Raw genomic sequence first — 115,343 nt, 5'->3', positions numbered from 1 at the left:
TAAATTGTCAAAAGTTAGTTATTTTAAATTAGATAATTTAGGATTCCGTCTAAATCTTTCAGGAGTTGTAGTTCGAGGTATATTTTCATAAAATTCCCTTGAAACATCTATTATTTCAATAGATATATCCCCAATTCTTTCAAAAGCCTTAACTACCCTTGATAAAGACAAATAATATGTTGAACGTTCAGTATCGTCAAAAGACGCTTCTGCCATTTGAGTTGCAATGCAGTTTAATGCTTTTTTCTGCAAAGCATGTATTTTTTCTTCGTAATCCATTACTTTACTCTTTAATTCAAGTTTTTCATTTAAGAAAATATCCATTGAGTAATTAACCATTTTCTTTGCAGTTTCATACATTTCCCCAAGATATAAAAGCATTTCAGAATCAACTTCATATGATTCCTTCATTGTAAAATTAGCAAATTGGCAGGAATGATCTCCAATACGCTCTAAATCATATGCTACCTCACTGAAAGCCATTGTTTTACTGAATTCTGAAGAAGGGTTCATAGATAAAGCCATGTCTACAGAAGTTCTTACTTTTTCATGCATGTTATTTGTAATATAGTCCATATTCAATGCTTTACTTGCCAGCTCATCATCATAAGTTGAAAGAGCTTCAAAGGACCTGTCAAGCTGTTTACAAACATGATTAGCCATATTCTTAATCATTTCTTTGATATATAATGTTCCAGCATGTTCCCTTGATGTTTTTTCTTCTTCAAAAACTTCTGAAAATTCATCGAACTTTTTTAAATCAAGAGTGTATGCTCTCTTTACAACCCCCTTAGTTATAAGAGGTTGAAGCAGTTTTGTAACGTATCTCCGAGTTATTCCAAGTTTTTCAGCGATTTCATCCTGAGTTGAGGGATGTTCATACAGGATGATATCCAGTATCGCTTTTAAAGTGCTATTTTTTGTTTTCTTAGTCATAATATCATCTAATAAGTATTACTATCTTTTTCATGGCTAATTACTATCGATTCCTGAATTATCGATAAAATCACATAGGATAGCGCTGCAATAACTGCAAGCGAAATTACCAGGCCAAAATCTGCGAAAAGATTCGCATATAATTTTACAAATGGTGAATGTGTATCTACAAACCCATTTAAAAGTTTGATTATACCAACTGATAATATTATGTATCCGTATGATCTTTTTATATTCTCCGATTGTATTATCGGGTAGATCCCCATAATTAGAAGTCCAAGACCAATTGTTCTAAAAAGAGTTCCATCAGTTGCATGTTCCAGATAATTGAAAATTTGCTCTGGTTTCCAGTATACAGAAGAGAACAAATAAATTAACTCAACAGCAACTATAACTATAAGAGGAAACACGTAAACTATCCTAGTTTCAATTTTGTTTGTGTTTACACTCTTTTTTATATTTGCAATATTTTTTGTGTTTACATCCTTTCTGGTATGTACACTCTTTCCCGTATTCACATTTTCAAGCGGTTCTTTTATAAAATGAGACATTACCTGATAGAGCATTGCCCCAATAACTGCACCAATAACAGTTCCACCTATTCCAAGTTTGGTGGTAGTAAGTGCAACTATTCCTGAAATTACACCGGCCATTATGACATCTAACATTTTTGACATTATATCACATTATCAGTTCTATTTTCTCCTTTTTTGCATAAAAAGCATTTAATTAGTTAGTATATATCTTTGAATTTTAAGGGATCTCAAATACTTTTATGTTTAGATTTTTACCTATTAAATATTAAGATCAGTATATTTGTTTTAAAAGCTGTTTTGATTAAAATACTTTTTAGTATTGTTTATTTTATCTTTTATTAAACAGCTCCCAGATCAATTTAATTAAAATAATTTCAGAGCAAAAGTTATTAAATCTCAAATCTTCAAATGTAGTGAAGTTTAAGCTAAGCTATATGGTTACTGCTATGTATCCACAGCCCTTAATAAATAATTATTCCAGAATTATGCCCCACTTGATACCAAATGTTTTAAAATTACTGCTGTTCCTTATTAAAACAGCAAATTACCAGAAAGAAGGAATCAGATTTTATTTCATCATATAACAAGTTAAAAAGATAAAAAAGAAAATTTAAACTAAATTACCGTTTAAATTACAGGTAGTGAATTATGTTTATATGAACATATCACATACTCTTCTTTTTCAACTTTTACAGAGTAATTAGCCAGTTCTCTTTTATATCCTGTTTCAGTATTTATTAAATTGACAAGAATCTGGTCGTCTTTAATGATCAATTGATTGTGTGACGGATAAGTATGGCCCCTCAGTTTTCTGGTTGTTGCAGTTCCTGAATTTAATGTAACCATTTTTTCTATCATCCAAACATTAGGAACATGTTTATGTCCGTTTAAGACAAAATCAACTCCCGAATCTCTGAAAACACTTAATAAGTCTCCAGAATCAAGCAAAATATTTCTTTCTCTTCCAGTTTGAGGTATAGGAAGTAAGTGATGATGGAAAGTTACTATTTTACACATATCACTTGGTATTTTATCGAGTTCACTTTTAAGCCATTCCATCTGATCAGTTCCTATCTGCCCGTCGTTTATATCAGGTTCTGATGAATCCAATCCAAGGATAGCAAATCCACAGCTTTTGTCCATATGTAAAAATTTCCTTTCCCCAATCTGCTTTTCAAAATGGAGCAATCCCACATTTCTTGCGTCATGATTTCCCGGAATTATATGGACTTCAGTTATTGCCCGAAGTTCATCTACAAATGCAGCCGCATCGTTGTATTCATGGACGTAGCCTTCTGTAGTTAAGTCTCCAGCTACAATAATAAGATCCGGATTTTCATCTTCCAGCTGCTTTATTAAATTATTTTTTAAGTCATGGGAGAAGTTCTTCTCACCAAAGTGTACATCTGATAACTGCGCTATTTTCTTTTCCATTACTGTCACCTAAATAAAGATAATTATTGATAAATAAATTTACCACGATATAAACTTTACCAGAATTAGTTTTCCAAATAAAATGTAAAGTTTTTAATTTAATTTCTGCTTTAATTAAAGTCAAAGAGAAAAATAGTATGATTAAAGCCCTAGGGGGGATTCGAACCCCCGGCCTATGCCTTACCAAGGCATCGCTCTACCGGCTAAGCCACTAGGGCAGATTTATAGTTTTTATTGTTATAAATGAGAATAGAGTCCTATTTTTAAAACTTCTTTTTTAAATAATTAGGTTTAAGTGCAGGGGATGGGATTCGAACCCACGAAGGCCTACGCCAGAGGATCTTAAGTCCACCCCCTTTGGCCGCTCGGGCACCCCTGCATAACATAGAAATTATTTGATGTTCTATATAACCTTAACGGTTTTAATAAAAGTGATGTTAAATTCATTAAAATTAAATCCAACATTTCTACTTAAAACCCGTATTACATAGGTACACTATATAATAAACAATCTGGTATTTAAGTTTTTAGTATAAGAGTTCAAAAATTCCGGCACTCTAAATGAATATCATATTTTCACCCAATTTTATTCCCCCTCAATATGGCAAAGAATTTAGGAGCAAATTATTATTTAAAAGCCTCAAAAAAGTATATATACACTAATTATACAATATTAAACATATAGTTATTTTTTCTTAGCTACTGTCTTAAATCGGTGATAAATAATGGAATTCAACACTGAAAAATGCGGATGCTGTGGAGCTTGCATCAGTGTATGCCCCAATAGATCTTTAGAACTTACAGAAAACAGAATAATCATAAATAAAAACAAATGCGACGACTGCGGAAGATGCACATATGTATGTCCTCTTGGAGCATTTTACATAGAGGGGAATGTATGAAATATGACGTAGTTGTGGTAGGGGGACGTATAGGAGGTTCTATTTCATCACTTTTTGCATCTAAAAACGATGTAGACGTTTTAATGATTGAAAAGCGTCAAGAAATAGGAGTTCCAGTTCAATGTGCTGAAGGAACAACCCATTCTACCTTCGAGATCCTGGAAATGAAACCCTCCTCCAGATATGTCTGTGCTGAGGTTGAAACAGGTACGATTCACGCACCTAATGAAACATACATCAATGCAGAAGATTTAGTAGAATTCAACAATTTAGACAAAAACATAGCTAAAGGGTATATCTTAGACAGGAAAGTGTTTGATAAACATCTTGCCATTGAATCAGCAAAAGCTGGGACTGATATAATGGTTAAAACCACAGTGAAAGACCTTATGAAAAAAGACGGCAAGATCTGTGGAGTAGTAGCCAAACATATGGGAAAAACGATGGAAATAAAGGCAGATGTGGTCATAGCTGCAGATGGTGTTGAATCAAACATGGCACAGATGGCAGGGCTCAAGGCACCAGATAACCCTATGGATATTTGTTCATGTGCCCAATATGAATTGGTATGTTCTGATTTTGATCATGATAGAGTACATCTTTATTTCGGAAGAAATATAGCTCCAGGAGGATATGCATGGGTATTTCCAAAAGAAGAGGGAACTGCTAACGTAGGACTTGGGATAAGGGGCCCATCAGAAACTGCTTATCAGTATCTTAAAAAATTCATATCAAAATTCAATGCCACACCAGTAGAATTAAATGTTGGGGGAGTACCGTTATCTGGACCTATCGATAAAACTTATACTGATGGTTTTCTGGTAGTGGGAGATGCAGCCAGACAGATTGATCCTGTAACTGGGGGAGGGACGTTTACAACAGTCCCATGTGCAAGAATAGCAGGTGAAGTTGCAGCAGAAGCTGTAAAAGAAGAAGATACTTCTGCAGCTTTTTTAAAAAGATATGATGACGCATGGCGGGTTAAAATCGAGGATATATTAAAGATGTCCCTGAAATGCAGGAAAGTTGCAGATAAACTCACAGATGACGAAATGAATGCCCTGGTAGAATTTCTAAATAACAGTAAAGGGAAAGAAATATCTAAAATAGCCTTTATTAAATTTTTAGGAAAACATCCGCGCCTTTTAAGGCTTGTAAAAGATCTTTTGTGACGCTAATCAAAAGATAAATTCCAGATAATCAATTCATACCCTATAATTGAAAAATTAGATCCTAATTGAAGATCCATATACTGGAGCTAAAATAATGAAATATGACGTAGTTGTGGTAGGGGGACGTATAGGAGGTTCTATTTCATCACTTTTTGCATCTAAAAACGATTTAGATGTTCTGATGATTGAAAAAAGACAGGAAATTGGAGTTCCTCTCCAGTGTGCTGAAGCTACAAATGAAGTAACCTTCGAAACTGTTGGAATAAAGCCTTCCAAGAGATATGTATGCTCTGAGATTATGGGGGCCGATCTTTATTCTCCCGATGGTACTCATTTTCGGATGACGCCTGATAATGAAAGGGGTTTTATTTTAGACAGGAAAGTGTTTGATAAACATCTTGCCATTGAATCGGCAAAAGCTGGAACAGACATAATGCTAAAAACTACAGTGAAAGACCTGATTATCAAAGATGGAAATATTAAGGGAGTTGTTGCAAAACACCTTGGTAAAACCATGGAAATTGAAGCAGACATTGTTATTGCTGCAGACGGCATAGAATCAAATATATCACGAATGGCCGGTTTAAATTCAACACGCAGAATAAACGATATCTGTTCCTGCATTCAATATAAAATGGTAGGTATTGATGTAGAACCAAATTATATGCAGTTTTATTTCGGAAGTAAAGTCGCTCCTGGAGGATATCTCTGGATTTTTCCAAATGAAAATGGGGTGGCTAACGTCGGAATTGGAATTAGAAATACTAATGAAACTGCATATCATTATCTCCATAAATTCATATCAAATCTTGGTGGAACACCCGTTGAACTTAATATTGGAGGAGTACCAGTTTCAGGCAATATTAAAAAAACATATGCCAACGGACTGATGGTCGTTGGAGACGCTGCAGGACATGTAGATCCGTTAACTGGCGGCGGAATCCATTTAACCGCTGCAAGTGCGAGAATAGCTGGTGAAGTTGCAGCAGAATCCATAAAAAGTGAAAATATGTCTGAAGGATTCTTAAAAATATATGAAAAGCGCTGGAAAGATCAAATTGGAGGCCTTATTAACCAGTCTCTTAAATATAGAAAAGTTCTTGACAAAATAAACGATGATGAATTCAATGCACTTGCAAGATTCTTAGAAGACAAAGATATCTGGTCGATTTCAAAAAGGGAATGGTTTGGGCTTTTAAAAGAATCTCCAAGCCTATTTAAGCTTATAAGGGCACTTATTTAATTTAATAAAAATATAATAGCATCATAATTTAAAATACAAATAAACAGTTTTAAATCAGCACCACTATCTAATACACATGGGATTCAATCATGAAATAATACATATATCTATTTAAATTATTCCAGAAATAAATAGAATCATCTGAAATTTAAAGTTGGAATATTAAATATAATAAATTTATTATTTATCATGGCATAAAGGTTGAAGGAATTCATAGAATTTCGAAACCTTCGGAAATCGCGAATTTCCGATGTTTACGAAACTGAAAGTCTTCAAAATCCACGATTTTGAGACTCCATGAATGAAACTAGCAAATCTTTAGAAAATCATAGATTTCTATGTTTACGAACGAAGTTCGTAACCGTAAAATTCTTTTAGAATTTTACATGTTCACAAAAGTAAACATCGTAGATGTTTACATGCAGCAAAAATCTTCGATTTTTGCTTGCTACGATTTGCTCCAAACACTTCGTGTTTGAGAGTTTCCTAAAGTTTCGTAACAACGAAATTTTTGTTAAAAAATTTTGAGGTTATACATGGCAATTGGTAAAATTAAGCCAAATATAGATCGGTTGGAAAAAACCAGGGACGTTGAAAGCCTAATAAATGCTCTTAAATTTAATGACTGCAATATTCGAAAAGAGGCTGCTGCCGCTCTTAAAAAGATAGGAGATGATAGGGCCTTATTTCCACTTATAGACGTTCTTGAATATAAAGAATGGCATGAATACTACGCAGTTATGGGTTCTGTAAGAGAAACCGCAGCTGAGGCTTTGGGCGTGCTAAGAGATAGGAGAGCTGTAGAACCTCTGATAAAAGCTTTAAATGATAAGGACGAAGAAGTTAGATGGAAAGCCGCGTGGGCCCTTGGAAATATTGGGGACATGCGAGCTGTAGATCCCCTAATCTATTTATTACATGATAAAAGATGGGCAGTTAGAAGATTTGCTGCTTCTGCACTTGGAAAAATAGGAGATGAACGAGCAGTAGATAGTCTAATAGAAGCTTTAAGTGATGATGAATGGCACGTTAGAAAGTATGCTGCAGATGCACTTGGAAAAATAGGAGATGAACGAGCAATTGAAAGTCTAATGGATGCCCTAAACGATGAAGACAATGACGTTAGATGGAAAGCTGTGGTTGCCCTTGGAAAAATGAAAAATGTTGCTGTTGAACCTCTTATAGATCTTTTAAGAAATGAAGACTGGCATATTCGAGGAAGGGCTGCAGAAGCCCTTGGAAGAATAGGAGATAAACGGGCCGTAAAACCCTTAATTAATATACTTGTTGGGTGGACTAAAGACAGGAATAAATATGTTAGGGGAAGAGCCGCAGAAGCCCTTGGAAAAATAGGTGATGAAGAGGCTCTTAAACCATTAACTCATGCTTTAGATGATCCTTATATTTATGTACGTGTTAAAGTGGAAGAAGCATTAAAAGAAATGGAAAATACAACGCAGATTCTAACCTATGATGATGGAGAAATATCATTTGACTATCCAGGATCATGGGAAGTAATTTCCACTGCAAATAAAAAGAAGATAGTTAAAGGAAATTCTGCAAATGGTAATATTACATTTTCCATCAACAAAAACACCAACGTAGGTGATCTTACATCAAAAGAAGTTGCAGATACAATTAGAGATGTTTTTATAATTCAAAACAGCACAATCTTATCTGAAACTGAATTTAGAGCAGAGGGAATAGATGTGTATACTATAATTGGTGAAAATGTAAATGATATTGCACCAACCAAAATTACGGTTATTTCATTTAAAATAGATGATTTACTGTACTATTTATGGTTCTCTGGAGGCCATGAAAGTTTTGAAAGGGCTAAAGAAGACATAGATCTTATAATAGACAATTTTAGAGTGTATATTTAAATTTTGATAAATAGAAAAATTTATTTTTAGTTTACAGATCATTAAATCACTGACTAACCAGGGGGAATTCAAATTTCTAAAGAGGTTATAATTTCAACCTACAGTGATGGAAAGCTGTATTTTGCAGTTGCAGTTGGTGAAGGAAAAATTTTAAAGGTAACCCTTCCAAAGACAGATGAAAAAAGCGTGCTGGACGAAATTTCAAATGAGTATACTTCTTTTAAATTATCAGACGAATATAAACATTATGCAAAAGATGTTTGCATGGCCTATTATGGGAAAAAGACAGAATTTAATGGCATTATCCCTGATAAGCATGATTTTAAAGGCAAAGTGCTTCAAGAAGTTGCAAAAATCCCATACGGAGAAGTTAGAACCTACAAACAGATTTCAGAATCTATTGGAACCAAAGCTTACAGAGCAGTTGGAACTGCAATTGGCAGGAACCCGCTTCCAATAATAATTCCCTGCCATCGAGTTGTAAAATCAGATTTACATGTTGGTGGATTCTTTGGCGGTACTGAAATGAAGAAAGAAATGCTGGAAAATGAGGGAATCTGTATTGTAGACGGTAAAATTAAAAAATAAATCAACTAATTACAAAACTAAAGTAGAATAGATTTAAGCTTAAAACGTAGAATCAAGAATTAAATAAAGGATAAGTTTTATAACTTATCCTGACACATTTTCAAGGTCTCTTCAAGAACCTTTGCAAATGAAACATCTGACTTCAGTTTTTCAAGTTCTTCAACTGAAAATACCTTTAAAACGTTGTCTTTACATGCTTCAACACATGCAGGGAGTATTCTGTCAGATTCCATGCATAAAGTACATTTTTGAACTGCTTTTTTCTCTTCGTCAATTACCGGCATTCCTATAGGGCATGCTATCAAACAGAGCTTGCAGACTATACATGCATCTTCGTTCACTATAAGGGTTCCATCTTCCTCTTTTATGGCCCCAGTTGGGCATATTCTAGCACATGGTGCTTTGTCTGGATGACACTGCAGACAGAAAATTGGAATTGAACTGCTTTTTCTTGCCCTTGCGGTTCCATGTTCTTTTTCACATGCTGTTATGCAATCTTTGCACTCAGAACACATTTTTGGGTCAATTACCATCAATGTTTTCATATTATCTACCTAATTACATTTTTTCTCTAAGGAAATCTGCCAGAGCTGATGAGTCTCTTGGTCCTACCAAAATTTCCCATCCGCTTTCATCTTCGATTTCACCACTTACTGGTGCCCCAAGGCCAGGAATAACCATTTTTCTGGTTTTTACTTTGTCTTCAATACCTGTTTCTTTTATTAGATCTGCCACGGCTTTACCATTGAACTGGCTGCCTGCTACTGACACATCGACAGCTCTACCTTCGGTATCAAGTACCAGTAAATAACCATTGGCTTTCCCAGCCTTCAGGTCACCCTCAACTGTGTAATAGGTGAGAGCAAAGTTTGTAGTTAGTGCGACAGGTGAATCTTCGTTTATTTCACCAAATTCATATAATCCAGGATCCACTGCTTGAGGTTTCCTTGGATCTGTATATACGCTCTGTCTTAATGTTAAAACAGGGATTAACTCCCATATTTCAGTTCCATGGATTATCATCATATCTGCATACTTATCCATAAGCGTGGATGCAATTGTAGCTTCTTTTATTGCAGTACTCACATCATCTTCACCATTTTCCAGCCATGTAATTGCTGGAACTCCTAAAATTGGGAATCTGAAATCTTCATCTCTTTCTTCAACTGCAAGCCTTCTCATCATTACAAAGTTATCCAGGGTGTCACCAATTCCATCATTTACAAATGTTCCAGGGTCAAGGATTATGTCATTAATTCCTTTACTCCTTAAAATCCGGGATAGTTCTTTCATTTTTTCAAGGTCATTTGGAACAAATAGTGCAATCGGACAGTCATATCCAAGTGCAAGTGCTGCCATTTCTTCTATATTGTTTTCTGTTGCACCATATATCAATGGACGTTCATCCCCAACAGCTTCAAGTGCAGCTTTCATAGCTTCTGGATCAAATGAACATAGTACTAACGCCAGTTTAGAACTTTTAAGTTTTTCTGCAGCTTCTTTGAATTTTGAGGCGTCACCTGACTTATTTCTAAGTGCTATAGCGTCAAGTGTGAGCAATTCCCCCGTTCTTTCAAATTCAGTGCCTTCTATCTTTTTGACCCTCTCTTCAAATTCAGCAGGGTCCATATCATCACTTATATCAATTACAAGAGGAGTTGGATTGTAATAAGTTAGTTCATATCTGTAAAGGACTTCATCTCCACCAACCATCATAGCTTTATTGCCTTTACCTACCATTATTTCTCTTACAGCAGGTGCTAATACATCTGCAAGCTTATCCGCCTCATTGGCTGAAAGTTGCGTACATAATTCAATATCTGTTTCTTTTTGTGAGAGTTTTGTGGCAAATGCCATGCATGATGCCTCCCCACATTTTGCACAGTTTGTTTTTGGAAGTAATCTGTAAACATCCATTGCAGTAACGGCCATTTTAAAACCTCCTTTCTACCCCAGTTGAGTAATCCAGTTTGAGATATCTGGAACTTCTGTGGTCATATATTCTTTTGTAAATGTTTCTCCGATTTCTCGCAGCATTTTTACTGATTGTGGGTGGAGCATCATAAATATATCAACACCGCAAAGCATCATGGTAAGTCCTGTTACTATTTCCCAAATTGGTCCCCTGTACTCAGTTGGTCCCCATTCTTCTTTTTTCATCCATGCCTCACGAGAACCCCATGCATTGGTTGTTCCTGAAGACATTGGCATTTGTAAATCAGTATCTCCCTTAAGTGCAGCGAGTCTTGTTCTGGTTATAACATCTATTGAAAATTCAATACCATAACCAAGTGCACATGTTGTAGGGTCCATTACAATGTCATTTTGAGTTAAACCTTCTTTCATAAGGTATTTGTTTAAGGTTTTCTGCATGTTGATATCTGTTATAGCCCATGAGAGAACCGCATGATTGTAATCTACAGCTGCTTTTGCAACTTTTTTGTAGTCCAAATCCATGTTTGCAGATGCAAGAAGGCATCTTTCATCTTCAGCTGCTGCAGCTGCTGCTTCAAGAACAATTGGATCTTTTTGAGGGTCACCTGACGCGCCTATAACTAAAGGCACGTCTACAGCCTGTAAAACTTCCTCAATATCAGCTGCGGCCTGTTGAGGAGTTTTATCCATAACTTTTGGTCCGGTTCCAATCAAGTGTATAGTTACCATATTGGCTCCAAAGTCCTTAACGGCCTTTTTAGCCCATTCACCCGGATGTTCCATAACATCTTCAAAATGTTCCCTTATTGGTTTTGGAAGCCCTGGCATCGGAATATCAAAAACATCGAATGTAACAACAGGAGGATTTGGCTGAGGTTCTTCAAAACGGTACAGTGCGTTTTGTCCCCCTAAAAATACTGGCTTTCTTGAACCCGCACCAAGCTGAACTTCTGCTACCGATCCAGGATATTCATGGATTGGAGGTGAAAACTCTTCAACCTCCGATATTATTCCTTCTTTTATTCCTGCCTGTTCAACCTGTCTTTCGACCCTTTGAACAGCCTGCTGGATAGCCGGCATTATTTGAAGTTCTAACTCTTCAAAGTCCATTCTAAATTCATTTATTTCTATAGAATCTGTTTTCTCAAGTAGTTTAAGAAGTTGTGTCATTTTATCCATAAACCCACATCCTTCAATTTTTTGTTATACGATTAAATTTAAAATCTTCGAAACAATTTCAGAAACTGCAATTACAGGTGCAGAATCATCTGGAAGATCCATGAGTGGTTTTCCTTCAATATCATATTCAGCAACAGTTTCGTCTTCATATACTGTCCCAATAAGATTCAATCCAATTTCATCAATTTTTTTAATTGTTTCTTCTTCTTTTCCAGGGATAGCTCGATTTAATATTAAATACATTTTTTTGAAACTGATATCAAGTTCGCCTGAAAGATCATCAATTCTTTTCGCTGTTAAAATCCCTCTTTTTGATCTATCTGTCACTACAAGCATGATATCAACATTTTGTGTTGTTCTCCTGCTTAAATGCTCAAGTCCTGCCTCTGTATCAATGACAATTATATCATAGTTAGAGGTAAGTGTTTCAATGATCTTTCGGAGCATGTTATTTACAGCGCAGTAACATCCGCTTCCTTCTGGCCTTCCCATTACCAGGAGATCAAAATCAGGAGTTTCCACAATGGATTTCATGATTTTATAATCAAGTATGTCCCATTTATTTGATTCTTTAGGAATATTGCCTGCTGCAGTGTCTTTTTTAAGCTCTTCTCTAACATCACCTACTGTCTTTTCAACATCTATTCCAAGGGCTTCGGGTAAATTGGAATCAGGATCCGCATCAATCGCTAATATATCTTTACCGCATGATTTTAAGGATCTAACAATGAGGGAAGTAATCATGCTTTTACCAGTTCCCCCCTTTCCACTTACTGCTATTATCACTAAGCTACCTCTCATTTAAATTTAAAACTATTTCCTTTTGATTATTACCTTTTCAGCGTAAACTTTCGCATTTTTAAGTATTATTCTAACTCCACCTGCTGCCGGCACTGAAATTTCAGGCGCATATGCAACCTGGGCCATTGGAGCTTCCGATACCTCAACTTCTTCTGTTTCATCTTCAATAATTTCAAGTTCTGCTGCAGCTGCTTTAGAAGCTTTTAATCTTTCAATTACCGGATGTTCTGATTCACGCAGGAATCTTCGGATTTCTTTAATGCTTGATGCATCCTCTTCAGTTGGAATTTTATCAAATAACTCTTCAGGTATGAAATCAGTTAGAGACTCTTTTATCTCTTTTGGGAGCCAAATTATCCTTTCATAACTTCCATCTGCCTGTAAAAACTTAGGTGATCTCATGTATTCCAGACTAAGCCCTGTAAATCCTTCTACCTGTTTTCCACCAGAGCACTGCCCCGCCATTGCTGAAAATGGAATTCCAAGCGGAGTTTCCCCTCTAAAATCACGATCTACTATCCCAATTCCATCAAGTTCAGGAATATAAAATGCGACCGCTTCAAAACAACCGCATGAAGTGTGGGGATATTCAAATACACTGTGTAAATATACTCTTTCAGTCATACCCTGTGATTTTTCAGCCATGACCGCGTTTACGTTGCTGTACTCACCCTTTACATCATCTAAAACTTCACCTTTTTCAACTTCAAATATTGGTCCATCAGGATCCATTTTAGCTGCGGCTCTGCAGTCAAACCAGTTTATAGCTCCGCAAAGCGCAGTCCTATCAGGCGTGACGATACATACATGACTTGGTGCAAATGATTGGCACATTGTACAGCCGTAGAACACGTCAACATCTTCATCGCTTAATTCTCTTGCCCTTGCATCTCTTACTTCATACTGTGCTCGTGCTGTTTCTAAGAATGATTCTACTTCGCTTTCTTCTGTAAGTATGCTGACTGATATTTTTTCTATGATCGGAAACTCTTCCTTAAGGAGAATTGAAAGCGCTTTTCCAAGATCTTCAAGTTTAAATCCGGCATTTACTGATTCTTTACTTACACGGCACCATATCTGGTCTCGCTGGTTCAGGTGCATGAAACCTTTAACATAGTTACACAGTTCATGTATCCTACGTTCTATAACTCCTTCTAACTCTTTTTCGAGTTTTTCTCCTTGAATTTGTGCAAGTATCCCTAAAGGATAGATTTCCCCTTCCTTCATGGCACTGAGTTCAGGACCTACGACTTCTATTTTGCCGTCTTCAACGTCATCTGCAACTTGAATTAGTTCTGCACCGACAGATTTAGGGCCTGCAAGTTCAACAAACATGTTTGCTGATCTTATACGTTCTCCTTCATACATTGGGCTAACATCAACAGGTATATCCTCAAACATTAAATTCCTCCATGATTCTTATTCGCTTTATAAGTTATTCTGCTAATTTTTCAAGATATTTGATCCATTCTTCGTCTTTCATATTAGGGAACGATGCATCTGCATTGGAATGGAAAAATTTACAGAGTGTAAGTGTCTTAAGGTGAGGTGCAAAGTGCTTCAGGGTTGAAAGTCCCTGAGAACCTATATAATAAATTACACCAATAAACAGGACTAAATCATGCTGTCCTTCTCCATTTATCCCTCCCCAATCTGGATCTTTAAGAAGATTCACAATTTCAACTACTCCATAAGGCTTGCTCTTAATATCTGATTCATTCAGTGTTTTAAACATATCTCCTGTACTTACAATGGGAATATTCCGCTTTTCTGCAATTAGTACAGCAAATGGCAGTGCAGAACTCTCTTTTATAAGAGGCCCCATTATCATTAAAGGCCTTTTTGCTTTTTTAAGCATCATTTCTGCCGTTTCTGGAGTTACAAGCAGTGCCTGTTTTGGGCCGGCTATAACTGTTGGCTGCCATGGGATTACTCTTTCATTCATTTAATCACCTTTTATGCAATCATTTACCCTTTGCCTTTTCCCTAAAGGCCATTGTGGATGGTTCCTGCGGAAGTGCGCGTGGTTCCCAGCCCGTCTCTTCCAGCATATTCATAACGTCTTTCTTGTAGGTTATAGGGATGTCTTTCTCATTTCGTATAAATTTAGAGATGTCATCAGGTATAGTACCAAAATACTTCCTGTGAAGGTCTATATATTGATTTAATTTTATTTGTCTTCCTTTTGAGGTATCATTAGGCCTTATACACAATTTTGCAATCATCACCGTCGCTTCCCCGCGGTTTTCAGCAGCGTACAGTAAATGTTCTGGCGCTGGTTCTCCTTCAACTACTTCTCCCGATCTTAAATCATTGAGATTCCATTTTTCTTTCTTATCAGTTCTTCCCAGGTAAAGTCTTCTATATTTTGAGCCGTGTGGCCCTATAACAGCAGGTATTCCCCATCGGTTAACCCCAGTTGCTATTGCAGCAGCCTTCTGGGAATAAGCACCCCATGCAACACCGCATGCACCTACTCTATTTAATATATAATCTGCGATTTCTTCGAAATTTCCTTCAAGGGGTTTCTGAGCAAAAATATTGGCTATCTTTATACATGCACCTGAAACATGGGCATTTGAAACACATGACCCCATGTTTACAAGACCTTTAGCATCAAATTCTCCGCCGTATTTTTCATAGAGTGTTTTTCCTTCCTCGTCTCTGTATTCCCCTATAGACATTGCTCCACAGCCAGTGGTTACAACAATGTAATTTCGTTCAAGGAATTCTTCTGCCATTTTTGCGACTTCTAAGCCGCCTTCAGGATAATTTGAGCACCCTACAAATGCTATAACTCCAGGAATATCTCCAAGAACAATTGGGGCACCAACTTTTCTTATTTCAATATCCTGAACTGGCCCTCTACCTGCCCTCATATTATACTTCTGGTCTTTTATGTAGTGTTCTCCCACCTTGGTAATCATTGACATGAGCGGAAGTTCCCTTTCACATTCCTGTTCACATCTTCCACATGAATAACATGTGTCATATTCGTACAGTTCAACAAATGTAGAAAAATCGCCTTTACCAGCTGCAACAACTGCATCCATCATAGGCTTACCGTTTGGACATACACGTACACACCATCCGCATTCTGTACATTCTTTAGCCATTTCCTGAATTTCATCAAGATCTGGAAGTATTTTGAGGTTTTCACGTTCATCTGCAATTTTCATTGCTACCCTTGTGGCAACTTCACCAACTTTTTCAGGGTCAAGTATCAAAGCACCGTCAATTTCCCTGCAAACAAGTTTGGAAACTATTTCATCTGCATCTTGATCTGTAAGGTCTGGGAGCCCAAGACACATTTTATCTGTGGTGGCTATGACTGCTGCTTTATTTTTTACAGCTTCTTCAAGCACATCAGTCCGTATACATTGTTCATCAACAACTATAACATCTGCAACACCGCTTCTAATGAATTTAAGCTGCTTTGAAAGAGGGCCTACCACTTTAGCTGCTTTATTGTATCTTGAAATATCGATTGCAGCACAGCATATCCCGCACACTTCAACATCTTCTTCAAGACCATGATCTTCCATATAATCCATTATTCCAGCGCCTGGGACTACATTGTGTCCTATACACAGAACTACAGGTTTTTTGCTGTCAATTGTTCCAAGCCCCATTTCTATTAAAGGAGCATTTTCATCACCTTTAGGCATTCCAAGGGCTACAATCTGCGCAAGATCCCCTGCCTCCCGTGCAAGGTCATCCATAAGTCCAGCATGCAGCGCTTTTGATTCAAAATCAAGACTACTGCCTTCCTGTCCAGTGTGACATGCAGATAAAAGGTGAGATAACTGTTCTTCCGTATAACTTAGTACTTCTTCCAAATCGCTTAATGTTTTAGGTTTTTTACCTATAATTGTCCTTGTTAACGGTGCCTCTATATCTATATTCATTCCAAGATCTATAGGAAAATCTGCCCCATATTTTCCTATGAGATGGTCCACCATGTGACGTCCATGTCCAGCATGGGCTGCCGTTCCTATGCAGCATGCCAAAAGTACTATTCTTGCTTGTTGAGCCTGTATATCAATTCCACATGCTCCTTTCTTACCAGTTAAATCACACTTTCCAAATGTACATAAACAGCACATGTCACAAAAAGGCGCGTAAAATGGTTCGTATCTTTCCAGTAATTTCATGTCCCACGATCTTAAATCAGTTATATTAGGTTTAGGGGTCGGCCCCATCGATTCAGGAGCTGTTTCCCCTTCCTTATTTTCAACTATTTCACCAATTGAGACTTTGAAATTTTTTGACTTCCAAAAATCATTTTTGAATTCTTTAGGTTTGTTTTTCGGTGTCACAGTAATCACCAAATTAGTAATGATTTATAATGATAGTTTAAATAGAGTTCCACCATTATATAAAGTTTGCTTTAATTATTAATGATTTATAATGATATTTTAAAGTAGAGCGTCACCTTATATAAATTTTATCCTTATTTTTCAAAAAATGAGTTATTTTGTAATACCAGAATTACACTAATATAACCTAATTTATTGATTTTTAATTTTCATATCCTTATATTGATGATTATTTTAACTTAAAACCAATTCAGTATCCTTTTTCTAAAATCCAATATTTTTTTATTATTTATTATCTTTTATTTATTATCTTATGAACATCTATTAATTTTAAAACACTCCCAAAAAGATTTATATTAAATAATTCTCTATTTTTCTAACTGGATACTACATAAAAGAATAAAAATTAAATTTAAAGTTTTAAAACAATATATTAAAAAATTAAAAGTGAAATAAACAGTATATAACCCGTTTTGATTATCTCTTACATTTTAGTTATTACAATATATAATTATCATTCATATATAGTAGTTAAAAACCGAGTAAAAAGAATTTAAACTAGCTAAACAGCATTAAAAATAGTATTTTAAACTTATAACTATTTTAATACATAATTTTTATAAAACACATGTAATTTAGATTTATTTCTTTTAGAATAACTTACTGCTATTTTACCAAAAGTCAATATTCCAAAAATATTTTCAATATTAATGTAAGGACATCCTTTTTGGAATTTAAGAGAATTTAATTGACATTTCTATCAGACATATAATATCCTAAGAATAAATAAGGAAAAAAACAATCTGACTCATTATAACAAATACTTATGGATGGAATAACATGTCCTAAATTTCATGCAGACTAACTCTTTTAATCTGCACAAAACTGACAGACAGGTTTACCCCCCACAATAATTTCTTTTTTATCCATTACATGTTCGCCGCATACTGAGCATGTCACTATATGCTGAGGAATGCCTGGAATTTCAGTATCATCTATTTGCAATTCCACTAAAGAAAGCAGATCCTCATCTGGCATTTCAGATAGTTTTTTAATTGCAGATTTCTTTTCTTCCATAACCTTAGGCATATTTTTTTCTCTAGCTAGTTCTGCTACATCTTTAAACCATGTCCAAAGACCAGGAGTGGAATCTACCAGATCATCTTTTGCAGATACTCTGACTGCTTCTCCAGTAGTCATATCCACAAATGTAGCCACGAATTTACCATAATCTCTGCATTTTAAAGTCCTGCGGCCAACAGTACATCCGGTTATTGCCTGTACAGCATCAGGCATGCATCTATCTGTTTCTACAGTTACTATAAGGTTCTCATTTGGTTTTAAGGGATCCATATTAAGCTTTTTCATAGCGGCGATGCTCATTCGGGTCCCCATAATTACGCCAGGACACACTTCACCGTGCAAATCTTTTGCCCTATTAAGTAAAACTTCATAATCATTCATATTTTTCACCTTTACTTATTTCAAAGTTGTATTTAGCGTCTTATATATTTAAACGTGACGAAAAAAAGTAATTCAAACTTTTGAGAGGAACTCTAATCAATTAAATAAAAGTTATAATTTTCTCGTGATGTTTTTCAAATGAAACTTGAAAGTGAAGTTCTTTGCAAATATCACCAAATAAAATAGCAAAAAACTGGGTTATCATAGGGTCATTCAAAATTAAAAACATAACCCTATTCAATTAACTTGTTAAGATCAAAAAGAAAATAATTTATATTATGAACTCTATTTACAAAATTAGTTCATAGTTCAAGTTTCTGTTATCTAAAATTGATTATTACTATTTCTACCAAAAATCCCTTTTTAGTAGTACTTTTTTATTACATTTTTTATTAAAATCGGCCAATAAGTAATACTTACGAAAAAGTTTATATTATAAAAAATAGAACCTATTTTGTAAAAATCAAGGAGATTATAATAATATGCATATACCTAACGGTTTTATTCCTTTGTGGCAGTGTGCCATTTATTTTGTTATACTTTTTATTGCATTGTATTTCTCCCAGAGATGGGCTAGAAAGAATCTTGATGAACGGTCAGTTCCTTTAATGGCTGTTTTAGCCGCAGGTATATTTGCTATAATGTCCATGAATATTCCTATAGCCTTTGGAACCAGCGGACATATGGTTGGTGGAGCTTTAATTGCGCTTGTATTCTGTGCTCCAGAGGCAGCAGTTATAGTGTTCACTTTAGTACTACTTGTTCAGGCTTTATTCTTCGGTGATGGGGGAATAACAGTTTTAGGTGCTAACGTGCTTAATATGGGCATTATAGGAGGATTTGTAGGACTTTATGGATTCCGTGCCCTTAGAAAAATAGTAGGAAAAATACCTGCCATAGCCATAGCCTCATGGTTATCAATATTTATAGCAGCTGAAGCAGTTGCAGTTGAAATGTGGCTGGCTGGAACATTCCCACTCATAGCCGGACTTGAAATGATGGGAATATACCACGCACTAATAGGGATTATCGAAGCAATTCTAACAGTTGTTGTAATCATGGCATTAGAAAATGTGCGCCCAGATTTACTGGCATGGAACCAGAAGAAAAAAGATGATACAAAATCTGAAAAACTAGATGTGGCAGCAAAATGAACCCTAAAGATAAGAAATTTGTCATGGCAGGTTTAGCAATCTGTATAATAATTGCTGTTCTATCGCCATTTATAGCTTCAAGCAACCCTGACGGTCTAGAAAAAACCGCAGAAGATATATCTACTACTCAAGAGTCAAACAACTACAACGCACCAATGTCAGACTACATGATACCTCTTTTAGGGGAAGACAATCCTTACGGCGGAGTACTAGCATTAATTATAGGTATTTTGATAACTTTAGCAATCGCATACGTTGCAGCAGTTTTATTGCGAAGAAAAAAACCAGAATCATTGGAATAAATATTTTCAGGAGATAGATCAATGAACACCAATTCAATTCTCAATTTAGAAAATGAAACTATGAAGGAAAGTTTTCTCCATCTGTTAGATGGGCGAATCAAATTAGTGATACTGGTGTTCATTACAATTTATGCGGTTTACACTACAGAACCGATGATTCTCGTTTTACTTGAAGTTTATCTTTTATTATTGATTTACTTGTCTCAAATCTCATTTAAAACCACTTTAAAGAGAGTATTATTACTTTTGCCATTTGGAGGTTTGATTATAGTATTTCAACCATTCATACATCCCGGTAATGTAATGTATGCTTTACCATTTGGCATCAACGTTACTCATGAAGGTTTAACATTTGGAATACTGTTAATGTCACGCCTTATTGTTTCTCTAACTGCAATCGTGCTTTTATCATCCATAAGTCCCATGCAGGAGGTAGTACAATCCTTCAGGAAGTTAGGTATGCCCAAAGAATTTGCAATGATATTCAGCCTCATGATTAGATTTTTGTTCATGTTCTTTGATGAATTAGACGCAATAAGAAACGCACAGGCAACCCGAAACTTTGACATATTTAACAAAAAAACACCATACATGTGGAGAATGAAACAAATTGGTTACACCATAATGATGATGTTTTTAAGGGCTTATGAACGTGGAGAAACTGTTTACCTTAGCATGGTAAGCCGGGGGTATTCAGATAAATCCCAGCTTTATAATGATGGAAACAAGAATATAGGTTCAAAAGAGTATGTTTTCACAGGGATAACTGTAGCACTGGTAATATGCCTTGAAATTGCCCATTATTTTTTAATTGTGTAAAATCCATTTTTACTATTTTTAATGAAATTAAGATATGGTTTAAAAATACATCCTCACTATAGAAATTGTTTAGCAATCTAATCTCCAACCAACAATTACCAAATAATTATCAATTTAAAATAAAAAATAGAAGTTAATTTATACTTGCGGTTCCAGCCTTTTAATCATAAATGCCATAAATCCAACAATCATTGGGAAAAAGAACAGGTATAATATTAAAAGAACCGCTGGAGGGAACATACTCTTACCCATAACAGTTGATGCTGCAATCAGCATGATCATGAGAATTACAGGTCCAAGTATAGCGACAAACATGTATATCATAGTGAATGAATTTAATTTTTGAGCGTAATCCTTCAGTTTCATTCTCATTTCATAGGCTACATCTTCTGCTATAACATTGAGCGTCCTTGAAAGATCCCCACCGCTGGATAATGTCCGAGTTATCTGATGAACTGCTCTTTTCATTCCATCAGAGTTTATCCGTTCGCTCATATCCATTAATGCATTTTCTGTTGTTTCTCCATACTTAATTTCTTCTAATGTTCGTGCAAATTCTTCAGAAAGTGGACCATATCCAGATAATGCCACAGATTTCATACTTTCATGAAGACCGAGCCCTGCACGAAGTTCAGTTGCCATCTGCCTTAAAGCGTATGGCAGTTCTCTTGATGCTTCATTTGATTTTTTCCCTTTCTGCATTTTAGGCAGGAAAATAATCATAACAGACATTAAAAATATTAACATCCCAAATACAAGACCTATCTCGATTCCAAATCCGAGAACAGTCATTATCACCAGGATTAAAACAAAAGATACTGCACCCATTCCCATAATTAATTTAGGGTCTATGCCTTCTTTTTCTTCTTCTTTAAGAAGTTCTTCAAGTGATGCCTTCTGATATGCATCCCGTTGAGCCTTATCTTCTTTAGGTTTATCAGCTCGTTCATATTTCTTATCGATGAGTTCCTTAAACATCTGAATCTCATCTTTATCCATTTTCATCCGTTCTATAACACGGGGAGACTCCTTATTTAAAGATCCCATCCCTCTAGATCCAAGACTTCGAGATCCAAGTCCCGACCTGGACTTTGCTCTCATATCGTTTAGCTTACTTACAGGTACCTGTACGCCCTCTCCTACCTTTTTACTTGAGTCAATCGTAGCTCCGCCGAGCATGTCGAAGATTTTTTTAAGGCCATCAAAAGCCATTCTATCACCACATCACCATTATCTATAATATCTTATCTAAAACTTCATCAGGGTCTCTATAATAGTCACTGATCCATTCTCCAACTTCTGTAATGGATCTAATGTTGTTATCTCCCATGTACTCCAGTACTAACCTTCTCTTTTCAATTTCCTCTTCAATTTCAGTGATGGTTATTCCACGAAGTTCAGCCATTTCCCTTAGTGTCTGGCTTGCAATACCAACATATTCCACTTTATCAACCATGTTGTTCCATTCAAATACTCTGTTCAGCTGCACATTACCTTCTTCCATACCTACAACTTCTGCAACTTCAGTTATTCTCCTTATAGACCCCCCTTCAGGCCGATACATCCTATTCTGCATTATTATAAAGTCTAAAGCAGGTATCATAATATTTGGAACATTCATCGGAGGATTTATAAGCCTCGTTATTGTTTCACGTGCAGTGTTGGCGTGAAGTGTACCAAATCCAGAGTGTCCAGTGTTTAAAGCTGTGAAAAGAGTTATTGCTTCACCACCCCTTACTTCCCCTACAATTACCCTGTCCGGCCTCTGCCTGAGGGAGTTTTTAACCAGGTGATCCATGTTCAGTTCTCCTTTTCCCTCAATGTTAGGTGGACGGGTTTCCATACGTAAAACGTGGGCGTGAGGTAGCTGCAGCTCTAATGTATCTTCTATAGTGATTATTCTCTCACGAGGAGGAGTAAATGAAGTTACTGTGTTCAATGTTGTGGTTTTACCAGAACCAGTACCTCCAGCTATAATTGCGTTACACGGCTTAACTCCAAGCCCATCAACACAAACCCATAAAAATCCTGCTAAATGAGAGGACATGGTTTTAAAGTTAATTAAATCAATAACCGTTAATGGATCTTTACGGAATTTTCGTATAGTTAGGGAGGAGCCATCTGCAGATACAGGAGGGATGGTTGCATTTACCCTTGAACCATCTTCCAACCTCGCATCCAAGATAGGTGTTTGCTGGTCTATTCTACGGTTTACCTGCCTTGCAATAACATCTATAATCGCTTTAATATCAGTATCATCATCAAAAACAACATTTGTCTGCATCATTCCCAGTTTTCGGTGGTAGACAAACACAGGGTTGCCTGTTCCAATTACCATTATTTCTTCCAGATCATCATCTTTAATCATAGGATCCAGTTCACCATACCCCAGCATTTCCTGAGATATTTGTGCTGCAAGTTTATCAGTATCCCTCACTCCCTTCATTTTCAGGAATTCTTTAACTTCACCTGCAAATGACTCTTCATTAACTTTGAAATTGTCACCTTGAGAAACAGCAACTTCAACCAGCTTTTCACGAATTTCATTGAGCAGCTGCCTTTCTCTTTCAGTAAATTTAGGGACAGACACGTTGTAAAGAGGAATTAACCCGTCTTCTATTATTTCAGCTTTTATCCCACTTGAGGTCTTTTTCATCTTTTTAGGGCGTCTTTTTGGCTTTTCAGCGGTCTTTTCTGCAGGCTCTTTAAACATTCTACTTGAATCAGATTTGTTTACGGAGCCTCCCATTATACTGTCCAGTTTGAACCCATCGTCATCATCATCGAAAAAAGATCTTCTTTTATGTTCAGATCTATCTTCTAGATAATCAGATCGTCCGGCCAAATCTTTACTTTCAGATTTGTCCTCTGCATACTCTGATCTTCCCATCAAATTCTGTTTTTCAGATCTATCCTCTGCATATTCTGACTTTTCCAACAAATCGGGGTTTTCTCTTTTGTATTCGGTCTGCATTGGTTCGTATTCTTGCCTTTTAACTGGTTCTTCGGTTACTTCATTTTCCCGCCCATCATCGTCCTTGTTAAAATCATCACTGGAACCAAATTCCCCTAAAAGATCCCTGAGTATTTCTTTCCGCTTATTTTTCATATGCCTCACGATACCCTATAGCTACGTATTTATATAGCCTATCCAATATTTAAGTATATGGAAACACAGTGTAGGTGTGGGGATGCATGCATACAACCCGCTTCAACGGTTTTAAAAGATATTGAATCATTTTACAGGGCATGTGCCCTCTGTAAAACATGGAACTTAAAGAAATTTTCACCATTAGCCAGCCAAATTGATATAGGCAAAATTAATACAACTTTTGGACTTTGTGACTGCGGCAGGAGACACCTTGATATTGTAGTTGCACATGTCCTGAAAATAATGATTGATGAGGGGATAAAAGATGAAAGATCAACACTACGAGATACATGTGTTCCAATTATAACCCCCGCATATCCCCTGAATTCGGCCCCGTATCTACCAAAAAATTCTCTGGTAATATTATCAGACGAAGTAAATGAAAAATGCGCTCAAAGGATAATAAAAGAAGTTCGTGAAGTCAAAGGAGTCCTCAAAGGAAATATAAGAGAAACCGCAGGGATAAAAGACTCTGATCTCAGCCCAAATGTGTATGAACTTTTAGCAGGGTGTGATATGCGGTGTGATATTGTTCAGACGCCCTACGGAACATTATGCATCCACAAAGATCAGGGAAAAATACATATAGAATTTCCGCAGGTCAAATCTCCCAAAATTGAAATCCTGCAGAAAGTTTTAGAAAAATATGATGCCCCTTCTGTTTTGGACTGCACCTGCGGGCCTGGAACACTTGGCATTACCTGTCTTAAAGCAGGGGCGAGAGAAGTTGTCTTCAATGATATCTGGTCCCCTGCAGTGGCAATGACTGCAATTAATCTAGAAACAAATGGGTTTTCAGTGGATACCTGGGATCCGGAAAAAGATGTAATTGCGGAGGGGGGAAAATTTAAGGTCCTTTCTTTAGATATAAGGCAGTTAAAGAACGTTCTGGATGAAAAATTTGATATCTGCATCATTGATGCATTTCCTGGTATCGACACCGAGGAATTTGTGGAAGCTGCAGGTAAATTAGGTAAAGAAGTAGTTGTGATTTAAGTCTTAATTAATGAGGGAATAATATGAGCATAGAAATAGGCAACAGAGTATTTGACGGCCCCCATCTCCTCAAAGATTGGGATCCACTGAACTTTCCCTCAATTTATGCCATCTTAATGAAGCCAGACCCTAAAAATGAACCTGAAAGTTATCAACTTTTGTATATATGTGAGTCAAGTGAGTTTTCTGAACTTGAATCTGGCCTTGATCATCCCCAGTATGAATACTGGTTTAAAGAAGCTGGTTTTAAAAGCAATGTTTATATCGGTGCACATGTGATGCCTAATTCTACTTTTGAAGATAGAAAATTGTTAAAGAACGCGCTTATAAGTATGTATGAGCCTGTTTGTAATTCTCAAAGTAATGCTCCCTGAAATAAATAATTTTGACTTATTTTTAACTTATTCTAATTTCGATATAACGCGCTAAGTACAAAAATGGGAAGATTTAATAAGGGAAGTGGAATATAAACTTTTAATTACAAATATCAAACTACTTTTCCTGATATTATTAAAAGATTTTTAATGGGGGTATTAAGTGGGCTATTTAATCTGCAATAAATGCAAGAGCTATTATAAATTACAATATGGTGAGTCTGCAAAAGATTTTGCCCATAAATGCAATTGTAGTGGTAAATTAAGATATGTTGAAAATTTGGATATCATAGATCCCCAATGGAAACAAGTTTCACTTAGAAAAAAACCTGCAAAAAAAGAAATTCTCAAAAACAAGATATTTTCATTTCCAGCAGATATAAAAAACCGATTACATCAATTTTATTATAAAAACATTGGAAGACATATCTACAATGCCCGAAATCAACACAGAATACATAGAAGTCCTCCGGGCATGCAGGCAGGTTTTATAAATTCCATATTAAATGAGCTTAATTTCCATAATATCGGGTGGATTTTAGTAGTACCATCAACAATAGCAATAACTCTAATATTAACCTTTACAAGCGGTATCTTTACACTCATACCATTTCTAATATTGGTGATTATTGGTTACTTATCTGAAAACATGGTAATTGGAACTAAAAATGCAGTAATCACCGGTGCGGTATCCTTTTTTTTAGGAAGTCTTTTTACAGGCTCTTTCCTTTATATAATGCCATATTTGATATTAGGAATTATTAATGGAGGGGTATGTGGACTTATAGGCGGATACATTAAAACCAGAAGATTGACTTATTAATCAATAATTAAATCTAATCTCTTTTTAACACCAATAATTGGAGCTATTTTATTATTTAATATTCTTTCTTGATATTTCAAAATAGTTAATGCACTTCTAATTTTCTATAATGACTCCGAAAATAACATCTAGAGGAGAGTATACCTACCTAAATCAGAGGAAATCCCATTAAGATGCGTATACTAAAATATATGAACCAGTATACTCTATGTTTGATATTTTAGCCTTATTATTGCAGCAGCAGCAAATGAAGTTGCTGTCTGTCCTGAAAGGAATGTGGAAACGAAAACTAGAAAGGGTACTAATAAATTCCCATTAGAAAATTTTTCTCCAAAATCAGTATCATAATATTCATCCCTTAATTCATCATATTTTTATTTGATATTTTTAATCCCCTTTTTACCATTACAAAATAAAAAAAATAGTACTATTTTAGAGTACATGATATTTATTATATTTTCTAAACTCATTAAAAAGTATATCAATGATTTAAAACCCAATATTAAAATAAACCACAATGGTGGGCACAATTAAAACCCCCATCAAGTTCGACTTATTCACTCCAAGGTAATGGGGAAGCAAACCAAGTGCAACTGCTGTTACATACGCAAGCAGCATGAAAAAGAGATTTGCACGGTACCAAAGAGCAAATCCAACCACCAGCAGGCTCATAAAAGTTATCACAAAGCATGAAAGTTTCCTATAATTTATCTTTTCTATTAACTCGCTTACAATATCTCCTAATTTTAGACATAAAAATACCGAAATTGAAACTGCGGTTAATGCAGTAAATACAAAAAATAGCATGTGGTTAAAATCAAAGTTCTGCAGGATGTTTTTTACATAAACTGCAATTCCACTTCTTGGATTTCCAATTAAAAATATCATCACAAGTGAAAATAACGTATCAGCTGTGTTAACACCGCTTAATGCCGTGATAAAACTTTCATTATTGTTTTCAAAATCCCCTCCTCCAATTAGTTCCTGTGCGATCAGGCTTCCCTGTGCAGGCCCAAATCCCGGTAAAAACCCAAGAATACTCCCTGCAACTCCACCTGCAAAAATTCCCCTGAGTATATCACTGTTAATTTTAAAATGATGGAACCGGTTTTGTGTTGGGACAAATGAACGCTGTTGTAAACTATAAATTAATGTGCTTACACCGAAAAGTCCAGTAAAAATACAAAGCAGTGAAACATTAGACGATACAGGTGAATTCAGCATGATATAACCCATAATTCCAGAAAATAAAAATAAAACAACTGACCACAGGAATGACTTTAAGTTGTTGTTCAATCTTATAAACATGAATATAGTAATTATTACAAGTAAAATCCATATATAAGGCTTAATCTGCCCATAAACTGCAGGTAAAAGCATTATGAAAATTGGTAAAAGGACAACTGTAATTAAAATTGCCCCAAAGCCACCTGCTGCCGCTAACCTCACTGCTTCTTTACCTCTACCTTCAAGCAGAAGCTTATGACCAGGTAAAATTGATAAAACCGTACCTTCCTCTGGAACTCCCAGAAACATAGATGGTATAAACTCGAGAAGGGCATGGGAAATTGCCATGGAAATTAAAAATACACATAAAACTTCAGGAGAGTAAGTAGCTAATAGAAAAGAAGATGACGCAAAAATGAAGGCTCCTACCATGTTAACATGGATTCCAGGAATTAAACCAGTTAAAACACCGCATAATACTCCTATTATACATGCAAGTATCAAATCAAACATTTTAAACCCCTGAATTTCTCAATATGCTTTAAATAGAAATGCACAAATAATGTAGAAATTTAGTAATCTCTGTATTACATTAATAATAATATATATAAAATTATTTGTTTTATTTTCAGCAATTTGAAAATAGAAAAGATAACATGGGAAAATTGCAGCCAGATGAGAGTTGAAGTCCATTTACATCTTAAAAATCAGGAATATCTTCTAAAATATTTTTCACCAGTTATTTTAGTTTAAATACTACGACAAACTTTTTTAAACATTAAAATTCATAATACAAAGCGTTGGATTAATACTACAAAGTCAATTCAATCAGCTGTAGTTAAACGCGACTCACTATTCCCAATTAAGGAAATGCTTAAATACTATTTTATTAACGTTGAATGCTCTAAACCCTCTATAACTTTAACTTAATTGATTTTAATGAATTATACTCCTTAAAGAAGTTCAAGAAGTATAATTTAGATGCTTAATGCAAAAATTGGATAAATTTAGCATGATCAAATTACTGAATGTATTTTTTTATAATAAACGGAGTAGTTTAAATGGTTAAGGAGAAAAATATCCAGTTTGTAATTATAGCTGCAGCAATTACAGCTATTGGAGGAATGTTATTTGGATATGATACCGGAGTAATTTCGGGGGCAATACTATTTATCAGGCAGGCTTTTTCACTTTCAAGTACAGCTCAAGAGATCGTTGTAAGTTCTGTACTTATTGGTGCTGTAATTGGTGCAAGTATAAGTGGATTCTTAGCCGATAAATACGGGCGCCGTATAATGGTCATTGCTGCCGCATTTGTTTTCGGAATAGGTGCCATATTTACTGCATTAACTCCAGATGTATATACTTTAATTGCAGGTAGAATCGTGGTGGGCATAGCTATCGGAATAGCTTCATTTATTGCACCGCTCTATATTGCCGAAGTTGCACCAGTTAGCATAAGAGGTGCACTTGTATCATTAAACCAGCTTGCCATAACAGTGGGTATAGTCATTTCATACCTTGTGGATTTTGCCTTTGCCTCTAGTGGAGGCTGGCGCTGGATGTTAGGGTTAGCTGTAGTCCCAAGTATCATATTAGGAGTTGGAATGTACTTAATGCCACCCAGTCCCCGCTGGCTTTACAGTAAAGGGCGAATTGACAAAGCACGCTCTGTCCTTGAACGTATAAGAATGACCAAAAATGTAAGTGAAGAAATGAAAGAAATTAGAGCGAGTCTAGTCTGTGAACAGGAATGTAAATGGTCGGAAATATTAGATCCAGTAGTCAGACCAGCTTTAATAATAGGCATAGGGCTTGCTGCTTTTCAACAGTTAACCGGTATTAACACAGTTATTTATTATGCACCGACAATCCTCGAATTTGCAGGTTTTCAATCGGCTGCTATTTCAATACTTGCAACTGCAGGGATTGGTATGATAAACGTAATCATGACAGTTGTAGCGATTTCATTAATAGACAGAGTCGGAAGGAGGCCATTACTCTTAATTGGCATTATTGGAATGATAACCAGCCTTGCAACATTAGGGATAGCTTTCGTTTTACCTGGATTATCAACGTCTTTAGGTTTGCTCTCTGTTATAAGTTTAATGGTGTATGTCGGTTCATTTGCCATAGGTTTAGGGCCTGTTTTCTGGTTAATGATTTCAGAAATTTATCCTCTGCGGATAAGGGGCCGTGCCATGAGCACTGCTACAATAGTTAACTGGGGTACTAACTTAGTGGTGGCAATAACATTTTTATCCCTTATTCAACTAATCGGAACCCCCGGCACGTTCTGGCTTTACAGCATAATTGGAATTATTACATGGGTTTTTGTTTATTTCCTTGTACCTGAAACCAAAGGAAAATCTCTTGAAGAAATTGAAATGGAGTTAATGGCAGGAAAACGCCTTCAAGAAATTAAAAACGCAAAATAAACCAAAGATAAAGGTTGAATCATACTATGGAAAATAAATTCAAAGATATTGAAAATTACGGCATTATAGGAAACCTGGAAACATGTGCACTTATTGGTAGTGATGGATCTATAGATTGGATGTGTCTCCCATACCTGGAATCGCCTTCAATCTTTGCAGCAATTTTAGATAACAAGCGAGGAGGACATTTTGCTATTCAGCCGGTCTCAAAATTCAGCTCATTTCAGGCTTATATTAAAGAAACCAATATCCTCCAAACCACATTCAATACCCCCTTTGGAATGGTTACAATAACTGATTTTATGCCCGTCAATCTTTATGACGGGACTAAACACCATAGAACTCTTTATCGGAAAGTTAAGTGCATTGAAGGGCATATTCGACTTGAATTAAGTTTCAAACCACGTTTTAATTATGCCAAGGATGTCCCTGATTTCAAGTTAATAGAAGGAGGAGCAACATGCAGTTTTGAGGATAATGAGTTATTTTTAAATACAGTTGTTCCACTCAAAATCAAAGAGGATGAAATAACAAGCCAGTTTAACATGAGAAAAGACATGGAAATATGGTTTGTTCTTCAATATAACCAGCAGGATCATTATTCTCCAGAGTATCCTCCAGATTATGGTAAGTTTAATGAAAAATTAGATGCCCTGCAGGAATACTGGCAAAACTGGACTTACAAATGCCACAAAATCTGTATCCTTGAAGATATCTGGCATGATATCATTGCTCGCTCTGGTTTAGTACTTAAATTACTGGCAAATCCAGAGAGCGGGGCAATTGCAGCCGCTGCCACAACTTCTCTCCCCGAATGTACAGGAGGAGTAAGAAATTGGGACTACCGCTATGCATGGATTAGGGATTCAGCATATACTATACAGGCGCTTTTCCACCTTGAACATGTACAGGAATCCCAGGATTACATGAGATGGATTAACAGCATTATAAAACAGGGCACTCACCCTTCAGATATCCGCATAATGTATCCACTCCATAAAGACGAGGCCGTTGAAGAACAGATGCTGGAATATCTTTCAGGTTACAAACAATCAAGCCCTGTTAGGATAGGAAATGCAGCCGTTAATCAAAAGCAGCTAGATATTTATGGAGAACTAATAAATGCCATTTATGATACCACCCGTTATGGGAAAGATATTTCAGATAAAACATGGGAATTTATAAAAAATTTTGTTGACTATATCTGCGAAGTCTGGAACACTAAAGACCGAGGGATATGGGAAATAAGGGGTGAACCCCTCCATTATGTGCATTCAAAACTTATGTGCTGGGTAGCTGTTGATCGAGGGATTAAAATAGCAAAATTTAAGAAGACTGAGACTTCCTGCAACTGGGAAGAAACAAAAAATGAGATAGAAACTGCAATACTGGAAAAAGGTTTTAATAAAGAATTAAACAGTTTTGTTCAATCCTTTGATTCAGGTGCCATTGATGCAACAACACTGCTTATTCCAAGAATGGGGCTGCTGCCCTATGACGATCCACGGGTTCAAGGCACCATTGAAGCTGTCATGAAAAATTTAATGACTGAAAAAGGTCTTGTTTACCGCTACAAAAATGAAGACGGGCTTCCCGGAGCTGAAGGCTGCTTTTTAATTTGTTCTTTTTGGCTTGTGGATTCTCTTGCCCTTTCTGGAAGGTTAGATGAAGCTATAAGTATATTTGTTAACGTGCTCCAGTTAATGAGCCCTTTAGGCCTTCTGGCTGAAGAAATAGATCCCAAAACAGGTAAATTGCTCGGAAATTTCCCTCAAGCATTCAGCCATATAGGCCTAGTTAACAGCGCATTATATATAGGAATAGCCAGAGGTAGAAAACATAAAGGACCTAAACCTCAAGGATTCAAACACAGTGTGCCGTATAAAAAGGAAAAATTCAAAATAAAGAAATAAAATCAGTATTCCATATTAATTAATATAAAAATTAAAAATAAAGTTAATTTAAAAAAAAGCATATTAGTACTCTAAAAGTTAAAAAATAGAGAGATTAAAATTACATTAATCTTCTAGTATCAGTAACTTCTATACTGTTAACTCCGCTTAGTTTAGCGAGGTTTTCTTCAACCTTTTCAGTTCCCCCTTCCTGGTCTTCTACAATGACCATAACATTGAGGGCTACAAGACCAAACGCAATTGGTTCTTCGTCTATTTTATGAAGTTCTGCACCTTCAGGAATTGATGTTTGAATATCTGATTTCAGTTGTTCTAAATCAATTTCAGGACTTTCTGGCATTAATTTTATTGTTGCTACTACTTCTCCCATTTAAATCACCAATATAAATTTTGATTGGTTGTCAAAATAAGTTATCTTAATCAACCAATTAAAAATAGTTTAATTCATATTATATTCTATGCTCGAGAATTAATAAATTCTCGGCACGCAAAAACCTTCGGTTTTTGCAGATTTAAAATACTTAAGGACCTGTAAATCCACATTTGCAGGTATAAAGGTGCCCAAATGTTCGGCACTTTTGACATCTGTAGAGTACTTCGTCACATTCTGGACATTTGAATTTTACACATGTTTCTACAGGGGATATTTCTTGTTTACATGATATACATTCTGCTTTTGCCATTTAATTAACCTCCGAAAATCTTAATTTTGGATCAAAAAACCTCTGGTTTATTTTCACCACGAATAAACGTGCATTTAGAATTCTTACCTTCAATTAGAGAAATAGCTCTCTTGGGAAACTTTCCATTAACAACATAACAGTCTAAGTTATATTCAAGTAAAAGCTCGGGTAAGTTTACATCAACTGATGTTTCACTAAAATTCAGTAGTTTTTTTGCATTTATACTTTTTAAAAGTTTCGCACCATCTATAGATGGATCGACATCATATATACCATCTACATTTGTTACTATTAATATTTTGCTTTTGAGGAGCCATGCTATATAAACTGATATGGAATCCGATGTTACATCCCATGAGTGTTCAAGCGGATCAAGATACTCAAATAATCGAGAAGGCAGCAATATGGGGAGCCTTCCATCAACCATAACCTTCTTTGCGTCTTCCACAGAATAAACTGCCTCTGCACCATCTATTTTATCTGCAACAAGCATTCCAAGAATGTCCATGCATAAAATAGCAGTTTTATGAGCAGCTGTATCTGAAAATTTAATATCTGCATCGTATTCCCTTAGTTTATTTGCAAGATCGCCTCCGCCGCAGATAACTATGGCATTTTTGCCCACGAGTGCTTTGCAGAACTCTATGGCATCATCTGGAAATAAGCTTCCACCAACTTTAACTACCCATTCCATGTAATCACACTTTTGCCTAACTTAGAGTTGAGGAAATACACAGTATTTCCGAACCTTAAAATTTTATTAGTAAATAAAATTTTAAAGTTGAGAAAAATCTACGATTTTTCGAACATTAAATCTGTCAAATTCTTTGACAGATTTAAAGTTGAGAAAATACACAGTATTTTCGAACCTTAAAAATCTTCGATTTTTAAAGCAGTTTCAAATCATGAGTTATTTTATCTATCTTTTCATCGTCATCCGGCCCAATACCCAGACATGTCACTGTACCGCTTGGCAGTTCAGTTCTTCCAGCATCCTGAACAAGATAATAAGGGACATCAGAACGTTTTACTATTTCATATATTTCATAAAGTTCCTTTAAGTCTTTAACTTTAACTACAACTTTCTTTTCGCCGCCTAATTCCCATTTCATAATTTTTCTTTTGTCTGCCCTCTTGAAGGCACCTAAACTTGCATGACAGGATTGGGCTGCAATCTTTCCTTTACCCATCTTTAAATCTGTTCTTATAACCATGACCTGTTTCATATTTTCACCGAATTCAAAAATAAGAATTTTTATGTAATTTAATTATAATTTAAAATCTGGTAGTTATATGTTTAACAATATAATAATTTTTATGTAATCTAATTATAATTCAATCTGATAGTTATATGTTTAATGTAATATATGATAAAAGTCTTCGCTCTGGAGTATTGTGCAAATATTACTATTTAAATTATTATGTAATTTTTTGATTAAATAAATGCAATTTTTTAAAATAAGTTCAACTTAAATTAACCAGTAATTTAGTATAACCCACACACATGTTAATGGACATAAAATCTCTCAAAAAACCGATGTTTTTGTTAGCATGTAAAAAATTTCCAATTTTTTACTGTCACAAAATCTTCGATTTTGTGAACATGAGAAAGTCTTTTCAAAATTTATATTAAAATAAAAAGAAAAAAAAGAAAGATTACTGTACTTTAAAAGTCTTCAGTACCATATTATAATTGGTTTGCTGGCTATCGAAATCTTCTGGTTGTGAATTGAAAACAATGTAATAAATCTTATTATTTTTCTTAAATAGAGTCATGACTTGTTTAGTATCATTTCCATTGAAAATTATCTGATGAGCCTTTACCCCATTTACTGTTGTTGTATTCTCTGATAAAATGGCATAACCCATTTTTTTAATACTTGCCTTGTTTAAATTTACAAAATCAGTCAATGATTGAGATGAAGAAGGAGTACTTTGTATCAAAACACCTGTCTGTCCACTATCATCACTAACAGCTACAATTGCAGAAGCAGAATCACTGGTGAGATTAATTTGATCAGATGATAATTCACTCCAGGCACCAGGATAATTAAAATAAATGCCACTTAAGTTATACGTCTTGTTTTGAGTTTCAGATGTACAACCGGATGCAAAAATCACAATGGCTAAAATAGATATTACTAAAATCGCATATTTTCTCATTGAATCCCCCATTTCATTTATAAAAATCGTTATTATTCTTATCTATTTATATATTTAACTTTAAAACGAGTAGGATGTATTAAAGTATCATATAAGATTATACAGATATTATACTATTTTAAACAGGAAATATAAAAAATACGTAAGATATTAGCCGTCTAAACTACATTTAAAAGATACTGCTTGAAATATTAAATTCAAAAAGAAAGTTAAGATTTACTTACTAAAAAATCTCATATAGAATAAAATCCCATGTATCAAATCAACCAAAACCTAAAAAATAATAACGAATTTTAAAAGAGAAAAAGTGGATTATTGAATCTTGAAAGAGTTTATGACTATGTTAAAGTTTGATTGTTGGCCATCAAAGTCACCAATTAATGCCCCACAGAGTATAACATAGGCATTGCCATTTTTTTCAAGCCAAACAACCCTTTCTTCCTTTAAAACCCCATTTACCATAATTTTGTGGACGTTCTCATAACCAGTCAAACCATTTACTTTAATGGTTTTATTAGAAATAGTCTGAAAAGTTGAATCTTGAGCATATTTGGCATATGTATCCTCATAAAACTGTTTTAATGTAGAGTTAGAAGATATTGGTACTTTTTGAACGATTACAAGTGTATTTACATTGTTTGTTGGTTTATCTACCGAATCTGGATCTCCAACTCCCACAAGCGCGTCCTGTGTTTTAATATTTGAAATTTCCTGCCAGCTACTAGAATAATTAAAGGATATTCCCTTAAAATTATAGGTATTATTACCCTGACTTGTACAACCCGAAGAAAAAACTACAACTGCCAAAACCGCCATTAGAAGAACTGCATATTTTTTCATTAAATCCCCCATATTAATTATATAAGTATGCATTTACCCCAATTACATATAAACCTATTTTAAACCATTTAAATTGTATTAAAATAGAAAATAGCAATGTGATCATTATTTCAGATAATAAGAGGCCTTTAAAATTAGAGCTAATTCACCCATTTCAGGGTATGCTAGATAAACAAATATTTTCAATACTCATATTTTTACTCAAAATTTGAATAATCATTCTATTATACCTCTAATTTTAATAAAAATTCTTAAAAGCAAACATATTTCATAAAAAGCATGAAAATATTAACAAAAATCCAAATAAAGTTAATTTATTGTTATAATAGTACCAAATTATGCCTTAAAATAAAAGTTTATACCGGTTTTTTAACATACCTATTATAATGTCATATGAATTCGTTCCAGTTTCACTTATAATCATAATTTTGTATGCAATATCCTGCTTGTTATATAAAGAAGATGTAATTACAGAGGCGATGCACGTCAAAATATGGAGCATAACAATTTTTATAATAGGTTTAATTCTGGCCGTAATTGGGCTCTTAATCAGCATATTTGCAGAATATGGGATGAGCATCGCTGTAAACGCTTTCCTCGTTTTTTGGCATGTAGAAATTGGTATAGTTCTATTTATAATAGCCATGTTCCACATTTATCTTCACAGGGACAGGTTTAAAAAAATCACTTTGAGGACATAGTGATACAATGAAAAAAATATTGATAATTTTACTCCTAATTGCTTTTTTAACTCCAGCGGCGGCTTATGCTCAAAATAGTGATCAGTCAAGCAGTCAAGGAAGCGTCAGCGGCGGCGAAGCCTATAATCCAGACTACAATGTTTTACCGATAGCATTAGCACTAATTATGCTATATCTAATAAGTTACCTCTTATATGACAGTAAAATTTTAAGAAAAGTTAGGTACAAACAAATGTGGAGCATTGTACTTGTTGGAAGCATGTTAATTTCAGGAATCACAGGGATAATACTGGTACTTATAACCGATTACGGGGTGCGGTTTAACTTCAATTTCAATTTACTTTTCTGGCATGTAGAAACAGGCATAATAATGGCGGTTGTATTATTCTTCCACATTCATATTCACCGGAACAAGTTTAAAAGGATTCTAAAGGCCAGATAATACTAATAAAAATCTAAATCTTTGGTAATTCTGCCATGTTAAACCAGAAACTTTTAATTGAATTCATTGTATTTGCAAATTCATCAAAATCAAGAGGTTTAGTGATGTAACAGTTTGCATGATTGTTATAACACTCATTTATGTCTTCTTCTGCCGTTGAAGTTGTAAGAATTACCACAGGTATTCTTTTTAGTTCATCATCATTTTTAATTTCTTTTAAAACCTCACGGCCGCTCATTTTCGGTAAATTTAGGTCTAAAATTACAAATGTAGATTTACACTCCCCATTATATTTACAGTTTAAATACAGAAAATCCATGGCCTCTTTTCCATCACGTACAATATGCAAAACTGCATTTATACTAATTTCCTTTAAAAATTCTTCTATTAATCGGGCGTCTGCAATATTATCCTCAACTAATAAAACAGAGAGTGAACTAATAGATTTAGAGTCCAAATTATCCGTCATTTTATTACCCATTACCATTTATAATAAAACCCACAATAGAACTGAACTATATTATTATTAATTTAATAATATTTAAACTTACTTAAAAATCTTTGAATTCTATATATAAATTTATTAATGTTTATTAAGCACTTAACACCTTTTTTATAAGTACAAATATACTAAAACCCCATATTTTACTTAATTTTGTAATTGATAAATTCTTAAATCCTTAAATTATTAATTATGCCCCATATAATCAAAAAAAAATAGATTTAGAATGTACTAATTTCAACAAAATTAAAATCATTAATTATCTGCTTAGTATATCCAACTAAAAAAAATAAATAGATTTATAATCCTCGTTAAAATAAATCACATCTTGGTAACGTTAATTTTTATTCCCATATCTTGAATTCTACCAGGTAACTGGCTCATACCGTTAGTACTGCCATTTAAGCGCGTTATTTCGTGTTCAATATATATCCTATCTGTTTTATTTGATATGAAAATACCTATCTGAAATGACTTGCCTACACCTTTAAATCCATTTATACTAGGTATATAATAATATTCCCATGATCCATCAGCTGAATGAGCATTATTTAATTTAATTACAGGCACTATTTCAGGATAGTATCTTTTAGTCATTGAAGGAACTGTATACAACCATATATCCTTATTTACAGGGATGTTTTCAAATGAACCATATATTACAAACTGTGAATTCACAGACGATCCTGTATCAGGGTTAATAACGCTTACTTCTACTTTATTTAGTTCTTCAATATTTAAAAATCCAAATCCAATAGAACATACCAGTATAATCCCAATAATACCCAGATACGTCCATTGATCCTTCCATGTATCTTTTATAAACATTATACTGCATACAGCAATGGAAACTACCAAGATCATCATGAAATAGGAGAATTGTACCGATTGATCAAAACCATTTAAAATTCTTACATAAAAAGTGACGAGGATCACTAGAAGAATTACCATCATGGATATAAACAATCTCGTAACATTTACAGATTTTTTAAAATCATTTTTAGTTTCTGTGGACTCGTTTCTAGATGAAATAAAATCCCCACTTAAACTGTGTATCCATCCTATAATGTATCACTTTTTATTCCCATATATGCAGTTATTCTCAATTTTCATCTATATTTTTAGTATTTATTAGCAGCAAACAAAAAATTTAAGTATTAATCTCAAAACATGCCACTCAAAATAAGTTTATAAATTAAGTAAATGCAGTTAATCCATACAATGTTTAAAAATGCTCATGTCCCTAATATTTTGTAAATAATATCCATCTAAATATCGTAAAACTACATGTTTTAAGCTAATTCCTATTTCAAACAGGAAAAATTAACATTTGTAAACATGCAAAAATTTCCTATTTTTGCGGTTACAAAACATAGTTTTGTAAACATGCAAAAATTTCCTATTTTTGCGGTTACAAAGCTTTTTTCAAACATTACAATTTAGCAGGTATAATTCATGCGCGCAACTGTTAAAAAAAATAATTTGAGACTTACCATAAAAATGGAATAAGCCTGCTTTTTACTTTATTCTGGTAGTCAGAGTATCCTTCCAGATCTTCAACCAGCATCTTTTCTTCCCCAACGATCCTCACTGCAATGATGAAAAGCATCACCACGCCAAGTATAAGTCCATATTTAGAGCCTAAAAGAAGAGGAGTCCCTATAAAGAACAGTACATCTCCTAAATACAGAGGATGCCTTACAAATCCATAAACTCCAGTTGAAACAACCTTCTGCTTCCGTTCTGTTTGTATCCTAACTAGAGGTGATAAGAAAGTGTTGTCTGTATACGCCCTGTATGAGAAAAAGAATGATATTAAAAGTAAGATTCCACCAACAACCTGCAGCCATACTGGAAAGTTAGTAGTCCATGCAAATCTTTGAGCATCCAGGGGCATGATTAAGAACCATGTTATAAAGATCGCTCCAATTATGTACATGAGATATCTATCCCACCCTTTCTGATTGCCGGTTCCCGGTTTCATAGATCTTTCTTTAAGTAATTCCGGGTCTTTGCTGCGTAAATAAATATTCCTTGCCAGTGTAAGTCCAATAAACCACAGAGCAAAGATCCAGCCTCCAATCCAGAACCAGTTCCCTGAAAGGAAAAGAATAAATGCGAACCATATACAAAGAGAAATAGTTTGCGTTATAATTTCTTTTTTTCCGTCATCCACTGTAAAGTCCTCATAATTCTTTTCAGTATCCACTAAAACGTCTCCATATAACTTTTATAACCTTTTATTCAAATTTTCAGACTATCCATTTTTAATACTCATAATGGTATTTATTAATACAGCATTAAATATTTTTTCATAAGTTAATAAACACACCTGTGATTATAGAAATGGATATATAAAAGCAGAATTCATTTAGCAGTTTTTAAGTTTAATAAATACTCATTTAATAAGTAAAATTGAATAAAATTATTTTTAGGAAAAAATAGCCCCTAAAACTCATATTACATTATTTTAGCAGCTGCAAAATATTACGTGATAATTAAAAAAATTTAGCAGGTCTATATAACAAATTTTATATACTTTTTTAAGAAAAATTCAATTAATTGTAAATAACATTCTTGAGAGTTATTACATGGATAAAATCGCTTTAACCGAAGAAAAAGAAACTTTACTTATCCCCCTATTTGGGAAAGCAAATGAAAACAGAAAAAAACATCCCATACTTGTTGACAAAAAAGCAGTTGAAATTGTAAATCAAATAGATTATAATTTCAAATCACTCAAAATTCCTGAAAAGACAAACACGATGATGTGTTTAAGGGCAAAACTCATTGATAACTTCGTTAAAGATTTCCTCTCAAATAATTATGAAAACACCGCCCTGCATCTAGGTTGTGGACTTGACAGCAGGTACAACAGAATCAAAAATAACAATGTTGACTGGTACGATGTTGATTTTAAAGATGTTATTGATATCCGCAGGCATTTTTACAAAGAATCCCATAATTACCATTTAATTGCTTCTTCTGTTACTGAACATGAATGGTTAGAAAAAATACCTGCAGGTAAAAAACATTATATAGTTATAGCTGAAGGCCTGTTGATGTACCTTAAAGAAAACGAAATTAAGACACTGCTTACTGACATTAAAAACAGAATTGGCAGTTATACCTTAATTTTTGACGCATTTAACACTTATACAGCAAAAAAAGTAAAAAATCAGCCGTCAATAAAAAAAACAGGCGCAGCAATTCATTGGGGCATTGATGATCCCAAAGAACTTACCAGTTGGGGAGCAGGGATCCGGTTCATTGAAGAACAGTATTTCACATCAAATGATGAAGTCAAAAATTTAGATAGTCTAACAAGGACCATGTATAAACTGGCAAATTTATTTCCAATGGCTAAAAAAGCACATAGATTGTTAATTTATAGAATTAACTAATAATTATAACTAATTTTTAGGTCTAAACATTCATTTCTTATTTATCACCAGATGAACGGAATCAACCGGTGTTTAACTCTTTCCATATACTCTTTATAACCCTCTAATTCTCCAATTAACGCTTTTTCTTCTCCAACTATCCTTACCACAATAAAAACTGCCATTAATATACCAAGCAAAAGCCCATATTTAGAGCCCAAAAGCAAAGGCGCCCCTATCAAATATAATATCCCGCCAAGGTACATGGGATGTCTTACAAATCCATAAACTCCCGTTGAAACAACTTTCTGCTTCCTTTCTGTTTGTATTCTAACTTCCGCTGACGCATATGGATTATCAGCCAAAGCCCGAAAGGTAAAGTAAAACCCAATTAATAATAAGATTCCCCCAATAACCTCCAGCCATAATGGGAAGTTAATGGTCCATAAATATCTTTTAGCATCTAAAGGCATGATTACAAACCATGCCATAAACAGGATTAAAAATATAAAAAGCCAGTATTTATCCCATCCCTTTTCTCCGCCGGTTCCAGGCTTTCTAAGTCTTTCAAGGAGTAATCCTGGGTCTTTAAAATATAGATAAATGACAGTTGAAAAACCCAGCACAATATACCATATATCAAAAAGCCATCCTTGAATCCAGAACCAGTCTCCAGCAAGAATAAGAAGCAGTGCTGGAAGTAGAAGAATCCAAATAACTGAAAAGATCATTTGACCTGTACTGACCTTATTGTTTTGGGCCGCCATCTAAACCTCTCATTCAGATTAAAAATCAAATAAGTACAACAGTTTACTATTAAGTAATATAAACTAACTATTTTTTCATATATCCAGCCGGTGATAAATAAAAAAAGGATGAAATTTTAGATAAAAAATCTTTAAATTTTTATAATAATAAATTCTAAAGCATAAAATAAGGAATAACATGGCACGTGCTGTTTTAATTGGCTTTTACCCTTTGCCTAAGCCTCTTTCCAACACGTGTGGTATCAATAGAATAAACTTCCAAACCTGGAATTATAACCCTTACAACAGGAATTTCAATCTCTTCCCGGGTAAGATCCACAAATAAAACATCTTTAAACCCTACTTTTTCTAAAAGTTTCATGGATGTTTCAATATCTTCCTTGAAAGATTTTCCAGCATGGTTTTTGATCTGCCTCAAATCAATGACTTCTTCAGATTCGCCGAACCAGTGCTTATTCATCCGCTTCATCCGCTCGTAGCCGGCTTTTCTCATGAAAACTGCCCTAGTGGTATCTTCTCTTGTACCGTGAATCTGGGTGGCGCGGCTCTGGGCCACTTCAGTCAACGCCCTCATAGCTGCTATTTCAGGGTCTAAATGGGTTCCAACACCAAGTGTGAGTAATGCAGGGTCTTTTAAAACAGTGTCATCTGAAACTGCCGCGATTGTGGCTGCTTCAATATCAGATGTTAAATTTACAAGCTTAACATCGATCCCCTCTTTTTTGAATTTGTCAAGGAGTTCCTTGATAAGCGGATTTTCAATGGATTCAAGGTCTATTTCAACCGCCTTTTTTCGTTTAGTTTCAAATATGCTCCATGCGTCCCTTTCAATAACTTCCATCATACCATGAAATATAGCTTCTTCTACCCTATTTCCAGATGCAAGTCCATTTGTATTTGATTTAAATAGACTGGTGTCATTTGAAGTGACATACGGGTGAAATACAGAATTAGCCGGCACCAGATATTCTTTATCGTCCATTATATTTACCGACTTTACCCAGTTCAATTCTTTTTCCTGCAGATCAAAGGGCAAATTTGGAAGTATAAGTGATTCAGGATCCATACACCCATCCATTTCACCAAAACATGCTGAAATTAAATTATTTTTTATGTTATCTTCTGAAAGCTCTGCAGAATACCTCTCAAAAGCTTCCATCATGGCTGATGCTTTAGCCTGGTTTTTTGTAGCTCCTTTTCCAGCGTAGATACTCACAGCGCCCTCTGCAGCAGACGGCCTTATTGCAGAATAAACAGGTATCCCAATTCTATCAAGGTGAGTTATTTCAGCCACCCTTGTTACTCCTGCAGTTTTCAATTTACCTTTTACCCAGTTTATAGTCTCTTCTGGAGGCATTGCCCTGTGTGTACATCCAAAATATTTTACTGGAACTTCTTTAAACATAACATCACTTGAAATAGTTCATATTCAAAATTTTATTTTATCTAAGATTTATTAGGCGTTTCCCTATCCTTGAAATATTTGCTGTTTTATAATATTAAAAATTATTTAAAGCATGCTGAAGATATGGACACCAAATAATGAATAAGCCAGCAGTATTAACGCCAGTACCATTGTAGCTATCCATACTAACGGATTCCACCTGAAAATTTTAGCTCCGTCAAGTACAACGAGGGGTATTAAATTGAAAACTGCTAAAAAGCTGTTTATTGTAGCTCCCAGAACAGCCAGACCTAAAAGATTATACTGTGCAGCTAAAGGCATTGCCATTAAAAACAGTACTGCAAGTATTATATTAGTAGCAGGTCCTGCAAGGGATATTATACCATTTTCCGCTTTTTTAATGTTATATCCATGGATATAAACTGCCCCCGGCGCTGCAAATACAAATCCAAAGTAGGATGTAATTAAAGCTAAAATTAAACCCTGGAACCACATTTTATATTCTGCCCAGTAGCCGTATCTTATAGCCGTGAATTTATGAGCCAATTCATGCAGCACAAATCCAAACCCAACTACAACCACCATATACCCAAAGTTAGCGATTGTAGCGTCTAGATCGCGCCCATTTATTATGTAATCAAATGCAAGTGATATGACAAGCAGTGAAATTATAATATCTCTGATCTCTCTTGCTGTGAATTTTACCATATTTACTGAATGTAATTTAATATATAAAATACTTTCTACTGCGTCCAAAATTTAATATTTTTACCTTAAATTAAAAATAACGTTTAAATCCTTAAAAAATAGAGACAATATCACCTTAATTAAAATATTTGCTTAAATCCTTTCTTTATACGCTAATTTTGTAAACTCTATTTTAAAAGAAGTTCCCCCACATTTATCAAGTGTGATAACACCATTAATCTGGCTAACTAAAATATTGACCAACCTTAACCCCAGTGTTTCGGTATTATTGAAATCTAAGTCTTCAGGGAACCCAACACCATCATCACTGATGATAAGTACACATTTTCCCTGATCTAACTGAAGATCTACACTGATTTTGCCTTTTCTACCATTAGGGAAAGCATATTTTAAGCTGTTGGATATGAGCTCGTTTATAATTAACCCGCATGGAATTGAGGTGTCAATATCAAATAGAACACCTTCAAAATTTATGGAAAGTTTTACAGCACTTTGGTCAATGGAGTATGAGCGGAACAAGTGAAAAGTTAGACTCCTTATGTATTCTGCAAAGTCTATCTTTGTCAGATCCTCCGATTGATACAATTTCTCATGGATAAGTGCCATTGATTTAATACGATTTTGACTTTCCTTAAATACACCCATAGCATTTTCATCTTCAATATATCTTGATTGGAGGTTCAAAAGAGAACTTATTATCTGCAGGTTATTTTTAACCCTGTGGTGGATTTCCTTTAAAAGTACCTCTTTTTCATTTAAGGATTGTTTAATCTGTTTTTCATAGGTTTTACGCTTTGTAATATTATGCAAAATCACCTGGATTGAAGTATTACCCCTTCCTTTTTTTAACAGTGAAAGATGCGCCTCCATCCAGCAAATTTGACCATTTCTATCAATTACCTTAAACTCAAAGGGTTCAACAAATTTTCCATTCATTAATTCCCGGCCAATCTCTATAAAATCTCTAATATCTTCTTCAAACAGCATACCTAACTCTAAAATGGATTTACCGATAATTTCTTCCTTAGATAAATTAACAAATGCTTTAGTTGATTTGTTGATATCAATAATTTCTCCATCAGGAGTTATAAGTATAATAAAGTCTGGAGAATGTTCAAATAGTGCCCTATATTTCTTTTCACTCTGCATTAGTGCTCTTTCAGCTTCCATACGTTCAGTTATATCCCTTGCAACCATCACTGCGTAAAAATTATTCCCAAATTCAACCAGGCTTATGCTGATTTCTGCAGGTATTTCTACCATGCTGCTTTTTAAAAACGTTGCAATAACGTTTTTTCTATCTGGGGCTCCCCTATTTTTCATTAAATCAGAGAATATTTTTTCCATCTGATTTACTTCCCAGGGGATTATAAAATCATTTATAGACATATCAAGTAGTTCACTTTGAGTATATCCGAGCTGATCCAGTGCAGATTTATTTACATCCGCAATTAAACATGAAGGCATCTCTAAAAGGAAAATAGCATCGTTACTTTGATCTAAAAGAGCTTTAAAACGTTTTAATTCAGCTATTTGTTGTTGAAGTTCGGGGTAGTAACTTTTATGAACTGAACGTTCTCCAAGGCCAATTATCTTCTCACGCAGTGAATCCCAATTATCAGAAGCATCAAAGGGCATTTATATATCTCCACTATTTAAAGAGTTAATTTCTGCATGTTTAATCATCGGTTCAAAGTGCATTTACATATCTTCCTTACTTAAAGAGTTAATTTTAATAATATTTAATCATTTAATGCGCTGCAGTTAATTTAAGAGTTTAATCCATCATTAAAGTGCATTTACATATCTCCCTTACTTAAAGAGTTAACTTTAATAATAGTTAATCATGGTTCATGGTATTTAACATATATTCAATCATCCCAATTAAAGTGCATTTCTAAATATCTCCCCTATATCTTCCTGATCTGGCCTACAGGGGTTAGTTACAATACATGAATCTTCCATTGCATTTTTTGAAAGCTGCAAAATATCGCTCTCTTTAACTCCTATTTGTCTAAGTGTATGATCAATCCCAATAGATTCTTTTAAATGCTTTAATTCATGTATAACTGCTGTTTTTTTCTCAAGTCTAGTCATTCTGCTGAAATTAATTCCCATCGCTTCACCTATACGCTGATACCTTAGGGGTTCTGCATCAAAATTAAAATCAACAACATGGTCTAAAAGAACTGCATTGCATTCTCCATGAGACAAATCTAAAAAACCACCTAAACTATGTGCCATTGCATGGACAGCTCCCAGACTCGCATTTGAAAATGCCAGTCCTGCTTCCAAACTCCCAAGCATCATATTTCCTCGCAGTCCAAGATCATTAGGATTACAAATTGTTTTTGCTAAACTTGACCATATAAGGCGTATTGCATTTAAAGCATGGGTATCAGTAAGTGGAGAACTTGCATTGGAAACATAGGCTTCAATAGCATGAGTTAACGCATCTAAACCAGTGCATGCTGTTAAATAGTTATCCATAGTCGTCGTGGTGATTGGATCAATCAAAGCAACATCTGGAACTACTGCTTTACTGATAATTGATATCTTTACTTTTCTTTTTTGATCCCGGATTATTGCAAACTGTGAAACATCTGCTGAAGACCCTGCAGTAGTAGGTATGCAAATTAAAGGAGGTATAGGGTTGTAAACTTTATCCACACCTTCAAATTCAAGTATGCCCCTGTTATGTGAGCTTACAATGCCAATGCCCTTAGCACAATCCAGGGCACTACCACCCCCCAATGCAACTACTGCATCACATTCTTCATCTTTATACAGTTCAGCACCTTTTATTACATCTTCTTCCTTTGGGTTAGGTGTAACATCCCTATAAATCTCATATGAAATTCCTTCAGTTTCTAAAACATGCAGTATTCCATCCAGCCATCCTGCATTGATAACCCCCTGATCTGAAACTATCAAAACCTTCTGGGCTCCGAAGTTTTTAGCGTATCTGCCAGCTAAAAGTCGGGCATCTAAACCAAATACAAGTTCCGGAGCAACAAATTTTCGAAGTTCCATATTTTGAATATCCATAATCTGCCTCTTTTAGCTTGATAATTACTTTAAATCCCTTAAGCTACCCAAACAAACCATCAAATTAATTAATGCTTAACTAATCATTATTTTCTATAATTTTCTGTATTTTTTCACATATTTAAAAATTACACATTACAGACCACAATTTATTAATAAATAGGATTATTTTAGCTATAAATTATAAAAAACGGCAGTTAATATTATAATAACGTCCAGACAGTCCATATTCCTATAATTAAAAGGGAAGAATTTAAATAAATATAAAGAGATAATTATTAATCTACATAAATTATTTTTAATGTTTAAAAAGGGCATAAAAATGGAAGTAAAATGTGAATACTGTCAAATACCTGGTGCTTATGGAAATTTAATTTATGAAACAGAACACTGGATGATTTTCCTTGCTCCAAGCCAGAGATTCCTTGGAACAGGAGTAGTTGTGCTTAAACGGCAGTGTAATAAATTAAGCGACCTGGAAAGTGATGAATGGGATGAATTTAGAGAAATTGTAGAAAAATTAGAGACCACTTTAACCAAAACATTCAATCCCACACTTTTTAACTGGAGCTGCTTCATGAATAAGGCATACAGGGAGGATCCACCTAACCCTGAAATTCACTGGCACTTCATACCGCGTTATGCCCACAATGTGGAATTTGAAGGTATAACTTTTGAAGACCCTGATTTTGGATACATTCCCCAGCCGATAGAAAGGAAAATACCTGAAAACATCATGGCAAAGCTTATGAACGCGATTAAAGGAAACTTATAAATTTAAAAATTAACTCAATTTCTGGAACCACGAAAATAAAGTCTGCGTAAGGGATATATAAATTCCAAACCAAAAAAAAAACAACATTTTTGAGGAAAAATCATGAAAATAATCGACCAGATGCAGAAAGAAAACATAGATACACTACTCATATTAAACCCCCATAATATAAACTATTTAGCAGGATTCATGCCATCTGCCGCGTCAATTTTGGTGGTAAAAGATGAGCCTGTACTTTTAACCAACCAGATGGACATGGAAGATGCTATCTTAAATTCAAAAATCCCTGTTGAAAAGTTTAAATCACTAAAAGAACTTAAAAAATCATTAAATGGTGTCATTGGGCTTGAAAGCTCCATGAACATTCAGACATTTGAGAGGCTGAAAAAAGACGCTGCATTTGAAACAAAAATCACAGGTATTGTTGAGCAAATGAGAAGCGTGAAAACAAATGAAGAACTGAAAAATATTGAAAAAGCACTTGAAATTGCAGAAAAAGCATTTAAAAGTACTGAATTTGATGACAGTAAAACCGAGAACGAAATTGGAGCAGAGATAGAATATAACATGAGACTTAACGGCGCCAAAAAAGCTTCTTTTGATACTATCGTCGCGTCGGGGAAACGTTCTTCACTTCCACATGCTGATGTGTCCATGAATAAACTGGAAAGACCCATAGTAATTGACTGGGGCGCCCTTTACAACAACTACTGTTCAGATACCACAAGGACAATTATAGAAACTGAAAGACATGAGGAAATATTCGATATAGTACTTGAAGCTCAAAAAAGCGCGATCACTGCCATAAAACCCGGCGTGAAAGTTTGCGAAGTGGATAAAGCTGCAAGGGATGTGATTACCGAGTACGGCTACGGTGAATCATTTATACATTCAACCGGCCACAGTGTAGGCCTTGAAGTGCACGAAAGCCCGTCTTTATCTAAACGCGACGAGACAGTGATTGAAAAGGGTATGGTCCTAACTGTAGAGCCTGGTATCTACCTGAAAGATGACTTCGGCGTGAGGATTGAAGACATGGTATACGTGACAAATAAGGGGCGTGTTTTAAACAAGATTGATGCGAAAATAAACATTTAAAGATGATTATTACTAATTAAATACCCTTTTGAAATAAAGATATTATTTAATAACTTTTTCAACTTCTTTTTTCGCTTCCCTGGCAGGTTCAAAGTCAGGGTTTAATTCAATAGACTTATTATAATATTTCAAAGCTTCACTGTACTGATGTAGCTGCTGGTTAGTTTTACCTTTATAATAATATATTTCTTCTACGGGAAACATAGTGCTCCTTGACGGTTTTTTAATGATCCATTTCTTCAATGCCTCTTTCTGCTTTTTATCCTCAAATTTATATGAGAATAAGTACGCGAAGATATAAGCCGCTAAAAATATTATAAATAAAACAAACAGCCAGATATAACGAAAGTGAGACTGAAGAAGCACTGGTATAAATGCAATAATTGCAGCAACTCCACCCATCACATATAAACAAAACGCACGTTATTTGAAGTTTTCCTCTCTTTTTGATGGGAGTCCTCTTTAATTTGATGTCCGCAGTAGTAGCATCTCGTTGATTTTGCACTTATCTTATTTTTACAGTTAGGACAATAAATCCAACCCATTTTATCATCTCTAAAACTTCAGTTTAATATTAAAATCCAGAACTAAAAATAAAAAAGAAATTAGTACCTGCCTGTTTTAAACCGGAACGTGTACCTTGCAGCTAAATTGTCACCTGCACTGTTTTTTATCCCCGATACAGAAATATAGGCCAAATACACATTGTAAACATGGCTCTTTAAACATCTCCCCATAATTTGCTTGAAAATTCTTCCAATTCCGTCACAAAAGTTCTTTTTTGATATTTGTAATGTGTAATCTTTTAAATATTTTCTTTAATTCTCCTAAAACTAAATATTTTAAATATTTCCTCAATTTTTAATAAATTATGTTCTTTGGTAAGGTACAACATGCTTATAAGTTTTATTAAAAATTTATATTAAAAAAAATATAATTTTTGTAAATATGTAATCATTTTAGCGCTTAAAATTTTTTTTTATGTTAAATAAATCTATAATTCTTTAAATAATTAAAAAATAAACATATATTAAATTTTAATTGTTATTTAAATGATAAAAAAAATTAAATATAACTTTTAACATTAAAAATTTTGATATTAAAAGAATTAATCAACATTTAAATGTTAAAATTATTTCAGGCAGATTTTTATTTGTTTAAGATAATCTCAAAGATGCAATTTCTCCTTTTTTCCATATGTGAAATTATAAAGATATAAATAGTTATGAAAAATTAATACAGAAAATAGGGGAGATTAATTATGAGATTACATCCAATCAAATCTATAATTATAGGAGCAGTTACAGCTATAACTCTTCTTGGAATTTCAACACTGACATTTTATAATTCATTGGCTTTTGGAATTCTCAATTTTGCCGCCCCCTTAATTGGTGGGTTTATAGCCACTTATTTTACCAGTAAACGAATGGTAAGGTATGGTGCTTGTGCAGGAATTATATCTGCAGCGGCATTTGTGGCTTTTGAATTTATTTTAGGAAATATAGGATTAGAAGCCATTCCGCTTATGTTTATATCTTCTTCAATCATATTTGGAGTTATTGCGGGTCTAGGCGGCATTACTGGTGAAATAATTAGTAACAGCGGACCTATTGGAAAAAAAGTAAATAAGATCATACAGGGAAACAGAATTATTTACTGCCCCCAATGCGGGTTAAAAAATTGGAATTCTAAATTATGCAGATCATGCGGTGAGAATTTAGAAACTGGAAGAAAATATCTTAAAACTTCCCACTATAAACTGATTGGTTTTTATGTTGTTTTGTTAGCAATGGCCTTAACTTACTTTTCAGGATATTACAACCTGTATTACTGGCCTTTTACTGTATTCTTTTTCATATGCTTCGCACTGCTTGCAGTCTACGAGCCCGAACCTGATTTACGCAACAAAGCCATGCTTACTTTTAAATACTGTCCAACATGTGAAAATGAGAAATGCAATAATAAATACTGTATAAAATGCGGGTATAACATAGAAGATGTTGTAGGGTGCTTTAAAACAGATGACAATGACATTGAGATGAATAAAAACTACATAAGAATTTATCCCAAGATTTATCTCGAACATAATGATGGAATGCCCAGTCGTTTAGCCCCTAAAACTTTTACCTTAGATAAAATCGAAAATCTCCAGTTATCTTCCTGTGAAACTCTTTTATCAAGTAAACCCTGCTTGATATTTGATTATCTGGATAAAAAATGCGAACGCCCCGCTTCTAAAGAAAGAGGTAGCTGCATAGTTAAAATCAAAATAGAGAAGAAAGACGAAAGTAAAATGAATAAAATATTGAATACTGGAATTTACGATGGTTAGTTATCCCATAGATCATTCATCTTTAACTGAAAAAATAGTTACTGCACCTACAGGATACATCAATATTCCAGATGAGTTTATCGCCCATTTTCAAAGTTTATACCAAAGATTTCTTTGAGACTGAAGCCTTTAAATCGAGGCGCCTGCATACCGTTAAGTTTGCGAGGGACAGTATAGTTTTAAGAGAGGGCGGAGCCTTTTGTTTGGATGTGGAAGTTAGTTTGTGCTTGGTGGAGGGAGGTGTGGAGTTTGGTTAGAAGATTGCTTAAATTATTAAATGATGTGTAAAATCCATGACAGGAAAATGAAAATATAAAATACAACCACAATAACAGCACCATGTTTTTGAACTTTAGGATGATCTGTAACAATTAGATTAAGAGGTCCTAAAAATGCGGCTATAATAACTAAAACAGCGTCTAAAATAATTAAAACAAATCCAAGTATAGCAATTGGTAGATCTAGCCCTATTAAATCTCCTAAAAAGCCAGATCCATTGATTACAAACAGGAAGGTATTTAAAAGTAGTGATATCACCGCAAGAACCAACGTTATACTAATAAATGCATTTAACATTCTCCCCAGGTTTCCATCTTCAAATAAATACAGTAATGAAAAAGCAAGTATTCCATAAACAATATACTTACCCAAAAATAAGATGTTTTCAGATACACCTAAAAAATTCGTATTTTCGAATATAAAGAAAGCAATGGAAATATAAGATAATATGATCATCTTAGTGTATTTTGGATTGTAAGGTAAAATTTCATCAATAGATATATCATCCCATGGCTTTACACTCTTTTTTGCCTTTAATTTCATTCATTAGCCCCCAAACTGTTTAATGCATTTCTTGCAGGTTCAAAATGGGGATTTATCTCCAGGGCTTTTTTTAAACATTTTTTAGATTCTCCCTGTTTCCCTAACATTTTCAGGAGAACTCCTTTTGCACAAAGAGCTTCTTTATGTTCTGGATCTAACTCTAAAGCTTTATTAAACAACTTTAAAGCTTCATCATATTTTTTAAGCCCGCAAATTGCCCTTCCCTTATCATAGTAGTATTCTGGATTTTCAGGATCCAACTGGAGCGCTTCATCAAGAGATTCCAATGAATCATCGTAGCGTTCCATCTTTCTTAAAATGTAGCCTTTTAAATTCAAGGCCCAATCATATTTTGGATTTAAATCTATAGATCTAGTTATATACTCTAAAGCATCATCATATCTCTCAAGATTTTCCAAAGCGGATGCAATATTGGCCAGCAAATTAGAATCATCGGATTCTTTTTCCAGTTCATGTTTATAATATTTAAGTGCTAGTTCATAAAACTGCTTTGATTCGTCTTTTCTGCCCATTTCGTTCAATATATAACCTTTTTCGTCCAAAATTGAAGGTATTTCTGGTTCAAGTTCAAGTGCCTTATCAATAAATTTTAAAGCCATTTTATAATCTTTAAGTTTTCCAAAAACAATTCCTTTACAAAAATAAGCCCCATCACATTTAGGATCTAGTTCTATGGCTTTATCTAAGCATTCCATTGCCTCTTGATATTTTTTCAAGCTTTGTAGAGCCCAACCTTTTGAGCTCCAGAAGGATGACTCCTTAGGATTTAATTTTATGGCTTCATCATAAGAATCCATGGCATCCTGATATTTTTTAAGAATTCCCAAAGTAAGGCCCTTAAAATACCATGCAGTTTCGTTTTGTGGCTCATTTTTTAGGATCTGATTGAAACATTCCAGTGATTCACCATGTTCCTTTATTTTCCAAAAAACAAACCCCTTATTGAAAAAAGCAGGAGCATAATTATATTCTACATCCAGAGCTCGGTTAAAACATGCAATAGCTTTATAATACTCCTTAACGTTTCCTAATGCCCTACCTTTACCAACCCATGTTTCAGCATCCCCTGCTTTCTCCACCAATGCTTTATCAAAGCATTTTATGGCTTCTTCATTTTTTTCTAAATTGATAAGGGCAAGTCCTTTATATTTTAAGGCATTTACATATTTAGGGTTTAATTCCAATGATTTATCAAAGTAAGGTAATGCTTCATCATATTTACCTAAATTATTAAGTACAATTCCCCCATTAGACCATGTAACTGCATTTGAAGGATTTTTTTGTAAATCTTTCTCGTACCAACTTAAAGCTTCCCTGTAGCACTCATCTGCATCTTCTTTTTTACCCATCCTTTCTAAATTAACTCCTTTATAATGCCATGCCAGCCCATTATCTGGATGAGATTTCAATAAATTACCCATATAATCTATAGCAACTTCACACTGCCCTGTTTTTTTATAAACATCAGTTACACTCCTTAAAGCCCCATAATTATATGGATCAGAGTGAAGAACTCTGTCGAAACATTTCAAAGCTAAAGACTTATTAAATATCCCTAAAAACCATCCTGCTCCGGCCAATACTTTATTGAAAACTTTTAGTGCTATTCCAATCACCTTGTATGATCACTACATTTGCTAGTTATTTTTTATAGTTATTAAAGTTCTGTAGGGAGTAGAAAATTAGCATTTAATTAAAGAAATAGCGGTTTATGAATTTAAAATAAATTATTTTTCATCTTCTTTTTTAGCAGCTTTAACTGTAATATTCACGCCTTTATCCCCAATATCAGCGTTCCAGATAAGTTTGTCGCCCCATTCTAGCCCTAACATTTTAACAATTTCACGAGGAATAATAACTCTGCTTGATTTTCCTTTCACGTCTGCTTTTCCAACCGTGCTTTCGTATTTTAGTATCATTGTGAGTCCTATATCCCATATTGTATATAAATCTCCCTTTTTCATGCATATTAAAAGGTATATTAATATGCATGATAACATACATGAAAGATTTATATAGATTATTCGCATATTATACTACATCCAATCATACATGATTATATGTATGAAAACAAGGGAATTGAATTCATTCAAAATACCACAGAGGTTTAAATGAAGCCTGAAAAAACCAGTTTAGTAAAAATTGGATACAATAAAGAGAAAAACAAATATTTTGCAACTTTCAGGGTTTTAGACCTGGATGAAAAAGAAATAGGGCGAATTATAAGGCATGTTGAAAGGCCAGAGGGCCCAAAAAACCGTAAGATCTATATAAATGACTGCAAGGTTTATGTCACTGATTTCTTCGAGGCTGAGCTCTTTGAATCAAGATATCCACATATAGTCAAGTTTGCGAGAGATGGTGTAGTTCTAGAGAGGGTGGATGCTTCTGTTTTGGATGTAGAGGCAGATCTGTGTATGATGGAACAGGATGTGGATTTTTCAGTGAAGAAACGATTGATTTGATTGGGAAGTGAAAAGTTGAAGGTTGGTGATGATTGAAATAGGTTTTTGAGCTCTGAAAACTCATATATTCTAATTTTAATTCACTTTTAAATTCTTAATAAATTCTTATTTTGAATTCTTTGAATGTTGAATAAATCATTCTTTAAACTTTTCATTGCTATCCATAATTTCCTTCTTCAACTCTGCAATTAGAAAAGAGTTATCCTGATAATTAAGTGGTTTATTGCAGTCGGGACATATAAAATTATATTTAGATGCCTCTTCAAAGTTGAATATATGTCCATTTACACATGCGAAGAACATATTATCCTCATACACGAGGGATCCTTTTATCTCTTCAAAAGGAGATTCATATTTATCCATAACAGTTTTAACAATGTTTTCTTTTTCTAATTTCCAGTTATATGTATACCACTGAGTTTCTGGATCTTTACTCCTTTTATAATTTACAAGTCCCGCATCGTAAAGATTATACAAGATTCTTCTTACAACATTCAATCTTAATTCAATATCTTCAGAAATTTCTTCATCAGTGATTTTACCTTTTAAAAGACACTCTATAATTGAAATACTATTTTTATTGTCTTCAGTAATTTCATAAATTAAATCTTTAAAAGATTCATTAAATATTTCAACTTCTTTTTTAGATATAAAATATTTAACTAATTCTTGAGTTATAAGACTATTAATTATTTCATCCGTACTATCTACAGCTTGTCTAGTTAATTTAAGGTCTTTCGATCTTTCATTATATTCTGAAAGATTTTCATATTCTTTTTCATTGAGTAATTGAAATTTAAATAATTCATTTATTTTTTTAACTGAAATGAGGGCTTGCGTACTAAATTCTTCAGAATTGTTTTTAATAACTCTAAATAAAACTTCTAATGCATCAGATGGCAACTCGGGAATTATTTCTGTAATTTCCATATATTCCAATAAGAGTGCTAAAATATTTTCTGCATTAAATGGAAGTATAAGTGATAATTTTGTTAATACTTGGCTAGAGAAAATAACTTGGTTAAATTCTTCTGCTAAGCATTTTTTGACATTATTAAGTCCTAAAAATGATGAATTCTGAAGTACGGAAATAACATATTCAGGCTTGGCAGTTTCTTTCAATATAGAAATTAATTTTTTAGATACCTCTATGTTCTGAAATTCATTATCATTTAAAAGGATTAGTGTTTTATTAAATAAGTCTTTATTTATATTTTGGGTGAAAATTAAAGAGTAATATGTGTTTTTTTTATCTCTTAGATAATGTTCACTTGCAAATGATATTAATTGTTCTAAATTATAAAAATATAATTCAAATTTAATTTGATCAAACTCCATGTATTGGGCAGCAAGTGCGGATTCATCTAATAAAATAGAATATTCTTCAGTTACCAAGTCAAATTGATAATTTTTATGTTCTAATTCGTAAAATCCAATACCTGTTGAGGGTGCAAATGAAATTAATAAAAATAATTCAGATTTATGAGAAACATTTAAAGGTTTATTAGATTCTGAGTGTACTTGCTGAAGATTTGAACTCATAAAGAACTCTCCTTTGATGCTATTTCAACAACCTCAAATTCTATATCCAGTTTTTTAATCTTACTTTCAAAAGACAATAAATCTCCAAGATATTCTTCATCAATAGATGCACATAATTTTATTAAATCTTTTTTTTTAATAGAAGTTTTTGATTTATAATATGAATTTACAAGCCTTGCCATTTCAGGAGGAATTTCAGTTTCATAATATAAAACCTTGTCAATAGTACTAAGAATAATTGGAGGGCAAATTTGAGCTTCAATATATCTATCACTCTTTCTATTCACTTCAGAAAATAAGATCATATTAGAAATTACCTCTTTATTTAACTTAGAGCTTAAAAATTCTTTATGGTGTTTTACAAGTGTAAGTATAGCCACAGTATGCCAGAGAGCACGTATTCCATAAGGTATACTAAGATTTATTGACGGCCATGAACCCTTTACATAACTGAATGAGTTTTCTTCTAAAAATGAGACTCTATTTGAAATCTCTTCATTTTTGAGGAAGACACAGCATTTTCCATAAGAAATTAGTCCAATAGTACCAAGATTTAAAGCCCCATAATTAATCTTATCACCATCAATCCCAAAAACAGAATCTACCATAAGACGTTTTGCAATGATGCGTGAGTCAAGATTCTCAATTGCTTTAGCCCTAATATTGTCATGAAGATTTACATACCTAATTCTAGGATCTGAAAGAATATTGATTAATGATTCTGGGCGCATGTTAATAGAAACAGAAATATTTTCTTCCAAAAATTTAATTAATTCATCACAATAATGTTTTTTTCCGGTATTTTGATATTCAGCTTCACATTTTGAAAAGCGGTTTTTCAGTTCAGGTTCATCCTCACTCGCAAAAACAATATTTGAATAAATTGCAGTAGGTTTACCACAAATAGTACATATATCACTTGGTGGATTGATGCTATCACCACACTCTTTACATTTCCACATTTTATCACTTAATAAACTGTATTGTAATATTGTCCTGATGAATCTGATTTTGGATTTTTTGTTTAAATTCATGATGATTTTAAATTAACTTAAGTTTCGCTATCGTTTAGAGAAAAGGAGACACGATACTAATTATTTTTATATGAATCATAAATTATTTTCTTTTATAAAATTATGAATTTCATCGCATAATTCTCGCATACCCTTTGAAAGGTCATCCCAATCTACAATATTTTTTTCTACTCTTTCATAAAATTTTTTCTTCTTTTTAATAGGATTCCACCCTATTTGATTTCCACAAACATTTACTTTTATGAAATCTCCTAAATCCCCATTTTTATACTCTTTTGGTTTAAATGTTTTATTTGAAATCTTATTTCTATATCTTTTATCTTTTTCTAATGTTTTAAGAATTACATGTTCAGCTAAAAGGTTTTCGACTTCCCAGCAGTCAAGTAACTTAAATTTATTGCTTAATTTATTTTTTAATTCGTCATTTTCTGCTTTTTTATGTTTTACTTTCTCTGTATCCCCATCCCTTACAACTAAAAGTCTGTTAAGTCTCCGATCATCAGTATCTATGCTTAAATCTAGTAAATTAGTAATATCACTGCCATTATACACATAAAAAGAATAATGTCGATCTTCATCAAATTTTTTAAAATTTTTATTTTTCTTTTTCATATAGTCTTGATAAATATTAAAGAATCGCCTGAGATAAAGGACATCTGTAATCCCTTCTACCCAAATATTACAGTTTGTAAGGAAAACTGATGAACTTCTAATGCCTAATAAGTTCAATAGATTATTATCTCCAAAATCAACATTTTTAACCAGAAATTTAGAGTTATTATAATCATCTAAGTGTTTACTCACTGTAAACATTGAAATACCTTCAAAATCTAACGAAATATCCAGGAAATGGTTAGAATGAGTTGTAAAAAAGAATTGAAATCCTTTAAAACGTTCATCATTAAATGTTTCAATTAATTTTCGCTGTAAACTTGGGTGCAAAAGATGTTCTGGTTCTTCTATAAAAACTAATACATTCTCATTGCCTTTAATTTTATCTTTTATGAGGAATAGAGGCAAAGTTATAGTAATTATTGATTGAATTCCATCACCAAGATCATAAATGGGTTTTCCTCTTTCGTTTCCTATTTTGACTATGATAACATCTTTTTTATTCCCATTTTCATCATCAGCAGAAGTGATTTTGACTTTTTCATTCACAAAAAAATTTTCAGACAAGTACTCCTCAAACTCATCCATTAAATCTTGTTTTTCCTCATCTTCACTAACTTTATGATTTCTAACTGCATCATACGTACTAAGTCCTGTAAATACCGTGTCTGAAAATGAAGGATCTTCTTCGACTTCTGAGGCAAAATAATCTAATAAAGTACGAAATTTATATAAATCACTATCTATATCATAAGGAAGAGAATAATCCTTCATATCTTTATAATTATAATTTCTAGTATTTACTCCTAAATTAATTGTGCGTGACCCTCTTAAAATAGGAATATAAATTTTATTAAATTCAAAATCAAAATTATAGTCTTTTAAAGGTTTTTCTAAACTGGATGAACATTTATCTAAGATATTTATTAGTTCTTTTCCTAGAGGTTCTGCTAAATGTACATTTTCCTCTAAATCAGTGTTTAAGGATACTTCTATATCATTTCTCATACCCATTTCTTCTGGATCTGTATTTGAATAACTAGTGACATCTAAACTTTTTATTAAATCATTGAGTTCAAAAAGAGAGATTAAATGATTTTCCCCATATTCTAAATACTCAATTTCAGTTACTTCATGTAATTTTGAATTTAATTTTTGCATATACTGCGAATTAAGCAGACGTTTATGTTTATAAATAAATTTTTGAATTGCATCGTTTAATCGGCGGATAAATTCATTAATTTCAATATAATCATTATTATTTGGTAAGTACTTAAGATCACGATTTTTAACTATAGATCTTAAAAACCGACTTTTACCAGAGTTATTTTGCCCAACAAAAATGTTAATCTTGGATAAATTCTTTAAAACATCTCCTTCTTTCCCCTCAGAAATAAAAGAATATGAATCATCAGATATCTTTATTTCCTTAATTATAGTTCCCATAAATAAGAATAAGAAAAGGTTATATTAAAAGATTACTCATCATTTAACCATATTTTTTATTATTTGAATTTATATTGTTTTTATTTTAGTCTCAAGATATTAATAGCTCATTTTGAAAGAGTTAATGTCTAATACTAATTTTTACGTAACTATAAAGAAAAAGGAAGAATCATTGTTAAGTTAAACTCTTTTTACATGCCTTACTATATAATTAGAAGAGTGAAATATAATTATTCTTTTTCAATCCTTTTCTTAATTCATTTTATACTAAAAAATAAAAATTCCAATCGGTTATAAGAGAATACGTCTCCCTTATTCACTTTAAGTACTTTCCAGTTTATTCTTAACTAACTTTTTATTTTTAATAATACAATCCAACCTAAAATTAAAATCATATTAATTTATAAGTATGATTTACCTACTCTTTATTTAGTAATCCTTTTGAGCAGATAATATGGGAAATAAAACATCTAAATTTAGCGCTAATGCTTCTTATTTAGGATATATGTATCAAGTTAGATATGCATTGTATAATAGTTTAGTTAAAATTAAAGATAGATTATATGATGAATTTTCAATTTCAATAGAAACATTAGATGATGTAGTATTTCACCAAGAATTTAAACCCATGGAGATTCTACAAACAAAACATCACTTAAGAGAAGAAACTAGATTAACAGATCGTTCCAAAGAACTTTGGAAAAGTATTCGCATATGGGGTGAAGGGATAAAAAACAATACTATACCCATAAACTCCAATTTTTTCCTCATAACTACTGCTGAAGTCCCAAATAACACAATTATAAAATATTTGAAGTCAGATGATGATTTAAGGGATATTAAAGAAGTATTAAAAGCATTTAATGAAATATCCTCTGAAAAAACAAATGAAACTAATCTTCCAGGGTATAAAGCGTTTAGATCCCTTTCAGAAAGTGAAAAAGAAAAATTGTTAAGTAATATATTTGTTATTGATTCTGCACCCTCTATTTTAGATCTAGACAAGTTGCTTATTCAAGAAATTATACCTGCTGCAAATAAAAAGGATTGGGATTCTTTTTTGAAAAGACTCGAGGGTTGGTGGATTAGAAGAGTATGTGAACATGTACTGCCTGAAAAGAAAATAAATATTTCAAGTTCAGAAATTCTTGGACAAATGTCTTCTCTACGCGATCAATTTAAAGAAGATAGCTTACCTATCGATGATGATGAAATAGAAGAAAGATTAAGCTGGTTAGTCGATGATTCCAGCCATGATGATAGAATTTTTGTTAAACAATTAAAGATGATAAATGTTAGCAATAAAAGAGTTTTTCGTGCTATTAAAAATTATTATAGGGCTTATGAGCAACGTTCAATATGGCTTGAGGATGGTTTTCTATTTCCAGGTGAGCTAGAAAAATATGAAGAAAAGTTGATGGAAGAATGGGAATATATTTTTGAGCAACAAAAAGATGAAATGGGCGAAATTGCTTCAGAAAGAGAAAAGAAAAAAGCAGCTAGAGCCATATATTCCTGGGTTGAGACTAAAGCCTCATGTTATATACGTCCAGAATGTACAGAACCATATGTAATTAGAGGCACTTATCAAAAACTTGCTGATGATCTTCATGTTGGTTGGCATCCCGAATTCAAAGAAAGATTGATGTATTTATTAGAAAAGTGAATTTTATGAAACCATGGAATCAACGTCCCCCAGAAGAAGCTTATTTGTTTAATCCTGCTTTCTGCTGTAATATACTCACGTCTTCAATTGTTGGCTATATGGAGTTTAATAATAACAAAGGAATGCCATTTCCCTTATCTTTTATTATATTACCTATTATATTACATCGCCCCACAAGAAATTCGCTTCCTGACTTAAGGACTTCTTTAGCTCCTTGGATATTGAAACATCAAGAATCTCGCATACTTTTCCCTGAAAGAACAATTTCATTAAAACCCATTACTAAAGAAGCTTTATTATTTGGATTTTCTCATAAATGGATACAATTAGATGAGAATAGTAATTTAAAAAGCAATGAAAAATCCAAGGTAAATGAATCTATGCGAAAATTAAAAGGGGATGCTTATAATTGCATTAAAACTTCAAGATTTCTTGGCAGGTGGTTTGCAAAGGCAGGGCCAGCCCAGAACATCATGACAATGTGGGGGGTCAGACCATAACTTTTCAAATAATGGAAATAGTGTTATATAACCATAAAGGAGATCAAAACTCCATAAAATTCAAATTAGGAGATTTAAATATAATAACGGGTCTCGGTGGAACAGGTAAAACTGCATTGATAGGGATAACTGAATATTGCTTAGGAAGTGGTGATTGTAGAATTCCTGAAGGGCCTACTATCGATAATGTAGATTGGGTAGGATTAAAGCTTCAATTAAAAAATGGTCAAGCTTTTGTAGCTAGAAAAATACCAACGGATGATAAAAAATCTTCCGAAGAAATATTTTATAAAGTTCAGTCAGAATTAGAAATACCCCCTTACTCTGAATTAGAAAAAATAGGCAATTTAGATGTCTTAACAGCATTATTAACACAATTATGTGGAATAGATAATAATATACAAGAATCAAATTCTGGAAAGAAATTTCCAGCTAATATAAGACATTCACTATATTATAATTTCCAAGAAGAAAGTGAACTTACAACTAATAAATTTCTATTTCACAAACAAGATACTTTCGCAGTTAATGATATGAAGTTGACTCTGCCCTATTTTCTTGATGCTTACAGTGATGATTTAATAAAAAAGATTAAAGAACTTAAAAAACAAAAAAAACGGTTAAAACTTCTACTTAGAAAACAATCTGAATTTGAAGCCGTCAGAGGAGCAGATTTAAGCCTTGCTAAAAATTTAATTTTAGAGGCTCAAAATATTGGGCTCACTAGTATTAGTTTTGTCCCAGATACTTGGGAAAACTGTGTTAAAATGCTCAATAAAATACGAGATATGCCTATTGAGTATCATGAAGACTTTAATGAACATAATGAAGTTTTTGATAAACTAATTGAAGAGAATAATGATTTAAGGAACGAATTAAACAGAACTAGGCGAGAAATAAAGTCTATAGAAGAACTTAATACTTATCAAAGTGGTTTTTCCAATGAAGCAAATTCACAATTATTAAAAATTAAAAGTATTGAATTATTTGAAGATAATCACAATAATATTAATTATTGTCCCATTTGCGAATCAAAAATAAATGACAAAAAAATTCCATCATTAGAACAATTAAAAAAATCTTCAAAACAATTAGAATCTCAAATTAGAGATGTTGAAGAAAATTCTCCACAAATGCAAAAAGTTTTAGAAGATCTTAAAAATAAAAAATACAATCTTGAATTGAAACTAAAAGAAAATAGAATGTCTAGAAAAAAAATACAAGATTCTAACTTAAGGCTTAAAAGACTTAAAGAAAATTCAGAAAAAAAGATTTATTTAAGAGGCCAGATTGATCTTTACGTCGATAGTATTTCTGATTTAGTAGAAGATGTAGATCTCCAGCTCGAAATCGATGAAATAAATGATAGAATATCTCATCTGAAAGAAGAAACAGACCCTAAAAAATACAATGAACGTATGCAAAAAATTTTAGAGGAGATAAACAAAAGCATAAATAATTGGGCTAAATTCTTAAACTTACAACATCCGGAATGTCCATTATCTTTTGACTACAAAAAATTAACATTATTAGTTCATTTTGAAAAAGGTCCACGTCCAATGTCTAAAATAGGTAGTAGTGCAACACATAGAGGTTACCATATACTTACACACTTAGCTCTTCACAAATGGTTTGTAGAGAATAATAGACCAGTTCCCAGATTTCTTTATATAGATCAACCATCACAAAGCAATTTCATACCCGAAAATGCGAGTAAAGAAAAGAAAGAAAGAGAACATGAAGATGTTTTAGATATTTATAAACTTTTATATAAATTCATCAAAGAAATTAGGCCAGATTTCCAGATAATTGTCACAGATCATGCTGATTTTGAAGATAAATTTTTCCAAGAACGTATAATTGACAGATGGGATTCTGAAAAAAAGTTAGTGCCAGAAGAATGGACCAAATCAGATTGAGATATAAAATAAGATTAAAATTCATTGATAAAATTATTATTTTCAATTTTGAGTGATTATATGTTAAATGAATTAAAGGATAGGATATACGGATTATATCAAGAGGTTAATGAGACTTATACTAACGGAAATCATGATTCATATGAATTTCATCGAATAGAATTTAACAAAATACTTAAAGAAGTCCACTCTTTAGGCCTTTGTACATCAATAAACAGAATACAAGAAGTAGCACCATATGATAAAGGTAATTTCATGTCCAGTGCCGTAGGAGGCGTTCTTAGCGCATTAGCTACTAAAAATATGAAGTATGATGTATCTTCTACTGAAATAAATAAACATGGAGAAATAAAATATAACATTAGACTGTTAAAAGATTGTATTACAAAGAAAAAAGATAAATCAGAAATTGACTCTACTACAAAAATTCAATCTACAAATAAAGATGTACTTGAACATTTATTTAAAAAGTTCCATTTGGTATCACAACAATTATTAATAAGACATGATGACAGGGAAACACTAGAGATCGACGATGAATACGATGTTCAAGACTTGATGCATAGTTTATTATGGTTATTTTTTGATAATATAAATGATGAAGAATCTGTTCCTAGTAGTGCAGGTTCTAATTCTCTTATAGACTTTATAATGAAAGATGAATCAATTGGTATTGAAATTAAATCAACCACTGCAGCATCATATACAAAGAAAAATTCTACAAAAAAAATGAGTGAACAACTAAAAATTGACATACATTCCTATAAAGAACATCCCCAAATAGAAGAATTATATTGTTTCGTATACGATCCAGGTTATAACATAAAAAATCCAATAGGATTTGAAAAAGAGTTATCAGAACAGGGTGAAAATTACAGCGTTTATGTATATGTTTATCCAAAGCCTTAAAATGACTAATTAACTATTAATACCATTTAGTTTAAAAAATAGAGACTAATAGCTAAATTTATCAACTATTTAAATTTTTTATTAACCAACTACAGTAACTTAACTACTAAATTAAAAATTATTTAACATACTAACTTCGTTATAGTCGAGTTTAACGAATTAAGGCGGGTAAAAACCGTCCCTCTCTTTCTTATACCCCAACCAGGCCAATAACATGTGGTCCTCAATCATGTATTTTTTACCTGAATGGGACAGTATGCCCTTATTTTTTATTATATTCACATATTTTGCAAGCGTTTTATTGGAAAAGTCTACTCCGGCCAATAAATCACTCCAGCTTAACGGCCCATTTTCAACAAGGGTTGTAATGATATCTTTTTCTTTACCTGAAAGTGTGGCCCATACTGCAGTCCACATAATGGCAACCTGCTCAATTTTTTCATAGAATGTCTGGATAACCAGTTCATCATCATATTCTACATCTCCAGACATTGTATTACAAAAGCTGTTTATATACGCAGGGTATCCCCTTGTGCATTTATAAAATCGTTCTAAACCACTTTCAGTAAATTTTAACTCCGATACTTTTTCTTTTAAATAACCTTCAGATTCTTCCCTTGTGAATGGGTCAACAGTATACTGGGTCATTCTACCCCCAAAAGCCCCTTTTATACCATTTATTTTATCTACAATATCACTGGATGCAGATGTTGACCCTGTAAAAATATAGCTCACGTTATCCTGTTCCTGAGTATAACTCCTGAACAACCAGAAAAATGCTTCTGGAGAATCTAATTCGCCGATAAGTTGGAATTCATCTATTACTATTACAAAACCGCTTATTTCTCCATTTGAAAGCTCAACAACTCTTTGGGGGAATTCCATTACAAATTTACTGAGTTTTTCGTAGTTATCCTTAATATCAGGAATTGCTATTCCCATAGCTGTCCCTGCTTCTTTAAAATCAAATTTTTTCTGCCGTCCAAAATTCGTAGAATTTTGGGGCCCCAAACGCTTTGTGTTTGAGGGCTGGAGTTTTCTTATAAGATCCTTAACTATATCATATGATTTTGTCAAATCATCCATATCTTCTCGCAGTGACTCATTCATTGCTTCTAAAAGGCTGTTCATTATTAATTCTTCTGTTATCTTGCCTTTTTGAATACCGAATATTTTAGACATGTCTATATATGCCGTGAGAATATTATCAGGTAATTCTGCTAACAGTTTCTTCAATAAAAATGATTTACCAACGCCCCTATATCCTGTAACTAACATTTGATTAGCTACACCATAGTTAAGTGTATTTAAAAAGGATTTTATCGTTATTATATCTTTTTCGCGGTTGTAAAAATATTTATCCAAATCTGTAGGAATTCCTAATGGTAAAATTGGCATATAATCCCCCATTTAGTTACATCAGGTATTTTACTTGAATTTTTAGTTTACTCGATTACACTAATGAATTTATGTATACTACCATTTAAAGTTTATCTGGCTACACAAGTGTATTTCATTTCACTTGAATTTTTAGTTTACTTAATTACACTGATGAGCTTAAATACACCAAAAAATCTGCACACTTTAACTGCTGCTAAAATTCAGCAGACAGGCGGCGAATTATTCAAATTTAACGAATAAAACAATGTGGCTGTAAAACATTGAAATTTCATCCTTCAAGCCTTTTAATATCATCAAAAATATCAAAATGTGCACTAAAAGAATAAATCTCTTCAATACCTTCCCTTTTCATCACGCTGTAAGCTAATGCATCGTTAAAGCTAATTTTATTGTCTCTATATTTATCAACGAGACTATGCGCGTGCAAAAAGTCTTCTTCGTAAACAGGGAATTTTTTGATGCTTGGGCTTTTTAAGAAGAATTTTTGAAGTCTAAAAGCGATTTCATGTTCTTTAAGGTTTTCGAAGATGCGTATAACTTCAGATAACTGAATTACACAAATTCCAACAGGTTCTCCTTTATTTATCCTTAAAACTAAATTATTTGCCCTTTTTTTCAGCTCTTTATTGCTTTTTGAGATGTTTTTGCGCGGCTTTAGTATGCCGTGGATGAAAACATTGGCGTCCACCATTTTCAAGTTTTCACATCCTTCTCTTCTTTTGACCTATATCATACAGCTCTTTCCTGACCTCATCCCAATCTCCTAAATCAGACTTTATATTCAGTTCAACTGAATCTATGAGATCGCTTATATCTTCAGGTTCATTGGCTTTTACAACTATTTCACCATCTTTTACAAGCATCACTACAGAAGGATCTTTCAAATGTTTATCTCTCCATTTTTTAGGGAGTACTATCCTCCCCTGTGCATCTACATGTTTCAACATTTCTATTTGCTCCATTAGATTACCACCAGATCAACTCTCACAACCAGAAATTAATTCTAATGGTTATTATATTAATTAAGGAATATAAAATTAGTTACCTAATACAAAATTTTTACCATTTTTTAAAAATTACCATAAAAAATAGTTTAGGTCCCAAATGGATAATCCAATGCAAAAATGAGAACCTTATTATCACTTAAATATAAGGGCCATACGACTAGAAACAAGTTAGGTTTAACGAAATCAAGCTTAACTCCTTCATATTTTAATATAAAAGGTAATGTTTTTATTCTTATTCGACAAAGACTAATTTAATTGTCGACGTTTAACGCGAATCATTTAATCAGAAAAAACAAGGAGAATAAAAATGTTTATAGCACCAAATTGGTTAGAAGGACTATTAATACAGGCAGGTATATACATAGGAATCCCTTTACTTATCGCTGTAATTTTAGGGCTAGTAAAATGGAAAAAATTGAAGGATAAACCACATCAAAAGGCATATCCTGGTGAACCATATTATGAAGAACCATATTACAATGAATCAAAGAAGTTATCAATAGCTATAACGTTTGCTTTAGCTTTTATGGTATCAGCCATAGTAATGTACCCACTTGGCTGTGTATACTGGTGGAGTGCATATGAAGTACCATCGGTACAGGAGAAAATAATTACAGTTCAAGGATGGGAACCTAAGGCCGGAATGGTCTCCGGTGATTATAGCGGGATGGTTATAAGTAATGCAGATCAATTAATGCTTGTTGCAAAGGACGGTGAAGGGTTCTTTAATAATGAAAACTTCCTGTTCCAGAAATTCAATACAAGGGATATCTTCAACCAGTTAAAAGTTGGGGGAACATACAAAATCAAATATTATGGATGGAGAAATGGATACAACAGCGGATTCCCAAATATACTAAGTGTTGAACAGGTTATAAACGAAACAAATACAACTAGCAATGATTATAATAAATATTTCGGTACGAAATTTGCATACTAATTAGGAGGTTTTAATCCCTTTTTCTTTTTAAATAAAATTCTACAAATTTTTAGGTTGCAAATCGAAGCTGGAGAAAAATTCGTAGAATTTTTCTCTGCATAAAAAATCTTCGATTTTTTAAGATTTTGACATATTTTGAGTGGCAGAATGCGAGTTTACTGAAATTAAGCTTAAAAAAAATCTTCATTTTTAATATAAAAAGTAATGTTTTTATTCTCATTTAACAATAGACTAATTTAATTGTCGATGTCTAACGTAAATCATTTAATCAGGAAACAGGAGAATAAAAATGTTTGTAGCACCAAGTTGGTTAGAAGGACTGCTGATACAGGTAGGCATGTATATAGTAATCCCGTTAATTATCGCTACAGTTGTGGCGGTAGTAAAATGGAAAAAACTGAATGATATGGAACCGCATCACAAGGAACCACACCATAAGGAAACACACCATAAAGAATCACCCCATAATAAATCACATCACAAGGAACCGCATCATAAGAAACCACCTCACAAAGAACCGCATCACAGGGGATCAAATCATAAAGGATCACTAATTATAACGTTTGTTTTAGCTTTTATTGTATCAATCATAGCAGTTTACCCACTCGGCTGTGTATACTGGTGGAGTGCATATGAAGTACCATCTGTACAAGAAAAAATAATTACAGTTCAAGGATGGGAAACTAAACCCGGAATAATTGCCGATAAATATGGTAGGATGGTTATAGACAATGCAAATGAATTAATGCTTGTTACAACCAGTAATGAAGGGTTCTTTAATAATGAAAACTTCCTGTTCCAAAAATTCAATACACGGGATATTTTTAACCAGTTAAAAGTTGGGGGAACCTATAAAATCAAATATTATGGATGGAGAAATGGATACAACAGCGGATTCCCAAATGTACTAAGTGTTGAACAGGTTATAAACGAAACCAATGCAACGAACAATGATTATAATAAATATTTCGGTACAAAATTAGCATACTAATTAGGAGGTTTTAATCCCTTTTCTTTTTAAATGTAGTTCGTTAATGTAGTGGGCTTTTTGCTGTAATACAGTGATTGACTTATTTTTATATATCTAACCTAATTAGTTCTTAAATTAACCTTAAAATAGAATTAAGGAATTATAATGTTTAAAAATTATATCCAGTGTCTCCTCCGGAAGTATATGAGCAGGCTAATTATAAGTACAAAATTTATAAGTAAAACAAGTGGGTATGCAAGGGGCAGTCCAAGTTCAGGGATAAACTGAAAATTCATACCATAAATTCCTACAATGAAAGTTCCTGGGGCAAATAATACTGTTACCACAGTTAAAACCCTGACAATTTCATCTAACCTCCTGCTCATTGACGAATTATATATATCGCGTATCTCAGTAATTCTACCTGATAATGTGTCAATCCTAGTAACTACTTGGGCTACATGGCTTTGAAAATTCTTTAAAAAAGTGTTAGTTGATTGATTTATTAAAGGTGATTCAGTTAGCTCCATACTATTGATTATCTGTTGAAGTGGGAGGATATCATACCTTATTTTATCAAGTTCAGCCCTATATGTATGAATTAATCTAAAATTTTCGTTAGATGGTTCATCCATTATATTTTCAGCTGCCTTTGAAAGATCACCTTCAAGTTCTTTCAATGTAATTATTTGAGAATCCAGAATAGTATCTACAAGGGTGTAAGCTAAATAATCAGCCCCTTTAGTCCTAATACTATGTTCACGGACATTTAATCTATTCATTACTGGGTTCAATATTTCAGCATTGTCCGGATGTATTGAAATTACATAATTATTCCCTAAAATGATACTAATCTGTGTTCGCTCTATTCTGGTTTTCTTTTTGACATTTAACGCAATTAATGTTAAATAAATATAATTTTTATAATCTTCAATATCAGGTATATAATCCAATGTTAAAACTCTTTTTAGAACATGTTCATTTAAATTCAGGCATTTACTAAGCTTTTTTAAAGATTTATCTTCTGTAAGATAATTCATTTTAATCCATGTTGTTTCATTTTCTTTAATTTTGGGACACTCACCGAATATTTCTTCTTTGAAGTGCTCTTCGTTGTATTTTATGATTTTAATTTCTGTTTTCCCAATATTTTCAGTTAAAATATCATGGACTTCATTATTAAATGTTTTAAACCTGATTTTAGGGTTCATTTTTTACACCCATGATATAATTAAATTATATATAATACTTTTTCTATATTTAATATTATATCATATTTTTTATTGATTTATAGGGGATTTAAATATGGCCACATAGTCTCGAAATTGTATTTAAGGCTTAAATATTTAAATAAAAGGAGAGAGGTCAAATTGATTGAAAGAGAAGGTAAATACGCCAACGTAAACGGAATGAAAATGTATTATGAAGTCTCCGGCAAGGGCGGCCCACTAATCGTACTGCACGGCGCTTATATGAACATAATATCGATGGGAGAAATAATTCCCAAGCTCGCCAGGGCCCACAAGGCTTATGCGCTCGAATTCCAGGGCCATGGTCGGACAAATGACATTGACCGCCCCATCACTTATCCGAACCTGGCAGACGATATAGCTGCTTTTATGGACGAGGTAGGCCTTAAAAAAGCTGATATATTCGGTTATTCCCTGGGTGCTATAACCGGACTGCAGCTTGCAATCCGCCATCCGGAAAAGGTAAATAAACTTATATTTTGCTCAGGTGCCTATGATATTGAAGGCTGGCAGCCAGAGTTCAGGAAATTCATTCCCCAAATGACCGTTGAGATGTTTCTTAATATGCCTTTTGCTGAAGACTATCGTAAGCTTGCCCCTAATCCAGATGGGTTTCCTGCACTTGTGGAAAAGCTGATAGCTCTCGAAAAGGAACCTATGGCACTGGAAGAAGATGTTAAAAAATTGAAAACCCCTGTGCTTATTATTAATGGTGATGCAGACGGAGCAACACTCGAACATATAGTATCCCTGTTTCGGTTGCTTGGTGGAGGTGTTATGGGGGATATGGACAAGCCCTTGCCGAATTCACGTCTTGCTATTATGCCGGCAACATCACATACTGCCGTGATTACTCAGACCGACCTTTTAATTGCTTTCATTGAACCTTTCTTAGAAGGAGAAACACCAAAGGGATTTTTTGAGTAGACTAGAAAAGGCAGATATTAATAGATTTCAGGACATAGGAATGGAAATAACTATTGAAAGAGATAAATAACGAATTGAAGAATTACCTTCAACTTACTGCAGAACAAATTATAATGGGATCTTCTAAAAAAATTAATTTTATAGAATAAATTAGGTTTATGGCAGATATATGTATCATAAATTGGAAAAAATCCATTATAACATAGTATAACAACCGTAAGGTTAAAATAATCCGAGTTTAGCAAATTCCATGTAGCAATAAATTATTTTTTTTAATCTTCCAATACTGATGTGAAAATTCCAACTGCGCTTAAAGCAGCGATGGCAACAAATGCAATTTTTATGCTTATAAAAAGTTCTGGATAATTGGAAGGCATAATTTGCGCATTTCCCAAAATAGCAGAAATAATTAACGTTACTATGCCCATTCCAAATATCTGTCCCATAGATCTCACATTACTTAATGTTGCTGAAGCTATTCCAAAATATTTATTATCCACTGCACTCATAACCACCTTGGTATTTGAAGAATAGAATAAACCGATACCCGCTCCAAAAATAATGAGAGATAAGCCTCCCAAATATGTGGCATTATCATAGTTAATTAATGCCATAAGAACTACACCAACGGTTGTTAACACCATCCCCGCAGCGGATACATTTCTAGGATCTATTTTATCCGATAATCTTCCAGCATATGGAGATACAATGACCATTATAATTGACTGAATAGAAACTATTAAGCCTGCTGTAAGAGGGCTATAACCTTTTAAATATTGTAAATAGAGGGTTAAAATAAACCCTACCGATACAAATGCGCCGTAATTTATAAATGCAGTGATATTTCCAAAGGTAAAACTTTTACTTTTAAATAAACCTAAATTAATCAAAGGAAATGCAACTCTTTTTTCGACTAGATAAAATGCTAAAAGTCCTATTATTCCGGTAACTATAAGAAATAGGCTGTAACTGTTGGTGGAATCTGAAAAACCATAAATTATGAATATAAGAGATATACCCAGCAGGAATGATCCTAAAATATCTAATTTCTCTCCTTCTGCATCTACCCAATCATGTTTAAACCGGGTGATGGCAAAAATTGCTATTATTCCTATTACAGTATCTAAATAGAATAATGTTCTCCATCCTACAATTTCAGTGATAGCCCCTCCAAGTATTGGCCCAAATATTAATCCTACGAAAACACCCATTGATGTTAGTCCAAATGCCCTACCTCTTTCGTTTGTAGGAAATGCTGATGATACCATGGCATTTAAATTAGCGAATACCATTGCGTTACCTACAGCTTGAAAAATCCGGGTAAAAAGGAATATTTCTCCAGAAGTGGAAAAAGCTGATATAAATGAGCTTATTGTGAAAATAATTAATCCATATTGAAAGATACGTTTTCGCCCGTATATATCCCCAACCCTACCAAATGGAATATAAAGTATAGCATTAACAAGAAGATAAACTGTTGATATCAATGTTAAAGATACAGCAGACAAATCAAATTCGTAAGCTATAGCCGGTAATGCCAGATTAATGGATGCTCTAACAAATGGCGTAAGAAATGATACTAAAATTCCCACTATTAAAAGATCTCTTTTTAGTTCTTTATAATTCAATTAAATCCACCTGCATTAAAAAAATTTTAACTGAAATTGGGCTGATACCGGGTTAATCTCCACATTTATCCAATATTTAATGATAGCTTTTACTAATATTTTAAATAATAGTATAAAGGTTAACTAATGAAGAGTTTAAGAATTTAATTAGTCTGCATAAATTTTAAGCAGATTTATGTCTAATACATGGGAAAATGAATAATATTACAGTTGTATTTCCAAAACACATCAGTTATGTGACTAAAATTAACCAAATTAACGAAATCTTATTTTTTTCAAACCAGTATCTGATTAAGCTTTAACATGCTATAACCACTTTAAATGATTAAAATTCTCGATTTAACTCTAAAATTTATAATATGAGCTAATTTTTTAATTAAATCAATTTAAATATATTAATGATATTATATCACGTCTAAACCAATCAATCAGCCTAAAGAAATTCATTTAAGATACATAGAAGCTAAAATTAATATATAAACATTTATATTAATTTATTAACAAATAGGAATAGGTATAAGAGGTGGTTTGAGTGGATGATTGGAAATCTGTAATTTTAGGGAGTATTATAGCGCTAATTTTAAGTTTAGTCCTGGCAAGGAATGTTATTGGTGGATTAATGGCGGGAATTATAGGGTTTTTAATAGCAGGACTAATGGTAGGTTATTTAACAGACATTGAAATTGAGCACATTTCAATCATAGGCCATTTAACAAGTAGCAATACTAAAAATGCTGCAATTAATGGGGCAGTTGCAGGATTTATAGGGGGCCTTATTTTTGTTTTAATTGGAACAGTTACGAATAGTTTTATTTATCCTGTTGGAACAAATAGGGATCTGCTTATTATGTTTATTGCAGGGGGAGTTCCAGTTGCAGTAATAGCCAGCATTTTTTACGGAGTTATATGTGCCGTTGGCGGAGTTATAGGAGTCTTTATTAAAAGATCAAGACCACCAAAAGAAAGTACAGCTTAATTCCATCTATTACCAGTTTTATCAAAATAATTCAAAAAAAAGCTATCTAAATTAACCATCTAAAATTTTTAAAAGATAACAATCTTAAATAGTCATTCATTCTGTTTGTTATACAACCATAATCTGGAGCTGAAATATCACCAAATATATACGGGGTGCATTTTCCACAGATATGCCTTGAATCCCATTACTCACAGGTATTAAGGCCCTTGAAATTTAATGATGAAAATAATCCCCTTTAACTATTTCAAGCTCTATTTTGTCTGTAGGCAGCACCCTGATGATTTTTAATCGGCCCAATTTCTACTCCACGTACACCTTAACTCTGGTTTGATTTTCTTCATCTTCCACGTCGACAATTTTCCCTTCTGCCCCATTTTTAACAGCCTCCATAATTTCTTCAATGTCAATTTTATCGAGGCCTGATTCCTTTAATTTAGGGTCATATGTTTTTGCAAGTTTTAATCCCACATCAACCAGGGCCAGAGGTATGTTCACATTTACCTTTGACTCATTTTCCATGGTACTTACCCTAACTTTTAACCATTTAACATCCTTTTTAGGTACAATTTCTTCTTCTGAATTTCTTTCCAATGCGCTGAGCAGCTCCATTGCCTCAGATGCATCGATATTTCCATCTTCAACCATTTCCAAAATTTTTATCCTTTCTTCTGATATGTTTTTAGACATCATTGAATCTTCTCCATATTTTTAAAATAACATTACCCATTGAGTAACTTCAAAGCCTCTTCTTTACTAATTTCTCCCCTGCTGAGCTTCTCTAAAATCTCTTTTTGATTAACAGCAGGTTTTTCAACCTTGTGTCCCAAAGCAAAAATCACTTCATCCAGTTTATTTCTTACAGTAGGATAAGATATCCCTAATTCCTTTTCAATTTCCTTAATATTACCTCTATTTTTAATAAACACTTCAACGAAGTATTTCTGTTGTTCAGTTAATCTGCAGAACTTGCATAGATCAAATTCACCTTTGATGGTTGTTTCACACTTCCTGCAGTGTATCTCTGTGACTTTAGTTTCACCGCCACATATTGGACAGTTTCCAGGTACTTCACGCTTCATAAACCATTTCACCCCACTGTGTAAATTTTAACGACTGTCTTTCCTTCATCTTCATCGTAGGTTTCAATATCCACCATTTCAAACGGTTCTTCCTGTTTCAACTGGTCGATAAGTTGGTCGACATCTTTACAGGTTATGTTCTTTAAAATTGATTCAATATTTTCATATTCAGCAGATTGAGGCAGCCACCCCGTTCTCATTTTAGAAGGGCTGTATTTGATTATAAGTTTAGAAATCCATCTAAGCGTCGAAAATCGTAATGCAGGGATTGGAACTGAGAACTTGGATGTTTTAATGTATATTTTTAATTTTTTTGCCTTCATGATACCCCCCTTGAAAATATTTATTCATAACTTCAAATAATCAAGATTATGCTAATGCAATTTAATATTCTTAAGTTATACTATATAAATATATTGAAAATATCAATATTAAATTCAATATTTTCAAATATCATATTAATATTATTAATATAACCCCATCCAATGTTTAAATTGTTTCGCTCATGCCCGAATGTTGTGTAGATAATATCGCTTCACTCGTGTGTCTGGTTAAGTAAATTGTATTTTTTAAGATAAATCCACTATAATCAATTAAAACTACAATTTAACATAAAGTATAACTCATGCACAGGATCATAGACATGAGCGAATTGTTATATTGAAATATTCCATTTTCTATTAGTTTCCATGCATCTTTCTATTTCTAAACTTTATAACCTCAAAAATGAATTCTGCATGTTTTAACAGCCATTTCCAGAACGTCACAGGTGTTTCATATTTTAAAAAAATAATTGTAAATTCCATTTTTTAGATAAAATACAGCATAAAACACGGAATAGTTTAGTTACTATACCTTAAAAAACTCTATTATAAAAAAATACAACAACTTCATAGTTAAAACTCGTCTAGTTTTATGAACCAGTACTCAATTTAAACACAGACTTCTTCAAATAAGTATATTACCCTGTTTAATATATTGTTTAATTAAACAATATAGGGGGATGATTCAATGGAGGCAAAATATCTATATTTACTGAGCATTTGTTTTATTTTAGTTATTATTTTGGGTACATCTGGATGTACAAGTTCTAACAATGTAAATCCACAAACTGACATATTAATAGACGGGAATCTTAATGGGCAGTGGAATAATGCAGAAAAAACCAGTTGGCTGGTCACTGGAAATCTAAAAAGCACGAGTAACACCGATTATTCTCAAGTAACAGTTAAATTAACATCATATAACAGTCAAAATCAGGCGGTTGGAGAAAATACTGCCACTACAAGCATAAGCAATGGATACGGGTCAATTAGTGCTGTTATTCCAGTAACAGGACAACCAGCTTATACAAATATGACTGTGGTAAACGCTACACAAAACACTGCAAGCGATACAGATACTTCTAAAAGCAAAAAAAAGAGAAAATAACCTCTTTTAACCTTTATTTTTTCATATAAACTATATGACCAAAATTAGTTGAGTTTTTAAAACTGATTATTGCTTTTTTAGCCTTTAAAAATTGCTCTTGTTTCTCCTTAACCAACATAACGGCAAGTTTGCTTAAATATGCATTTTAATTTTGAAGATTTAAAAAAGTATTTTTTAATGGCTTTTGATCCAATGATTTAAAAATATAAGTGCCGTGCGGCTAAAATTGTGAATTTAACAGTTTCTTATTGGACTTACAGGTCCTAATTCCCATTAGGACTCGCCTAATTTATTCAATCCTTAAAGTCGTCTATTTGATAATTTTTTTGCTTTATTTCTGCTTTTAACGCTTCTTCAAGTTCATCTGCCATTATAATTATTTCCAGATATTTATCATTATCCCTGAACTTACGTGCATCTTCTTTAATTCTATTTATATCTTCAAATGATCTTCTAAATCCATCGGCTCTTTTTGGTTTAAGACGTTTATCCTTATTTGCAAGTAATCTTAATTTAAAAAGTAAAAACCAGAATTCTTCATTTTCGTAATATTCCATAATATCAACATATTATTTAGTATCAACATTTATCTGCTGTTTAATAGATATAGAACTTATTTCATATAAATGTAATACTATCTTATATATTCGTACTAATTAAAGGGATGGATATCAAATCAGCTTTTAACTGCGGCAAATATTCAATCTGTTTTTTTTAATTTTATAAAAGCCTCCAAATTTTTTTTTAAAAATTTGGGGTTCAAAAAATCTTTTAGATTTTTCTCAACCTCCAAATTTTTTTTTAAAAATTTGGGGCCCTCGAAGACTATTAAAATCCTCAAAAAAATCTTTGATTTTTTTGGGAGCCCTCAAAAACTGTCAAAAATTTACAATTTTTCGAATGTTCAGGAAAAACGTAGCTGACAAACACCACGTGTTTGTCGCCCACGAACATGAAATGTTCGGGGCCGAGAAAATGTAATTTTCTACGGCGTCAAAAATCGTAGATTTTTGACAGTTTTTCTCAACCTTTAAAAGAGTAGAAAATTACGATTTTCCTAATTTTACCAAAAAACTAGAAAATATGTCCCACATTTTACGTCAATTAATTTAACTGAAAATTACAAAATTTTAAAAAAAAGGATTAATTGTGTTGAATTAACGCTATTCGAACTCCATTTGGATCTTCCAGGAATGCAAGGGATCCAACTGTTATCGGCATGGGTTCCATTGTGATCCTGGCGCCTTTTGATTTGAGTTCTTTTACCGTGGCGTTTATGTCTTCAACATCCATACCTATTGAAAACAGTCCAGGTTCATCTGCAGGATTTTTAATGAGTTCTACCATGGTTTCTCCTTCACCTTTAAGCAGTGTAATTGTTCCTGCAGGTCCGAGATCGTACTGGCTGTCTATTTCAAATCCCATAACTTCTTTGTAGAATTTAATTGACTCATCAATATCCTTAACTATCATGGTCGTGTATTTAATTTTCATTTAATCACTCTCCGATACTTCTATACAATTTAGAATATCTTTTTTGTATTAATTGTTTAAATTCCATTATTTCACAGCATTGGAGTAAATTTCACTCATTTTCGGTTTCTAGCTAGGGATGCAAAAACTGCTATTATGCTTAATATTACTGAGATAGAGAAAGCTACCTGAATACTTGTTAAGAGCTCCGGATAATTTTGTGAATTAAATTGAACTGCCCCCACATAAACAGCAAATATTGCTAAAATCAGCCCCATACCGAAAGTTTGGCCTAAAAGTCTCATTGTACTTACGGTTGCAGAAGCTAAACCAAAATATTTCCGTTCTACGGATCCCATGATAGTATGTGTGTTGGGAGCTGAAAATATTCCGACTCCAATTCCTAAAATAGCTAAACCTAATATTATAACGTATACACTGGTTTCTGCAGTTATAATTGCAAAAATTAATAAGCCAATAGTTATTATTCCCATTCCTAACGAAGCTAATTTTCCAGAATCGAACTTATCTGAAAGTCTACCTGCAAATGGAGATATAATTACCATGAAAGCTGTTTGAACCACAAGAATTAGTCCAGTTACATTGGGATCAAATCCTTTTATAAACTGTAAGTATAAACTCAGCAGAAAACCTACTGCAAATAAACCCATATAACTTATAAGTGTTGCTAGATTAGAGAATGCGAACATTCTATTGTTTAAAAATAATTTTATCTCTAAAACTGGATTTTCAACCTTTAATTCCCATATAACAAAACCTATAAACCCTACAATACCTAAAATGACCATAGTCATTCCAAGTGTTCCAGTAATATTCGAGAATCCTATTAAAATCAGTGCAAGCATTAGAATATACAGTAAAGATCCCCAATAGTCTAGTTTTTCACCTTTACATGCCGCCCATTCTTTTCCGTTCATTTTCCAAAGTACAAGTGCTATTACAAGTAATCCAAGAGGCACAACGAAACAAAATATACTTCTCCATCCTAAGTACTGCGTTAAAAAACCTCCTAAGACAGGTCCCATGACAAGTCCCACATAAACTGCAGTGATATTTATTCCTATCGCTTTACCTCTTTCTTTAGAAGGAAATATTGATGTTATAATAGCAAGTCCTGTTACAAATATCATTGCACTTCCTATACCCTGAACGACTCGGGTTATAATAAGAAATTCAGCTGAAGTAGCTACAGCTGCCAGAAAAGAAGCTACAGTGAGAATTACAATACCATAAGTAAAAATCTTTTTCATTCCATAAATATCAGCAATTTTACCAAAAGGAACTGCAAACATTGCTGATGTTAAAAAAAATGCGGTTGTAATCCAGCTTAAAAGAATTGCATTGACAGTTAATTCGCTTGAAATTGTTGGGAGTGCAACATTTAATGATGTACCCATAAATGGAGTTAAAAATGAAGCTAGAGTAGCAATCAGCAAAATTGCCGTTTTATTTACTTTTTCGCCTTTAACGCCACCTATTCCCTTGTCTCTAATAGATATTTGTGTTTCCATTTTTATTCCCCCTTATTTATATACAACAATAATAAATGTAACCCATATAACTATAATGTAACTTTAACAGGTGAACAGGTGACAAGTATGATGTTTGATGAGAAGATGTTATCATCTTTGCAGAAGCTTGGTTTAACAAATTACGGCGCGAAGACTTACATCGTTATAACAAATTTCGGCCCCATTGACGCTACAAGCATTGCCAAAGAGGCAAGTATACCCCGGACAAAGATTTATGATGTTTTAAATAAGTTAGAAGATGAGGGATGGGTAAATGTAGAGCATGGGCGGCCTATGCTATTTACTGCCCGAGACCCGCGGAACATAATTGATGAACACAGATCCACTCTTTTTACGGAAATCGATACACTACTTAGCGAAATGTCGATGATGTATGACCCGCAGATTAAAAAGGAAATACCTAAAGTATGGTTGATCCATGGCAAGGATCACATTACTGCTAAATCATTAGATATGGTATCAAAAGCCAGGAAAAGTGTCATGATGCTCGGTGACATATACTTTCCAGAAGAGGTCGAATCCCTAAAATCTATCATTCCCAAAGCCAAAAGAAATCGTATTAGCTTTCGAATTATTGCATGTAATGTTGTAAAGACCAGTGAAGGTAAAATTGATCTCGTCAAGGCATTCAATGAAGTCCAACCAGACATGATAATTTCAGAAAAACCACCTATCAAATACGTAATAGTCGATGAAAAAGAATTGTTGATTATATTCCCCAAAATACATGAAGATATTTTAGATCTTAACAAAGTAGTTGCTTTATGGATCCCTAGCCCAGCAGTAGCGTCTTCTATGGCAGATATGTTCAATATGAGATGGAATAAATATGTAAGAATACAAACATCAGACAACCAATGAATTAATTAATTTTCGGTTTTTAAATTGTTTTTTCGCATTTAAAGCAATAACTGGTTTTTTTTTTGTTTTGAATATTTTCATATCTTTATTTAAACTTTAAACCAAAAACAAGAAAAATTGAATAAAAAAGTAAAAGATAAATTATCATTAATTTCAAGGTCATCTAAAATTTGATAAGTCGATTTCTAACCAGAACTAATGAGGGACCTCCACCTAGCTCAACACCCACTGCAGCAGATCCTATAACCTCTTGTCTGGTTGTACCTGCAATTTAATAAAAAGTAGTTTAAGCATATTTTATTAGAGTTAATATATTCCTTCCATCTTTATAAGTATAATTAATTTTATCCACGTATTTTTTAATGAAATAAATTCCTAAACCACCAGGGTCCTGTTTTAAAGGTGAAATTTTTAAGTCAGGTTCGCAAACATCTTTTTGATTAAACGGCTTGCCCGGGTCCTCAATTATAATATGAATTTCATTATCAATTTTTTGACATTTAATACTGATTTTATCATTTACTTCAAGACTTCCGTGTTTTATTATATTTGCCACAGCTTCTTCAACTGCCAGTTGAACCTGAAATTGTCCATAGTCCCCTAACCCAAATTTAATCATAGAATTAGCTATGAATTTTGATAAAATGGGAATTTTTTCCAGTTTAGCACTTATCTCAAGGGCAGTACATTGAATCACTTAATTCACCTTTATAACCATTAGGGTGATGTCATCGAATTGAGATTGACTCTGGCTGAAGGATATTACCTCTTCCTTTATTTTATTAACTATACCTTCTGCATTTAAGTCAGAATGTGATTTAATTAGCTTATAAAGCCTTTTTTTGCCAAAAAATTCTTCTTTATCGTTTATCGCCTCAGTAACTCCATCGGTATAAAAGACAATTAAGTCGCCGCTTTCCAGATCTATTTGTTTTTCTTCCAGTTCTATCGTGTCTATAGCACCTAAAGCTATCCCTTTAGCATTTAAACATTCCATTGTCCCTGTTTTTCTTATAAAAAGCACAGGATTGTTGTGTCCCGCATTTACATATTCCATAGTTTTATTTTTAAGGTCAAGTATGGCATAAAAGAGGGTAACAAACATTCCTGTATCAGAATCTTCAGCTATGAGTTTATTAGCGTCTTCAATGACTTCTGCAGCATTGCTGTTTCCCATGGCCTTTGCCCTTAAAATTGTTCTGGAAACGGCCATGAAAAGTGCTGCTGGAACGCTTTTACCAGAAACATCTGCAATTGTAACTCCTATTTTATCCTTGGAAATTGGAATAAAATCATAGAAATCACCACCCACTTCCTTTGCAGGTAAATTAAGTGCAAATATGTCATAACCATCTAAATTCGGCATTTCCTGAGGTAAAAAGCTTTCCTGGATTTCATGGGCTATTTCAAGTTCATATTTCTTTCTTTGAAGTTCATCAAAGTATTCATCTCTTTCTTTAGTTGTTTTTCTTTCCCGGGTGAGATTAGTGATGAAATATGCAAATATGAGCATTCCCATGGCATTAGAAACTATCATAGGTATGCTTAATTCCTGTGCAATTACAAATGCTTCAGGATATGGTTTTGCAAGTAAAAAAACAAGAATCATGTGAAATGCTTCCATGGAAGCTGCAAACAATACGGCACCCATAATTCCAATGAATTTACGCTTGTTCAGGATGTATATAATACCTGCAAAAAGCCCTGCAAGTACTGTAGATAAAGAACAGGGAAATGTAGTGATTCCCCCTAAGAAGAAATATCTGTAAAGACCCCCAATAAGTCCTGCACCAAGACCCGCCACAGGGCCTCCAACAAGCCCCGCTATCATAGGTCCTAGGTCTCTAACGTTTCCCATTGCCCCATTAATAGTTATTCCAGAATATGTTCCGAAAATAGACAGCGCACCAAAAACAAGAATGATAAATACCATGTTTTTAATGGTAAATTTCCTGTCCAGGACTTCATGAAAAATTTTAGTTCTGGTTATCAGATATGCAATTACTAAAATTACACATATCTTTTCTGCTAAATCCAATAAGAGTTCTATTGTTATCATTTTCTTAATTTTTTAATTATGCATTTTTTATAATTTCTAAGCCCAATCAAACTTTTTTTCATCTCAAAGCTTAAATTATTAACTTAAACACGTATTTAAGCTATTCAATATCCATATATCACGGTTATAAATATAAATGTTTTGAATTAAAGTCCATATTGTTATTTAAACTTCAAATGACTTTAAGGCTTCCTCTTCACTTCCATAGATTTCAAAAATCTGCTTAAATCCCGATATTTCAAAAACTTCCATTACATATGGATGGAGGTTGGAAAGTACCATTTTACCACCTGATTTTTTAAGCTGTTTTAAAGAGGAAAGTACTACCCTCAGTCCGGAGCTACTGATATAGTCCACACCCTTGAAATTTAACAGTAAACAGGTGCAGCCACTATGAATAACCCTATTTACGCACTTTTCAAGTTCAATGGAATGATATGCATGTAATTTACCATCTAAAAATAATTTACATATGTTATCATCTATCTTTTCGGTTATTTTCATATTTACCCTCAATCTCTTAGTCTCTTTTTATTAAAAAGTACGAAAATGGCGGAAGTGCATCATCTATTCCAGGAGTATAATCAAACATTTCTCTTAAATTACCGTTAATTTCATGACTTATTTTAGATAAAGGAATATCTGCAGGGCATACGTCTTCACACTGCCCGCAGTTTATACATGAATCTACCATGTGCATAAGTCTTTCCATGTGAAATAAAGGTTTAGGAGGGATTTCTGTATTATTCACCCATTCTGGAATTTCAGATTTTAAGCTGCAGTCGCTGCAGTAACATATAGGGCATGAGTCTTTACATGCAAAACATTTAATGCACCTAGAAAGATCATCTTCATATTTAAAGAGAACAGCTAAAAATTCGCCCTCCGCGTGGCTGAACATTTTCTCCTGCCACTTTTTAGCTTGATTTACCATTATCTTATCAATTTTTTCCCTTACTTCAATACCATCTGCTAGTGCCTTCTCCAGGTTTAATATGCCTTTATTTAAAGCTTCATCCAATATTCTGGTACCAGTAACAGTTAGCACTTCAATAAAACTATTTTTTTTTTGCTGCTGCCAATTACTCCCCAATTTCCAAATGCCAGATCTGCAGTTCTAGGTATGTTGAATTCACACCTCCTGCAGTTTTCTCTCCTGCCATTATCTTCTTCTTCCAGCTCATCTATACTGATTTCTTCCCTTAGGCCCCCTTCAATTTCGACTATAAATTTACCTTTACTTACTTCTTCATTAAGAACCGCATCAGGGTCAATTTCATGGTTTTCTAACATTTTTATAGTGGGAACCAGGGGCAAATTCCCCCCCCCCCCCACAGTTAATTCCCAGCATGATAATATTTTTTCTGGCTATTCTACCCCTCTTTATTAATTCGTTGATTGCCATTGCATCGCATGGTTTAGTTGTAACTGCAATTTTAATATCAAAAGCTCCTCCCAAATATTTTTCAAGTATGACCGCCAGGTTAAGGGTCCCACAGTGAAGAGCACCTGCAGATTCCACTACATCTTCAGGGTTATCTATTAAAACAGGGACAGCATCATAAATATCAGCGCCGCTTTTAACTGCAAGAACAGCGTCAACAATGCATTCTTCAAGTAAAAATTTGTATAATGCAGTTAAAGACCCTCCAGATTCACCTTTCTCCGCTATCATGTGGTTTACAGCATTTGAATAAAATTTATCTCCTATTTGAACCATAAAATTCACCTTATTAAGTGTTCACGACTTTTTAATTTTTACAGGGCATAACTTAAGGGAAGGCATCTTTGAAACAGGATCAATGAATTCAGCACATGTCAAAATGTTTATCACTTCTTCTCCTTCAGCAAAATGGAAAGGAACAAATATAACTCCTGGAGTTATATCTGGAGTTATCCTGGCTTTGATATCAATGTCACCTATCTTTGAAGAAATATTGAGTTTTTCACCGTTCATAACTCCTAAAACATTGGCATCTCCATCATTTATCTCCACATAGCTCTCTGGATATTGTTTTGTTAAAGTTTCTGATCTCATGGTCATGGTACCAGTTTGAAATTGGAAAACAACTCTTCCAGTGGTTAAAATAAAAGGGTATTCCAGATTTTGTATTTCAATTGAATTATTGGGTTTTATTTTATAAAATACACCTTTTCCATCGGGAGTAGAAAAACTGTCCTGGTGTAAAATTGCTGTGCCTGGATGATCCTCTGTTGGGCATGGCCACTGTAAACCTTCAGGCGTATTAATTCGGGATAAGTCCATACCCCCATATTGCGGTGTCACTTTTCTTATTTCACTAAAAATTTCCCCCGAATCTTTAAAGTTAAATAGACCTGAACCCATTTCACGTGCCCGCCTACTGATTATCATCCAGTCTTCCATGGCTTCACCTGGAGAATTAGCTGCCTTTCTTACGCGCCTTACCCTTCTTTCCGTGTTGGTAAATGTACCATTTTTTTCTGCAAAGCAGGCTGCAGGTAAAACAAAATCTGCAAGTTCAGCAGTTTCAGTTAAAAAAATATCCTGAACCACAAGGAGTTCTAATCTTTCCAGTGATTCTTTTATGTCTTAAATCAGGATCAGCTACCATTGGATTTTCACCCATCAAATACAATCCTTTAATAGTCCCTTCATAGGCAGCTTCCATCATTTCTGAAAGTTGAATGCCTGGCAGATAATTTAATTCTCCGCACTGCCATGTGTCTTCCATTTTCTTTCTGTTTTCATCAATGATTACTTTTTGATATCCGGGATAAAAATAAGGGAGAACACCCATGTCGCAGGAGCCCTGAACATTATTTTGACCCCTCAACGGGTTTAACCCCGATCCCCTCTTTCCAATATTTCCAGTGAGCATGGCCAGGTTTGACAGTGAAATGACATTATCAGTTCCATTTACATGTTCAGTTATCCCCAGACAGTAAAGAATTACAGCATTATCAGCCTGCCCGTACATTATTGCCGCTTCTTTTATGAGGTTTTCGGGTGTACCTGTGATCTTTTCCACTTTATAAGGACTGAATTCTGTTATATGCTTCTCAAGCTCTTCAAAATTCTTTGTTCTTTTATTAATGAATTCATTATCTTCAAGGCCTTCTTCCAGTATGACATTCATCAGAAAATTTATCAGCGCCACGTCTGTTCCGGGTTTAAGAGGTAAAAATAGGTCTGCAAACCGGGCAATGCTGGTGTACCTTGGGTCCACCACAATAATTTTTGCCCCTTTCCTTTTTGCCATTAACACCCTTCTTCCAATTAAGGGATGCTGTTCAAGGGGGTTTGATCCAATAATAAAAATGCAGTCTGATTCTTCCAGATCATCAATAGAATTTGTCATAGCTCCGGAACCAAAAGTAAGGTTTAACCCCATAATTGAAGGGCCGTGGCATAGATTTGCACAGTTATCAACGTTATTTGTGCCTATTACCGTCCGGGCAAACTTTTGAAAAATATAATTATCTTCATTGGTGCATCTGGCAGATCCTAAAAATCCAAGAGCATCCGGATCTTCTTTTTTAATCTTTTTAAGTTTAGAAGCAATTAAACTGAGAGCTTTGCCCCATGTTGCCTTTTTAAAGCCATCATTTTCTTTAATTAAGTGATATTTAAGCCTATCATCGTGGTTGATGAATTCATAGGAATAATTCCCCTTAGGACAGAGTTTCCCTCATTTACAGGACTTCTTTTCCAGGGTTCAACGCCCTTTATTTTACCATCCACAGTAACAAGGTTTAAACCACATCCACACCCGCAATAAGGACATATTGTAGACGTGAAATTCATTTCCAAGTCATTACCTCCATAATTAACTTTAATAATTATTAAAATAATTATTTAAAATTACTGCCCTTGAATTTAAATTATATGACTCAAATAGATATCCAAATGCATTTTTTCATGTAATATAGCATATATAATCCTAAACTTGAGTATAAACCTTGAAATTTAATTAAGTTAATAATAACAACCCAATTAATTAGTTATTGGGAAGTTTATGTATTACTAACACTATCAAGAATATAAATGTTTATGTAGAACTGCTGATATTAATAATGTGAACAAAAGAACTCTTAAAAGAGAATAAAATTTTTGCCTATTTTGTGTTCGAGCACTGCAAATGGGAATCTTTAATTTAATATAATGACTTTTTGGCTAAAACTAGTTAAATTTAATTGAATTTAATCTTTAAAATCTAAAAATAAATGAGGTATATGATATTCTTTAAACCAGATATTAAAAAAAATAATATTAAAATATAATTTTATTTTATATGATTATTCGCTCTAATTATTCTATAGCGATACATTCCCAAGGTTGAACGTCTGTATCAATAGTGGCGTATAACTCTTTTTCTACATCCTGGAATAAATCCTCACAAGTGAATTTTAAACCTGGAATTTTTTTAACAGAATACATTTTGCCTCTTCCACTTTTAACGATTATATCGCCCTCTCGGGTTATACCAACTATTAATTGTTTTATTTCTGCCATATTATCACCGATCAAAATTAATTTAATTTTTACTCATTTATAATTGCTTAAGAAAATCTCTATCAAGTATTTTCCATCTACATATTATTATATCTCACAATATAAGTACTGTTATTTTAAATTTTAACCATATTAAAAATATCGAGTCATTACTTAAAATAGGAAACTAATCATTTTTTTTTATAAAGATATATATTATGCTATCTTTTTCCATAGGCCATTTATAAAATACACAATAACTATCCTAATCTTTCTTCATAAAGTTATATGTTACCAAATACTTAAATTAATCTTACCCCCATCTTTTGAAATGCTGAAATTTACCTGCCAGATTTCAATTCCATTTGAAATACATTTCTGCACTTCACTTTCCACAAAATCACTGCCCGTACTCCTGACTTCAACATTAAATCCATGATTATCATAAATAAAACAGACTAAGAGAATTACTTGATTACTTACAAGAATGCCTGCAAGCTCGTTGATATGCTTAATAAAACGTTCTGTAGAGTTAAACTTTCCAACCTTTTTCGTCTTAATATGTTCAGATAAGGTAGCTTCATACTTAATAATGGAGTTTTTACTTCAATATAAGTATTTCCAAAAAGAAAATCAAGTTTAGAAATTCTCAGCACCTGTTCACGAAGCACTGCCCCATATCCACTAACCATGTCCTGGAATAAACCTTTACCCCGAGCATTTTCCACATATCGATTGGCAGCATTCTGATTAATCCCAATCCATGATTTTTCATTCGATTCAGGTAGATCCAGTGAAACTGCTTCCACAGCATAAGGCGTTTTACGCTTTGGATCATTACTTTAGATAGTAAACAAGGTATTCCTGATAGATCAATATTTCCAATCCTTCCAGTTGTCGGCAATGACATGTCACCACTTCATTATCAATAAAAACGTCAATTGTAAACTGACTTTTTCTCCTTTCTATAATTCCCTCTATTAAAGGCGTTTCATACCTAAGAACCATATTATTTTCCATAATTTACATCTAACTATTGTATATTCATTGAATTTTGGGGACCTTTTCAACTCTTTTCCAGACTTTAGATCTCAAAAGAATCAGTGCAAATATTCCCAGAAGTACACTGCCCATAATATTACCCATTAAACCATTACTGGAATAAGCAAGATATGCTGCCACGATATTACCTGCTTTATTATTAAATAGATGTATTATTATTGCTGCCCAGACACTTCCAGTTTTTAAAACTGCATAACTTAAAATAATACCCATTACAATGGTGAAAATTGTCATTAAAACATTACCTAGAATGGGCTGTCCTGGAAAATTATAGCCCATTGCATTCATTGGATAATGCCATGCACCCCATATGATACCCAGTACCAGAACACCCTTATAACTGCCTAAAAGAGGAAATAATCTGTCCTGGAGGTATACTCTCCACCCAAATTCTTCTCCAAAATACCATGCCCATATTGTAAAGAAAGAAAAAATTAAATAAGGTATCAATGTTACGAAGAATGTGTAAATGTTAAATTCCGCAGCAGGAACGCCTAAACCACTGAAATAAACTATAATACCCTGAAAAATAAGTATTAAAAGAACAGTTAATGGCAAAATGAGGTAATATTTACGGTTCCTGCCAAAGGATAATTTTGAAGCTTTCAGGCCGTTTCTCCACTTCTTTTTCAAGTTCAACAGTATTACAGCTAACATCCCTAAAACTGCAACAATGGTTGAAAGAACAGGCTGATCCATTACACTCCCCATTACTGGCTGATAATAGTTCTCAAAGGAAAATAAAACAACATAAAGTAAGAAGAATGTAAATACAATTTTTGATTCCCTGGTAAGGGCACTAGATTTGAAGTAAATAATACAGATTATGGCCGCAGTGGCAGGTATAAACATGCTCAATACCAGCGTGGCGACCCATATTTGAGAAGGTGGAGATGGTATGTAACCAGCGATACTATAAATAAAAAATTGAAGAATATAAGTCGCTACAAAGGTAATGATTAAAAATATAGATAATTCTTTTTTCAGTTGTCCTCTTTTTAATGTTTTATTCAATATAAATCCCCACTATTAAATTAATTTATAATATACCTAAATTATTCCCTACTTTATATTTAAATATAGACTAAACCGCTGAAAATAGCTGTAATCTATTAATCTGATTATTTCAATGTACTTAAGCTCATTTATTTATAATAAGTCAAAGCGGACATTTATTTTGATAATTAAATTCATCAGGACTTAAAATTCTGAAGGAATTTTATTTAGAAAAATAGTTAGTGTACTGGCCATTAAATAAAAAAGATCTATATTAAAATCAAGATTCAGTTTATTTTAAATTATATTAGAACCTTATCATTGAGTTTTTGCATGATTAAGTTAAGAACTCATTTAAATAAAAAAGAAATTAAGTTTTAAATTGATACCATTTATTTAGCGTTAGAACTTTGAATTCTCTCATTCATCTGTCTTCTGAAGTTCTGGTATATTTCTACATTCTCTTTTTCTGCTAATCCGCCATCAAGACCTTTTACAACTTCTTCTGAAGGGATGCGGTCTGAGTTGACCTTTTTTTCATACTGGAATGACGGCCAGTTATCAGGTAAATCTGCAAGATGCACAAATTCCATATTATAAGGCATGAGATCAATCTGCTCTTCTAAGACTTTATCTACGTACTTTTTATTGGGTTCAAAAGTTATCATAGGCCTAATCGAATCAGCCTGCATGATATCTTCAATGTTTCTGCCTTCATGTTTTTTAATTAAATCTGCACACATGTTGAAGTGGGTGATTTCCATCTGCGCAAAGTGTTCCCATAACCTTCTTATCCTTCGGTTTGGCTCTGTTAAAGCGGCTGAACAATAGTTATACGCTTCGTTAAGTTGTATCATTGCTACTTTTTCGAGCATAGTCTCATTTGGATCACCCAATAGCCCATATTGAGTTACATGCTGTTCTTCAATTTCTGCAATTTCGGAATACAGTCTACGTGCCAGATCATCACTGCACATGTTTCCATGGGATTTGTAGAATAGTTCAGTTTGCTGTTCACCGGAAGTAATAGTGATATAATTCATTTTTGTCTTGAGTTCGGCCTCATCCTTGTCATAATGATTTCTCATGGAATCATCAGGATGTCTGTGCTCCATACTGGTAGGTCTTCCAGGTTTAATGTCAGTTTTTCCTTTAGTTATCTGTTCAGGGTCTTCACTATTCAGTATCTGCATTAAACATCCATATCTATAAAGATGGTCAAAATCTTCAAGCAGTGCAAAATCCAGTGTACTTTTCACATAGGAATCTGGTTCGTGTTGAGCCAGGTTTGCTGTAAGATCTACAGCAACTTGTTCATAACCGAGGGTAGTTTCCAATATGGTTTGATCAGGAGGATTAAGCCAGTCTACAGTCTGCTGCTGTTGAGAGTCTGCACGACGTATTTCAGCCATTTGCTTCTTAATTTCAGGATTATCGGCCATTCTTTCCACGGCATGAGATGTTAATACAGAATTAGTCTCGATTCCATTCATTAAAATAACTCTAGTACGAGTATAAGGATCTACGTCCATTTTGTCATACGGTTCCTGAATTACTTCTTCCCAGTTCATATATTCTGATTCCACAGGAATTCCATCCATTTCAAATGGTTTAAATTGAGCCATACTATCAACCTCCACTTTAGAATTTCCTATGTAATACTTTATTTATAAAATTTAATATTATTGGAATAAAATACTGAGCTTATTAAAGATAATACTGGCAAAATAAGAGTTATAACTAGATATAAATTTTTATATAATCATAACCACACTATAACTAAAAAATGTATTTAACTGATTTTTAACCTTTTAATGTTTAATGAACTAAGTCCCAATATATCAAAAACAATCCAGTACCCCTTTGGTGACTTAACTCACAATAACAGAAATAAATTATTACCCCCATAAATTTAATTCTCTTAATCCAATAAAACGAAAAACAATTCCAATATACATGAATATAATCATTGTGATCCTAAAAATATAATATTTATCCATTTATAACTCTTTAATAAATAATTTACGTTTTAATTGTATAGATAATAGTGAAATATAATGTGATTAAATCTATTTTACATAGGTATCCATTTAAACTAAAGATAAAAGTTTTATGTTGATTATAGAAGTATAAAAATAGGAAATATTATATTGTATAGCGTTGATAAACTACTGTTAAAGATATGATAAGGCATTTCAAATTAATACTTTTATACCGCTTCTTATATCAAAATGAAAGTATACATGTAACACTTTGAACCAGCCTATTATTTATATAGGAAATAAAATATTAAATAAGGTGGAAAAATGGCAATTATACCCAGTGCATTATCTCCAGTATCTAACATTATTGACAACGTTGTACCCGAAAAATATGCTGTTATGATGCAGGAAATGCTTATAAGAAGTGGAATGTATGTTAAAGCTTCAGATATTATAACTCTAGATCTCATAATTGCAATTGGGTTAGCCGCACTCGCAGCTGTTTTATCATTATTACTTGGCATAAACCCCATTTTAGGTGCATTAGCTGGTTTCGTAATACCCACCATAATTATAGGTGTTTGGATATTTTTCATGATGGAACGCAGAGTCGATGCTATTGAAAATGGAACTCCTGATTTTTTAAGACAGATCGCATCTTTACTCCGTGCGGGTGTTGGTCTTGAAACTGCTCTAGAAGACGTCTCAAGACATGGAGAAGGCCCATTAATTGATGAATTAAAAAGGGCCGTAATTGAGATTAAAATTGGAAGTACATTTGATGATGCAATACTCGCAATGGGCGAACGTCTTAAATCTAAAAACTTAGATAGGACATTCAGGATGATATTAGAAGGAAAGAAAACTGGTGGAAGCCTATCTGACGTTGTTGAAACAGTTGCAGAAGATTTGAGGGCTGTTTTAGCACTTCAAAGGGAAAGGAAAGCAAATGTAATGATGTCGGTGATGTTTCTTATCATTGCAGCTATCATAGCTGCCCCTTTTGCACTCGGAATGATAATGACATACAATTCATTTATTGCATCTGCAGGTAAACCAAACCCACTTGCAGATGTTGCAGTGACTGCTGCAGGCGGTTATATAATCATCCATTCCATCATAGCATCACTGTTAATTGGTATTGTTTTATACGGCAGTGCAAAAAAAGGTGTTAAATTTGCATTATTACTGGCCCCGGCAGCCTATGGGATATTTGTTGTAATACAAATGTTGGGTCCAAAGATTTTAGGAACAGGTTAGTTGGTGTTAAATATGGGAATGCTAAAAGAAGAAAGTGGGCAAGGTGCAGCTGAACTTATACTAATTTTTGGAGGCATAATTGTAATTGCAATTATAGCAGCAATTTATTACAGGAATTATTTAGTAGGAATGGGTAGCGAAATTAACAAGACTGACGTGAAGAATATCAATGATTCCCTAACAAATTTAGCCAATAAATTCAACAGTAACTAAATCTACAAACACATCTTAAAACTGCAATTTGCAATGTAACTTTTTTCTTATTTAATAATTGACTCATTTTTATAATACATTTTAATCATATCTACAAATAATCGTGTTAATAATATTAGTATTAAATATTGTTTACGAGTGGGTGGTAACAATATGGATATGTTAATAAATGGGAAATTAATAGATAAACCAGAGAAAATAGAAATTAGAAATCCGTTCAATAATAAAGTAATAGATAGAGTGCCTCAAGGAAATCATGAAGATGTAAAAAATGCACTTGCTGCGGCAAACAGGGCCAAAAAAACCTTAAATGATCTTTCATCCCGTGAAATATCAGAAAGTTTATACGGAATTCATGAAGAATTATCAAAAAATTCAAAATCCCTTGCAAAATTAATAACCCTTGACTGCGGTAAACCGATTAAAGATTCAATAGAGGAAGTGAATCGTTCCATACAAACTATTCTACTTTCAGCAGAAGAATCAAAACGCATATACGGCGAAACAATACCTATGGATGCCTGTGCCGGCGGAGAAAATGTGATTGGTTTTACAATGAGGCTCCCCCTAGGTGTGGTTGCTGCTATAACTCCTTTTAATTATCCTTTAAACCTGGCAATTCATAAAGTGGCGCCAGCAATTGCAGCTAAAAACAGCGTGGTTCTAAAGCCATCCATGAAAGCGCCGCTTACTGCGCTGAAAATGGCCGAAATTATGGATTTTTACCTTCCAGAGGGGGCTTTAAATGCTGTAACCGGGCATGGGAGAACTATTGGTGATGAGATTGTAACAAGCCCTGTTGTAAATAAGATCTCGTTTACTGGAAGTGTGGAAATCGGCGAACATATATCTAAACATGCAGGGATGAAAAAATTAACACTTGAACTTGGGGGAAATGATCCACTCATTGTACTTGAAGATGCAGACATAGAAAAAGCAGCTGAAGCAGCTGTAAGAGGTTCTTATCTTAATGCAGGCCAGGTTTGCATTGGAGTAAAGCGCGTGATTCTTGACAATAAAATAGCGGATGAATTTATCCAGAAATTTGTAAGTAACACTAAAAAACTTGTTACTGGAGACCCTATGGATCCTGAAACAGATGTAGGTCCTTTAATAAATAAAGGAGCAGCAATTGAAGTTGAAAACAGGGTAAATGAATCCGTAAACGATGGGGCAGAGCTTTTATGCGGTGGAAAGCGTGGAGGGACTTTATACATGCCAACAATCCTGGACAATGTTGATTCTAAAATGAAAATAGTGCAGTATGAAACATTCGGTCCCGTCTCTCCAATAATCCGTATAAATGGAATTGATGAAGCAGTAAAAGTTGCAAATAACACCAAATATGGATTACAGGCAGGAATATTCACAAATAACATTAACAATGCCATGAAAGCTGTAAAAGAGATAGAAGCCGGAGGAATTATAGTAAACAAACCCTCCACATACCGTATGGACAACATGCCTTTTGGAGGCTGTAAAATGAGCGGTTTAGGTAAAGAAGGCATAAAATATGCCATTGAAGATATGACTAAAACTAAAATTGTGGTTATTAACCCTCTTTAAAAAAAATGAAAATAAGCGGTTGGATGATCAACCCTTCAAAATTCCTTGAAAAGTCGGTACGAACATAGGTAAAGCATGGAATATAGGTAAAAACCTTAAAAAAGAGAATTAAACATTATATGGTGCATTAAGTTGAAAAATCATGTGTAAAACTTGAATTCAATCTTAAAGATAATTGGCAGGAACCGTAAAATAAAAAGTTGAACCTCTTTCAGGTTTAGATTCAACCCATATTCGCCCGCCGTGAAGTTCCACCACTTTTTTACTAATAGCCAGACCTATCCCTGTACCTTCATATTCTTCTTTGGTATGTAGTCTCTGGAATATAGTAAAAATACGCTCTGCGTACTGTTGTTCCATCCCTATCCCATTATCCTGAATACTGAAAATGTATTCCTCCTTATTTTTATCTTTACAGACTTTTATATTGATTTTAGGTGGGACTTCTGGTTTCCTGAATTTAATGGCATTTCCAATTAAATTCTGGAATAATTGAATCATCTGCCCGGGTTCAGCCATTATTTTTGGAAGGTTTTCATAGGTAATTTCAGCATTATTTTCATAAATGGCAGTATTAAGGTTATTTAAAGCAGATTTAAGAACATCTCCCATATCTGTCAGTTCGAACCCTTTTTTTGTTGCTACACGCGAGTAGTTCAGGAGATCATTAATTAAAGTTTGCATCCTTTTTGCAGCAACTACAATATACTCAATAAACTCATCAGCGTCCGAATCTAACTTATTCTTATAACGCCTTTCAATTAACTGGGTAAAACTGCTAATCGTCCTGAGAGGTTCTTGAAGATCATGGGATACTACATAAGCAAACTGCTGCAGTTCTTCATTAGAATGCCTTAATTCTTTTACAATTTCTTTTAATTCTTCTTCCAACTGTCTTCGTTGTGTAACATCATGACTTATTACAAGTAATGACTCTATTTCACCATCATCATATTCTGGGACCATATATGAATGAAAAAATTTTAATCCATGGATTGAAGGAAATTCATATTCCATTTCCTGTATTTCTCCAGTTTTTAAAACCTTTCTGGCATTTTCCACCCATATTTTAGCAATTCCATTTAATGGAGTTATATCCTCAATTTTTTTACCAATTAAATTCTCAGAGGATAATCCCAAAGTTTTGGAACCATGATTGACATATTTATACCTTAATTCTTTGTCTAATCTTGAAATAACATCGGGAGAATTCTCTGCAAGAGCCCTGAATTTTTCTTCACTTTCCCTTAAAGCTCTTTCTATTCTTTTAATCTCAGTAATATCGCTTTCCAGTCTTATGTTACATCTTGAAAGTTCTTTAGTACGTTCGTGGACTTTTAACTCCAAAGTGTCCTGTGTTTCCATTAAAATACTTTCTAACTCTTTAAGTTCAGTGATATCCTCACATACAATTAATATCGTAATCTTCCCACCAGTTTCTTTTACTGCACGTGCTGTTTCCTTAACCCAGATCATACTGCCATCCCTACGAACTTTTCGCAGTTCCCAGTGGAATAATTGTCCAATATTCTTAACACAGCGTTTTATATTTAAGATAGCATCTTTTTTATCTTTTTCATGGAACACCTTTAATACAGATTGTCCAACTAACTCATGAACTGTAAATCCTAATTGTTCAGCTCCAAACTGGTTTACAGACAGTATTACAGCTTCGCAGTCCACAGTGAAGTACATTGAAGGATTGTGCTCATATAAAAATCGGTACCGATCTTCGCTTTCTATTAAAGCCTCTTCCCATTGCTTCCGATCCGTGATATCAATCCATACACAGTGAGTTTGCTTAAAAGTACCATCTGCTGCATATTCAATATTACCATCAATCAGTATAGTTATTTGAGTATTATCTTTACATAAAAGCTTGAATTCTGATTTCCGCATATATCCTAATTCATTAAATCTTTTAAAACGTTTTTTAAATGTATATGCGCATTCAGGAGCCATTATATCTGTAAATGGATGTCCAATGATTTCTTCCTTGGCATAACCCATAGCATCAAGAAATGCCTGATTTACCTCGATAAAATTACCATTACAATCCAATGATTGGTATGGAAGAGGAGAATTTTCATATAACAACCGGAACATTTCTTCACTTTCTCGAAGTGCATTTTCAGTGCGTTTATATTCCTTTATTTCATTCCTCAATTTTTCATTGTTTTTACTAAGACTAACCACATATTCTGCAATTTGTTCCAGTTCAACATTTCCATCTTGTAATGCCCTTTCCAGGTCGCAGATAAGTTGTTCTTTAGTTTTAATCCCATTTTTCATTTTGAACAACTCACAATATTTTTTTTATTCATTAACGACTAATTTGAATTTATTTAATTATATATATCGTATAAACACGTTTTTATTGTTAACAAAGCATTTAAATTCAACTTTTCAAAAATAGTTCCTCAAGTTAATTTTTATTTGAATATGTTGAACTCCTGTTTTCCAGCATAACATACACTGGATGTATGCTTTCAAATTTAATTATACTTTAATCAAACAAAGTATTACTTAGATAGGATTTCTTAAATTTTTTATTCAATTCGTATCCGTTTTTATTATTTGATCATTAATACATTTTTCGATTCTTTTAACAGGACGAAAATACGGTAAATTCAAAATCAAACGAATTTTAAAAACGGAATTTGTCAAATATTATAGATAACATCATTTTAATAGACTACCAAAATTCAAGTTAGTTAAAAACAAAATTCAATTTAAAATTTAAAAATAGAAATTAATGCTTATTTTTTATTTCAAAAGCCTACAAAAACATAACATACAAACACTGTCAAAAACTTCGTTTTTGACGCCACAGAAAATTTAACTTACAAACACATAGTTTTTGTGCCATCGAAACTTTCTGTTTCGTGGCATTTGAAATTCATAATTTCGATGCTCCGAATGCTGTCAAAATTTATAATTTTTATGCAGCAAAAATCACTGATTTTTGAGGATTTTTGCTGTTCATAAACCATAAAAACAGGTTAGTGTTTTAAGAAGCATTCAAAAACTATGTTTTTGCTGCATAAAAAAATAAACTCATGTTATTTTTTTATAAAGTCTTCAACAAAATTTCTGGCCTCATTCAACGCTTCCAGAGGAATTCCTTTTGGCATTCCACCTATTTCTCCTTCAACATTTTTCAAAACGCCTTCTCCGGCACCTAAAAACATTCCCTCACTTGTAATTCCCATAAAGCTTGTCGGTGGGAGCATTGCCACAGCGACCTTATTAGATTCTTTAACTTCTAAATCATTAGTTACAACTGTTATGACTCTTTTGATATTTACATTACAAACTAAGAGACTGTCTGCACCGGGATGTTCTCCAGCACTTACAATATCCCCAACTTTAATATCAATGGCAACTATAGGGTCATCTATTGGCCCAAGAGCCAATCTTTTATCTAAATTTAAAACTGTATCTAAAAAGAAACGGATTTTAGCGATAGCTTCTTCTAATTTAATTTTTTCTTCCTTATTTACCATATCTAAAAAATGGCTGTACCACTTTTCCCCACCGAAATTTTCAATTATTTTCCCTGCTTTTTCTTTTAAAGATTCAATCTGAGGCATTTTGGCTAAATCAGCAGGTTCAACATAAGAATAGTACATGGATTGAATTTCAGGGATCATATCTCGGGCTATTTGCCGAACATCTCGTTTATTCCACCTTCCCCTTAAATTGGCTCCTTCTATGGTTCTTAAAAAAAGATCTACTGACTTTTCACATATTAATAATCTGTAATCATTGCTTGTATCCCACATATAATCACCATAACTATCAAAATTCGAATTATAAGTAATATATTAATTCAATTTCTTTATTTATTTTATAGAGTTAATTATTAGAATTTTAATTTACTTTATAATTGTCCTTTACAATTTATAACTTCAATGACCACTGGCGTAAATAATAGTGAAAAAGTATGATTAAGTGAAACTTATGTAATATTTTTAATCATAGGTTATAATTAGTGGATTCAAAATTCCATTAATACATTTAGGTATCCTGTTTTAAAACATTGGGCTAATTTTCGAAATATTTAAGTAGATAAATGATTCAAACCTTATTCAATAATCAGAATTATTTAACTAAATGTGGTGGTAACAAATGGTCGATTTATCTAGCCTATATAATTTAGATGTATACACAACACGTGGAAAATACGTTGGAAGAGTTCAAGACGTGGTATTAAACATTAAAAAAGGAAGGGTATCAGTTCTTAAAACAAGAGTAATGGCACCAGATAAAGTAAAAAGTGTTGGAATAAGGGATGTTATTAAAACCAGCATGCGCTTTGTTCCAGAAGTAGACGAAGTAAGACCTTTAAAAGAAGAAGGCAACATAGACATACAGTACGACAGAGTACAAGCTGTAGGAGATATTATTTTAATAAGTCCAGAAGTATCGACCACACCAGCAGCAGCAACCACATCAAAATAAGGGAAAATAAATGAAAGTAGGAATTATAGGATGCGGGGCCATAGCTAACATCATGACCAATTTTGCAGTTGAAGGTAAATTAGGCGTTGATTTAAAATTCTTTTATGATAAAGACATTGAGAGGGCAGAAAATTTAGCCCTTCAAGTTGATGGAACAGTGGTTCTTGAAATTGAAGATATGTTGGACAAAGTTGATCTGGTAATTGAAGCTGCTTCACCTCATGCCGTTGGAGAAGTTATCCCTCAAGTACTGGAGAGCGGAAAAAATGTTCTCATAATGAGTGTTGGAGCTTTAATGGATTTTGAACTTAAAGATAGGCTTGAAAAGATTGCAACTTCAACAGGAGCTAAAATATATGCCCCTTCAGGCGCTATAGTAGGTTTAGATGGGATTAAAGCAGCTTCCATTGGAAAAATATCAGAAGCCTCGCTTATTACCAGAAAACCTCCCAGATCACTTGGAATTAAAACAGATGGGGAAACTATTCTTTATGAAGGAAAAGCATCAGAAGCTGTTAAAGAATTCCCTACCAATATAAATGTAGCAGCAGCCCTGAGTATTGCCTGTGGAATAGATATTGATGTTAAAATAATAGCAGACCCTTCAGTTGATAGAAATATGCATGAAGTTCACGTTGTCGGAGACTCAGGTGAATTTACAACTATCACCAAAAATGTTAGGTGCTCCATGAACCCTAAAACAAGCGTTTTAGCCGCATATTCTGCAATTAAACTTCTGAGAAGATTAAATGAAAATATAATTGTAGGAACATAATTTTTTTCCTATCTTATTTTTAGAAAACTTTGATATTATGAGAGAATGTGAAATATTTTCCAGTTTGAAGGTTCCCTGCGGATCCAAAATTGTTATAAGGATTGATGGAAGGACATTTTCTAAATTATCATACGATTTAAAGTTTAAAAAACCTTATGATGACCAGTTTAAAGACATAATGGTCAAAACATGTGAAGATTTTTTTAAAGAATTCAGCCCTGCACTTATTTACACATTCTCTGATGAGATAAACATTTTATTATCTGAAATTCCCTTTGGGGGAAGGATTGAAAAGCTGGACTCAGTTTTTGCAAGTTTTATTACAGGAAGTTTCACAAAAAACCTGTCAAAAACAACAAAGAAGCCTATTTCATTTGATTCCCGCGTAATCCCACTTTCAGAAAAAGGCACTGTAAACTATTTTAAAGAAAGGCAGGATGAAGCCTGGAGAAACTGCATCAATGGATATGCTTACTGGACTTTAAGAAAGGAATATACTAAAGGCGAGACCATGGAAATTCTAAGAGAGAAAAAAAGTAGCGGGCTCCATGATATCCTGTTTGAAAGAGGTATAAATCTAGCTGAACTTCCAGCATGGCAGAGAAGAGGTATGGGAATCTACAAAAAAGAAGAAATAATTGAAGGATATAACCCTGTTAAAGACGAAAAAGTAAAATCTGTGCGGAAAAAAATCTTTGTTGATGAAGATCTGCCTATATTTAATGCTGAATTTTTCAGTGAGAAACTAATTTTATAGATATCTATAACGTATCTATCTAATTTTCATGTTGCATAAAAATTTCAACTATAAATTATACAACAGATAAAAATGATTGTGATTTTGTTAAAATAAATAATTTATAAAACTTTAAACCTGATAAAATGAAGCTGAATAATTTACTTGGGAAACTTCTTGGAACGTCTAAGTACCAGTTTGAAGAAGTGCATGTGGAAAGTCAAGTTATAGATGAAATAATAAATATTTCAAAGGAGGCATATCCTAACGAGTTCATGGCACTTTTAGAGGGAAAAGTAAAAGAAAAAATACTTAAGATAACTGGTTTAGTATTTCTTCCAGTTGAAACTTCTCAGGAAGGTGCTGTAATGCAGGTATTCATGCAGCCTTTAAGCACCAATTCAGTGGGATCTGTTCACAGCCATCCGGGCCCTAGTGCTAGCCCATCTGATGCAGATCTGAATTTTTTTGCATCAAAAGGATTTTTCCACATGATAATTGCAGAGCCTTATGACCGTGAAAGTATCAGGGCTTATGATTCCTTTGGTAATATGGCAGATTACAGGATAATTTAAAAATAAATATTCATTCTGATTTTGTGGTTTGAAAATTAGTTTAATCAAGCTTAAAAATGAGAAAAAATAGAAATAAATAATTTAATTATCTATTTTTTGATCGTTGATGTATTATAACTGGACATATACCGCATCATAAACATGCTCTAATGCCCTGATTTCATCAATTACATCTACTGGAACCTTTTGATCCACTGTTAGAACCATTACAGCTTCTTCGCTAGGTGCCTGTCTACCGACCTGCATTTTAGCTATGTTTATTCCGTGTTCGCCCAGTTTTGTTCCAATGGTACCTATACTTCCCGGAATATCTTTGTATCTGGCTATTACCATTGTTCCCTCAGGTTTTACGTTGACCCAATATTTGTCAATCCTTACAATCCTTGGCTCTCTTGTAGCATTACCTTCAATGCTTAGTTCGCCTTCATCGCTCTTAATTTCAATTTTTATAAGGCTTTTATATCCTTCTGCTTCGCTTCTTTTACTTTCTGTGATGACAATGCCCCTGTTTTTAGCAATGGTAGGTGCATTGATCATGTTTACAGGTTCAGTAAGTATGGAATTTAATGTTTCTTTTAAAATTGTCCGGCTTATTACGTCTACCCGTGGGAAGTCAGCTAGTTCTCCGCAGTAGGTTATATTAACTTCAGTTATGTTGCCTTTTGCAGCCTGAATTAAGAAATTAGCTAATTTTTCAGAAAGTTTTAAATATGGTTTTATGGCGTGAAATGTTTCTGGATCTAAAACTGGCATGTTTAAAACGTTTTTAGGTGCTTCACCCATAAAAACTTTCTTAACTTCGTTTGCAACGATTATTGCGGCATCTCTTTGTGCTTCTTTAGTTGATGCTGCAATGTGAGGAGTTACAACTATATTATCAAGTGTTAAAAGAGGACTGTCTTTTGGAGGTTCTGTTTCGAACACATCAAGTCCTGCCCCACCAATTATATTATTTTTGAGTGCTTCATAGAGGTCATCTTCGTTTATTATACCTCCCCGTGCACAGTTTACTATGAAAGCATTTTCTTTCATCATTTCAAATTCTTTTTTGGATATGAGATGTTTTGTCTCAGGAGTAAGTGGAACGTGTATTGTCATGACATCTGAATTTTTAAGTAAGTATTCGAGGTCTACAACTCTAACTCCTATTTCTGCTCCTGCTTCTTCAGTTACGTATGGGTCGTAAACAAGAATTTCCATTCCAAATGCTTTTGCCCTTATGGAAACCTGGGTTCCAATTCTCCCTAAGCCTATAATACCAAGGGTTTTACCATTCAGTTCTATACCCATGAATTTGCTTTTTTCCCATCTTCCTTCTTTTACGGACTTATCTGCAATTGAAATTTTCCTTATAAGTGCCATTATAAGTCCCATTGTGTGCTCTGCAACAGTTATAGAGGTTGATTCCGGCGCATTAACTACCATTATTCCTTTTTCTGTAGCAGCAGCCATATCAACGTTGTCTACACCAACACCTGCTCTCGCTATAATTTTAAGCTTTTCTGCTGCTTCTATTACAGCACGAGTTACTTTGGTTCTACTTCTAACAATAATAGCATCAAAATCTTTAATTTCTTTTATGAGCTCTTCTTGAGTTATGGAAGTGTTTACTACAACATCTGCCACATCTTCAAGCTCTTTAATTCCTTTTTCATTTATTTGATCAGCTATGATTACCTTCATCTTATCCATTATTTCACCAGCCGCATATCTATTTTATAATTTGCCATTGTGCAAATGTAACTATAATTTTCATATGAATTATGAATGAAAAAAGTTTAAAAATTTAAGCAAATCACTTATTAACTAAATAACATTCTTCACATGATCACAGCATGAGCCTAAACTAATAGAATCACTACTGTACAATATATATAAATAAATTTAAACTATTGAGGATTTAATTTAAATATATCTATTATTATAAGTTTTGTTGTTTATGATTTAAACTAATTAGTATAAAATTCAATAACCTTTAATGAAATTAAGTAAAATATTATCATCATTTAATAATGACCTTCTTTAATTCCCAAATTTCTAAAATCCTCCCTTTAAATTATTGTATCTCCTATTTTATTTAAATGAAAATAAATTTAAATCTGTTGTTACAGAGTATTAAATAATACATAAAATTTATTAATTGAGGGGATAAAATTACATATGATACTCAAGAACAGATAAACCAATTCTTAGAAGATAAAAATTTAATTGTTGCATCAAATAGAGGGCCCGTTGAATTTCATATTAAAGAAGGAAAAACTGAAATGAAAAGGGGAGGAGGAGGATTAGTATCTACTCTACTTCCATTTATGACCCGTGTTAAGGGATCATGGGTTGCAAGCGCCATGACTGAGGGAGATAGAAAAATAGCAGCAGAGCATAAGAAATGCATGGTGCCAATTCCCGAAGATAATCCTGATTTTTGTGTTTCTTTTGTTGTTGTGGATCCAGAAATATATAAAGATTATTACAGTGTAATAAGCAACCCTCTCATCTGGTTTGTGCAGCACTACATGTGGAATACACCTTATATGCCAGAAATTGATGACAATATCCATAAAGCATGGCATGACAGTTATGTATATGTAAACCAACAGTTTGCAGAGAGAATTATAGAAGAAGTGAAATTAAGTGAAAAAAAACCTCTAATTATGCTTCAGGATTATCATTTATATACATGTCCCAGTTATATACGAGAAAAACTTGGTGATATTTTTTTAAGCCATTTTATCCATATTCCCTGGCCTCAATCCGAATATTTTAGTATTCTTCCAGAGTATATGCAGGAAGCCATTATTAAAGGGCTGTTATCCAATGACATAATTGGATTTCATCTGGAAAAATACGCCCGGAATTTTCTATATACCTGCGAACCGTACGTAGATAAAGTAGATTACAAAACAGATACAATATGGTACGAAGGGCGTAGAATTTTTGTAAAGAATTATCCAATATCCGTTGATGATAAAAAACTCATAGAAAATGCAAAAAGCCCAGAAGTAATAAAAAAAGAGGAATTAATTAAAAAAATTAAGGGAGACAATTTTTTATTATATAGAACTGATAGGGCCGACTTAAGTAAAAATATAATCCGTGGATTTAAAGCATATGAACTATTTTTACAGAAGCACCCTGAATTTCATGGAAAAGTGATATTTCTATCAACTGGGATGCCTACAAGACAGCAGATAAAGGAATACTGTGATTATAGAGATGAATCTTACAGAATAATTGATTCAATAAATGAAAGGTATTCCAAAGATAGTTGGGTGCCAATTAAACAGATTTTTAAGGCAGACTATGGGCTTGTAACTGCGGCCTTTAAACATTATGATTGTTTACTTGTAAACCCCATTGTAGATGGTATGAATATCGTTGCCAAAGAAGGACCCGTAGTAAATGAAAATAATGGTGTTTTAATAATGTCAAATGGTGCAGGTTCCTATGAAGAGCTTAAAGATTATTCTATCATTGTGAATGCTTATGATATCAGCCAAACAGCAGATGCAATTTATCGGGCCATTATGATGAGCAAACATGAACGACAAAGACTTATTGAAGGGCTTAAAAAAACTGTCAGGGAAAGAAATGTTTATATCTGGATGCAAGAACAGTTTAACGATATTCGTAATCTATTTTAAATTATATATGTTCTAATTTTGTAATAAATTCTTATTTTTAACTTATCTTAATTTATTTGAAAATAATTACTTTAAATAACAGCATTTTAAGCTTGTTTTTTACTGTAAATCTTCTTTTGAGTTCAAAAAATCAAAATAAATATAAATTCTTAAAACATATATTAATAAAAAAAGTTTTTTTAACAACGTTCATGACTTGAAAGTAGTGCAGTTATCATAGAATTAATGCAGATTACACTGCAAATTATTCTACATAGCTAAAATTACAATTTAATACAAAACAAAATTCATATATCCAATATGAACGTTTAATATAACTACATCAGGAGGAAATTAACATATCAACTTCAGATAAGTGCATAAAAAAGTTTCTTGAGGATAAAAATTTAATCATAGCATCCAATCGAGGACCTATAGAATTTTTTTATGATGTTAAATGCAGAATAGAGATGAAAATAGGGGCAGGAGGAATAGTTCCTACTTTACTTCCATTTATGGAGAAAACAGGGGGTACATGGGTTGCAAGTGCCATGACCAATGCAGATATGGAAATGGCTGGCAGATTTCCAGAAAATAGAATACCCTTTCCCTTAGAAAAGCCAAAGTTGAATGTTCAATTTATTATGTTAGACAAAGAAAAATACTATGAATTCTATAATTCTTTTCATAACCCATTTTTATGGTTTATACACCACTATTTATGGAATTTAACCTATACTCCTGAAATTGATGACAGCTTACATCATGCCTGGCAGAGCTATCAATATGTAAACCAGAAATTTGCAGAAAAAATAATTAAAGAAGTGAATTCATCAAATAAAGAACCTTTAATAATGCTTCAAGATACCCATCTGCAAACATGTCCAACATATATCCGTGAAAAGTTTGATGATATTTTTTTGAGTCAGTTCATACACATTCCATGGCCCCATCCAGATTATTTTAATATATATCCACGATACATTAGTAAAGCCATTATAGAAGGGCTTTTATCTAATAATCACCTTGGTTTTCATACTAAAAAATATGTTAAGAATTTTCTCATGACATGTGAAAAATATGCGGAGGAAGTAGACTTTAAAAATAATATAGTGCATTATAATGGCCGTGAGACCTTTGTAAAGAACTATCCTATTTCTGTAGACATTAAAAAGCTAAATGAATTTGCAAAATCCAATGAAGTTTTAAAACAGGAGCAGTATGTAAAAAAAATCAAGGGAAATAACTTTTTAATTTACAGAACTGAAAGAACGGATCCCAGTAAAAATATTATAAGAGGTTTTAAAGCATATGACCTTTTTTTCCAAAAGCACCCCGAATTTAAAGGCAAAGTCACATTTTTCATAACTGGGGTGACAACCAGAGAGAACGTGAAAGAATACGCGGATTATAAAACTAATGTAAATAATATAATCACTGAAATCAATGAAAAATATTCTAAAAATGGGTGGAAACCTATAGTTCCTCATTTTGATGCTGAATATTCACTTGTAACTGCTGCACTTAAAAACTATGACTGCCTTTTAATAAATTCAATTAATGATGGAATGAACATCGTCCCTAAAGAAGGGAGCACTTTAAATGAAAATAATGGTGTTTTAATAATATCTGAAACCACAGGAGCTTACGATGAACTTAAAGAAAATGCAATTAATATAAATGCACTTGATATTACAGAAACAGCTGATGCCATTTATAAAGCCGTTACAATGAAACATGACCAACGTAAAAAGCGTTTAAATGGACTTAAAAATACTATCTATCACTATGATGTATATAAATGGATGGGAGAACAGTTCAACGATATTCAAAAACTATTTTAAGCACAATAATAAATAGTTAGTTCACTGTTAGAGGGAGGCAAAAAATATGGATGTAAATGAATTCATTGTGGTAAGTTCAAACTACGTACCTGGATACAAAGCTGTTAAAACTCACGGTTTTGTATATGGACTAACTGTAAGAAGTAGAGGTCTTGGCGGACAAATAGGTGCTGGACTGCGTTCCATGTTTGGTGGGGAAATAAAAGAATATGTTAAAATGATGGAAGATACAAGAGATGAAGCTTTACGCAGAATGATACGTCATGCACAATCAATGGGAGCCAATGCTGTAATAAGTGTGCGTTTTGATTCAAATGACATTTCAGACGTGATGCAGGAAATTTTAGCCTACGGAACTGCAGTAACAGTGGAAAAGGAGTAAATTTGGGATAAAAATGTTTGAGGGAACTATTACAATCAACGACAGGGAAATACCAAGAACCCTTCTTGGAACTTCCCCATTTATAGGGGCAGCTCATTTTGGGCATAGATCCAGATTATACCAGTTAGACCTTTATGACAAACCAGAAAATATACTTAAAATACTTAAAAAATCACATGAACTTGGAATTACAGGTATTCAGCTTATACCTTATGAACCTGTAGTAAAAGCCATTAACTGGGCCGCAGATGAAGGTTATGATTTTAATATTGTTGGAACTGTAAGACTTGACTGTGAAAATGAAGATATAGAACTTCTATCCCGGCTTGGAGCAAGCGCTATGATTCTTCATGATACAGCTACTGACAGTTTGAATTACGATTTTTTAGCTGAAAAACTTGAAGATATCAAAGAGACAGGGACTGTTCCAGGGCTTACAACACGCAAGCCTTTCAATACAACAAGAAATCTTTTAGAATCACCTATACTAGACTTATTTGATATTTATATGGTCCCAGTAAATAAACTGGGATATTTAATGGATACTGACGTGTTTATAGCTAAAGAGCGTGCTGAATTTAGAGATATAATCATTAAATTAAATAAAACAATCATTGCAATGCAGACTATGGCTGCGGGAATACTTACTCCTGGTGATGCCTTTGACTTCTTGAAAACACTGGATTATGTTGATTTAATGACTGTGGGAATTGCCTCTGAAGCTGAAGCTGAAGAGACTTTTGGCCTGCTTAAAAACAAGTAGCCCTAAAAATTTTTATTTTTTGGTTTGGATTTATTTGTGGATAAAATTGATTTCTTTTTAAAAAAATATGAAAAATAATTGAACCCTTTTCTCCGCAGCGAAAAAACTCTGTTTTTTCGCGAGGCTTTCAAAAACCAAAGGTTTTTGATGCCCCGAAAATCTTCGATTTTCGAGGGATTTTTTTGATCAATCCTTTTTTTAAAAAAAAAGTTGTTAGTTACATTCTTCTTTCCGCTCTCTGATGATCTTCAAGAATTCACCGCGGCTTTCCATTTCGCTCATTTCCCAGCTGTGAACGGCTGGGACACCTTCAATACAGCTTAAAGGTTTTTTATTCTTTAAGATGAATACTGCATCTGTTCCAGTTACACCTGCAAGGTCTTTAACATTTACCGCCATTTTTTCCAGAATCTTTTGGTTCCTGTTTTTTTCCATATTGGTCATCATGGCGATCTTTTCCTTTAATTGAGGGTCACTGGTTGTGAGTGCGTCGAAAGGAGTTTTACTGGTCGGAATAATTCCAAAACCTAATTTAATTAACTCTTTTGGTGTTTTTTCGGTGATGACCTCTTTTTCAGCTTCTGGAACTTTAAAGAGATCAACTGAAAGTGTGATTTTCATGTTTAAAATAGTTTCAAGGGTTATCACAGTTTCAGGGGATGCCCTAACCTGTCCACGCTCATATTTATATATAGTTTCACGTGAAACGTGGGCTTTATCTGCTAGTTCTTTGAGGGAAAGGTTTTCTCTTTCTCTAGCTTCTTTAACAGCTTCACCATCTATCTGAACGAAGTATCCCCCGCGGTCTGCAAATACTTCAGGATAAATTTCTTCTGTAATCATATTCCGCAGGGTTTCGGGAGCAATTACAGGTATTCCATGTCTTTCATAGACAACATCCTCTTCCAAATATTCGTATTTAGATTTTAATCCCACAACTAGAGGAGATGCTAGAAAAGTGCTTGCTAACTTCTTTATTTCTTCTGCCTGCTGCCCGGTAAAAGAATCTATATTGATTAAAACTTTAAGTAATAGCAACAACAATCTTTTTCGAGCGACCATATCAAAACAACTTCTATCATATATGTGAGAAGTTTCAAAATTATGGTTTGCTAAAAGTTCGTTTATTTCTCTTAAGATATGATCCCTTTGCATTTTGATCACCGAATTAGATCTATGTAATTGTATATTGTCAGGTGAATTTTATGTATATTGGTATAGATGATACAGACTCCAAAGATGGAATGTGCACTACTTTTATATGTAGTGTTATAATTGATGAACTTAAATATTTTGGTTTCAACATCATTGGCTATCCTCGTTTAATACGTCTGAATCCGTTTGCCATGTTTAGAACACGTGGAAATGGAGGTTTATCGTTCAGGTTAAATGTGGAATCAGAAGAAGATATTAAAAAAGTTAAAGAAATAGTTTTAAAAAAGGTAGAAGAACTCTCAGAACTCGGCGATGAAAGAACCAATCCTGGTGTTGTATTTTATCAAGGTGAAATTACAGATGAGCTTAAATCTTATTCTATGAGAGTCATAAGGAATATAATATCTATTGAAGAAGCTGAAGAATTTGCAAATAAAATAGGGGCCGAATTCTTCAAATTTAAAAAAGGCAGGGGTATAATTGGTGCACTTGCAGCTATAGGATGCCCTACTACTGATAAAACCTATGAATTACTTGCATATAGAGTGCCTCAAAATTATGGAAAAGAAAGACGGATCGATCATGAATCTGTTTGTCAGATGAATAAAGCAACTTACCCTGAGACTTTCGATAATTTAGATATTGACAACTGCTATGTTGCAATTGAACCTCATACACCCTGTCCTATCTTATATGGAATACGCGGCGAAAGCCCAGATGCAGTCTTAAATGCAGGCAAAATGGTAAAAGTTTATGAAGAAATTGCAGAAGCCAGAGTATTTGAAACAAACCAGCACACAGATATGCATCTTATACAAATCGATGAAATTTCCGACATGGAGAAGCTCAAATGCTACATCATAGAAGGAACTGTTAAAGACTTCCCTTACACTAGAGAAGGGGGCCATGTTATATTTACTTTAAAAGATACATCTGGTGAAATTCCATGTGCTGCCTATGAGCCCACCAAAGAGTTTAGAGATATTGTACGGGAATTAGCCCCTGGCGATAAAGTAAGGGTATATGGTGGAATTGGAGAGAAAGGAACATTGAACATAGAAAAATTCGAGATTCTAGAAATTGCAAAGATTTATGAAACTAAAAACCCCCTTTGTGAATGTGGAAAACGTATGAAATCTGCAGGAAATGGAAAAGGTTATAAATGCCCCAGATGTGGTGCGAAATTACGAGACGGCACTAAAGATACTGTTGAAGTAAAAAGGAATATTAAAAAAGGATTCTATGAAGTACCTCCTTCTGCAAGGAGACATTTAAGTAAACCACTTGTAAGAATGATATAATTCATTTTTACCCTTTAAAAGTTTATTTAAATTTCCATTTCACCAGGCAGTCTTGCCCAATTAATCCAGAAATCCCCAAGAGAGTCAAAAAACTTTATAAATGAATTATAGTCGCTTGGTTTGACGATGAACGCATTTGCATGATAGTGATATGCACATAACATATCTCTTTCATTTCGGGATGCTGAAATGATTATCACGGGGATTAATTTGAGATGATCATTTGTTTTAACTTTTTTTAAAACATCAAAACCTCCAGTTGGAGGTATATTGATATCAAGTAATATTATATCCGGTTTAGGGACATTAGTATATTTTTCCTGACGATTTAAGAAATTATTGGCATCACTGCTATTTTTAACTGAATAAAATTCATTTTGAAAGTTTGATTCTTTAAATGCTTCTTTAAAGAGACGAATATCTGCCGGATTATCCTCAACTAACAATATTTTAGTAAATTCAAGATCAGACATACTATCACTTTCTCAGTTTATTTAAGTTACAGGACAATATACGAACATCATATCAACTTATTATTCTTAAGTTGACCTGGGTGTCACACTCAAATTAATTCAATCATCTACTGTCCGCATTCTGGCTTAATATTTGTATTTTATCCTATAAAAAGTTATTCCAAATATGATTGTCTATGAATATTATCATACACTTTTCTGGTTCAAATGCATATAATATCATAATATATGGAAGTAGTGAATTGGATAAGAACCAATGTAAAATTGAATTTAACTATTTAAAGTAATATTAATATATTAATTTATATTATCCATATGATCTAGACCTTTTTTTATTTACTATTTAAACTATTCCCCTAGTTTAACATGTATTAACATATGATTTTTCAATTTGACAGTTTTTTAAGATTATGTGATTGGTAAATGGATCAAAAAGTTTATCTTATGAACCTAGAATTTACGATCAATGATAACAGGAAAATTTACAGATTTTATTACTGGAACCCACCATAAAAAAGTCCCTAAACAAGCCATAGATCAGGCAAAACTCTGTTTTTTAGACTTTTTAGGGGTAACCCTCAGGGGATCTAAAACCAGAAGCTCAATTGCAATAAATAATATTGTAAAAGAAGACAGTGAATCAACTATCATTGGCCATAAAAAAGCCAATATTCTTGATTCTGCTCTTGCAAATGGGATAGCTGCACACTGCCTTGATTTAGATGACGGACACAGATTTGCCCAGATGCATCCCGGAGCCTGTGTTATACCTGCAGCATTGTCAACATGTGAAGCCTCTAACAAAAATGGAAAAGAATTTATAAACTCAATCATTGCAGGCTACGAAGTTGCAATTTCCCTTGGAATTCTTGTAAACCCAGAACATCGAAATAAAGGATTTCATAGTACTGGAACCTGTGGAACGTTTGGAGCTACAGCTGCTGCATGCTACGCACTAAACCTTGACAAAAAAGAGACATTAAATGCCCTCGGACTTGCAGGAACCCAGGCAGCTGGTCTTTTAGAATCAGACCATTCTGGATCAATGGGAAAACATCTACATGCAGGAAAAGCCGCACATACAGGAGTTTTATCGGCGCTTCTTGCAAAAAAGGGATTTACCGGCGCTTCCTCAATCATCGATGGAAAAGAAGGGTTTATATCCGCAATGGTAAATGGTGATATTAAGAATAAGAAACTGGAAATAGGAAATTTCCATATTCAGGATGTATATTTCAAAAAATACCCAGTATGCAGACATTTACACTCTACAATCGATGCTGCTTTCTGTATTTTAAATAAAAACAGTATCGAAACAGATGATATACAAAAAATAATCGTTAAGACATATAAAATTGCTGCAAACCATGATAATTATGATCCAAAAACAAAAGAAGCTATAAGGCAAAGTTTACCTGTAAGTCTTGCAATAGCGGTGCGAAATGGAAATTTAAGTCTTGATGACTTGAAAACAGATGATGAAATAGCAAAAATTTCCAGTAAAATTGTTACCGAATGTGATGAGAATCTGGATGAATCATACCCTTATAAAAGATCATCAAACGTAATAATCCAAACTGAAGATCACTCCTACAGTGAATGTGTTGATTTACCAAAAGGAGAACCAGAAAACCAGTTTACCTTGAATGAATTAATGGAAAAATTCATCGAGTTGAATCCAGAAATATCTGCTGATATTTTAGAAATAATAAATAATTTAGAAAATTATAACATGAAAGAATTGATGATTGCACTGGATAATGAATTTAAAATGACTAAATAAAATATTCAAATTTAAAATTAATAAATTACGCTAATAGAGAAGGATAAGTGATAATGATGCAGACTAAAGAGTTTCTTAAAACTATTGGAATAGAAAATAATAATTTGAGAGTATCAAAAAAGAGGTTTCCAGATGGTTCACAGTACAGGTTCGAAGTTCCGGGGATTCAAAAACCCGGTGCAATGGCCGCCCTTATTGACGCTACAGATAAGTATGGCGTCGAAATCCACAGGGTAACACAGACTAAAGGGATAATGCTCCTTACAGATTATGAAATAGAACAGATGATAGACATCGCCCAAGATGCAAATGTAGAACTTTTCTTAAGCGTTGGGCCGCGTGCAACCTATGATACAAGTGCATCTGCAAAAACAAAAGAAGGCATGAGAATTGGTTACCGGTTGAGGGGATATGAAAACCTCGTATATGCAATAGAAGATGTTAAAAGAGCAGTAGATCTAGGAGTTAGAGGAATCGTAGTTTATGATGAGGGGCTTCTCTGGACACTTGGAAAAATGAGGGATGAAGGTGAACTCCCAAAGGATACTCATTTTAAAGTATCTGCCCACACAGGACATGGAAACCCTGCTTCTGCAAAGTTACTGCAAGAAATTGGAGCGGATTCATTTAATCCAGTAAGAGATCTGCAGATACCCATGATCGCATCAATAAGGAATGCAATTGACATTTCTATCGATCTCCATACAGAAAATCCCCAGTCATCAGGCGGATTTATAAGACACTACGAAGTCCCGGATATGATAAAATATGCAGCGCCAGTTTATCTCAAAACAGGCGGAGCAGTAGCTGGACATCATGGATGGGACACAACAGAAACTCAAGCTGCAGAACGTATAAGGCAGGTTTCACTTGTTCAAGACATGATAAATAGATACTATGATGATGCAGTAATGTCCGGGAAAGGCGCATCAGACTTAGCAATCCCCAAATAATTTTAGATTATCTAGAATTTAAAGCATATACTCAATTAGCTAAAAATTGTACTTAGGAAGTGTTTATTGGATGGAAATAATTAATTTAATCAGAGATGCAGTAATTGAAGCAAGTACAACTTTCAGGAAGGATCAATTTGATGCGTATAAAAGAGCACTTGACATGGAAACTAATGAAAACACTTCATGGATGCTTGAATTACTCATAGAAAATGCAGAGATAGCAAATAAAAATAAAGTTCCTCTTTGTGATGATACAGGTATTCCGCATGTTTTAGTGGAAATTGGAGAAAATGTCAGCCTACCTGCAAATTTCTTCGAAGATATAAAACTTGGAATAGAAAAAGGCCTTACTGAACTCCCTGCAAGACCTATGGCCGTACGGGGCAATGGTATTGAACGGATAGAACAGAGCAAAGGACTGTATACTGATCCTGCAAAACTCACCCCTCCATCATTTATACTTGATAAAACTGAAGCAGATGGTGTGAATATTCATGTTTTAATGTTAGGTGGAGGCCCCGAGATTAGGGCAAGCACATATAGAGTTTTCCATAAGAGGGATAATAGAAAAGTATTTAATGAAGTTAAAACATGGATGAAATCAGAGGTCAAAATGCTGGGGTGCACACCATGCATCCCCTCCGTAGGCATTGGTAGAACTCATTTTGAAGCTTCGTCATTGATGATAAAAGCAATGGCATACGGAAATTTAAACGAACAATCCAAAATAGAAGAGGAAATAACAGAATCCATAAATAGTTCTAAAGTAGGGGCACTTGGAATTGGCGGTTCTGTAACTGCACTCGGATCTTTTGTTAAAATAGGTCCACAAAGGGCAAGCGGTGTTAGAATTTTATCTATGAGACCCTGCTGCTGCGTGGAACCACGGAGATCGTCAGTATTCCTCCATTCCTCAATTCTGGAGTGATATATCATGGCAATTGGAAGAGAAACAATAGAAAACCTACTTAAACTTGGTAATCCCAAATGGAAGACCAGCATAACAAGCGTTGAACCAAATAAACTTAAAACTAGAGGATACCCGCAGGAGGATCTTATAGGAAATATATCTTTTCCTGAAATGGTTTATTTGCTCATAAAAGGAGAATTACCACCCAAAAGTGAATCCAAAATGTTTGAGGCAGTCTTAACTTCCTTTTGTGATCATAGTGTAACACCCCCAAGTACTCAGGCTGCAAGAATTATTGCATCTACAGGATCTCCAATGCACGCCTGTGTTTCAGGCGGGCTTTTAGCCTTTGGGAAACACCATGCAGGAGCCATAGAGAATGCCATGAAAACACTTCAAGAAGGCGTTAAACGATCACATGGAGACATAGAAGCAACTGCCAGAGAAATGGTAGATGAATTTTTAGAAAGTGGAGATAAAATACCTGGTTTCGGCCACAGATACCACAATGAAGATCCACGGGCTCGCAAACTTATAGAACTTGCCAAAGAATACGGATGTTCAGGAATACACACTGAACTTGCACTTACAATTCAAAGTATTCTTTTAGAAGAAAAAGGAATTAGAATGAATATCGACGGGGCCAATGCAGGCATATTGTCAGATATGGGTTTCGATTGGACTATTGGAACTGGAATATTCATGATTGGGAGACTTCCCGCTCTCGTTGCGCATATATATGAAGAACAAACCAGAGAAGCTCCTTTCAGAAAATTATTCGACACAGAAGAGATTTACTATGACGGCATTGATGAACGCAGGATAATAAAAGAGGATGAAAAGTAACATACTCCTTTATATATTCATTTATAAAGAAATTCCTTGGAAAATTAAATAGTAAAAGATAAATATAACTGAAAATAGAGTTTTGTTCATCATGGTGATTCAAAATGATGTCGATATCTGAAGCTATTACGACAATTAAAAAGGCAGAAAATGATGCCGATAAACTAATAGAGGATGCAAAGCAAAGATCCTCTAAAATGAAAGAAGAAGCGAAAGAAAAAGCAGAGGTGCTTATTAAAAAAGCTAAAGACGAAGCTCATGAAGAAACTGGTGATATAATCTTTAAAGCAGAAGATGAAGCTAAAAAAGAAACTCTCCAAATATCAAAAGAAGCTGACGAGAAAATAAATAAAACTAAAAATCAGGCTGCAGGTAAAGTTGATGAAGCTGTAGACGTTATAGTTAAAAATATACTATAGGCCTATTCTCGTTAGTTAAAAAAAAGTGATAATATGTTTAAGCCAGCGAGAATGAAAAAGCTTAAAATACTCACTTTAGATGCCTATTCTAATTCTGTGGTAAGTGCTCTTCATGAAGAAGAGATAGTTCAAATCCATGATATTTCCGAACGCATTCAACAGGATGCGGAATGGAAACAAATTTTAAAACCATCAAAGGCTACGGCCTATACGGGTAAACTATCTTCACTTCAAATGAAGACTACTGGAATTGTTGATTTTTTGAAATCCGCAGAACGAAAAGAAGGCGGCATTCTTAAGAGTATTGTAGGCTTTATAAACCCAAAAGTACCCGAAAAAAGAGAAGTCGAAGACTTAGGCACTGAGGCTCTAATTGAGCGTGCAGAATCTATTTTAGGGGAAGTAGAAGGGCAAACAAAAACAATTGAAAATAAAATAAATGTTATTGATTCAGAAAAAAATGAGCTTAACAGCGCTCTTAACATTGCAACTAAACTCCAAAATATTGATATTGATTTCAGTGATTTAGAAGATACAAATTATACTTCTGCAATAGCTGGAAAAATGCCCAGTGCTCAATTTGAAGAATTCAAAAAAGAAGCAGCTTCCATAACAGACCAGATCGTGATTTTAGAGCAAGATGCCGAAGAAGATACAAAGATCTTAATCGTCGTTACTTTAAAAGAATACGGTAATAAAGTTTCAGCTCTTCTAAGAAGATTCGAATTTGAGTTGTATAATACTTCAGGACTTTCCGGGAAACCAGCTGCAATAATTCAAAGTGCAGAATCCAGAATCAATGAAATTGATAATGAGAAAGCACAATTAATGAATGAACTTGCAGATATTGCGGGAAAATGGAAAGATGATCTCCTAGTATTAAAAGAGCAGCTCGATATCGAAAAAAATAGAAATGAGATATTCTCTTTCTTTGGAGAAACAAATAAAACTTTAATGTTAGAAGCATGGGTTCCAGTTAAAAAGGCAGATAAAGCTGTTGAAATTATTAAGGAATCCAGTGATGGTTACTCCATCATTGAAGTAACCGATCCTGAAGAAGGAGACGACATTCCAATTCATCTGGATAACCCTCGTTTTGCCAAACCATACGAGATGTTCGTACACATGTACTCACCGCCAGGTTATAAAGAAATAGACCCAACAATATTCCTTGCATTGATGTTCCCATTTTTCTTCGGGTTCTGTCTTACAGATGCAGGTTACGGTATTGCAGATGCTTTAATTGGTATAGTTCTGATTCTTGGGCTTGGAAAAGTAAATAAGATGATGCGTAACATGGGTATTATTCTTGTTACAGGTGGTATATGGGCCGTTATACTTGGTTTCATTACAAATAGTTTCCTAGGAAACTTATATGGTCAATTTATTGTAGGAGATCCAAATGCTGCAGTCCCTGGAACTATAGAAGCCGTCAATGCATTTGCGCATCCTGACGCTATATTAATTATGGCCATAACAGTTGGTGTAATTTACACAATTATAGGGCTAATAATTGGAGCTCGTAACAATTTAGTAGCTGGAAAAACCAAAGAAGCACTAGGAGAACAAATAGCATGGCTAATGATATTTGTAGGTGTTGGTCTTGCAGCTGCATCTTTCTTGTTAGGATTAAGTTCAATTTTACTCTACTTAGGAGGAGCCCTTGCTATCATAGCCATTATCATGTTCATATATGTTAATGGACCATTTGGAATCATGGATCTTATGGGAATGATTGGAAATATTCTATCATATGCAAGGCTGCTTGCTCTTGGTCTTGCAACAGGTGGAATAGCCATGACTGTGAACATTTTTGTTGGTTTAGTAGGTGGAATCCCTTATATTGGTTTAATAC

Annotated in this window: 113 protein-coding genes, 2 tRNA genes and 1 pseudogene (1 of these 116 only partly in view); 49 read left to right on the top strand and 67 right to left on the bottom strand. The window is 33.5% G+C overall.

What is annotated here, in order from left to right; translation table 11 throughout:
• Positions 1-18: 18 nt before the first annotated feature.
• From ASJ80_RS12825 to ASJ80_RS12805, 5 genes are all read right to left on the bottom strand, one after another.
• Positions 19-936 (bottom strand): phosphate signaling complex PhoU family protein, encoded by a 918-nt coding sequence (locus ASJ80_RS12825; RefSeq protein ID WP_069584184.1) that lies wholly within the window; start codon positions 934-936, stop codon positions 19-21.
• Positions 937-944: 8 nt separating this feature from the next.
• Positions 945-1,613 carry a hypothetical protein gene (locus tag ASJ80_RS12820; RefSeq protein ID WP_095652095.1) on the bottom strand — a complete coding sequence of 223 codons (669 nt, stop codon included), beginning with the start codon at positions 1,611-1,613 and terminating at the stop codon, positions 945-947.
• A 486-nt stretch (positions 1,614-2,099) separates the two neighbouring features.
• Positions 2,100-2,906, bottom strand: coding sequence for a metallophosphoesterase family protein (locus tag ASJ80_RS12815; protein ID WP_069584186.1), 807 nt, complete (start codon positions 2,904-2,906; stop codon positions 2,100-2,102).
• Positions 2,907-3,051: 145 nt separating this feature from the next.
• A tRNA-Thr gene (locus tag ASJ80_RS12810) sits at positions 3,052-3,124 on the bottom strand.
• A gap of 78 nt (positions 3,125-3,202) precedes the next feature.
• Positions 3,203-3,285, bottom strand: a tRNA-Leu gene (locus tag ASJ80_RS12805).
• 346 nt (positions 3,286-3,631) lie between these two features.
• On the opposite strand from ASJ80_RS12805, the gene ASJ80_RS12800 reads away from it, so the two are divergent.
• From ASJ80_RS12800 to ASJ80_RS12780, 6 genes are all read left to right on the top strand, one after another.
• Positions 3,632-3,808 carry a 4Fe-4S binding protein gene (locus tag ASJ80_RS12800; RefSeq protein ID WP_069584187.1) on the top strand — a complete coding sequence of 59 codons (177 nt, stop codon included), beginning with the start codon at positions 3,632-3,634 and terminating at the stop codon, positions 3,806-3,808.
• Positions 3,805-4,980 carry an NAD(P)/FAD-dependent oxidoreductase gene (locus ASJ80_RS12795; RefSeq protein WP_069584188.1) on the top strand — a complete coding sequence of 392 codons (1,176 nt, stop codon included), beginning with the start codon at positions 3,805-3,807 and terminating at the stop codon, positions 4,978-4,980. Before ASJ80_RS12800 ends, ASJ80_RS12795 begins: the two co-directional genes overlap by 4 nt.
• Before the next feature lie 94 nt (positions 4,981-5,074).
• Positions 5,075-6,223 (top strand): NAD(P)/FAD-dependent oxidoreductase, encoded by a 1,149-nt coding sequence (locus ASJ80_RS12790; protein WP_069584189.1) that lies wholly within the window; start codon positions 5,075-5,077, stop codon positions 6,221-6,223.
• Between the two features lie 338 nt (positions 6,224-6,561).
• A complete protein-coding gene (locus tag ASJ80_RS17150) occupies positions 6,562-6,702 on the top strand; it encodes a hypothetical protein (RefSeq protein ID WP_179288751.1) in 141 nt (46 codons plus the stop codon).
• Positions 6,703-6,759: 57 nt separating this feature from the next.
• The gene (locus ASJ80_RS12785) at positions 6,760-8,109 is read left to right on the top strand and encodes a HEAT repeat domain-containing protein (RefSeq protein WP_069584190.1); all 1,350 of its coding nucleotides are present in this window, start codon (positions 6,760-6,762) and stop codon (positions 8,107-8,109) included.
• A 186-nt stretch (positions 8,110-8,295) separates the two neighbouring features.
• The gene (locus ASJ80_RS12780) at positions 8,296-8,697 is read left to right on the top strand and encodes an MGMT family protein (RefSeq protein WP_218105065.1); all 402 of its coding nucleotides are present in this window, start codon (positions 8,296-8,298) and stop codon (positions 8,695-8,697) included.
• A 77-nt stretch (positions 8,698-8,774) separates the two neighbouring features.
• On the opposite strand, the gene ASJ80_RS12775 is transcribed toward ASJ80_RS12780, so the two are convergent.
• The 8 genes from ASJ80_RS12775 to ASJ80_RS12740 form a co-directional block, all read right to left on the bottom strand.
• Positions 8,775-9,242: a 4Fe-4S dicluster domain-containing protein gene (locus tag ASJ80_RS12775; protein WP_069584191.1), complete on the bottom strand. Its 468-nt coding sequence runs from the start codon at positions 9,240-9,242 to the stop codon at positions 8,775-8,777.
• 13 nt (positions 9,243-9,255) lie between these two features.
• Positions 9,256-10,629, bottom strand: coding sequence for an acetyl-CoA decarbonylase/synthase complex subunit gamma (gene acsC, locus ASJ80_RS12770; RefSeq protein ID WP_069584192.1), 1,374 nt, complete (start codon positions 10,627-10,629; stop codon positions 9,256-9,258).
• A gap of 15 nt (positions 10,630-10,644) precedes the next feature.
• Positions 10,645-11,811: a CO dehydrogenase/acetyl-CoA synthase subunit delta gene (gene cdhD, locus ASJ80_RS12765; protein ID WP_069584193.1), complete on the bottom strand. Its 1,167-nt coding sequence runs from the start codon at positions 11,809-11,811 to the stop codon at positions 10,645-10,647.
• A 24-nt stretch (positions 11,812-11,835) separates the two neighbouring features.
• A complete protein-coding gene (locus ASJ80_RS12760; protein WP_069584194.1) occupies positions 11,836-12,597 on the bottom strand; it encodes an ATP-binding protein in 762 nt (253 codons plus the stop codon).
• 27 nt (positions 12,598-12,624) lie between these two features.
• On the bottom strand, positions 12,625-14,013 hold the full coding sequence (cdhC, locus tag ASJ80_RS12755; RefSeq protein ID WP_069584195.1) for a CO dehydrogenase/CO-methylating acetyl-CoA synthase complex subunit beta: 1,389 nt from the start codon (positions 14,011-14,013) through the stop codon (positions 12,625-12,627).
• A gap of 34 nt (positions 14,014-14,047) precedes the next feature.
• Positions 14,048-14,557 (bottom strand): CO dehydrogenase/acetyl-CoA synthase complex subunit epsilon, encoded by a 510-nt coding sequence (gene cdhB / locus ASJ80_RS12750; protein ID WP_069584196.1) that lies wholly within the window; start codon positions 14,555-14,557, stop codon positions 14,048-14,050.
• A gap of 19 nt (positions 14,558-14,576) precedes the next feature.
• The gene (gene cdhA, locus ASJ80_RS12745; RefSeq protein ID WP_069584197.1) at positions 14,577-16,931 is read right to left on the bottom strand and encodes a CO dehydrogenase/acetyl-CoA synthase complex subunit alpha; all 2,355 of its coding nucleotides are present in this window, start codon (positions 16,929-16,931) and stop codon (positions 14,577-14,579) included.
• 870 nt (positions 16,932-17,801) lie between these two features.
• The gene (locus ASJ80_RS12740) at positions 17,802-18,395 is read right to left on the bottom strand and encodes an FmdE family protein (protein ID WP_069584198.1); all 594 of its coding nucleotides are present in this window, start codon (positions 18,393-18,395) and stop codon (positions 17,802-17,804) included.
• 482 nt (positions 18,396-18,877) lie between these two features.
• Here ASJ80_RS12740 and cbiM point away from each other — a divergent pair, with 482 nt between their 5' ends.
• The 3 genes from cbiM to cbiQ are packed head-to-tail and all read left to right on the top strand — an operon-like array spanning position 18,878 to position 20,670.
• A complete protein-coding gene (cbiM, locus tag ASJ80_RS12735; RefSeq protein ID WP_069584199.1) occupies positions 18,878-19,549 on the top strand; it encodes a cobalt transporter CbiM in 672 nt (223 codons plus the stop codon).
• Positions 19,546-19,851, top strand: a complete 306-nt coding sequence (locus ASJ80_RS12730; RefSeq protein WP_069584200.1) for a PDGLE domain-containing protein — start codon at positions 19,546-19,548, stop codon at positions 19,849-19,851. Before cbiM ends, ASJ80_RS12730 begins: the two co-directional genes overlap by 4 nt.
• A gap of 21 nt (positions 19,852-19,872) precedes the next feature.
• Positions 19,873-20,670, top strand: a complete 798-nt coding sequence (gene cbiQ, locus ASJ80_RS12725; RefSeq protein WP_069584201.1) for a cobalt ECF transporter T component CbiQ — start codon at positions 19,873-19,875, stop codon at positions 20,668-20,670.
• Positions 20,671-20,808: 138 nt separating this feature from the next.
• Here the strand turns inward: cbiQ and ASJ80_RS12720 are convergent, their stop codons facing one another.
• The gene (locus ASJ80_RS12720; RefSeq protein ID WP_069584202.1) at positions 20,809-21,882 is read right to left on the bottom strand and encodes a type II secretion system F family protein; all 1,074 of its coding nucleotides are present in this window, start codon (positions 21,880-21,882) and stop codon (positions 20,809-20,811) included.
• A 22-nt stretch (positions 21,883-21,904) separates the two neighbouring features.
• A complete protein-coding gene (locus tag ASJ80_RS12715; RefSeq protein ID WP_048083037.1) occupies positions 21,905-23,326 on the bottom strand; it encodes a CpaF family protein in 1,422 nt (473 codons plus the stop codon).
• A 510-nt stretch (positions 23,327-23,836) separates the two neighbouring features.
• On the opposite strand from ASJ80_RS12715, the gene ASJ80_RS12710 reads away from it, so the two are divergent.
• From ASJ80_RS12710 to ASJ80_RS12700, 3 genes are all read left to right on the top strand, one after another.
• On the top strand, positions 23,837-24,817 hold the full coding sequence (locus tag ASJ80_RS12710) for a 50S ribosomal protein L11 methyltransferase (RefSeq protein WP_069584203.1): 981 nt from the start codon (positions 23,837-23,839) through the stop codon (positions 24,815-24,817).
• A gap of 23 nt (positions 24,818-24,840) precedes the next feature.
• The gene (locus ASJ80_RS12705; protein ID WP_069584204.1) at positions 24,841-25,191 is read left to right on the top strand and encodes a hypothetical protein; all 351 of its coding nucleotides are present in this window, start codon (positions 24,841-24,843) and stop codon (positions 25,189-25,191) included.
• 163 nt (positions 25,192-25,354) lie between these two features.
• Positions 25,355-26,014: a hypothetical protein gene (locus ASJ80_RS12700; protein WP_069584205.1), complete on the top strand. Its 660-nt coding sequence runs from the start codon at positions 25,355-25,357 to the stop codon at positions 26,012-26,014.
• A 489-nt stretch (positions 26,015-26,503) separates the two neighbouring features.
• On the opposite strand, the gene ASJ80_RS12695 is transcribed toward ASJ80_RS12700, so the two are convergent.
• Positions 26,504-27,754 (bottom strand): tripartite tricarboxylate transporter permease, encoded by a 1,251-nt coding sequence (locus ASJ80_RS12695; protein WP_069583140.1) that lies wholly within the window; start codon positions 27,752-27,754, stop codon positions 26,504-26,506.
• A gap of 548 nt (positions 27,755-28,302) precedes the next feature.
• On the opposite strand from ASJ80_RS12695, the gene ASJ80_RS12690 reads away from it, so the two are divergent.
• Together ASJ80_RS12690 and ASJ80_RS12685 are read left to right on the top strand one after the other, a co-directional pair.
• Positions 28,303-29,679: a sugar porter family MFS transporter gene (locus tag ASJ80_RS12690; RefSeq protein ID WP_069583141.1), complete on the top strand. Its 1,377-nt coding sequence runs from the start codon at positions 28,303-28,305 to the stop codon at positions 29,677-29,679.
• Between the two features lie 26 nt (positions 29,680-29,705).
• Complete coding sequence (locus ASJ80_RS12685) at positions 29,706-31,592, top strand: glycoside hydrolase family 15 protein (protein ID WP_069583142.1); 1,887 nt, start codon at positions 29,706-29,708, stop codon at positions 31,590-31,592.
• Between the two features lie 100 nt (positions 31,593-31,692).
• Here the strand turns inward: ASJ80_RS12685 and ASJ80_RS12680 are convergent, their stop codons facing one another.
• The 6 genes from ASJ80_RS12680 to ASJ80_RS12655 all read right to left on the bottom strand — a co-directional run bounded on the left by ASJ80_RS12680 (position 31,693) and on the right by ASJ80_RS12655 (position 35,278).
• Positions 31,693-31,962, bottom strand: a complete 270-nt coding sequence (locus ASJ80_RS12680) for an elongation factor 1-beta (protein WP_048082905.1) — start codon at positions 31,960-31,962, stop codon at positions 31,693-31,695.
• A gap of 151 nt (positions 31,963-32,113) precedes the next feature.
• Positions 32,114-32,275, bottom strand: a complete 162-nt coding sequence (locus ASJ80_RS12675; RefSeq protein WP_069583143.1) for a zinc finger domain-containing protein — start codon at positions 32,273-32,275, stop codon at positions 32,114-32,116.
• 31 nt (positions 32,276-32,306) lie between these two features.
• Positions 32,307-32,969: an amino acid kinase family protein gene (locus ASJ80_RS12670; RefSeq protein WP_069583144.1), complete on the bottom strand. Its 663-nt coding sequence runs from the start codon at positions 32,967-32,969 to the stop codon at positions 32,307-32,309.
• Positions 32,970-33,162: 193 nt separating this feature from the next.
• On the bottom strand, positions 33,163-33,501 hold the full coding sequence (gene pth2, locus ASJ80_RS12665; protein ID WP_048082908.1) for an aminoacyl-tRNA hydrolase: 339 nt from the start codon (positions 33,499-33,501) through the stop codon (positions 33,163-33,165).
• 430 nt (positions 33,502-33,931) lie between these two features.
• The gene (locus tag ASJ80_RS12660; protein WP_069583145.1) at positions 33,932-34,438 is read right to left on the bottom strand and encodes a PsbP-related protein; all 507 of its coding nucleotides are present in this window, start codon (positions 34,436-34,438) and stop codon (positions 33,932-33,934) included.
• Between the two features lie 312 nt (positions 34,439-34,750).
• Entirely contained in the window at positions 34,751-35,278 is a 528-nt protein-coding gene (locus ASJ80_RS12655; RefSeq protein WP_069583146.1) for a PsbP-related protein, read from the bottom strand.
• Positions 35,279-35,664: 386 nt separating this feature from the next.
• On the opposite strand from ASJ80_RS12655, the gene ASJ80_RS16670 reads away from it, so the two are divergent.
• Both ASJ80_RS16670 and ASJ80_RS12645 read left to right on the top strand, forming a co-directional pair.
• Entirely contained in the window at positions 35,665-35,979 is a 315-nt protein-coding gene (locus ASJ80_RS16670) for a hypothetical protein (RefSeq protein WP_069583147.1), read from the top strand.
• A 7-nt stretch (positions 35,980-35,986) separates the two neighbouring features.
• Positions 35,987-36,421, top strand: coding sequence for a hypothetical protein (locus ASJ80_RS12645; protein ID WP_069583148.1), 435 nt, complete (start codon positions 35,987-35,989; stop codon positions 36,419-36,421).
• Between the two features lie 13 nt (positions 36,422-36,434).
• On the opposite strand, the gene ASJ80_RS12640 is transcribed toward ASJ80_RS12645, so the two are convergent.
• From ASJ80_RS12640 to ASJ80_RS12630, 3 genes are all read right to left on the bottom strand, one after another.
• Positions 36,435-36,890, bottom strand: a complete 456-nt coding sequence (locus tag ASJ80_RS12640) for a response regulator (protein WP_069583186.1) — start codon at positions 36,888-36,890, stop codon at positions 36,435-36,437.
• 354 nt (positions 36,891-37,244) lie between these two features.
• On the bottom strand, positions 37,245-37,790 hold the full coding sequence (locus ASJ80_RS12635; protein WP_176720205.1) for a hypothetical protein: 546 nt from the start codon (positions 37,788-37,790) through the stop codon (positions 37,245-37,247).
• Between the two features lie 622 nt (positions 37,791-38,412).
• Positions 38,413-39,132, bottom strand: a complete 720-nt coding sequence (locus tag ASJ80_RS12630; RefSeq protein WP_245837576.1) for a methyltransferase family protein — start codon at positions 39,130-39,132, stop codon at positions 38,413-38,415.
• Between the two features lie 382 nt (positions 39,133-39,514).
• On the opposite strand from ASJ80_RS12630, the gene ASJ80_RS12625 reads away from it, so the two are divergent.
• Positions 39,515-40,327 carry a class I SAM-dependent methyltransferase gene (locus tag ASJ80_RS12625; protein WP_069583150.1) on the top strand — a complete coding sequence of 271 codons (813 nt, stop codon included), beginning with the start codon at positions 39,515-39,517 and terminating at the stop codon, positions 40,325-40,327.
• Positions 40,328-40,371: 44 nt separating this feature from the next.
• On the opposite strand, the gene ASJ80_RS12620 is transcribed toward ASJ80_RS12625, so the two are convergent.
• The 5 genes from ASJ80_RS12620 to ercA all read right to left on the bottom strand — a co-directional run bounded on the left by ASJ80_RS12620 (position 40,372) and on the right by ercA (position 46,234).
• On the bottom strand, positions 40,372-41,073 hold the full coding sequence (locus ASJ80_RS12620; protein WP_069583151.1) for a methyltransferase family protein: 702 nt from the start codon (positions 41,071-41,073) through the stop codon (positions 40,372-40,374).
• Between the two features lie 193 nt (positions 41,074-41,266).
• Complete coding sequence (locus ASJ80_RS12615; protein WP_069583152.1) at positions 41,267-42,478, bottom strand: YcaO-related McrA-glycine thioamidation protein; 1,212 nt, start codon at positions 42,476-42,478, stop codon at positions 41,267-41,269.
• 105 nt (positions 42,479-42,583) lie between these two features.
• The gene (locus ASJ80_RS12610; protein WP_069583188.1) at positions 42,584-43,186 is read right to left on the bottom strand and encodes a zinc metalloprotease; all 603 of its coding nucleotides are present in this window, start codon (positions 43,184-43,186) and stop codon (positions 42,584-42,586) included.
• A 132-nt stretch (positions 43,187-43,318) separates the two neighbouring features.
• Positions 43,319-44,824, bottom strand: a complete 1,506-nt coding sequence (locus ASJ80_RS12605; RefSeq protein ID WP_069583153.1) for a PAS domain S-box protein — start codon at positions 44,822-44,824, stop codon at positions 43,319-43,321.
• A gap of 246 nt (positions 44,825-45,070) precedes the next feature.
• Entirely contained in the window at positions 45,071-46,234 is a 1,164-nt protein-coding gene (gene ercA, locus ASJ80_RS12600) for an alcohol dehydrogenase-like regulatory protein ErcA (protein ID WP_069583154.1), read from the bottom strand.
• 322 nt (positions 46,235-46,556) lie between these two features.
• On the opposite strand from ercA, the gene ASJ80_RS12595 reads away from it, so the two are divergent.
• Together ASJ80_RS12595 and ASJ80_RS12590 are read left to right on the top strand one after the other, a co-directional pair.
• The gene (locus tag ASJ80_RS12595; protein WP_069583189.1) at positions 46,557-47,009 is read left to right on the top strand and encodes an HIT family protein; all 453 of its coding nucleotides are present in this window, start codon (positions 46,557-46,559) and stop codon (positions 47,007-47,009) included.
• A gap of 102 nt (positions 47,010-47,111) precedes the next feature.
• Entirely contained in the window at positions 47,112-48,107 is a 996-nt protein-coding gene (locus ASJ80_RS12590) for a M24 family metallopeptidase (protein WP_069583155.1), read from the top strand.
• A 42-nt stretch (positions 48,108-48,149) separates the two neighbouring features.
• Here ASJ80_RS12590 and ASJ80_RS12585 read toward each other — a convergent pair whose 3' ends face one another.
• Both ASJ80_RS12585 and ASJ80_RS16665 read right to left on the bottom strand, forming a co-directional pair.
• Positions 48,150-48,509 carry a tetratricopeptide repeat protein gene (locus tag ASJ80_RS12585; protein WP_069583156.1) on the bottom strand — a complete coding sequence of 120 codons (360 nt, stop codon included), beginning with the start codon at positions 48,507-48,509 and terminating at the stop codon, positions 48,150-48,152.
• Complete coding sequence (locus tag ASJ80_RS16665) at positions 48,509-48,652, bottom strand: zinc ribbon domain-containing protein (RefSeq protein WP_141705165.1); 144 nt, start codon at positions 48,650-48,652, stop codon at positions 48,509-48,511. The genes ASJ80_RS12585 and ASJ80_RS16665 overlap by 1 nt, the downstream gene beginning before the upstream one ends.
• A gap of 716 nt (positions 48,653-49,368) precedes the next feature.
• Here ASJ80_RS16665 and ASJ80_RS12580 point away from each other — a divergent pair.
• On the top strand, positions 49,369-50,439 hold the full coding sequence (locus tag ASJ80_RS12580; protein ID WP_069583157.1) for a YrzE family protein: 1,071 nt from the start codon (positions 49,369-49,371) through the stop codon (positions 50,437-50,439).
• Between the two features lie 273 nt (positions 50,440-50,712).
• Here ASJ80_RS12580 and ASJ80_RS12575 read toward each other — a convergent pair whose 3' ends face one another.
• The 3 genes from ASJ80_RS12575 to ASJ80_RS16660 all read right to left on the bottom strand — a co-directional run bounded on the left by ASJ80_RS12575 (position 50,713) and on the right by ASJ80_RS16660 (position 53,246).
• Positions 50,713-51,261 (bottom strand): hypothetical protein, encoded by a 549-nt coding sequence (locus tag ASJ80_RS12575; RefSeq protein ID WP_069583158.1) that lies wholly within the window; start codon positions 51,259-51,261, stop codon positions 50,713-50,715.
• Positions 51,258-52,898, bottom strand: a complete 1,641-nt coding sequence (locus tag ASJ80_RS12570; protein WP_069583159.1) for a tetratricopeptide repeat protein — start codon at positions 52,896-52,898, stop codon at positions 51,258-51,260. The genes ASJ80_RS12575 and ASJ80_RS12570 overlap by 4 nt, the downstream gene beginning before the upstream one ends.
• A 111-nt stretch (positions 52,899-53,009) precedes the next feature.
• Entirely contained in the window at positions 53,010-53,246 is a 237-nt protein-coding gene (locus ASJ80_RS16660; RefSeq protein ID WP_176720207.1) for an AbrB/MazE/SpoVT family DNA-binding domain-containing protein, read from the bottom strand.
• 147 nt (positions 53,247-53,393) lie between these two features.
• Here ASJ80_RS16660 and ASJ80_RS12560 point away from each other — a divergent pair, with 147 nt between their 5' ends.
• Entirely contained in the window at positions 53,394-53,747 is a 354-nt protein-coding gene (locus tag ASJ80_RS12560; RefSeq protein ID WP_069583161.1) for a hypothetical protein, read from the top strand.
• Positions 53,748-53,882: 135 nt separating this feature from the next.
• Here ASJ80_RS12560 and tfe read toward each other — a convergent pair whose 3' ends face one another.
• The 3 genes from tfe to ASJ80_RS12545 all read right to left on the bottom strand — a co-directional run bounded on the left by tfe (position 53,883) and on the right by ASJ80_RS12545 (position 58,381).
• The gene (gene tfe, locus ASJ80_RS17810; protein ID WP_338036873.1) at positions 53,883-55,289 is read right to left on the bottom strand and encodes a transcription factor E; all 1,407 of its coding nucleotides are present in this window, start codon (positions 55,287-55,289) and stop codon (positions 53,883-53,885) included.
• Entirely contained in the window at positions 55,286-56,251 is a 966-nt protein-coding gene (locus tag ASJ80_RS12550; protein ID WP_069583162.1) for a hypothetical protein, read from the bottom strand. Before ASJ80_RS12550 ends, tfe begins: the two co-directional genes overlap by 4 nt.
• Positions 56,252-56,398: 147 nt before the next feature.
• Positions 56,399-58,381, bottom strand: coding sequence for an ATP-binding protein (locus ASJ80_RS12545; RefSeq protein ID WP_069583163.1), 1,983 nt, complete (start codon positions 58,379-58,381; stop codon positions 56,399-56,401).
• A gap of 454 nt (positions 58,382-58,835) precedes the next feature.
• Between ASJ80_RS12545 and ASJ80_RS12540 the strand changes: the two genes are divergently transcribed.
• Genes ASJ80_RS12540 through ASJ80_RS12525 form a run of 4 tightly spaced genes read left to right on the top strand, consistent with a single transcriptional unit; the run spans position 58,836 to position 63,375 of the window.
• On the top strand, positions 58,836-60,047 hold the full coding sequence (locus ASJ80_RS12540; RefSeq protein WP_069583164.1) for an ABC-three component system protein: 1,212 nt from the start codon (positions 58,836-58,838) through the stop codon (positions 60,045-60,047).
• 5 nt (positions 60,048-60,052) lie between these two features.
• On the top strand, positions 60,053-60,547 hold the full coding sequence (locus ASJ80_RS12535) for a three component ABC system middle component (protein WP_069583165.1): 495 nt from the start codon (positions 60,053-60,055) through the stop codon (positions 60,545-60,547).
• 11 nt (positions 60,548-60,558) lie between these two features.
• Positions 60,559-62,466, top strand: coding sequence for a DUF3732 domain-containing protein (locus ASJ80_RS12530; protein WP_069583166.1), 1,908 nt, complete (start codon positions 60,559-60,561; stop codon positions 62,464-62,466).
• Between the two features lie 60 nt (positions 62,467-62,526).
• Positions 62,527-63,375, top strand: a complete 849-nt coding sequence (locus tag ASJ80_RS12525; RefSeq protein ID WP_083240896.1) for a PD-(D/E)XK nuclease domain-containing protein — start codon at positions 62,527-62,529, stop codon at positions 63,373-63,375.
• A gap of 159 nt (positions 63,376-63,534) precedes the next feature.
• Here the strand turns inward: ASJ80_RS12525 and ASJ80_RS12520 are convergent, their stop codons facing one another.
• From ASJ80_RS12520 to ASJ80_RS12510, 3 genes are all read right to left on the bottom strand, one after another.
• Positions 63,535-64,773 (bottom strand): AAA family ATPase, encoded by a 1,239-nt coding sequence (locus ASJ80_RS12520; RefSeq protein ID WP_069583167.1) that lies wholly within the window; start codon positions 64,771-64,773, stop codon positions 63,535-63,537.
• 271 nt (positions 64,774-65,044) lie between these two features.
• Entirely contained in the window at positions 65,045-65,467 is a 423-nt protein-coding gene (locus ASJ80_RS12515; RefSeq protein WP_245837585.1) for a type II toxin-antitoxin system VapC family toxin, read from the bottom strand.
• 10 nt (positions 65,468-65,477) lie between these two features.
• Positions 65,478-65,738: an AbrB/MazE/SpoVT family DNA-binding domain-containing protein gene (locus tag ASJ80_RS12510; protein ID WP_083240897.1), complete on the bottom strand. Its 261-nt coding sequence runs from the start codon at positions 65,736-65,738 to the stop codon at positions 65,478-65,480.
• A gap of 352 nt (positions 65,739-66,090) precedes the next feature.
• On the opposite strand from ASJ80_RS12510, the gene ASJ80_RS12505 reads away from it, so the two are divergent.
• Positions 66,091-66,723 (top strand): DUF1523 family protein, encoded by a 633-nt coding sequence (locus ASJ80_RS12505; protein ID WP_069583169.1) that lies wholly within the window; start codon positions 66,091-66,093, stop codon positions 66,721-66,723.
• A gap of 289 nt (positions 66,724-67,012) precedes the next feature.
• Positions 67,013-67,714 carry a DUF1523 family protein gene (locus tag ASJ80_RS12500; protein WP_069583170.1) on the top strand — a complete coding sequence of 234 codons (702 nt, stop codon included), beginning with the start codon at positions 67,013-67,015 and terminating at the stop codon, positions 67,712-67,714.
• A gap of 155 nt (positions 67,715-67,869) precedes the next feature.
• Here the strand turns inward: ASJ80_RS12500 and ASJ80_RS12495 are convergent, their stop codons facing one another.
• Entirely contained in the window at positions 67,870-68,904 is a 1,035-nt protein-coding gene (locus ASJ80_RS12495) for a CorA family divalent cation transporter (protein ID WP_069583171.1), read from the bottom strand.
• A 198-nt stretch (positions 68,905-69,102) separates the two neighbouring features.
• On the opposite strand from ASJ80_RS12495, the gene ASJ80_RS12490 reads away from it, so the two are divergent.
• Complete coding sequence (locus tag ASJ80_RS12490; protein ID WP_083240901.1) at positions 69,103-69,870, top strand: alpha/beta fold hydrolase; 768 nt, start codon at positions 69,103-69,105, stop codon at positions 69,868-69,870.
• A 272-nt stretch (positions 69,871-70,142) separates the two neighbouring features.
• Here the strand turns inward: ASJ80_RS12490 and ASJ80_RS12485 are convergent, their stop codons facing one another.
• Positions 70,143-71,498 carry an MFS transporter gene (locus tag ASJ80_RS12485; protein WP_069583173.1) on the bottom strand — a complete coding sequence of 452 codons (1,356 nt, stop codon included), beginning with the start codon at positions 71,496-71,498 and terminating at the stop codon, positions 70,143-70,145.
• A 532-nt stretch (positions 71,499-72,030) separates the two neighbouring features.
• Here ASJ80_RS12485 and ASJ80_RS12480 point away from each other — a divergent pair.
• Entirely contained in the window at positions 72,031-72,474 is a 444-nt protein-coding gene (locus ASJ80_RS12480; RefSeq protein WP_069583174.1) for a DUF5518 domain-containing protein, read from the top strand.
• Between the two features lie 303 nt (positions 72,475-72,777).
• Here ASJ80_RS12480 and ASJ80_RS12475 read toward each other — a convergent pair whose 3' ends face one another.
• The 3 genes from ASJ80_RS12475 to ASJ80_RS12465 are packed head-to-tail and all read right to left on the bottom strand — an operon-like array spanning position 72,778 to position 73,879.
• Positions 72,778-73,167: an SHOCT-like domain-containing protein gene (locus ASJ80_RS12475; RefSeq protein ID WP_245837575.1), complete on the bottom strand. Its 390-nt coding sequence runs from the start codon at positions 73,165-73,167 to the stop codon at positions 72,778-72,780.
• A 29-nt stretch (positions 73,168-73,196) separates the two neighbouring features.
• Entirely contained in the window at positions 73,197-73,556 is a 360-nt protein-coding gene (locus tag ASJ80_RS12470) for a DUF2089 domain-containing protein (RefSeq protein WP_069583175.1), read from the bottom strand.
• An 8-nt stretch (positions 73,557-73,564) separates the two neighbouring features.
• Positions 73,565-73,879, bottom strand: coding sequence for a hypothetical protein (locus tag ASJ80_RS12465; protein ID WP_069583176.1), 315 nt, complete (start codon positions 73,877-73,879; stop codon positions 73,565-73,567).
• A 688-nt stretch (positions 73,880-74,567) separates the two neighbouring features.
• On the opposite strand from ASJ80_RS12465, the gene ASJ80_RS12460 reads away from it, so the two are divergent.
• The gene (locus tag ASJ80_RS12460; RefSeq protein WP_069583177.1) at positions 74,568-74,987 is read left to right on the top strand and encodes a hypothetical protein; all 420 of its coding nucleotides are present in this window, start codon (positions 74,568-74,570) and stop codon (positions 74,985-74,987) included.
• A gap of 293 nt (positions 74,988-75,280) precedes the next feature.
• Here the strand turns inward: ASJ80_RS12460 and ASJ80_RS12455 are convergent, their stop codons facing one another.
• The 3 genes from ASJ80_RS12455 to ASJ80_RS12445 form a co-directional block, all read right to left on the bottom strand.
• Complete coding sequence (locus ASJ80_RS12455) at positions 75,281-75,544, bottom strand: hypothetical protein (RefSeq protein WP_069583178.1); 264 nt, start codon at positions 75,542-75,544, stop codon at positions 75,281-75,283.
• A gap of 586 nt (positions 75,545-76,130) precedes the next feature.
• Complete coding sequence (locus ASJ80_RS12450) at positions 76,131-76,481, bottom strand: VOC family protein (protein WP_069583179.1); 351 nt, start codon at positions 76,479-76,481, stop codon at positions 76,131-76,133.
• 95 nt (positions 76,482-76,576) lie between these two features.
• Positions 76,577-77,992, bottom strand: coding sequence for an MFS transporter (locus tag ASJ80_RS12445; protein ID WP_069583180.1), 1,416 nt, complete (start codon positions 77,990-77,992; stop codon positions 76,577-76,579).
• A gap of 87 nt (positions 77,993-78,079) precedes the next feature.
• Here ASJ80_RS12445 and ASJ80_RS12440 point away from each other — a divergent pair, with 87 nt between their 5' ends.
• Positions 78,080-78,874 carry a TrmB family transcriptional regulator gene (locus ASJ80_RS12440; RefSeq protein WP_069583181.1) on the top strand — a complete coding sequence of 265 codons (795 nt, stop codon included), beginning with the start codon at positions 78,080-78,082 and terminating at the stop codon, positions 78,872-78,874.
• A gap of 286 nt (positions 78,875-79,160) precedes the next feature.
• Here the strand turns inward: ASJ80_RS12440 and ASJ80_RS12435 are convergent, their stop codons facing one another.
• The 13 genes and pseudogenes from ASJ80_RS12435 to ASJ80_RS12395 all read right to left on the bottom strand — a co-directional run bounded on the left by ASJ80_RS12435 (position 79,161) and on the right by ASJ80_RS12395 (position 89,090).
• Positions 79,161-79,571, bottom strand: coding sequence for an ATP-binding protein (locus tag ASJ80_RS12435; protein ID WP_069583182.1), 411 nt, complete (start codon positions 79,569-79,571; stop codon positions 79,161-79,163).
• Positions 79,572-80,933, bottom strand: a complete 1,362-nt coding sequence (locus ASJ80_RS12430) for a SpoIIE family protein phosphatase (RefSeq protein WP_069583183.1) — start codon at positions 80,931-80,933, stop codon at positions 79,572-79,574.
• A gap of 165 nt (positions 80,934-81,098) precedes the next feature.
• A complete protein-coding gene (locus tag ASJ80_RS12425) occupies positions 81,099-81,437 on the bottom strand; it encodes an STAS domain-containing protein (RefSeq protein WP_069583184.1) in 339 nt (112 codons plus the stop codon).
• 16 nt (positions 81,438-81,453) lie between these two features.
• Positions 81,454-81,981, bottom strand: coding sequence for a 4Fe-4S dicluster domain-containing protein (locus tag ASJ80_RS17805; RefSeq protein ID WP_069583185.1), 528 nt, complete (start codon positions 81,979-81,981; stop codon positions 81,454-81,456).
• Positions 81,975-82,226 (bottom strand): Coenzyme F420 hydrogenase/dehydrogenase, beta subunit C-terminal domain, encoded by a 252-nt coding sequence (locus ASJ80_RS17800; RefSeq protein WP_176720208.1) that lies wholly within the window; start codon positions 82,224-82,226, stop codon positions 81,975-81,977. Before ASJ80_RS17800 ends, ASJ80_RS17805 begins: the two co-directional genes overlap by 7 nt.
• Complete coding sequence (locus ASJ80_RS17795; RefSeq protein WP_338036871.1) at positions 82,210-82,653, bottom strand: coenzyme F420 hydrogenase/dehydrogenase beta subunit N-terminal domain-containing protein; 444 nt, start codon at positions 82,651-82,653, stop codon at positions 82,210-82,212. Before ASJ80_RS17795 ends, ASJ80_RS17800 begins: the two co-directional genes overlap by 17 nt.
• 21 nt (positions 82,654-82,674) lie before the next feature.
• Positions 82,675-84,720: pseudogene (gene fdhF, locus ASJ80_RS17700) on the bottom strand (formate dehydrogenase subunit alpha).
• A gap of 504 nt (positions 84,721-85,224) precedes the next feature.
• Positions 85,225-85,428 carry a hypothetical protein gene (locus tag ASJ80_RS12410; protein ID WP_048082955.1) on the bottom strand — a complete coding sequence of 68 codons (204 nt, stop codon included), beginning with the start codon at positions 85,426-85,428 and terminating at the stop codon, positions 85,225-85,227.
• A gap of 270 nt (positions 85,429-85,698) precedes the next feature.
• Positions 85,699-85,896, bottom strand: coding sequence for a hypothetical protein (locus ASJ80_RS17350; protein ID WP_245837581.1), 198 nt, complete (start codon positions 85,894-85,896; stop codon positions 85,699-85,701).
• Positions 85,887-86,216, bottom strand: a complete 330-nt coding sequence (locus tag ASJ80_RS17345) for a PDDEXK family nuclease (protein ID WP_218105055.1) — start codon at positions 86,214-86,216, stop codon at positions 85,887-85,889. Before ASJ80_RS17345 ends, ASJ80_RS17350 begins: the two co-directional genes overlap by 10 nt.
• Positions 86,217-86,244: 28 nt before the next feature.
• Positions 86,245-86,415 (bottom strand): hypothetical protein, encoded by a 171-nt coding sequence (locus tag ASJ80_RS17340; RefSeq protein WP_218105056.1) that lies wholly within the window; start codon positions 86,413-86,415, stop codon positions 86,245-86,247.
• A 36-nt stretch (positions 86,416-86,451) separates the two neighbouring features.
• Positions 86,452-87,483 (bottom strand): CPBP family intramembrane glutamic endopeptidase, encoded by a 1,032-nt coding sequence (locus ASJ80_RS12400; protein ID WP_095652093.1) that lies wholly within the window; start codon positions 87,481-87,483, stop codon positions 86,452-86,454.
• A 374-nt stretch (positions 87,484-87,857) separates the two neighbouring features.
• The gene (locus ASJ80_RS12395; RefSeq protein WP_069583845.1) at positions 87,858-89,090 is read right to left on the bottom strand and encodes a hypothetical protein; all 1,233 of its coding nucleotides are present in this window, start codon (positions 89,088-89,090) and stop codon (positions 87,858-87,860) included.
• A gap of 681 nt (positions 89,091-89,771) precedes the next feature.
• On the opposite strand from ASJ80_RS12395, the gene ASJ80_RS12390 reads away from it, so the two are divergent.
• The 3 genes from ASJ80_RS12390 (at position 89,772) to ASJ80_RS12380 (ending at position 92,486) form a co-directional block, all read left to right on the top strand.
• Positions 89,772-90,707 (top strand): type II secretion system F family protein, encoded by a 936-nt coding sequence (locus ASJ80_RS12390; protein ID WP_069583846.1) that lies wholly within the window; start codon positions 89,772-89,774, stop codon positions 90,705-90,707.
• A 12-nt stretch (positions 90,708-90,719) separates the two neighbouring features.
• Complete coding sequence (locus tag ASJ80_RS12385; RefSeq protein WP_069583847.1) at positions 90,720-90,920, top strand: class III signal peptide-containing protein; 201 nt, start codon at positions 90,720-90,722, stop codon at positions 90,918-90,920.
• Positions 90,921-91,073: 153 nt separating this feature from the next.
• Positions 91,074-92,486, top strand: coding sequence for a lactaldehyde dehydrogenase (locus tag ASJ80_RS12380; RefSeq protein WP_069583848.1), 1,413 nt, complete (start codon positions 91,074-91,076; stop codon positions 92,484-92,486).
• A gap of 165 nt (positions 92,487-92,651) precedes the next feature.
• On the opposite strand, the gene ASJ80_RS12375 is transcribed toward ASJ80_RS12380, so the two are convergent.
• Positions 92,652-94,778 carry a PAS domain-containing sensor histidine kinase gene (locus tag ASJ80_RS12375; protein ID WP_069583849.1) on the bottom strand — a complete coding sequence of 709 codons (2,127 nt, stop codon included), beginning with the start codon at positions 94,776-94,778 and terminating at the stop codon, positions 92,652-92,654.
• 770 nt (positions 94,779-95,548) lie between these two features.
• Positions 95,549-96,271: a tRNA-binding protein gene (locus ASJ80_RS12370; protein ID WP_069583850.1), complete on the bottom strand. Its 723-nt coding sequence runs from the start codon at positions 96,269-96,271 to the stop codon at positions 95,549-95,551.
• A gap of 346 nt (positions 96,272-96,617) precedes the next feature.
• Here ASJ80_RS12370 and ASJ80_RS12365 point away from each other — a divergent pair, with 346 nt between their 5' ends.
• The 4 genes from ASJ80_RS12365 to ASJ80_RS12350 all read left to right on the top strand — a co-directional run bounded on the left by ASJ80_RS12365 (position 96,618) and on the right by ASJ80_RS12350 (position 99,036).
• A complete protein-coding gene (locus ASJ80_RS12365) occupies positions 96,618-96,950 on the top strand; it encodes a PRC-barrel domain-containing protein (RefSeq protein ID WP_048082962.1) in 333 nt (110 codons plus the stop codon).
• 10 nt (positions 96,951-96,960) lie between these two features.
• Positions 96,961-97,725: an aspartate dehydrogenase gene (locus ASJ80_RS12360; protein ID WP_069583851.1), complete on the top strand. Its 765-nt coding sequence runs from the start codon at positions 96,961-96,963 to the stop codon at positions 97,723-97,725.
• 37 nt (positions 97,726-97,762) lie between these two features.
• Positions 97,763-98,482, top strand: coding sequence for a tRNA(His) guanylyltransferase Thg1 family protein (locus ASJ80_RS12355; RefSeq protein ID WP_069583852.1), 720 nt, complete (start codon positions 97,763-97,765; stop codon positions 98,480-98,482).
• Positions 98,483-98,607: 125 nt separating this feature from the next.
• Positions 98,608-99,036: a Mov34/MPN/PAD-1 family protein gene (locus ASJ80_RS12350; RefSeq protein WP_069583853.1), complete on the top strand. Its 429-nt coding sequence runs from the start codon at positions 98,608-98,610 to the stop codon at positions 99,034-99,036.
• A gap of 111 nt (positions 99,037-99,147) precedes the next feature.
• Here ASJ80_RS12350 and serA read toward each other — a convergent pair whose 3' ends face one another.
• Positions 99,148-100,719 carry a phosphoglycerate dehydrogenase gene (gene serA, locus ASJ80_RS12345; protein WP_069583921.1) on the bottom strand — a complete coding sequence of 524 codons (1,572 nt, stop codon included), beginning with the start codon at positions 100,717-100,719 and terminating at the stop codon, positions 99,148-99,150.
• A gap of 470 nt (positions 100,720-101,189) precedes the next feature.
• Here serA and ASJ80_RS12340 point away from each other — a divergent pair, with 470 nt between their 5' ends.
• The 4 genes from ASJ80_RS12340 to ASJ80_RS12325 all read left to right on the top strand — a co-directional run bounded on the left by ASJ80_RS12340 (position 101,190) and on the right by ASJ80_RS12325 (position 105,645).
• The gene (locus ASJ80_RS12340; protein WP_069583854.1) at positions 101,190-102,677 is read left to right on the top strand and encodes an alpha,alpha-trehalose-phosphate synthase (UDP-forming); all 1,488 of its coding nucleotides are present in this window, start codon (positions 101,190-101,192) and stop codon (positions 102,675-102,677) included.
• A gap of 332 nt (positions 102,678-103,009) precedes the next feature.
• Entirely contained in the window at positions 103,010-104,500 is a 1,491-nt protein-coding gene (locus ASJ80_RS12335) for an alpha,alpha-trehalose-phosphate synthase (UDP-forming) (protein ID WP_338036875.1), read from the top strand.
• A gap of 46 nt (positions 104,501-104,546) precedes the next feature.
• Positions 104,547-104,882: a heavy metal-binding domain-containing protein gene (locus tag ASJ80_RS12330; RefSeq protein ID WP_069583856.1), complete on the top strand. Its 336-nt coding sequence runs from the start codon at positions 104,547-104,549 to the stop codon at positions 104,880-104,882.
• 13 nt (positions 104,883-104,895) lie between these two features.
• On the top strand, positions 104,896-105,645 hold the full coding sequence (locus ASJ80_RS12325) for an aldo-keto reductase family protein (protein ID WP_069583857.1): 750 nt from the start codon (positions 104,896-104,898) through the stop codon (positions 105,643-105,645).
• A gap of 213 nt (positions 105,646-105,858) precedes the next feature.
• On the opposite strand, the gene ASJ80_RS12320 is transcribed toward ASJ80_RS12325, so the two are convergent.
• Positions 105,859-106,800 carry a transcriptional regulator gene (locus ASJ80_RS12320; protein WP_069583859.1) on the bottom strand — a complete coding sequence of 314 codons (942 nt, stop codon included), beginning with the start codon at positions 106,798-106,800 and terminating at the stop codon, positions 105,859-105,861.
• A 50-nt stretch (positions 106,801-106,850) separates the two neighbouring features.
• Here ASJ80_RS12320 and ASJ80_RS12315 point away from each other — a divergent pair, with 50 nt between their 5' ends.
• Entirely contained in the window at positions 106,851-108,101 is a 1,251-nt protein-coding gene (locus tag ASJ80_RS12315; protein ID WP_069583860.1) for a tRNA(Ile)(2)-agmatinylcytidine synthase, read from the top strand.
• Positions 108,102-108,127: 26 nt separating this feature from the next.
• Here ASJ80_RS12315 and ASJ80_RS12310 read toward each other — a convergent pair whose 3' ends face one another.
• Entirely contained in the window at positions 108,128-108,574 is a 447-nt protein-coding gene (locus tag ASJ80_RS12310) for a response regulator (protein ID WP_069583862.1), read from the bottom strand.
• Positions 108,575-109,040: 466 nt separating this feature from the next.
• On the opposite strand from ASJ80_RS12310, the gene ASJ80_RS12305 reads away from it, so the two are divergent.
• The 6 genes from ASJ80_RS12305 to ASJ80_RS12280 all read left to right on the top strand — a co-directional run.
• Positions 109,041-110,357 (top strand): MmgE/PrpD family protein, encoded by a 1,317-nt coding sequence (locus ASJ80_RS12305; protein WP_069583863.1) that lies wholly within the window; start codon positions 109,041-109,043, stop codon positions 110,355-110,357.
• Between the two features lie 53 nt (positions 110,358-110,410).
• Entirely contained in the window at positions 110,411-111,310 is a 900-nt protein-coding gene (locus ASJ80_RS12300) for a peptidase (protein ID WP_069583865.1), read from the top strand.
• Between the two features lie 70 nt (positions 111,311-111,380).
• Positions 111,381-112,241 carry a fumarate hydratase gene (locus tag ASJ80_RS12295; RefSeq protein ID WP_069583866.1) on the top strand — a complete coding sequence of 287 codons (861 nt, stop codon included), beginning with the start codon at positions 111,381-111,383 and terminating at the stop codon, positions 112,239-112,241.
• A gap of 6 nt (positions 112,242-112,247) precedes the next feature.
• Positions 112,248-113,069, top strand: coding sequence for a citryl-CoA lyase (locus ASJ80_RS12290; RefSeq protein ID WP_069583868.1), 822 nt, complete (start codon positions 112,248-112,250; stop codon positions 113,067-113,069).
• Positions 113,070-113,173: 104 nt separating this feature from the next.
• On the top strand, positions 113,174-113,488 hold the full coding sequence (gene ahaH / locus ASJ80_RS12285) for an ATP synthase archaeal subunit H (protein ID WP_069583869.1): 315 nt from the start codon (positions 113,174-113,176) through the stop codon (positions 113,486-113,488).
• 33 nt (positions 113,489-113,521) lie between these two features.
• On the top strand, positions 113,522-115,343 hold the 5' portion of the coding sequence (locus tag ASJ80_RS12280; protein ID WP_069583870.1) for a V-type ATP synthase subunit I. The gene runs 182 nt beyond the window's last position; only the first 1,822 of its 2,004 coding nucleotides appear in the window; the start codon lies at positions 113,522-113,524; its stop codon lies beyond the right edge, outside the window.

The sequence above is a fragment of the Methanobacterium bryantii genome (assembly GCF_002287175.1).
In the GTDB taxonomy this organism is placed as follows: Archaea; Methanobacteriota; Methanobacteria; order Methanobacteriales; family Methanobacteriaceae; genus Methanobacterium_D; species Methanobacterium_D bryantii.
The sequence above is the reverse complement of the archived record's forward strand: the minus strand, read 5'-3'. Positions and strand labels throughout refer to the sequence as shown.

Excerpts from the sequence above, each read along its gene's own strand:
- ASJ80_RS12825 (WP_069584184.1), bottom strand. The coding sequence starts at position 936 with ATGACTAAGAAAACAAAAAATAGCACTTTAAAAGCGATACTGGATATC.
- ASJ80_RS12820 (WP_095652095.1), bottom strand. The coding sequence starts at position 1,613 with ATGTCAAAAATGTTAGATGTCATAATGGCCGGTGTAATTTCAGGAATA.
- ASJ80_RS12815 (WP_069584186.1), bottom strand. The coding sequence starts at position 2,906 with ATGGAAAAGAAAATAGCGCAGTTATCAGATGTACACTTTGGTGAGAAG.
- ASJ80_RS12800 (WP_069584187.1), top strand. The coding sequence starts at position 3,632 with ATGGAATTCAACACTGAAAAATGCGGATGCTGTGGAGCTTGCATCAGT.
- ASJ80_RS12795 (WP_069584188.1), top strand. The coding sequence starts at position 3,805 with ATGAAATATGACGTAGTTGTGGTAGGGGGACGTATAGGAGGTTCTATT.
- ASJ80_RS12790 (WP_069584189.1), top strand. The coding sequence starts at position 5,075 with ATGAAATATGACGTAGTTGTGGTAGGGGGACGTATAGGAGGTTCTATT.
- ASJ80_RS17150 (WP_179288751.1), top strand. The coding sequence starts at position 6,562 with ATGTTTACGAACGAAGTTCGTAACCGTAAAATTCTTTTAGAATTTTAC.
- ASJ80_RS12785 (WP_069584190.1), top strand. The coding sequence starts at position 6,760 with ATGGCAATTGGTAAAATTAAGCCAAATATAGATCGGTTGGAAAAAACC.
- ASJ80_RS12775 (WP_069584191.1), bottom strand. The coding sequence starts at position 9,242 with ATGAAAACATTGATGGTAATTGACCCAAAAATGTGTTCTGAGTGCAAA.
- acsC (WP_069584192.1), bottom strand. The coding sequence starts at position 10,629 with ATGGCCGTTACTGCAATGGATGTTTACAGATTACTTCCAAAAACAAAC.
- cdhD (WP_069584193.1), bottom strand. The coding sequence starts at position 11,811 with ATGGATAAAATGACACAACTTCTTAAACTACTTGAGAAAACAGATTCT.
- cdhC (WP_069584195.1), bottom strand. The coding sequence starts at position 14,013 with ATGTTTGAGGATATACCTGTTGATGTTAGCCCAATGTATGAAGGAGAA.
- cdhB (WP_069584196.1), bottom strand. The coding sequence starts at position 14,557 with ATGAATGAAAGAGTAATCCCATGGCAGCCAACAGTTATAGCCGGCCCA.
- ASJ80_RS12740 (WP_069584198.1), bottom strand. The coding sequence starts at position 18,395 with ATGAATGATTATGAAGTTTTACTTAATAGGGCAAAAGATTTGCACGGT.
- cbiM (WP_069584199.1), top strand. The coding sequence starts at position 18,878 with ATGCATATACCTAACGGTTTTATTCCTTTGTGGCAGTGTGCCATTTAT.
- ASJ80_RS12730 (WP_069584200.1), top strand. The coding sequence starts at position 19,546 with ATGAACCCTAAAGATAAGAAATTTGTCATGGCAGGTTTAGCAATCTGT.
- cbiQ (WP_069584201.1), top strand. The coding sequence starts at position 19,873 with ATGAACACCAATTCAATTCTCAATTTAGAAAATGAAACTATGAAGGAA.
- ASJ80_RS12720 (WP_069584202.1), bottom strand. The coding sequence starts at position 21,882 with ATGGCTTTTGATGGCCTTAAAAAAATCTTCGACATGCTCGGCGGAGCT.
- ASJ80_RS12715 (WP_048083037.1), bottom strand. The coding sequence starts at position 23,326 with ATGAAAAAGACCTCAAGTGGGATAAAAGCTGAAATAATAGAAGACGGG.
- ASJ80_RS12710 (WP_069584203.1), top strand. The coding sequence starts at position 23,837 with ATGGAAACACAGTGTAGGTGTGGGGATGCATGCATACAACCCGCTTCA.
- ASJ80_RS12705 (WP_069584204.1), top strand. The coding sequence starts at position 24,841 with ATGAGCATAGAAATAGGCAACAGAGTATTTGACGGCCCCCATCTCCTC.
- ASJ80_RS12695 (WP_069583140.1), bottom strand. The coding sequence starts at position 27,754 with ATGTTTGATTTGATACTTGCATGTATAATAGGAGTATTATGCGGTGTT.
- ASJ80_RS12690 (WP_069583141.1), top strand. The coding sequence starts at position 28,303 with ATGGTTAAGGAGAAAAATATCCAGTTTGTAATTATAGCTGCAGCAATT.
- ASJ80_RS12685 (WP_069583142.1), top strand. The coding sequence starts at position 29,706 with ATGGAAAATAAATTCAAAGATATTGAAAATTACGGCATTATAGGAAAC.
- ASJ80_RS12680 (WP_048082905.1), bottom strand. The coding sequence starts at position 31,962 with ATGGGAGAAGTAGTAGCAACAATAAAATTAATGCCAGAAAGTCCTGAA.
- ASJ80_RS12675 (WP_069583143.1), bottom strand. The coding sequence starts at position 32,275 with ATGGCAAAAGCAGAATGTATATCATGTAAACAAGAAATATCCCCTGTA.
- ASJ80_RS12670 (WP_069583144.1), bottom strand. The coding sequence starts at position 32,969 with ATGGAATGGGTAGTTAAAGTTGGTGGAAGCTTATTTCCAGATGATGCC.
- pth2 (WP_048082908.1), bottom strand. The coding sequence starts at position 33,501 with ATGAAACAGGTCATGGTTATAAGAACAGATTTAAAGATGGGTAAAGGA.
- ASJ80_RS12660 (WP_069583145.1), bottom strand. The coding sequence starts at position 34,438 with ATGAGAAAATATGCGATTTTAGTAATATCTATTTTAGCCATTGTGATT.
- ASJ80_RS12655 (WP_069583146.1), bottom strand. The coding sequence starts at position 35,278 with ATGAAAAAATATGCAGTTCTTCTAATGGCGGTTTTGGCAGTTGTAGTT.
- ASJ80_RS16670 (WP_069583147.1), top strand. The coding sequence starts at position 35,665 with ATGTCATATGAATTCGTTCCAGTTTCACTTATAATCATAATTTTGTAT.
- ASJ80_RS12645 (WP_069583148.1), top strand. The coding sequence starts at position 35,987 with ATGAAAAAAATATTGATAATTTTACTCCTAATTGCTTTTTTAACTCCA.
- ASJ80_RS12640 (WP_069583186.1), bottom strand. The coding sequence starts at position 36,890 with ATGACGGATAATTTGGACTCTAAATCTATTAGTTCACTCTCTGTTTTA.
- ASJ80_RS12635 (WP_176720205.1), bottom strand. The coding sequence starts at position 37,790 with ATGATGATCTTGGTAGTTTCCATTGCTGTATGCAGTATAATGTTTATA.
- ASJ80_RS12625 (WP_069583150.1), top strand. The coding sequence starts at position 39,515 with ATGGATAAAATCGCTTTAACCGAAGAAAAAGAAACTTTACTTATCCCC.
- ASJ80_RS12620 (WP_069583151.1), bottom strand. The coding sequence starts at position 41,073 with ATGGCGGCCCAAAACAATAAGGTCAGTACAGGTCAAATGATCTTTTCA.
- ASJ80_RS12615 (WP_069583152.1), bottom strand. The coding sequence starts at position 42,478 with ATGTTTAAAGAAGTTCCAGTAAAATATTTTGGATGTACACACAGGGCA.
- ASJ80_RS12610 (WP_069583188.1), bottom strand. The coding sequence starts at position 43,186 with ATGGTAAAATTCACAGCAAGAGAGATCAGAGATATTATAATTTCACTG.
- ASJ80_RS12605 (WP_069583153.1), bottom strand. The coding sequence starts at position 44,824 with ATGCCCTTTGATGCTTCTGATAATTGGGATTCACTGCGTGAGAAGATA.
- ercA (WP_069583154.1), bottom strand. The coding sequence starts at position 46,234 with ATGGATATTCAAAATATGGAACTTCGAAAATTTGTTGCTCCGGAACTT.
- ASJ80_RS12595 (WP_069583189.1), top strand. The coding sequence starts at position 46,557 with ATGGAAGTAAAATGTGAATACTGTCAAATACCTGGTGCTTATGGAAAT.
- ASJ80_RS12590 (WP_069583155.1), top strand. The coding sequence starts at position 47,112 with ATGAAAATAATCGACCAGATGCAGAAAGAAAACATAGATACACTACTC.
- ASJ80_RS12585 (WP_069583156.1), bottom strand. The coding sequence starts at position 48,509 with ATGGGTGGAGTTGCTGCAATTATTGCATTTATACCAGTGCTTCTTCAG.
- ASJ80_RS16665 (WP_141705165.1), bottom strand. The coding sequence starts at position 48,652 with ATGGGTTGGATTTATTGTCCTAACTGTAAAAATAAGATAAGTGCAAAA.
- ASJ80_RS12580 (WP_069583157.1), top strand. The coding sequence starts at position 49,369 with ATGAGATTACATCCAATCAAATCTATAATTATAGGAGCAGTTACAGCT.
- ASJ80_RS12575 (WP_069583158.1), bottom strand. The coding sequence starts at position 51,261 with ATGAAATTAAAGGCAAAAAAGAGTGTAAAGCCATGGGATGATATATCT.
- ASJ80_RS16660 (WP_176720207.1), bottom strand. The coding sequence starts at position 53,246 with ATGAAAAAGGGAGATTTATATACAATATGGGATATAGGACTCACAATG.
- ASJ80_RS12560 (WP_069583161.1), top strand. The coding sequence starts at position 53,394 with ATGAAGCCTGAAAAAACCAGTTTAGTAAAAATTGGATACAATAAAGAG.
- tfe (WP_338036873.1), bottom strand. The coding sequence starts at position 55,289 with ATGAGTTCAAATCTTCAGCAAGTACACTCAGAATCTAATAAACCTTTA.
- ASJ80_RS12550 (WP_069583162.1), bottom strand. The coding sequence starts at position 56,251 with ATGTGGAAATGTAAAGAGTGTGGTGATAGCATCAATCCACCAAGTGAT.
- ASJ80_RS12545 (WP_069583163.1), bottom strand. The coding sequence starts at position 58,381 with ATGGGAACTATAATTAAGGAAATAAAGATATCTGATGATTCATATTCT.
- ASJ80_RS12540 (WP_069583164.1), top strand. The coding sequence starts at position 58,836 with ATGGGAAATAAAACATCTAAATTTAGCGCTAATGCTTCTTATTTAGGA.
- ASJ80_RS12535 (WP_069583165.1), top strand. The coding sequence starts at position 60,053 with ATGAAACCATGGAATCAACGTCCCCCAGAAGAAGCTTATTTGTTTAAT.
- ASJ80_RS12530 (WP_069583166.1), top strand. The coding sequence starts at position 60,559 with ATGGAAATAGTGTTATATAACCATAAAGGAGATCAAAACTCCATAAAA.
- ASJ80_RS12525 (WP_083240896.1), top strand. The coding sequence starts at position 62,527 with ATGTTAAATGAATTAAAGGATAGGATATACGGATTATATCAAGAGGTT.
- ASJ80_RS12520 (WP_069583167.1), bottom strand. The coding sequence starts at position 64,773 with ATGCCAATTTTACCATTAGGAATTCCTACAGATTTGGATAAATATTTT.
- ASJ80_RS12515 (WP_245837585.1), bottom strand. The coding sequence starts at position 65,467 with ATGGTGGACGCCAATGTTTTCATCCACGGCATACTAAAGCCGCGCAAA.
- ASJ80_RS12510 (WP_083240897.1), bottom strand. The coding sequence starts at position 65,738 with ATGGAGCAAATAGAAATGTTGAAACATGTAGATGCACAGGGGAGGATA.
- ASJ80_RS12505 (WP_069583169.1), top strand. The coding sequence starts at position 66,091 with ATGTTTATAGCACCAAATTGGTTAGAAGGACTATTAATACAGGCAGGT.
- ASJ80_RS12500 (WP_069583170.1), top strand. The coding sequence starts at position 67,013 with ATGTTTGTAGCACCAAGTTGGTTAGAAGGACTGCTGATACAGGTAGGC.
- ASJ80_RS12495 (WP_069583171.1), bottom strand. The coding sequence starts at position 68,904 with ATGAACCCTAAAATCAGGTTTAAAACATTTAATAATGAAGTCCATGAT.
- ASJ80_RS12490 (WP_083240901.1), top strand. The coding sequence starts at position 69,103 with ATGAAAATGTATTATGAAGTCTCCGGCAAGGGCGGCCCACTAATCGTA.
- ASJ80_RS12475 (WP_245837575.1), bottom strand. The coding sequence starts at position 73,167 with ATGATGTCTAAAAACATATCAGAAGAAAGGATAAAAATTTTGGAAATG.
- ASJ80_RS12470 (WP_069583175.1), bottom strand. The coding sequence starts at position 73,556 with ATGAAGCGTGAAGTACCTGGAAACTGTCCAATATGTGGCGGTGAAACT.
- ASJ80_RS12465 (WP_069583176.1), bottom strand. The coding sequence starts at position 73,879 with ATGAAGGCAAAAAAATTAAAAATATACATTAAAACATCCAAGTTCTCA.
- ASJ80_RS12460 (WP_069583177.1), top strand. The coding sequence starts at position 74,568 with ATGGAGGCAAAATATCTATATTTACTGAGCATTTGTTTTATTTTAGTT.
- ASJ80_RS12455 (WP_069583178.1), bottom strand. The coding sequence starts at position 75,544 with ATGGAATATTACGAAAATGAAGAATTCTGGTTTTTACTTTTTAAATTA.
- ASJ80_RS12450 (WP_069583179.1), bottom strand. The coding sequence starts at position 76,481 with ATGAAAATTAAATACACGACCATGATAGTTAAGGATATTGATGAGTCA.
- ASJ80_RS12445 (WP_069583180.1), bottom strand. The coding sequence starts at position 77,992 with ATGGAAACACAAATATCTATTAGAGACAAGGGAATAGGTGGCGTTAAA.
- ASJ80_RS12440 (WP_069583181.1), top strand. The coding sequence starts at position 78,080 with ATGATGTTTGATGAGAAGATGTTATCATCTTTGCAGAAGCTTGGTTTA.
- ASJ80_RS12430 (WP_069583183.1), bottom strand. The coding sequence starts at position 80,933 with ATGATAACAATAGAACTCTTATTGGATTTAGCAGAAAAGATATGTGTA.
- ASJ80_RS12425 (WP_069583184.1), bottom strand. The coding sequence starts at position 81,437 with ATGAAAATAACCGAAAAGATAGATGATAACATATGTAAATTATTTTTA.
- ASJ80_RS17800 (WP_176720208.1), bottom strand. The coding sequence starts at position 82,226 with ATGTTAGAAAACCATGAAATTGACCCTGATGCGGTTCTTAATGAAGAA.
- ASJ80_RS17795 (WP_338036871.1), bottom strand. The coding sequence starts at position 82,653 with ATGGTTCAAATAGGAGATAAATTTTATTCAAATGCTGTAAACCACATG.
- ASJ80_RS12410 (WP_048082955.1), bottom strand. The coding sequence starts at position 85,428 with ATGGCAGAAATAAAACAATTAATAGTTGGTATAACCCGAGAGGGCGAT.
- ASJ80_RS17340 (WP_218105056.1), bottom strand. The coding sequence starts at position 86,415 with ATGGTTCTTAGGTATGAAACGCCTTTAATAGAGGGAATTATAGAAAGG.
- ASJ80_RS12395 (WP_069583845.1), bottom strand. The coding sequence starts at position 89,090 with ATGGCTCAATTTAAACCATTTGAAATGGATGGAATTCCTGTGGAATCA.
- ASJ80_RS12390 (WP_069583846.1), top strand. The coding sequence starts at position 89,772 with ATGGCAATTATACCCAGTGCATTATCTCCAGTATCTAACATTATTGAC.
- ASJ80_RS12385 (WP_069583847.1), top strand. The coding sequence starts at position 90,720 with ATGGGAATGCTAAAAGAAGAAAGTGGGCAAGGTGCAGCTGAACTTATA.
- ASJ80_RS12380 (WP_069583848.1), top strand. The coding sequence starts at position 91,074 with ATGGATATGTTAATAAATGGGAAATTAATAGATAAACCAGAGAAAATA.
- ASJ80_RS12375 (WP_069583849.1), bottom strand. The coding sequence starts at position 94,778 with ATGAAAAATGGGATTAAAACTAAAGAACAACTTATCTGCGACCTGGAA.
- ASJ80_RS12370 (WP_069583850.1), bottom strand. The coding sequence starts at position 96,271 with ATGTGGGATACAAGCAATGATTACAGATTATTAATATGTGAAAAGTCA.
- ASJ80_RS12365 (WP_048082962.1), top strand. The coding sequence starts at position 96,618 with ATGGTCGATTTATCTAGCCTATATAATTTAGATGTATACACAACACGT.
- ASJ80_RS12360 (WP_069583851.1), top strand. The coding sequence starts at position 96,961 with ATGAAAGTAGGAATTATAGGATGCGGGGCCATAGCTAACATCATGACC.
- ASJ80_RS12355 (WP_069583852.1), top strand. The coding sequence starts at position 97,763 with ATGAGAGAATGTGAAATATTTTCCAGTTTGAAGGTTCCCTGCGGATCC.
- ASJ80_RS12350 (WP_069583853.1), top strand. The coding sequence starts at position 98,608 with ATGAAGCTGAATAATTTACTTGGGAAACTTCTTGGAACGTCTAAGTAC.
- serA (WP_069583921.1), bottom strand. The coding sequence starts at position 100,719 with ATGAAGGTAATCATAGCTGATCAAATAAATGAAAAAGGAATTAAAGAG.
- ASJ80_RS12330 (WP_069583856.1), top strand. The coding sequence starts at position 104,547 with ATGGATGTAAATGAATTCATTGTGGTAAGTTCAAACTACGTACCTGGA.
- ASJ80_RS12325 (WP_069583857.1), top strand. The coding sequence starts at position 104,896 with ATGTTTGAGGGAACTATTACAATCAACGACAGGGAAATACCAAGAACC.
- ASJ80_RS12320 (WP_069583859.1), bottom strand. The coding sequence starts at position 106,800 with ATGCAAAGGGATCATATCTTAAGAGAAATAAACGAACTTTTAGCAAAC.
- ASJ80_RS12315 (WP_069583860.1), top strand. The coding sequence starts at position 106,851 with ATGTATATTGGTATAGATGATACAGACTCCAAAGATGGAATGTGCACT.
- ASJ80_RS12310 (WP_069583862.1), bottom strand. The coding sequence starts at position 108,574 with ATGTCTGATCTTGAATTTACTAAAATATTGTTAGTTGAGGATAATCCG.
- ASJ80_RS12305 (WP_069583863.1), top strand. The coding sequence starts at position 109,041 with ATGATAACAGGAAAATTTACAGATTTTATTACTGGAACCCACCATAAA.
- ASJ80_RS12300 (WP_069583865.1), top strand. The coding sequence starts at position 110,411 with ATGATGCAGACTAAAGAGTTTCTTAAAACTATTGGAATAGAAAATAAT.
- ASJ80_RS12295 (WP_069583866.1), top strand. The coding sequence starts at position 111,381 with ATGGAAATAATTAATTTAATCAGAGATGCAGTAATTGAAGCAAGTACA.
- ASJ80_RS12290 (WP_069583868.1), top strand. The coding sequence starts at position 112,248 with ATGGCAATTGGAAGAGAAACAATAGAAAACCTACTTAAACTTGGTAAT.
- ahaH (WP_069583869.1), top strand. The coding sequence starts at position 113,174 with ATGATGTCGATATCTGAAGCTATTACGACAATTAAAAAGGCAGAAAAT.